Here is a 115,343-nt window from a genome sequence, read left to right on the forward strand (position 1 = left end):
GATCGGTACACTAGGCGGTGGATTGGATCAATACGACCGAACAAACAAACAATTTGTCCACCACAGGAAAAGCGGAGGGGAGAATTTCATTTCTGCGTTGATGGAAGATCAGAAAGGTAATTTGTGGGTTGGTACCAGCGGAGGCATTACTGTTTTTAATAAGAATAAAACCGTTCATTCCTTTTACCATCAGCTTAATCAGAAAAATAGTCTGAGTGATAATATTATCCTTTGTTTGCTGGAAGATAGTAAAGGCGGTGTTTGGATTGGAACGCGGGAAGGCCTCAACCTGTTTGATAGCAGTACTGGCACATTTCAGACATTTACCATCGCGGATGGACTTCCGGACAATGTAATATTGAATATCCTGGAAGATGCACAACAAAACTTCTGGATCTCTACACCTAATGGATTGTGTAAAGCTACACCCATGCTGCACAAGGGTCATATGAGTTTTTCGGTTGTTAATTATGATGCTACCAATAACCTGCAAAATAAGGAGTTCAATGAAAATGCAGCGCTGAAAACAAGGTCGGGTGAATTGATCTTTGGTGGGCCATTTGGTTTTAATATCATTATGCCCGCAGCTATAAAACAACCGGTTGGCCGCCATGATATTGCTTTTACAGGTTTTCAAATATTGGATAGAAATATAACGCCCGGTGAAAGTATCAATAATCGGGTGCTATTGGACCGGGCATTGTCGCAGGTAGAAAGTATTGATCTGAAATATAAAGAGAATGTTTTCTCTATCGATTTTGCCTCGCTGGACTTTTCGCATAACAGCAATGATAAATACGCGTATATGCTGGAAGGGTTTAATACCGACTGGCTATATACCGAAGGCAGCCAGCGAAGAGCTACCTACACTAATCTTAGTCCGGGCCATTATGTTTTCAAAGTGAAAGTACTCGACAGAACCGGAGTATGGAGTGAAACTAAAACAATCAAAATTAATATTGAACCGCCCTTCTGGCGAACGCCTTTTGCGTATATCATTTATCTGTTGACTGCCATTGGTTTGTTTTGGCTGATTCGTCGTATTACGCTGGAAAGAATACATATGCGTTTTGAGGTGAGGCAACAGCGCCGGGAAGTAGAAAGGGCCCATGCTTTGGAACAAATGAAGACAAAATTCTTTACCAATGTAAGCCATGAACTACGTACTCCGCTGAGTCTTATTATCGCACCGTTGAACAGGATTATTACCAATACAACAGACCATTCACAGAAAGAACAACTGCATCTGGTCCAGCGAAATGCAAAAAGATTATTAAACCTGGTCAATCAGCTGCTTGATTTCAGAAAAATGGAGGTGCAGGAAGTAAAGTTGCATCCCGCTGTGGGCGATATTGTTAGCTTTTGCAGAGATGCCAGCCTGTCCTTTACAGATATTGCATCCAATAAGAAAATTCAATTGTCGTTTTCCAGTAATATAGATTTTCTGGAAATATATTTTGACAAGGATAAAATAGAAAAAATTCTATTCAACCTGCTGTCCAATGCATTTAAATATACCAATGACAACGGGAAGGTGAGCGTAGAACTGAAATATACTGCCCCTTCAAAAAATGAGGAGGATGGAACACTAGCCATACATGTAAAAGATTCTGGTATCGGTATTCCTGCCACTCAGCACGAAAAAATATTCGAACGTTTTTTCCAGACAGAGGTGCCAGGGCACATGGTGAACCAGGGAACAGGCATAGGTTTGGCCATCACTAAAGAGTTTGTGAAACTCCATAATGGAAGTGTTGCCGTGCAGAGTGAACCTGGCCAGGGAACCTGCTTTGAAGTATCACTTCCCGCAAGGAAGATCTATGTTACTCCCCATATACCTGCGGTGGTTCCGCCTGTTGACGAAGAAACCCAGCTCTCTGCGGAAGAGAGTAGGAGAGGAGACAGGAAAAAAACGATTATGGTGGTGGAAGATAATGAGGACCTGCGCTTTTATTTGAAGGACAATCTGAAAGACCAATACCATGTGGAAGAAGCAACGAATGGCATGGAAGGTTGGGAAAAAATAAAGCGGCTGAACCCGGACCTTGTGGTAAGTGATATTATGATGCCTTTAATGGATGGAGTGGCACTTGCCGGAAAAATTAAATCAGAAACCCTTACAGCACATATCCCCGTAATCCTGCTGACGGCCATGGGCAGCGAAGAAAAGCAATTGGAGGGATTAAAAGCCGGCGCCAATGACTACGTAACAAAGCCGTTTACTTTTGAAATTCTGTCTTCCCGTATAAATAATCTATTGATGCAACAACAATTATTGAAAAAGAGATTTCAGAAACAGATTGAAGTACACCCGGAGGAGGTAACCATAACGCCAGTAGACGAGAAATTTCTCAAGCAGGCATTAGACATTATCGAAAAACATATCGATAACCCGGATTTTTCAGTAGATGAGTTTAGCAAAGAAATGTTTATGAGCCGGGTTACACTTTATCGTAAAATCAATGCGCTTACAGGTAAGTCGCCACTGGATTTTATTCGCAGCATTCGATTGAAAAGAGCCGCGCAATTATTAGAGAAAAGCGGATTGTCTGTTGCTGAAGTAGCCTATCAGGTAGGGTTTAATACACCGAAGGTATTCAGTAAACTATTCAAGGAAGAATTTAGTGTAACGCCTTCAGAGTATGCAGTGAATCCTAAAAGTAGAAGCGCTAAAGCCTGATATCAGGGCATTTGTAACATTTGGCCCCCTATGTCGAATCAATTGAGACCATGGCTACTGCCAGCATAGCAATAGCTTTACAGCTTTAATCCACGTATATGAATTTGAGATTGCTGCTGTTTAGCGTATTGACATTTGTCACAACTTTTGATTTGATGGCCAAGCCACCGGCTTATATTAAATTGCCGGATGGTGTATTGTTATATACTGATTCACTTTTTACTGATGTACCTTATGCTGTTAAACTGGAAGTAATAACGGATAATATTATCAGGGTGACAGCTGCTCCCGGGAAAGAGATAGTGCCGGCAAACAGCCTGGTTACTGTTTACCAGAAACAAGCTGGTCTTACCTGGGACATCCTACCTTCTGAAGAGAGCCTGGTACTTAAAACAAAAAAGTTAATAGCTACCATCAATCGCAGGACCGGCGCTGTTACTTTCACCGATCTGCATGGGAAAAAGATCCTGGCCGAGAAGCAGCCTTCCGGCCGCAGTTTCCAGAAAGCAATTTTTGACGGACAGCGTTATTACTCGCTGACACAATCATTTCAAACCGATGGTGGGGAGGCATGGTATGGCCTTGGCCAGCACCAGGACGGCGTCCTGAATTATCAGGGCCAGCAGGTCAGCTTTTTTCAGAATAATACAGAAGTAGCCATTCCTTTTTTAATCTCCAGTAAAAATTATGGTATCCTGTGGGATAATTATTCGCTGACTAAAGCCGGTGATATCAGGCCGCTTCACCAGCTGGGTGCTATGCAGCTCTATTCTAAAAAAGGAGAAAAAGGCTGGCTCACCGCTACCTATGCTAATGATTTACATAATCCGCAGATCGTAAGTGTTGAACGTGCAGAAAGCAGTATCAATATGGAATACCTGGGCGAGTCTAAAATCCGCCTCCCGGAAGAATTTACACCTGCCTCCGGCATGGTCACCTGGGAAGGGATGCTCGCCAGCGACCTCACAGGTATTCATCAGTTTCATTTCGTATATGGAGGGGCTGTGAAAGTATGGTTGAATGGCAAACTGGTACTGGACAGATGGAGAAAAGCATGGAACCCCGCACCAGCAATAATTCCATGGAATTTTAATAAAGGAGAAAAAGTGCCCGTGAAGATTGAATGGATACCGGAAGGAGAATCTTATCTGTCGTTAAAATGGCAGGAACCATTAACGGAAGATCAGAAAAACAGCTTCGGCTTTTCTTCTGAAGCAGGAAAACAAATTGATTATTATTTCGTGTATGGAGATAATATGGACGAAGTGATCTCCGGTTACAGAACGCTTACCGGCAAGGCGCCTATTGTTCCAAAATGGGCGTTGGGCTTTTGGCAAAGCAGGGAGCGATATAAAACACAGGAAGAGATCCTCGCTACGGCAGCTGAATTCCGCAAAAGACAAATACCTATCGATAATATTGTGCTCGACTGGAGTTATTGGAAAGAAGCAGAATGGGGAAGCCAGGAATTTGATGAAAAGCGTTTCCCTTCTCCTGATAGCATGATTAGTTTGTTGCATAAGAAATACAACACACAGATCATGATATCTGTATGGCCAAAATTTTATGATGGCATTTCTGCTTATAATAATTTTGATAGAAATGAATGGCTGTATAAAAGAAATATAGCAGATCAACAAAGAGATTGGATCGGTAAAGGTTATATTTCTACTTTTTATGACGCTTTCAATTCCTCCGCCAGGAAAGGGTTCTGGGACCTGATCAATCAAAAAATTTATACTAAAGGCATCGATGCCTGGTGGATGGATGCCAGTGAGCCGGATATTCTTTCCAATGTAAGTCCGGAGAAAAGAAAACTCCAGATGACGCCGACTGCCTTAGGCAGCGCTGCCGAATACCTCAATGCGTATCCGCTGCAAAATGCTAAAGGTATCTACGAAGGACAGCGGGCTACTGATCCTGGTAAAAGGGTTTTCCTGCTCACACGTTCCGGCTTTGCGGGCTCACAGCGCTATGCTGCGGCCATCTGGAGCGGTGATATTGGGTCTACCTGGGTGGACATGAAAGCCCAGATAGCAGCAGGCGTTAACTTCTCTATGTCCGGACTTCCATACTGGACAATGGATATTGGGGGCTTTGTAGTGCCGCAGAAATTTGAGAAACCTAATGCAGAGAACCTGGAAGAGTGGAGAGCGTTAATGACACGCTGGTCTCAGTTTGGCGCATTCGTTCCGTTGTTCCGTTCACATGGACAGTTTCCTTTCCGCGAAGTATTCAATACCGCACCAGAAGATCATCCTGCCTACAAAAGCTTTGTCTACTATGATAAGCTGCGTTACCGCATGCTCCCATATATTTACTCATTAGCCGGCTGGAGTTATCACAATGATTATACGATCATGCGTGGCCTTGCTATGGATTTTTCCAAAGATACTGCTGTACTGAATATTGCCGACCAGTATATGTTTGGTCCGTCTATTCTTGTAAACCCCGTGTATGAATACAAGCAAACGCAACGTGATATGTACTTGCCAGTATGTGCAGGTTGGTATGATCTTTATTCAGGGAAATGGTACAATGCCGGTCAAAAAATAGTGGCAGCAGCACCTTATGAACGTATGCCGCTATTCGTGAAAGCCGGGTCTATCCTTCCTTTTGGCCCCGAGCTACAATATACTTCTGAAAAACAACCAGCTATCATCACCTTAAATATTTATACTGGTGCAGATGCATCATTTAATCTCTATGAAGATGAAGGAACCAACTATAATTATGAGAATGGCGCCTATACTATTATTCCAATAAAGTATGATGAGAAAACTGCCACCATCACCATTGGTAACCGTCAAGGTTCGTTCAAAAATATGTTGAAGAAAAGGACATTCCGCATTAATATGATCACTCCTGATAAAGCCAGACAACTGGATCTTGATACAAAATGCGATAAAGAAGTGGTGTATGAAGGAAAACCACTAATAATAAAAAAGTAGCCAATTTTAAATTCTCACGTATGAAGTCAGCTAAAACTATTCGCTTGCGAATGTTGCTACTACTGGGTATAATTTTAATGTGTACCCTTAGTAAAAATACCTTTGCACAAACTGTCAGGGTAAGTGGAACGATCACCAGTCAGACCACTTCGTTACCTGTGTCGGCAGCCTCTGTGGCGGTGAAGGGTGGACATACTTCCACCATCGCCGATGGTGTCGGAAAATTTACTATCACTGCATCCAGTGGTGATGTACTGGTTATCTCTTCGGTAGGTTTTGTGCCGAAAGAAGTGAAAGTAACTTCCAGTGATCTGAAAATTCAATTGCAGGAAGCAGAAAGCCAACTGGAAAATGTTGTCGTGATAGGATACGGTGTGCAGAAGAAAAAGCTCGTCACCGGAGCCAATGTGCAGGTAAAAGGTGCCGACATTCAGAAACAGAATACCACCAATGCTTTACAGGCATTACAAGGCCAGGCAGCTGGTGTGCAAATTACTTCCTACTCCGGACAACCAGGATCAGGAATGAATGTTGTCATCCGTGGTAAAGGTACCGTCGGTAATTTTGCACCGCTATACATCGTAGACGGTGTTCAAACTACCGATATTTCTTACCTGAATCCAGCAGACATCGGCTCCATTGACATCCTGAAAGATGCCGCATCTGCCGCTATTTATGGCTCCCAGGCCGCGAATGGTGTGATTTTGGTGACCACCAGAACAGGGAAAATAAATCAAAAACCACAGGTTACCCTCGATGTCTTCTATGGTCAGCAGCAGGTTGCACGTAAAACAAAATTACTGAATGCAAAAGAATATGCTACCATTATCAACGAAGCGGCTGTAAACTCCGGAAAGGCGCCATACTTCAGTGACGACATTGTAAACAATATGCCAGTCAGTACCAACTGGCTGGACCAGATGTTCAAAAATAATGTACCTACCCAAAACTATGTGCTGGGCGTACAAGGCGGAGGATCAGGCTCCATCTATTCCTTATCGCTGGGATATACCAGCCAGGGGGGTATTGTAGGTGGCGATAATATTTCTTATTTCGATCGTTACAATTTCAGAATTAACTCTGAACATAATTTATATCAGAATATCGTGAAGATAGGAGAACATATCACTTTCAATTATCAGAACAATCATGGTATTGCGGTAGATGGTCAGTATAATAATACACTACGCAGTGCTTTCAGCACCAGCCCCCTTCTTCCTATGTACGATGCTGCTGGTAATTATTTCAGCAGCGACAAAACAGGCTGGTATCCTGGTAAGCCAGACCAGGCCTGGAACAATGGAGAGTCGAATCCATATGCAGTGATGGACTATACCACCAGGAACCGTAACAGCAGCCAGGGCTTATTTGGTGATGTGTATTTGCAGGTAGAACCTATTAAAGGATTGAAGTTTCGTTCCAGCCTCGGTTTAAATTATAATGCTAATCAAAGTCATGGCTATACGCCGGTATATCATCTTTCTATTTATTCCTTTAACGACACAGCCAAAGTAACGCAATCAATGGGGAATGGCCGTACCATTCAGTTTGATAACTTACTTAGCTATGATTTCAATGTTCATCAGGACCATCATTTCAGTGTGATGGCAGGTAGCTCTTCACTGAAAGCACAGACAGTAGGCATGAATGGTAGTAACTGGGATCTGCGTGTGGCTGATCTCCAGCATGCCTATCTTTCTGTTGCACAGAATGTAAATAAGGGTGCTCCTTATATGAGTTTGAGTGGTGGCCCAACAGCAAGTGCGTTGATGTCTTACTTCGGACGCCTTCAATACGATTTTCAGGAAAAGTATTTATTGAACCTGACTTTCAGGGCGGATGGCTCTTCAAAGTTTGCACCCGATCGCCGCTGGGGTTATTTCCCATCTGTGTCTGCAGGCTGGGTTGCTTCCAGGGAAAAATTTATGCAAAATGTTAATTGGCTTGACTTCCTGAAAATTCGTGGCAGCTGGGGCCAGGTAGGTAATCAGAATGTGGCTGCATACCAGTTTTTGTCTCCCATCAGCTTCAGTAATACCGCCTATATATTCGGACCTATTGAAGGCGTAAATACACAAGGAGCCTTTCCAAACCGCATCGCAAATCCTAATGTCAAATGGGAAACATCAGAGCAGACTAATATCGGCTTTGACGCTACCGTGTTGCAGCGTTTGAATGTGACATTTGATTATTATGTGAAGAAAACAAAAGACTGGCTGATCACCGTTCCTATCCTGGCAACGGCTGGTGCTGACGCTCCATTGATCAACGGTGGTGATGTGAAGAATGCTGGTGTTGAACTTTCCCTGAACTATAATAACACTATTGGTACCGATTTCCACTATGCTGTTGGCGTCAACGGTGCCTACAATAAAAACAGGATAGGCAATATTCCCACGAACGATCATGTACTGCATGGTAATTCCAATGTGCTGTATGCCAATGCCGGCGAGTTTTATCGCGCTGCCAATGGTGAACCAGTGGGATATTTCTGGGGATTCAAGACTGCCGGTATTTTCCAGACGGCAGACGAAGTACAGGCTTATAAAAGTAAGTCCGGCGCGCTTATTCAGCCGAATGCAAAACCAGGAGATGTTCGTTTTGTGGACCTGAACGGCGATGGCGTTATCGATGCCAACGATAAAACAAAAATCGGTGACCCTAATCCTGATTTTACTTTTGGTTTTAATATCAGCCTTAACTACAAAGGTTTTGACTTCATGGTGCAGGCTTCCGGTGTATCTGGTAATCAGATCGTACAGTCATGGAGGAGTCCGGGCGGCTTTGCCAATTACAGCTCAGAAATACTAGGCCGCTGGCATGGAGAAGGTACCTCCAACAGGATTCCGAGAGTTACGGAAGATGGGGCAAACTGGTCGCAGTTCTCAGACTTGTATGTACATGATGGCAAGTTCCTTCGTATCAGCAATATTACGCTGGGTTATGATTTCGCCAAATTGCTGAAGAAGAATTACCTGGGAAATTTGCGTGTATACGCTTCCGTTCAAAATGCTTTCATCCTTACCAAATATAAAGGTATGGACCCTGAAGTTGGTTATAATGAAGGGTTTTCATCGGGTGTTGACTTAGGATATTATCCACGTCCAAGAACATTTATGGTAGGCGCAAACATCCGTTTTTAATTTAAAATGAATAAGCGATGAAAAACATTAAATACTATATACTGTTTACTGCGTTATTGTCTATGATTGCCTGTAAAAAGGATTTCCTGGATACGGAAGATGTAACCAGTGCAACCGAACAGAATTTTTACAAAACACCCAATGATGCCTGGAAAGCACTGGTAGGTGTATATGATGGCTTGCAGCGTGTGTGGTCAGGTGGGATAGCCTTTCCCGTAGCTTCTACGATTATGTCTGATGAGGCTTTTGGTGGCACCGGAAATGCCGATGGTTTTGGTTACCAGATGCTGGACGAATTTGATAAACTGCGTTCTCCTTCTGATCAGGATTTGTTCGGGGATTCTTGGAGCCTTTATTATAAAGCGATATACCGTGCCAATATGCTATTGACGCATCTCGACGGCATAGATTGGAAAGGAAATACCACCTTACGCAATACCTATGAAGCAGAAACAAGATTCATACGTGCTTATTGCTATTTTGACATGGTCAGGTTGTGGGGCAATATTCCATTGATTACCAAACCCACCACTGATAATGTTCCACAGGCAAATGCAGACAGTGTTTATAAACTCATTGCCCAGGACCTGAAATTTGCTGCTGCCAATCTTCCTGCCACGAGCTATCCTGCTCAAGACCCTTCTACGCACGGGCGTGTTACCAAATGGGCCGCTGAATCTCTGATGGGTCGTGTGTTTCTGTACTACACCGGTTATTACAGCAAGCCTGATGTGGTAGGAGAGATCTCCAAAGCCCAGGCGCTGGCTTCTCTGGAAGATGTTATAAATAACGGTGGCTTTGGCCTGGTTGATAAATTTGCCAACCTTTGGCCAGCAGCTTCGCTGAATAATTATGCAGGAGAAGATAATAAAGAAACCGTGTTTGCCATAAAATACACTTTTACCAGTGACTGGAACGGAAATGTAGATGGCAATACCTGGATGGTATTATATGGTATCCGTATACAAAGCATTTATCCATATGGCATGGGCTGGGGAGGCGCTACAGTTAATCCAAAGCTCTGGAATGCCTTTGCACCTACCGATAGTCGTCGTACTGCTTCTATCATTTCCTTTAATGATGAAAAGCTCAACTTCACGAACATCAAAGACCAGCGGGAATATACTGGTTATACGATCAAGAAGTATACACCTATGGCAGATGAGGCTGGGAAAAGTCTTGCTGAAAAAATGGGAGGCGTCAGCTTTATGATCAGCCAGTATCAGGATTATGTATCCATCCGGTATTCAGATGTATTGTTGATGGCTGCTGAACTTGGCTCCGCTGGCGCTCAGAGCTACTTTGATGATGTCCGCAAAAGAGCTTATGGCGCTGATTTTGTGCAAACGCCCGTTAACGAGGATAATATCCTGAATGAAAGAAGACTGGAGTTTGCAGCAGAGGGTATACGTTATTGGGACTTATTACGCCAGGGCATCAACGTTGCTTCTTCGGCAATTGCTGAATCAGTGACTGTCCAAAATGGTGGCGTAAACACTACTAAAACAATATTGGCTTCTAAGATCCAGGAAACAAAAGGATTGGCACAAATACCTTATACACAGATCACATTATCTAATAATGTCTTGAAACAAAACGCAGGGTGGTAGGTCAGGTACTTCTACACTATGTTGATATTTTTTATCCATTCTAATAAATGATCAGGGAAGCCGGGGTTGGGAGAAACAGTGATGTTGGATGAATGCAAATATGAAGCCCGGCTTCCTGATTATACCTGGTGGGTGTTATTTCTATAATACCATTACCTGAAATTGCTGCTATTACTGCATCTTATCAGCCGTCTGAAACATTTGGCGCATATAGTTGAATCAATCGACTCCCCGCAGTGCGCTACCATAGCTATACCTTTAAAGCTCTTAATCCACGTATATGAAACTGCATTTGCTGTCATTCCACATGCCTGCCAGTTTTCCATTCAGGAATTTATTGGCAGGGAAGACTGTCCGTTGGGCAGTATCGATTCCCCTTTATACCGTTTTAATATCCCTACTAATTCTTTTGCCTCAAACATTTACATCTACGGTCGTCTGGCCTCATTAATCAGCTTGTCCGGTCCTGGTGCCTGCACTATTCCACGTTGATAGCAGGAGGACGGTCATACAGCTGCAGATGACGCAAATCACTAGCTCATTCTGTTGGGTTTACCATCTATTCAAGAAAAAAACTAAGACATGAAGTCAACCAAAATGATTCGTTCGCGAATATTGCCGCTATTGGGTATCCTTTTGGGATTCTTTAGCAGCACAAATCTTCACGCCCAAAATTTTAAAATTACAGGTAAAGTTATTAATGCAGGTAATGCCTCGCCTATACCTGGTGCTACTGTCTCTGTAAAAAACACCAGTCGCTTTGTTATTACAGATGAAACAGGAAAATTCGCCATTGATGCTGCAACAGGCAATACTGTGGTAGTTACAATGATAGGCTTTCAAAAAAGAGAGTTGGCTATTACAAAGAACACTTCCTTAGAAATCGGGCTGACGGAAAACGTTTCCCAATTGGGTGATGTTGTAGTTATTGGCTACGGTAAAGTGAAACGGCCCGATGTAACCGGCGCCATATCTTCTGTTTCAGGTGAGGAAATCCGTAAAACGCAGCCGGTAACTTTCGATCAGGCGCTTCAGGGAAAAGTTCCTGGCCTTGTGGTACAGCAGATTTCAGGCCAGCCGGGTGGTGCCGTATCCGTGCAGATCCGCGGTCTGTCTTCTTTTGGAGGAGGCTCGCCTATGTACGTAATCGACGGGATCATCATTGGTGGTACCGCTACCCTGGGCACAGGTGTGAATCCGTTGGCAGGTATCAATCCTTCCGAAATTGAATCCATTGATGTTTTGAAGGACGCCTCTGCCACTGCTATTTACGGCTCCCAGGCTACCAACGGTGTTATTGTAATCACTACCAAACGTGGACAGGTGGCTCCACCAACTATCGCGTATGATATGTATACCGGTTATCAGCAGATAGCGAAGCGACTACCGGTAATGAACCTACGGGAATATGCAGCGTTTATAAATGATCGCAATACCGGATTAGGCTGGGGGTTTGATACCCGTCCCGAATTTGCAAACCCTAAATACCTCGGAAATGGAACCGATTGGCAGAAAGAGCTTTTCAGAAATGCACCTATGACCAATCATACGCTCACCGTTAGCGGCGGTGATACCAGAACACAATATCTCCTCTCTGGTTCTTATTTTAATCAGGAAGGTATTGCCCTGGGCTCCAAGTTTCGCAGGATGTCGTTAAGACTAAACCTCGACAATAAAACTACCAACTGGCTGAAGATCGGTACCAGCCTGCAGTTGGTGAATATCAAAGAAAACGTTAACTCAACAAGTTCGAATGTAATTAATACAGCGTTGAGTCAGACGCCGGATATCGCCGTGAAGAATGAAGATGGCAGCTGGGGAGGCGCGTATAATCCCAATGGTTGGGTCAACAGTACCGTGAATCCTTATGCCATTGCGCTCATTAATAAAGATGAAGCAAAACGAAACCAGCTTTTTGGTAACCTGTATGCCGAAATTGCGTTTACCAAAGATCTCAGTCTGCGGAATGAACTGACAGGAAGCTTTTCTATGGCTACGGAAGATAAGTTCAATCCATCCTACACCTTCGGTTTGGTGAAAAATAATACCAACAGTGCTGCCTATAATTTTTCTCAAAACATTTATACTACCGTAAGGAATTTCCTGACCTACCAGCATTTATTTAATAAGAAATACAATACCAATATATTACTTGGTCACGAAGCGCAGGTGGGCACAAATGAAAGTTCTTTTGCCGGCAGAAGTAATTTCCCTTCCAATAACGTGCAGGTAATCAGTAGTGGTGATCCTACTACCGCCACCAATGCGGGTATCAAAGGACAGAACGCCCAGGAGTCTTACTTTGGTCGCATCAACTTTGGTATCAATGATAAATATCTTTTTACAGCCAATGTTCGCGCAGATGGTTCTTCGAAGTTTGCCCCCGATAATCGCTGGGTAACAACCTATTCAGGAGCATTCGCCTGGAAGTTGAACAATGAGGTATTTCTGAAAGATGTGCGGGCAATTAATGAATTGAAGCTGAGATTAGGTTATGGATTAACCAATAACCAAAACATCAGGGATTATGCTTATACCTCTACGCTCGCCACGGTGGCCACTGGGCTCACCGGCATCGCGCAGCTGACGCAAAATGTAGGTAACCCTTATGTAGAGTGGGAGAAAACAAAATATACCAATATTGGTCTCGACGGTAACTTGTTTAACTGGAGAATAAATTTCTCTGTAGATTTTTACAATCGTAAAACCGATGGTCTGGTTTTGCAAATCCCGTTACCACTCTACTCCGGAACCGCAATAGGATGGTCGCCGGGATCGCTGGATGCGCCTTACGTTAACGTGGGTACGGTCAATAACAAAGGCTTTGATTTCCGTATCAGCTCCACCAATATCAAAAGAAAAAATTTCACCTGGAAAACAGATGTTACTGTTTCCCGCAATATTAACGAAGTTCTCAAACTCAATACTGATGGTGCTTCCCTCAACGGAACCTATAGCAAAACCATCGTTGGCAGATCTATCGGAGAATTCTATGGATATGTTGTTGACGGCGGTGTTTTTGCAACAAGAGAAGACTTTAAAACACATGCGCTGCCAACGAAAAATGGCCAGCCGTTACCGGTAGGCGCTGCCGGCGGAAGTATCTGGTATGGCGACCTCAAGTTCAAGGATATTAACGGCGACGGTGTTATCGATGAGCGTGACCAGACATTTTTAGGTAGCCCTATACCTAAATACCAGATTGGATTTAACAATACTTTCTCCTATAAAAATTTCGACCTGAATATATTTTTTGCTGCCAACATCGGCAACAAGGTATTCAATCAGCTTCGTGTAAATGGAGAGTATCCAGGTACAAGTTTTGGTTACCTCCGCGCATTAATGGGGTATGCAAAACTGACGCTGATAGATCCTAACGGCAGCGCTACAGATATCGATAATATTAAGGTTACCAACCCTGATACAAGGATCGTAGGCCTCAGAAATGATAATACGAATGATAATAACCGTAACTCCGACAAGTTCGTTGAGAGCGGCACTTTTTTAAGATGCAAGAATATCTCTTTAGGCTATACACTGCCAGAGAAGCTGACTTCTATGGCCAGCATCAAATCGCTGAGAGTGTACTTTAATGTTTCCAATGCATTCCTTATTACCAACTACAAGGGAATGGACCCTGAGATCGGATCATGGGACCCACTGTCTGCGGGCGTTGACAATGGCTATTATCCGCAACCACGGGTGTTTACCATAGGTGCCAACATTAAACTGACTAAATAAAGTATTCATCTGCAAATACGAATAATTATGAGATCAATATGCCTTAATATAATCGCTTGCTTCCTGATCATTATAATGATGACAGGATGTTCCAAAAGTTTCCTGGACCGTCCACCGTTGTCACAAATAAGTGCCGACAATTTTTATCAAACTACCAGTGACCTCAGGCTGGCTACTGCGGCATTGTATGCCGGCAGTCCCTGGGGTGATTGGAACTATAACTGTTACTTACCTGTTGGCGATGTACTGAGTGGAAATATGGCGGTAGGTTACTGGGGTGATGCAGTACAGCTAAATACTTTCACCGTTACCGGCATGAATGGTATCATGATTTCCAACTGGAAGTCGATGTACAAAATCATTGCACACTGTAATGTGACCATTAATGCGATTCTGCAAAAATCGCCCAACACAATTCCTGATAAAGATAAAAATGCAGCCATTGCTGAAGCGCGCTTTATACGCGGGTTTGCATATTATAATCTGGCAGTGCTTTGGGGAGCAGTGCCTATCATCGAAGATAACAGTAAGCTGATCATCTCCCCACTGATAAATCGTATTAAAACAGCGGATGTTTACAAATTCGCTATTAACGATCTGACGTTTGCCGCTGCTAATCTACCTGCTACCGATGCTGCAGGAAGATTGACTACCTGGTCTGCACAGGGAATGCTGGCAAAGGTTTATCTGACTGCTGCCGGATTAAATCATAGCGGTAGCAGAGATCAGGCCTTGCTGGACAGCGCCGCAAAATATGCGGGCAATGTTTGCAAAAACAGTGGCCTGTCCTTGCAGGCAAATTATGCTGACCTGTTTAAAACACAGTTTAACGATAACCCGGAATCATTGTTCGCACTGCAATGGGCTCCTGGCGGCGCCTGGCTGGAAGGGAATATGCTGCAGATATATTCTCCCGGTGGTACCGAAATATCTGCCAATGGACAGGCAGGCTGGTTTAATATTCAGCCAACTGTGGAGATGTATGAGCTATACACTACCAAAGATTCGGTGAGACGTAAAGCGACTTTCATGATTAACGGTGATTACTATCCGGAGTTGAATGCTGCTGGCGGTGGTTATAAATTTACAGGAAGCTGTGGATTGAAAAAACATATCATCGGTACCAATAAGGATAATAATGCGCCTACAATGACGCAGACATCTTCAACGGAGCATAATGCACTCTTAAGATTGGCAGATGTTTACTTGCTGTATGCAGAAGCTAAACTCGGTAACAGCACTGTTACCACAGATGCTGATGCGATGTTATATTTCAATAAAGTCCGGGCAAGAGCAGGCATGGACCCGGCTACCAAAATCGATATTGATACGTTGTTTAATGAACGAAGAATAGAACTTGCAGGAGAAGGTCAGTACTGGACAGACCTTGTACGTTTGTCTTACTACAATCCTGCAAAGGCCATCAGCAAATTAAATGGTGAATCACGTGTAACCTTTACCTTGTCTGGCGGTGTATTAACACCAGCAAGCGCCTATGGTGTAATTACACCTGCCACTATTCAAAGTTTTACCTTCCCGATACCTTCTTCTGAGGTAACTGCTAATCCTAAACTGCAGGAACCACCGGTATCTTATTTCTAACAGCAAAATTATTATACCGTGAATAAATCAATCTTCCATCATCTATATAAAAGCTTCCAGTTTGTTGTTTTGGCGGTAATTGTTACATGCTTGCAATCTGCCTGTAAAAAGGACGAAGCAGGTGCTGGCCCGGTTATAACCAGTGTCAGAAATTATGCGGCTTCCCCAGCGGATACCCTGGTGAATACTATCACCACTGGACAATATGTAGTGCTGATCGGACATAACCTGAGGGATGCCGTACAGATATCATTCAATGGAGTACCTGCCACTATCAATAGTGTTATGTTCTCGGATACCAGTGCAGCGGTGCTGGTACCTGCCGTAATACCTTTCCCATCGGTGCCTGCAGAAAGTCTGAATACTATCCGTTATGTTACTACGCATGGCGCTACTACGTTTACTTTCAGTATTGCAGCACCGCCGCCATCGATAACAGCAATTTCCAACGAAAATGCCCACGAAGGGGATTCTGTGTATATCACTGGTCTGAATTTATTTTTTGTAGAGAAATTTACTTTCGCCGGTACGTCTGTTACTCAATTTAAAGAAGCCAGTGATGGAACTTCCCTCGGATTCGTATTGCCTGCACTTACACAAGGTGGCCCGGTAACTATCGCTACCAAATCAGGGACTGCTACTACACCATTTAATGTAAATGACCTGAAAACAGGTATGCTCTGCAATTTTGATGATATCAATACTTTTAGCTGGGGCGCCAATACGGAGAACAGCAGCACCGATTTTCCCGGAAATAACGGCTATTACGCCGTTCTGCAAAATGATCCATTACCTGCCGGCGATGGAAACTGGTGGAATGGCGGACGTAGTATAAATACCAACGAAGTACAATGGGTGCCTGTAGATAGTTTAAATGTGCCTGCAGACCAATATGCTGTTAAGTTTGAAATCAATGTTCCTGCTGCCTGGACTGGAACATCCATGTATGTAGTGAAAGATTATAATTTTGATTACCTGGCCCGATATGAACCCTGGCAAGCCGCGGATGGTACTGTGGTACCTTTCACCACCAAAGGCTGGCAGACAGTTACTATTCCTTTGTCTCTCCTAAGGTCCAACGATGGTAAAGGCTCCGCAGCCGGTAGCCTGACCACCCTGTTAGGCAATAATGGCAGTGGCGCTATAAGTATCCAGACAAAAAATTTCACTGCTGCACCGAGTACTTCAGGTTTAAGGGCGGCTGTTGATAATATTCGAGTGGTAAAGATTAAATAGTATCAACCTTCTAACCAATTAAGCATATATGAAAATCAACAAAAGGTATACTGCGCTTGGGCTTTGCATACTCGCTGTTACAATCACCTGCTGTAGTAAGAAGACTTCCATTACAGCAACATTATCAGTTTCTCCATCGGATGTTTCTTTCCAGTCCGATGGAGGAACTGCTGATATAGCCATTTCGAGTAATGTAGAATGGACCATCACTAATCCGGCTGATGCCTGGTTGCAGGTAAAGAAGGCTACGGGTAATAACGGTGAGGCTACTGTGCGACTAACTACGTTGGCTAATACTACTGGTGCCAGCCGTTCGGCAGTGTTGGAGGTGAGTGCAGGCGCCAGCCAGGTAAGGAGAGTTAATATTAAGCAAACTAGCAGCATATACCCAGGGTATAATAAATCGCCTTTGTCCGCAGATGCCAGCGGCATGAGTAGCAATGCGGTTCAGCTGGCGGCCAAATTCAAACTAGGATGGAATATTGGAAATACACTGGAGGCGATCGGAGGAGAAACCGCATGGGGAAATCCCTTGATCACTGAGGCATTTATCAAAACCATAAAGCAACAAGGATTCAATGCCATCAGGCTGCCGTGTTCCTGGGATCAGCACGCAGATAAGGCTACTGCCAAAATTCAGGAGGAATGGTTAAGTCGCGTAAAACAGGTAGTGCAATATTGTGTCAGCAACGATATGTATGTTTTACTCAATATTCACTGGGATGGCGGATGGCTGGATGCGAATATCAATAGCGCTAAACAAGATTCCGTCAATGCAAAACAAAAAGCATTCTGGGAGCAGATTGCCACCACCATGCGTGATTTTGATGAACACCTGATGTTTGCAAGTGCCAACGAACCACCGGCAGAAAATGCGGAACAAATGACCATTCTAAACAGCTATCATCAAACATTTGTTAATGCGGTTCGCTCCACTGGTGGCCGTAATAGCTACAGGGTACTGGTAGTACAAGGGCCTTCAACAGATATAGATAAAACCAATAGCCTGATGAATGCATTGCCTACCGACGTTGTGAAAGATCGCATGATGGCAGAAGTTCACTTTTACGGTCCTTCTCAATTCTGTTTGCTGATGGATGGCGACGCATCCTGGGGTAAAATGTTTTACTACTGGGGTGCCGGACATCATTCTGCCATCGAACCGGATCGTAATGCCACCTGGGGCGAAGAAAGCGATGTGATAAACGTCTTCAGTAAAATGAAAACAAAATTTACTGATAAAAATATTCCTGTCTTACTTGGTGAATATGGAGCCTACAGACGCGGAAATAGTAAGTATGTACCTAAAGACCTTGCCACACATAACGATGCCGTGGATTACTGGCTCACCTACATTACAAAACAAGCCATTGCCAATGGTATGAAACCATTTTATTGGGATACCGGAGTCGCATTGGACAGACGAAATAATACGGTGCTGGATCAAAGAACCATCAATGCACTCCTGGCTGGAGCTAACTAACGATTCAATATAGACATGGTAAAAATGAAATTAGCGATATTATCTGTTGTGCTGATTGCAATGTACAATATGTCATTTGCACAAAAAATAACAATACGATCGCCCAATCAACGCATAAGTGTTTCCTTATTCTCAACACAGGATGATGATGTCGGGGGATGGTATATAAAAGCGGTTTACAATAGTCAGGGTAAGACGACCGAAGCCATTCCTCGTATCGATCTGGGGCTGTCTCGCAGTGATCAGGATTTTTCAAAAGAAATGAAATTCCTGCATGCGGGCAGGCCCAGGTCCATCAAGGAGCAGTATACCGCGTTGCATGGAAAGAAATCCATTTGTACCAATGCGGCCAATGAAATAGTCATCTCTTTTGAGAATCCTTCCAAAGCCAGTCTGAATCTAGTTTTGAGAGCGTATGATGATGGTATCGCATTCCGATATGAGTTCCCTGAACCACAGGGGACTTTTGTCGTTAAAGATGAACTGACAACCTACTCCATTCCAAAGGAAACCACGCGATGGATGGAGAAATGGAATACTGCCAATGAAGGCTTGTATACTGCAATGAAAGATAGTGGTGTTCAAAAAGCACAATGGTGTTATCCTGCGCTATTCAGCACAAAAGATACCACCTGCTGGTTTCTGCTCCACGAAGCAGATGTTACAGGTAGTTATTGTGGTACCAAACTGAGTAATGAAAATAATGAATCAAACTACAAACTTACCTTTCCTGACCAATGGGATGGGAGAGGACTGGGAGCATCGCAACCTACCATCACGCTTCCCTGGCAATCGCCATGGCGTGTGATTATCGCAGGCTCCCTTTCTGATATTGTAGCCTCTACTTTAGTCGATGATATTTCAACACCTGCTGCGCTTACAGACATCAGCTGGATCAAGCCTGGCATTGCTTCCTGGAATTATTGGTCCAGCAACCACGGAACGAAAGACTATAAAATAGTATGTGCATTTGCTGATCTGGCTGCAGAAATGAACTGGCCTTATACGCTGCTCGACTGGGAATGGGATGAAATGAGCAATGGTGGTAAGCTGGAAGATGCACTGCAATATATTCATTCCAAAGGAGTGAAACCTTTGATGTGGTATAACTCGGGTGGCCCGCATACCTATGTTAGCTCCACCCCCCGCGACCGGTTACTGACCCATGAGAGCCGCGTGGAAGAATTTACAAAACTAAAGAAGCTAGGTGTTGCCGGTGTCAAAGTAGATTTTTTTGAGAGTGAGAAACAAAGTATGATCCAATATTACCTGGATATACTGAAAGATGCGGCAGCATGCAATATGATGGTCTATTTCCATGGATGTCTGGTGCCACGGGGCTGGACACGGACCTATCCAAACCTGATGACCTATGAAGCCGTACGTGGTGCGGAGTGGTACAATAATGGACCTGACTTTACGATGGCTGCTCCAAATCATAATACAGTGCTGCCTTTCACCCGCAACGTGGTAGGGCCAATGGATTATACGCCCGTTACATTTACGAATTCACAATATCCTCATATTACTTCCTACGGCCATGAGCTGGCGCTCAGTATTGTATTTGAATCCGGTCTCCAGCACATGGCTGATCGCCCCGAAGGTTATCAGGAACTACCTGATGCTGCTAAAGCATTACTGAAAGAAGTGCCTGCAGCATGGGATGATACTAAATTATTGAAAGGCTATCCTGGCAAAGAGGTGATACTGGCACGCCGTAAAGATCATGTCTGGTTTATTGGTGGTATTAACGCGGAAATGAAGGAGAAAAAAGAGCAGCTGAATTTCAGTTTCCTGCCTGATGGTGGTCGTTTTAAGCTGACACTGATCAGTGATGGGAACCACGATAAGGCGTTGATAACAAAGTACCTGGTAGTAGACAAGAACAGTGCGGTTGATGTGGCAATGCTTCGCCGTGGCGGTTTTGCAGCGATACTGCAACCAATGGAATAACAGCCAGGCAGCAGTTGGCAAGCAATTGATAAAAGTAAATATTGATATAGAAAATTGAAGAAAATGAAAAGAATCGTAAGGCAGATGGTGCTTGGTGTAACAGTACTGTTGATGTCCGGTGCAGCCAGCGCACAATTGGCGGCAAATGATATGAATCAGGAGAAAAAGATCCAGTCGCTGCTGCGCCAGATGACGCTCGCAGAAAAAGTGGGCCTATTGCATGCCAATTCAAAATTTTATGTAGCAGGTATCAAACGCCTGGGAATTCCTGAATGGGCATTGAGCGACGGACCTCATGGCGTGCGCGCAGAAATAAACCGCCACGACTGGGCATATGCCGGCTGGACAAATGATTCAGCTACTTGCTTTCCTCCCGGTACAGCATTGGCGGCCACGTGGAATCCACAACTGGCCTATCAACGAGGCCTCGCGCTCGGAGAAGAAGCTCGTTTCCGTAAGAAGGATGTCTTGCTGGGACCAGGTGTTAACATAATTCGTTCACCACTCTGTGGAAGGAATTTTGAATACCTCAGTGAAGATCCTGTACTGGTGGCACGCATGGCCGTGGCTTATATCAAAGGCCTGCAATCAAAAGATGTTGCTTCCAGTGTAAAACACTGGCTGGCCAATAACCAGGAAACACACAGAGACTCTGTAGATGTGCATATGAGTGAACGTGCCTTACGTGAAATCTATTTGCCAGGATTCAAAGCCGCTATAACAGAAGGAAATGCTTACACCGTAATGGCAGCATATAATAAATTCAGAGGCGACTGGTGTTCAGAAAATGAATACCTCAACAGGGATATCCTTCGTAATGAGTTTGGATTTAAAGGTGTGCTGATGACCGACTGGTCGGCTGCCCACACAACAGTGAAAGCTGCTTTAACAGGCCTGGATCTGGAAATGGGAACAGATAAAGCAGATTATAATGATTGGTATTTTGCTAATCCGTTAATAAGCGCTGTAAAGGAAGGAAAAGTACCCTTATCCGTGGTCGATGAAAAGGTAGCCAATGTCCTGCGCGTAATGTTTGCCACAAAAATGTTTGATGAAGCAAAACGTGCAAAAGGAACAATGAATACAGCAGCACATCAGCAGGCGGCCTATAACGATGCCGCAGAAGCGGCGGTGCTATTGCAGAATAACGATAACCTGCTTCCGCTGAATTTCAAAACAATAAAATCCGTCGCCGTTATCGGCGATAACGCTACCCGCAAACATTGTAATGGTGGCCTCAGTTCCGAGATAAAAGCACTATATGAAATTACACCGCTGGAGGCTATACGAAAAAAGTTCGGTGCTGATGTGAAAATTAATTTTGCACAAGGGTATGAAAAACAATCCACTTTCAAGGAAGGCAGCAATGCTGGCCAGTCTAGCACCGATAAAATCGATTGGAAATTAATTGACGAAGCGGTAAAGGTAGCAAAAGAGTCAGACGTAGTTATCATCTTCGGTGGATTGAACCATGATTTTGATACCGAATCTTCCGACAAACAGAATATGGATTTACCTTATGGCCAGGATGTGCTCATCCGTGAAGTAGCCAAAGCAAATCCTAAAACAGTAGTAGTAATTGTTGCCGGCTCTCCTGTGAAATTATCTGGCATCGTACAACGTGTACCAGCAATACTATGGTCTTGGTATGGAGGAATGGAAGCAGGTAATGCGGTGGCAGACCTGCTGAGTGGTAAAGTGAATCCTTCCGGAAAACTGCCATTTACTTTGCCGGTATCGCTGGACCAGTCGCCTGCACATGCGTTAGGTAACTTTCCTGGCAGAGACCTGCGTGTAAATTACGAAGAAGACATCCTGGTGGGATACCGCTGGTTTGATACAAAGAAAATCGTTCCGCAGTTTCCATTCGGTTATGGTCTTTCCTATACCAGCTTTTCAATAGATAATTTATCAACAGACAAAAAGCATTATAAGAACGGAGATTTGATTCATGTTACCTGCACTTTAAAAAATACAGGCGCCCGCGAAGGAGCGGAAGTAGTGCAGCTCTATGTAAGTGATCCGGTATGCTCCGTAATGCGCCCCGAAAAAGAACTAAAGGCTTTTGATAAAATTACCTTGCAACCAGGAGTAACAAAAACTGTTGAACTGACAATTAAAGTTGCTGATCTGGCATTTTATGATGAAGCTAAAAAAGCCTGGAACGTAGAGCCAGGTGAGTTTGTATTACAAGTTGGCAACTCTTCAAAAAGCATTTCATCTACAACAAAAATATCCGTAGACTAAACTTGATTATTGAAAAAGGTTTTGCAGATGAATAAACGTATCGTCATTGCTTTTTTAGCAATTTTAATAACAGGGTTTAAGGCAAAGTCACAGGAGATCAAAAAGTTTTTTCCTGAAAAAGACCTGATCACCACTGGCATCTACTATTATCCTGAACATTGGGACGAATCGCAATGGGAGCGGGATATAAAGAAAATTGCCGACATGGGATATGAGTTCGTGCACCTTGCAGAATTCGCATGGTTTCGACTGGAGCCGGAAGAGGGTAAATTCGACTTTAAGTGGTTGGATAAGGTTGTTGGTATTTGTGAGAAAAATAACCTGAAAGTACTGCTGTGCACACCTTCTGCTACCATGCCGGCCTGGATGGGGGAGAAGTACCCGGAAACCTATATCATGTATGGGAATTATATACGTGGAGAACATGGTACCCGTGGTCTTGGCTCAAATGCAAATGCGAAATACAAGTTCTTTGTTGAAAGAATTGTTACTGCATTGGCGAAGCATTACGGACAGAATAAAAACGTAGTGGGCTGGCAGTTAGACAATGAGCCGGATGCAAAAACGGATTATAGTCCGGCAGCGCAGCAAGCGTTCAGGCAGTGGTTGCAACGTAAATATAAAACTATTGAAACCTTGAATGCCGCCTGGGGAGCGGCATTCTGGAGCCAGCGATACAATAGTTTCAACCAGGTAATTATTCCTAACCTCACTCTGGTGAACTGGTGGGGAAATAACCCACATGCATTGCTCGACCTTAAAAGGTATTCCGCTGATGAGCAGGCGGCATTCCTGGATTTTCAGGCAACAGCATTAAGAAAAAACATCTCTCCAAACCAATACATTACCACTAATTATACAGCTATCAGTCCTGCTGCGAATCCAAGACTGACCAAGAAACTGGATTTCGCGGCTTATACGGCCTATCCCAATGGAGGTGCCGGCAATAATGGTAGTCTGGGCTTCAGATTAGGAGATAGTAAAACACTGTTGTTTGCTTCCGAATATTATAAATCAGTAGGTGGGGTGAGCGGTGTAATGGAAATGCAGCCAGGGCCTACTAATTGGGCAACACAAGCCTCTTTGCTTTTACCGGGTACTGTCAGAATGTGGCTGTATCATAGTTTTGCTGCGGGCGGTAAACTCGCCTGCTCTTATCGTTTCCGGCAGGTTCTTTATGGCGCAGAGCAATACCATGGGGCAGTGATTAAGACCGATGGTATAACGCCTTCGCAAGGCGGGGAAGAATACATTCAATTTAACAAGGAAATCAAACAATTAAGGCAGCTGTATAAGCCTGGCACATCATTGCCACAGCAATTGGCAGCAAGAAAAACTGCTATCGTTTGGAACCTGGAGAACTATTGGACTATCGACAGACAAAAGCAGAATGTGCGCTGGGATTCATGGAATTACCCAGTTAAATTCATGGAAATAGCTGCATCTTTTGGTGCGCCAGTAGATGTTGTCGATGAAAACGCAAATTTATCTGACTACAAGGTTGTCATCATTCCTGCTTATGAAATGGCAGATCCGGCGCTAATAAAGAAATGGACACAGTATGTGGAGCAGGGCGGCCATCTGATCATTACCTGCCGTACCGCTACCATGGACCGTAACGGCCATTTCTGGGAAGGAGAAACGGCAGCACCGCTATCAGCATTGATTGGTGCGCATATTACCAACAGTGATATGATTATACCCTATAGCAAGGGTGATGTGCTCTCCGGCCAGAATCATTATCCCTGGAATATCTGGGGAGATCTGCTAAAAGTGGATGATGGCACTACTATCCTGGCAAGTTACAACGACCAGTTTTACAAAGGTACCACTGCTGTTGTAAAAAGAAATATAGGTAAAGGCACCGTAACTTATATTGGCGTGGTAACGGATGACATGAAGCTGGAAAAGGAAATATTGGAAACGAATTATAAGGAAGTAGGTGCTGAGGTAGCGCATTATCCAGCTGGCGTATATGCTTATTGGCGAGATGGATTTTATGTGGCAATTAATTATTCTTCTGAAAATTATGAAATGAAATTGCCGGCAAATGCGAAAATCCTGATAGGGAATAAAACGCTGGAACCTGCTGGCGTATTGGTTTGGAATGAGTAAAAATTAAAAAAAATAATACAATGAAATTTTTATTTGCAGCCATATTGTTTATTGCGGTTGGTCATAGTTGCCCGGCACAAAATGTGAAAACTGTCAGTGCTGAGCCTATCACAACCCTCCCTGCGCCCCCCGCTGGTTTTAACATGCAGCGCGATAGTATCGCTCATGGAAAACTGAGCATCGTTCAATACGATTCCAAAACATTGGGCAAACGCCGGGAAATGAGCGTGTATACGCCACCGGGATATTCCCCTGCGAAGAAATATCCTGTTATTTATCTGTTGCATGGGATTGGAGCCGATTATCGCCAATGGACAGAATGGTGCCAGGCAGATAATATTGCAGATAATCTTATTGCAGATGGTAAAATGAAACCTGTAATTATTGTTTTTCCTAACTGTGATGCCCGGTTAACGGTGGATGATACCACTGCGGCTAATCGCTCTGGAAAAGCGGATAATTTTGAAGGTTATAGAAAAGCATTTGAAGATGATTTAATAAAAGATATCATCCCTTATATCGATTCCCATTATTCCACTATCAGTAATCGTAAATATCGCGCACTGGCAGGATTGTCGATGGGTGGCGGCCAATCCTTTAATATCGGCCTTTATCATCTGGAGACCTTTGCCTACGTAGGTGGTTTTTCATCGGCGCCCAATACCAATATGTTTGGTGGAATGTATAATGATGTCAAATTCATCCCGGATATGAAAAGTGCCAGGAAGAACCTGAAACTCTTATGGGTCGGTTGTGGAGATAAGGATGGCCTTTTCTGGGTGAGCGAAAAGGTACATCAGTACCTCAAAGAAAATGATATACCGCATGTTTGGACAGTAAGCAATTATGCACACGACAACAGAGAGTGGGACCGTAATCTGTTCTTGTTTGCCCAGCAGGTGTTCAGTGGAAGATGAACCATTAAATGATTTTTAAAAATGAAGAAAAATATAGGACTGTTAATGATCCTGCTGATGGCTATTGGAGGATCATCGCATGCACAAAAGAAAAAAGACCAGCAGGCAGGTATTCCGTCGCGTGTCATTAATATCGATTTTAACAAATCATCCGGTAAGCTCAATACCATGTTTAATGAGTGTGTGGGTGCCGGACGCGCTAATGAAGGCCTCAGAGCCGATTGGCAGCAACAGCTGGCTTATGTAAAGAAAGAATGTGGTTTCAGATATATTCGTATGCATGGCCTCCTCTCGGACGACATGGCAGTGTATACTCAGGATGATAAAGGGAATCCGGTATATAACTACATGTATATTGATGTACTATTTGATTTTTTACATAGTATTGGAGTGAAACCATTTGTGGAACTGGGTTTTATGCCATCGGCACTGGCAAGTGGCCCCAAAACTATCTTCTGGTGGCGTGGAAATGTTACCCCACCCCGAGATTATGAAAGGTGGGGAGCACTGGTAGAAAATCTAACCCGTCACTTTACGGAACGCTATGGTGCCGAAGAAGTAAAGACCTGGTACTTTGAAGTCTGGAATGAACCTAACTTAGATGGTTTCTGGGCAGGCACGCAAGATGACTATTTCAAATTATATACTTATAGTGCAAAAGCAATCAAAAGTGTGAATGCGTCCTATCGTGTTGGAGGCCCTGGTACAGCCGGTGCTGCCTGGGAACCTGAAATGATTGCCTACTGCCAGAAACATCAGGTGCCTATAGATTTTATCAGCACACATGCCTATGGTGTAAAGCAGGGATACCTGGATGAATTTGGCCGTTCTGGTACGGTGCTGGACAAAAATCCTATGAGTGTCAGTGGTGATGTATTGCAATCCCGCAAAGAAATTACCAATTCTACCATGCCTCAATTGGAGCTTCATTATACCGAATGGAGTGCATCCTATACGCCTGCAGACCCTATTCATGACAGCTATCACGAAGCGGCATACGTCCTGCAAAAGATAAAACAGGTAGGTAATGCTGCCAATTCTATGTCGTACTGGGTGTTTACAGATATATTCGAGGAGGCAGGTCCTCGCTTTACGCCGTTCCACGGCGGATTTGGTATGCTAAGTACGCAGGGTATCAATAAACCGGTGTTCTACGCTTATCAGTTTATGAACAGGCTGGGAAACACGGAATTAGTTAACAACGATTCTACTTCATGGGTATGCAAGGATTCAGTGGGTAATATACAGGTGCTGGCCTGGGACTTTACCAATACGCATCCTGGCGATTCCGTACATAACCAGGATTATTATGTTCGTGATCTTCCTGCGTTCTCTAAAGGGAAATTAAAAGTTAGTATCGCGAATGTTCCGGAAGGCAATTATGCACTTGAAATATACAAGGTTGGGTACCGTAACAACGATGCGTATACTTCTTATCTTTCTCTTGGCAAGCCTGCCCAGCTTAATAAGCAACAGGTAGAACAAATAAAGAAACAAAATGATGGTGCTCCTGTATCCAGGGAAATGGTAGCTGTTAAAGCTGGTCTTCCTTTTACAAAAGAGCTGGATATCCGTGAGAACGATGTATTCCTCCTCAATATCATCCGGCTCTAACTGGCTCGATTGGATAAGCTGAAAGTATTAAAAAGATGATGTCAAAATAAATAATTTCAAACTATGTTTTGCTTATCAAAAATCTGGCGAATAGTATTGTTGCTAATAGTTTTTACATTACCCCTGTTCGGTCATAACTATTGCTTTGGCCAATTGTCTCTGCCAAAAGTATTTGGAAGTAACATGGTTTTGCAAAGAGATATTTTAATTCCTGTTTGGGGCAATGCCACACCCGGCGCCTCTATTAAAGCACAGCTGGGCAAAGAAACTGTCGATACTAAAACGGGTAAGGATGGGAAATGGATGGTGCATTTCCCTAAACTTAAAGCTGGTGGCCCTTATACACTCAAGATAATATCGAGCGGAAATCCTGCAGCTACTATTATCCTTGAAGGTATTCTTATTGGAGATGTATGGCTGGCTTCCGGACAGTCGAATATGGAATGGCAGGTACAGCAGGCGGGTAATGCCAGGGAAGAAATAGAACATGCGGGTTTCCCTGAGATTAGATTTCTTGTGGTAGACCATGATATAGAAGTAAAAGAACAACCAGATATTTTATCTGGAAAATGGAAGGTTTGCGATACCGCAACTGTGAAAGACTTTTCGGCAGTGGCTTACTATTTCGCCCGGAAAATTCATCGAGATCAAAATGTTCCTGTGGGCATTATACAAAGTACCTGGGGCGGCACACCGGTAGAAGCCTGGACAAGCCGTGATAAACTGCTCACCTCATCACTCACCAGTAGCCGGGTTGCGGAGGGAAGCATGCCAGTACCAGCGGATTTTGTAACTGATAGTCTGAATACCATTCGCTTCTGGCAGTTGCTGTATCAGCCACCAGCTGCTGCAGAAAAAGAGATTTCCGCTCCTGATTACAACGATGCGGACTGGCAGGAAATGAACGTGCCAGGATTGCTGAAAGACCAGGGCATTAAGCCTGCAGAAACGATCGTCTGGATGCGGAAAAAAATCGTACTCCCGGCATCGTTTGCAGAAAAAGAGCTGACACTGAATGCTGGCCATCCGGAGATGAATTATTCGATTTATTTCAATGGCACGGAAATATGCAAAAATGTTTGGAATGCAGCGCCCCTTCACACATTTAAAGTGCCGGGAAGTTTGGTTAGAACAGAAGAAAATACGGTGACGATCAGAATAGCCATGTTATGGGGTGGGGGAGGATTGAATCCTCCTGCAGATGATATTTATATTACTGAAGGCAATTCCAGGATTTCATTGGCAGGAAAATGGAAATTTAAGTCAGGTCTTGAACCAGCGCTGCCAGTGATTCAAAATTATCAAACTTACCCTTCGCTACTTTATAACGGTATGATAAACCCGCTTATTCCATTTGGGATGAAAGGTGTCATTTGGTACCAGGGAGAAGCGAATGTATCTGCCGCATATAATTACCAGACCTTATTTCCTATGATGATTAAAGATTGGAGAGCGCGTTGGCAACAGGGAAATTTTCCATTTTTGTATGTTCAGCTGGCCAATTTCCATAAAGCAAAACCTGTACCTGGAGAAAGTGATTGGGCAGCGTTAAGAGAAGCACAAAAGCTGACCTTATCTCAGGAAAACACGGCTATGGCATGTGCTATCGATATCGGGGATGCAGAAAGTATTCATCCTTTGAATAAGCAGGAAGTTGGCCGCCGTTTAGCATTATTAGCCAACAAACTGGCGTACGGGCAATCTATTGTTGCCTCCGGGCCATTGTACAAAGCTTCGCAGAAGGAAGGCAATAGTATACGGATAAGCTTTACTGATACGGGGTCTGGACTTGCCACTAAAGATGGAGCATCTCTTACGGGTTTTACCATTGCTGGCAAAGACGGACGTTTTCAGCATGCCAAGGCCGTAATTGCAGGGAACCAGGTGGTTGTTTTCGCAGATGAAGGTATTGATCCGGTAGCAGTAAGATATGCATGGGCAGATAATCCAGCGTGTAACCTTATCAATAAGGAAGGTTTGCCCGCTGTTCCATTTAGGACTGATAATTGGAAAATTACCACTCAAGAATAGACATGAAGTAATAATAATACTTAGCTAAACCAGCTTTTTGAGAGTCCATTAATTATAAAAGCCTTCAGGTGTTTAATCTGAAGGCTTTTATAATTACTACATTTTTTGAAAATACACTGAAGGATTGCGGCGCGATCACTATTGTTATTACGTTTCAACGGAAATTGCCGGGCTGGTATGACAGCTGCAAATTTTAATACTAAATTAATCAGTATTAATCATTTCTGGCAAACAACTTGTCAAGATATAATCCTGAATTATTGTCATTGTAACAATTAAAAAAAAGCCCAGTGAAAACGAGCGTACTATTTGCTATTGGCGTAATATTATTTTCCTTGGTAACGTCCTGTAGACGGGAGTTTGTTAGTGTTGCGCAAAAGGAGGTATTGAATAACCACGATACCGTATTCGTGCATCCCGGTTTATTGCACAAAGCATCGGATTTCGACCGAATGAAAAGTAAGGTAGGAGCGGGCGCGGAACCCTGGATCTCCGGCTGGAACCAGCTCCTGGCTAATCCGCATAGCGCGCTTAGCTGGCAACCAAATCCGGTGGATACTGTTTATCGCGGCAGTGATGGCGTTCATAGAGAAAATTACGGGCAGCTGTATAACGACATTGCAGCAGCATACGCTACAGCGTTGAGATGGAAGATTTCCGGAGATAAAGATTATGCAGAGAAATCAATACAAATCATGAATGCATGGTCTGGGAGATTAAAGGCAATCGGCGGTAACAACGATGCAAACCTGGCGGCAGGAATATATGGCTACCAGTTTGCAAACGCTGCTGAAATAATGAGATCTTATCCGGGCTGGGCTACAGCGGATTTCGCCAGATTCCAGAAAATGATGCTGAATGTTTTTTATCCTATGAACCATGCCTTTCTTTCCAGAAAGGAAAAGTGCATGAGCCATTTCTATGCAAACTGGGACCTTTGCGTGATGAATTCCATTCTGGCAACAGGGATCTTATGTGATAACAGAGACCTATATAACGAAGCCATTCATTATTTCAAATATGGAACAGGGAACGGCGCCATAGAAAATGCAGTTTACTTTATTCATCCTGATGGATTGGGGCAATGGCAGGAGAGTGGACGGGATCAAGGCCATACAACGCTGGGAATTGGCCTGATGGGCACTTTCTGTGAAATGGCATGGAATCAGGGAGATGACATGTATGGTTACGATAATAACAGGTTTCTAAAAGGGGCAGAGTATGTAGCAGCATACAACCTCGGTGATTCAGTTTCTTTTAAACCCTACACAAATTGTGTTGGTGTAGTACAGGATATTATCAGCAGCGGCAGTCGTGGTAACATCAGACCGGTGTGGGAACTGGTCTACAATCATTATGTAAATCGTAAAGGATTGGCCGCACCATACTGTACGCGGATGGCGCAGAAAGTAAGACCGGAAGGTGGAGGAGGTAATTATGGGCCTAACAGCGGCGGTTATGATCAGCTTGGCTATGGAACCCTCACTTTTTCACTCAAATAGTCCATAGCACAAGCTGCAATCTAACTAATCCACGCCTACATTATTTAATAGTGTAATCCTTTGAGTCTACTGTTGATAACCTGAAATATCCATAAGCAAAATTGTCGGGGTGACTTTGATTGACAATATTACCTCTTACTGTGCCGGGTGTTGTTTGAAAAGGGCCGGCGCCAGCTCCGGATGCTGTTAATATTTTTCTGAAGTAATCATAGTATCTTCTGGAAATACCATACAGCCTGATGTTTAGCTTGTCGCCGGCCTTGAGGTCCTTGTCGGAAAAGTACCCCCTGATTAGATTGCCCTGACTGTTCTTATCATCTTCGGCCTTATAGTCCGGGAATTTTGATACAGGCGAGACAATACGTTGTAAATAATAATTGTCGACATTACCATTATCCTGGTAAGAGAAGGTAATTTCAATGGCATCTCCACTAAAACCACCATTGTTTTTTTGGACAATTTCATTTTCTATATTTGGTACATCTATGAAAGTTTCGTTAGCAGTATATATTTCTCCATTCAACACTACTTGTAAATTATAATGCTCACCTATTTCCGGAAGGAAATTAGTACAGACATATTCTCCGGTGCCAGGATTTTCTATGAAATTAAAAACTGTATTTTGGGAATTTGTTATATTAATTTTAGCCCCTGAAACTGTTGGGAATGTAGAACTATAGTATCCTGTGGTGGTGGTGAGTTTTATTTTTTGCTCATTTCCGGTGCTGCCCTTAATCCAATCTATTGATGCATCAATTACCAGTCTTGGCGGTGCTGTCTCTAAATCCACATCTACTACTTTTTTGCAGGACAACTGAAAAAGACAGCATAACAGCAGTACCCATTTAAATTTATTTTTCATGTTATTCGCATTAAAATTTGAAATTGTAGGTAACGCCGGGGATGATACCAAAAATAGATATTCTCGTTGCCTCACTAAGTCCTGATTCCTTGTTCTGCTCAAACATCAGCGCTGCGGCATTGCTTCTGTTGTAAACATTGTAGATGCTGAATACCCATTCACCTTTCCATCTTTTTTTACTATCAGGTTTGGGAACATAGGTGGCTGAAAGGTCTAAGTGGTGATAGGCTGGTAATGAATTGCCATTTCGTACACCATAATTTCCGATAGTAATACCCTGATATTCATATTTGCCGATAGGAAAAGTAGCAGCTTTCCCTGTTTGATAGGTAAATATGCCACCCAGGCCCCATTTCTTGGTTAGTTGATAGGCGCCGGTCAGGGAAAGGTTATGTGTTTTGTCGTAATTGGCCCGATACCATTTCCCATTGTTAATACCGGGTTCTGAGGCATTTCTACCTGGTGTGCGCTGTTCTGCCCGGGAAAGTGTGTAGGAAAGCCAGCCTGTCAGTTTTCCGGTATTTTTCTTCAGCATCACTTCGAGTCCGTACGATCTTGCCTCCCCGTTGAGTAATACTTGCTCTAACGCTTTTTGGGCAATCAACTCCGCACCATCAATGTAATCCGCTTTGTTCTTGATTTTCTTGTAAAAAGCTTCTGTTTCCAATGAATATCTTCCATCGCTTATATTCCTGAAATATCCAACTGCAAACTGGTCAAGAATTTCAGGCTTTAAATATTGGTCACTCGGCGCCCAGATGTCGAGCGGTGATACGGAAGCCGTGTTAGAAATTAAATGGATGTATTGACACATACGATTATAACTCGCCTTTACGGATTGGTCATTGTTAATGGCGTAAACTATTGCCAGGCGTGGTTCTATATTTCCAAAAGTATTAATCCGTTCGTTTTTGTTGTAATGCGTGGTGCTGATAGGTGTCCCAGCCTCATAAATTTGTAACTCGGGATTGAAAACCACGGCTTGGTTTTGTGCGTAATTATTTATGTTTTGTTCGCCCAACCGTTGGAAATTACTATATCGCAGGCCATAGTTTAAAGAGATTTTATCGGTGAACTTTTGTTCTACACTTAAGTATAATGCATTTTCCAAGGCATACTTTTTTTCAATCTGATCGGGATTAATGGGGGAGGTGGCATCTAATGGTTTAATGGTTCCTGGATTGAATTTATAATATATAGCGTTAAAGCCATAACTCAGTACAAGGTTGTCAGATAAGTGATGATTAAAATCATATTTCAGATTGAAGTTTCGAATGTCTGAAACCCAGTCTATTCCGACATATTTTATTTTCAGACCATAATCATACTTGCTGTAAATGATGGATGCATTGGAGAAGAATTTATCAGAAAAGAGATGATTCCAACGAAGGTTGAAGAAAGAATTTCCATAGTTATTGCTAAAGAAATTGTTGAAGTCCATGTTATCTTTTCCAAAATATCCAGATAAGAAAACCCTGTTATTATCATTAATCTTGTAATTCAATTTGGCATTCAGGTCATAGAAAGAAACCGCATTGGAATTGTTAGCCATTTTCATAAACAGCTGAGCATAGGAAGACCGGCCGGCAATTATAAAAGAACCTTTATCTTTTACAATAGGTCCTTCCGCCATTAGCCTGCTCGAAACCACGCCAATACCACCTGTCAGGTGAAAGTCTTTATTATTCCCTTCCTTTTGATAGATATCGAGCACAGATGAGGTGCGTCCGCCAAAATTTGCCGGTATTCCACCTTTATATAATTTCAAGTCTTTGATAACATCAGAATTGAAAACAGAGAAGAATCCGAAAAGGTGTGAGGTATTGTAAACTGTGGCCTCATCCAAGAGTATTAAGTTGCCATCCACAGAACCGCCTCTGACATTAAATCCTGTTGATCCTTCCTGCGCATTGGAAACACCTGGGAGCTGTAAAATAGCCCGTACAACGTCTACTTCCCCTAAAACTGCCGGCATTTTTTTTATAGTGGCAATAGAGAGTTTATTCACACTCATTTCCGGTTTTCGAATGTTGCTGACTGAATTATTGTGCCTGATGACTACTTCATTTAATGTTTTACTTTTGTCAAGCATCGAATAATTCTTCTTGATGTTTCCGTTGAGGATAATGTGTTCTTCAATATTTTCAAATCCTAAACAACTGATAACTATTGTATATTCTCCTTTAGGCAGGGTAATAGAGTAGAAACCATAAGCATTGGTAATAGTTGAAACTTTTGCTTCAGCGATGAAAATACTGGCGCCAATTATTGTTTCGGTATTTAATTTTGCACTGATTATTCCACTAAGCGTAACTTTCTCCTGTGAGTTGGCACAAATTGAAATAGTTGATAATAGGATGGTATAAAGTACCTTGTAGCTCATCATTTAATATCGATTTAACGACACAAAACTATTCCTTTGGCTCATCGACCTTTTTTAATTATACCAAACGTTGTATCTTTTATAGCAAAGTAGCATACCTTACTACTAAATATATTTTTTGTTATATACGTTCCTGCATTACCTGCTTTCGTATAAAAAGTCCGGGCATTTGTATAAAAACCGGCAGAAGAAATCCCTTAGTTGTTAAGTTTGCTATACACTATTTTGTAAATGAATGATTTTACCAATCAACGGCTTATTAACGAAAACGCGCTTTTCCGTTTCCTGACCTCCTCCAGGCTCAGGGTATACCGCCATTCTATTTTTATTATTTTTTTAGGTGTTGTGTTATACAATAGTACCACTGTAATAGACAATCCAATTGTAATTTTTGCATATTTTATCCTGCTTTTTTATATCAATATGTATGTGCTGGTGCCAAAGTTTTTGTTCAGAAATAAAAATATTTCTTACTGCCTGTCGGTAATAGGTATTCTATTAGTAGTAGCTGTTTGTGGTTATTTTTTTAATCCTTTTAATAAGAATAACGGGTTGAATATTCCGCTTTTCTCTTTCCTTACTATACTCCTGCTGGCTGCTTCGTCCTCAATAAAGCTTTTTCAGAAAGGAATGAAGGACAGGCAATTGATCTATGAATTGGAACAGTCAAAAACCAATGCGGAATTAGAACAATTGAAGAATCAAATCAATCCGCATTTCTTGTTTAATATGCTAAATAATGCCAATGTTTTAACAAAGAAAGACCCAGAGAAGGCTTCACAGGTTTTAATGAAATTGAGCGATTTACTTCGCTATCAACTGTATGACAGTGCAAGGGATAAAGTACTTTTAACTTCTGATATTCGTTTCTTGGAAGATTTTTTAAATTTGGAGAAGGTAAGGCGGGATAGTTTTGATATACTTATTTCAAAAGAAGGAAATTTAAGTGGTGTACAAATCCCACCTTTGCTATTTATTTCGTTTGTAGAGAATGCCGTGAAACATAATAACGATGCAACAAATTCCTCTTATGTGCATCTGTATTTCGATGTTAGGAACGATGTACTATTCTTTAAGTGCATCAATTCCAAACCCGTGGTTGGATCAGTAAATAGTACAGGGGGATTAGGATTAATGAATGTCAAACGTAGATTAGCACTCCTTTTCCCGGAAACGCATCAGCTTATCATCGAGGATGGCCCTGAGAATTATTGCGTAACCTTGACAATATCTTTATGACCTGCCTGTTAATTTGTAATGTTCCCTTGATAGCGAACGCAATTGAATTATTGATCGACAAATCCAAGGATCTGGTACTGGTGGGATCATGCAATAATACAGTTGAAGCTGCAAGATTATTTTGTACATATAAAGTAGATATTGTGTTTGTGGATATTCAGGCGGATGAGACCCAAGGATATACTTTTGTTAAAGAGATTCCGTACGAAACGTTTGTTATATTTATTGCAGCATATTATTCAAGTGAAATTGGCGTATCATTTTCGGATATTTCTTTTGATGCAAGAAATGGTCGGTTTCAAAAGGGAGTTGATATGGCAAGAGTATATTCCAACATCTTAAAGAAAGACAATTCGAATATTTCAGAAGGTTATTTTGTTTTGTAGTAATAAGTAATAGTGTATGAACTGTATTATAGTAGATGACGAGCCATTGGCCAGAGATGCCATACAGATGTTGATTGAACAGACCGCTGATTTAGATTTAATTGGATCGTTCAATAACGCTGACACTGCTGCAAATTTTTTAAAGCAACATGATGTGACGTTGGTTTTCCTTGACATACAAATGCCAGGGATTAATGGCATCGAGTTTGCCCGGACGATTCCCAAAGATACTTTTGTGATTTTTACAACCGCCTATTCGGAGTTTGCAACCGATAGTTATGAAGTAGATGCAATAGATTACCTGATAAAGCCAGTAAAAATAGAACGTTTTCAGAAAGCGGTTGAAAAGGCTCATACTTACTATAAGTTACTAAAAACAGAGGAGGCAAATAGCAATATTGAAAGGGTAGCAGATGATTTTCTCTTTATAAAAGCTGAACGGAGAATTTTCAAAATCTATTTCAATAACATACTTTTTATTCAGGGATTAAAGGATTATGTTGTGATGCACAGTGATACGCAGAAAGTAATTTCAGCGATAAATCTCAAGAATATCTATGATCAGTTACCCAAAAATATGTTTGTAAGAGTGAGTAAATCGTATATCATAAACGTTAAGCATATTGATTCGGTGGATAATAATACCATTTATATCGGCACAAACGAAATCCCAATCGGTAACGTTTACAGAGATGTTTTTTTCAATGAATTTGTAACAAAAAAAATAGTGAATAAGTAGATAGCCAAGAGAATGTAAACCATCCATACCAAGTTTTCCTGCAGTCAGTATGCAGTATAAATGATTACAACTCGTATGAGTAAAGCATTTATTCTCTTCCCGTAAATTTTTCCCCGCTATTTCAAAAAAAAACAATTTGGTAATATATTTATTCGGTTTTTTTTGTAATATTGCCGCGTCTTTGTTTCAGAGACAAAAGCGATAGCCAAATTTACAGCTTCCATAACAATCCTTCGGTGAGCAGACAATGTAACTCACTATAGCGTTAGCTATATCGTTAATGCAAAAGACTCAAAAATTACCATAAAGTAAATCATTTCATAACTCCAGAATGCACTGCTGTCACCTCAGTAGTTGATCCTATTTATTTTACAAATGCGATAATCATCTTCATCCCTTCATGCTGCGTTTAAGCAGGTGACGGGGCTTGCTGTCACCGGAAATTTTAGTTTACCTACCAACAGACTATTACAGGCATCACTTGTTGTCATCTCGTTTGATTTCCCCTAAGTATGTAGTAATCTCGTTTTGTTACCCGTTGAGCATTGCAAGCCCATCTCCATCCTCGCTTCAAACTCTTGAAAGTGGAAATTCACCCATAATTTTTGTAATAACTCTATGAACGCTTTAGACATCATCACGGAATTACGGAGATATCATGTTGTGCCGCGACTCGATAAGGGCCAGCTCCGTCTTGCAGGAGAGGTGGCCAACCTGCCACAGGATTTTATTGAAATGATAAGGTCTCGTAAACAAGAGCTGATAGCCTTCCTCGACAACTCCTCTGATACACAGGCCTATGCGCCCATTCCCCTTGTCGCAGCAGCAGAAAGTTACCCCGCATCCAATGCACAACACCGCCTATGGCTACTCAGCCAGTTTGAAGGCGGAAGCGAAGCATATAACATCGTTACTGCCCTGCATCTTCAAGGACAAGTAAGCATAACACAGTTAGAAAACGCATTCCATTGGTGTATACAAAGACATGAATCACTGCGCACCGTTTTCAGAGAAATAGATGGCGTTCCTAAACAAATAGTGATGCCAGATATGCCATTCAGCATCGCTTTTCAGGATATAAGTGAACACACTGATCAAGTGGAATTCCTGCGCACATCCGCCGCCAACGCGGCTGCCAAAGCATTCGACCTTTCACGAGGACCACTAATCGATGTACAACTCTTTGCACTGTCGGCAGATGAATATGCCATGATATTTTCTGTGCATCATATCATCAGTGATGGCTGGTCTGTCGGCGTTTTGATACAGGAAGTCATGCGCGCCTATGAAGTAGGCTGCCGGAATCAATCTGATACCACCGCTCCCTTACGCATACAATACAAAGATTATGTTCACTGGCTCCAGGAAAAAATCGCTGGCCCCAAAGGCCGCAAGGCAAAGGATTTCTGGATGCACGCACTCGCAGATCAACCAGAACCACTGCAGCTGCCAACAGATTTCTCCAGACCCGCCATACGCTCCTTCGATGGTGCTATCTCCAAAAATTATTTCCCCGCAACATTATATACGAAACTCACCCAGTGCTGCAAGCAACATCAGATAACGCCGTTTAATTTTCTGCGTGGTGTACTCAGCATACTGTTATACAAACTCTCCGGACAGGAAGTATTCCTGATAGGCACGCCTGTTTCAGGAAGAAACCACTATGAGCTGGAACATCAGATGGGGCTCTATGTGAATACACTGCCGCTCAAAGCTGTGATAGACCCGGCAGCATCGTTTATGCAGCTGCTGCAACAACATACCAATAACCTGTTTCAGGCTTTTGAATACCAGGACTATCCCCTGGACAACATCATCGAAGACCTCCAGGTGAAACGGGATACAGCCCGCAACCCCTTGTTTGATGTGATGATGGTATTGCAAAATACTGCTGTAGGTGACGGCGCCGTGAATTTCACCAAACAGTATGGCTTTGAAATGAGTATGCTGGATCGTAAGCTACCTGTAACTGTAGCTTCCCGCTCCGCCAAGTTTGACCTCACCTTCAATTTCGGCAATGAACCCGGTGGCGAATTCTATATTGAAATAGAATATGCCACCAAACTGTTTACTGCCGGCCGTATTGAAGCCTTCAGAAATATTTATCTGCATTTACTGGAACAAGCATTAGAAAATGTTGATCGCAGTATCCGCGATTTTACTACTGTTGATGACACGCTGCAACATCAGCTGCTGCATGTTTTCAATGAACCGGTAACTTCAGTAGCAATAGATAGTATCCCTGCTTTAATAGCGCCTTCGTTTGTTACTTATGCTGATAAAACCGCTATCATAGCGGGCGACAGATCACTCACCTATGCGGAACTAGATCGTCTTTCAGATAAGGGCGCTACTTATTTACGTACCTTGCTCAACAGCCCTGGTCAGTTTACCGGTTTGTTGATGGAGCGATCAGAATGGACGATCATCGCGATACTGTCTATCCTGAAAGCAGGAGCTGCCTATGTTCCAATTGATACAAAATATCCCGCCGGCAGAATAAAATATATTCTCGACGATGCACAGCCATCACTGCTGCTCGTAGATGATCATGGCGCTAAACTGGTGCCGGAAGATTTCCAAGGGCATGTGATCAATATTAATGATTGGAAGTCCATACAAAATGGACATCTGCCGGCATCTGCCGCCACAGCCAGTTTGAGCGAAAGTACAGCATATCTGATCTACACTTCGGGTTCTACCGGACAACCCAAAGGGGTGGAAATATGCCACCGTAATACCGTGGCATTTCTGGACTGGGCCAGAACAGAATTTGCTGACACACCCTATGATATTATCTATGCTACCACTTCTTATTGTTTTGACCTCTCCGTATTTGAATTCTTTTTCCCACTACTTAGCGGCAAAACAATCCGCATGATGTCTTCAGCACTGGAGATCTCCTCGTACCTGGACATTGACAGGAATATCATGATTAATACGGTGCCTGCTGTAGTGAAAGCGCTACTCGAAGAAAAGGTCAGCTGGGAACATGTTACCGCCCTCAATATGGCTGGAGAACAGGTGCCCAAACGTTTGAAAGATGACCTTGACTACACAAGAATAGAAGTACGGAATCTCTACGGTCCTTCCGAAGATACCACCTATAGCACGATGTATCGCTTCAGTGATGTTAAATATTCACAGATTCCAATCGGAAAACCGGTAGGCTATACGCAGTTATATATTCTTGATAAAGACGGACAACTACTACCTCCTGGTATAGAAGGTGAAATTTACCTCAGCGGCCAGTCTGTAGCTAAGGGATATTATAATCGTCTGGAGCTGACAGCCACACGTTTCCTTCCTAATCCTTTCGTGCCGGGCCTGACCATGTATAAGACCGGCGATGCCGGCCTGTGGCTGCCTGACGGCAACGTACTATTTACCGGTCGTAAAGATGACCAGGTGAAAGTAAGAGGCTTCCGTATCGAACCCGGCGAAATACAATACCTTTTAGAAATACATCCTGCCATAGAACGCGCAGTAGTAAACGTAACCACCATAGCCGGTGAAAATGCTATCGTTGCCTATTGGACCGGTACGGATGAAGTAACACCTGCCTCGCTGAAAAGCTATCTTGCACAACATCTACCTGCATACATGCTGCCTGATTACTTTATGCAATTGCAGGAAATACCACTCAATAGCAATGGCAAGGTAGACAAGAAGCAGTTGCCGCTGCCTGACGCTTCTGTAGTAAATATAGAAGTGGTTCCGCCTACAAGCCGCTGGCAGCAAGAGTTATGGAAGATATGGAATGAAGTGTTGCAGACAGAAAACTTTGGTATTACACATAATTTCTTTGAACTCGGTGGTCATAGTCTGAAAGCTGCTCGCCTTCGATACCTCGTGCTGCATCAGTTAAAACGGAATATAAGTCTGGATGAAATTTTCCTTTATCCAACGATAGAAAGTCAGGCTGCGATCATTGAAACCCGCGCGGTGAGCGAGTCTGTACATATACCATTAGCAGCCACGCAGCCATACTATCCAATTTCATTTTCACAGGAACGTCTGTGGGTGCTTACAAAATTCGAAGAAGCATCCAGTGCATATCATATGCCGGCAGCATTCAGAATCGATGGCGTATTAGACCGACCATTGCTGGAAGCCGCATTCCGGCAGGTTATTGGCCGATATGAAATATTGAGAACTGTATTTACAGAAAAGAATGGACAACCTGTGCAACTGATCCTCGCTCCAGAAGATATGCCTTTTGCCATCGAGGATATCACCCTTTCAAAATCACTTTCTGAGATAGAAGAGCAGGAGTTCCTGCAACAGCAGTGGCAAAGACCTTTCGACCTGAAGAATGGTCCGCTGCTACGATGCTTTGTGCTGGAAACACCTGCAGGTCGCATCCTTTCTTTCAACATGCATCACATCATCAGCGATGGTTATTCTATCGTGGTGCTTTATAAAAATATTGTTGAAACCTACCGCCGCCTGCAAGCAGGTCGCAGTAATCTGTTGCCAGCGCCTGCATTACAATTTAAGGACTTTGCGGCCTGGCAGCGAGAGCAACTGACTGGCGATAAATTACAGGAACAATTAGATTTCTGGCAGGAGATTTTTAGTGAAGAAGTACCTACGCTGGAACTGCCAACAGATTTTCATCGTCCTGATGTAAAGACCTACCAAGGCTCTTCTTCGCGTTTTTTTCTCCATAAATCTATTTCTTCTCAACTAATAACACTATCAAAAAAATCTGGCGTGAGCCTCTTTATGACGCTTACAGCCGCCATTAATATATTGTTGTCCAAGTATACCGGGCAGCGAGATATTGTAGTAGGTACGCCTGCTGCAGGCCGCGGTGAACCACAACTGCAGGACCAGATCGGCTTCTTTGTAAATACGCTGGCAATACGCTCTAACATTGATCCACAGGCCACTTTTGCAGATTTTCTATTACAAGAACGCGATCAGCTATTGCGTGCATTTGAATACCAATCATTTCCTTTTGAATTGTTGATAGACGCCTTACAATTAAAGCGTAACCTTTCTCGTTCACCACTCTTTGATGTGATGATCGTGTTACAGAATATTGATGGGTTGAATAGAGAAGATATGCGGGAGATTGCACCTGGACTGCGTTTTGATCCACTGATGTTGTCTGGTGGCACTGCTAAATATGATCTCACCTTCACCTTCGCTGAAGAGCAGGAAGGGCTGGTGCTGGAACTGGAGTACAATACCAACTTGTTTAAGCAAGAGACCATTGGACGTATGTACCAGCATTTAAATAAACTGTTTGAACAGGTGGTCGCTACGCCGGAAATGATCATCCGTGATATTACCCTCCTGGATAACAAAGAGCTGGAAATCTTACGCAGCAAGGCTGACCAGACGGCAATAGGATATGATCGTACTAAAACAATCGTTGATCTGTTCCACGAAGCAGCTGTGAAATACCCTGATAACACTGCATTGGTAGTAGGAGATAAAAAGCTTAGCTACCGTGAACTTGATATACGTAGCGGGCAACTGGCACGCTGTCTGGTAGCCGATTATGGCGTACAGCCAGAACAACTGGTCGTGTTGCATTTCTCCCGCAACGAATGGATGATCATCTCTATACTGGCAGTACTGAAAGCCGGAGCGGCCTATGTGCCGGTAGATCCAACCTATCCGGCTGCACGCATCGACTACATCATGGAAGATAGCGGCGCCACCTTGGTACTGAGCGATGATGGCCCTTGCCATATAGCGGACAACTGGTCAGCAGCCACAGTTGTAGATATCACACAACTGAATATGGAAGGTAATACATACAGTACGGCTATACGCCCCGAACAGCTGGCATATGTAATCTATACTTCTGGTACCACCGGTAACCCCAAAGGAGTAATGATCGAACATCGAAACGTAAACAGGTTGCTGTTCAACGAAGGCAATCTCTTTACATTCAATGAAAATGACCGCTGGTCTTTATTCCATTCCTATTGCTTTGATTTCTCTGTATGGGAGATGTATGGCGCACTGCTCTATGGCGCTGCATTGGTGATGGTGCCGAAGGAAGTAGCGCAGGACAGTCTCGCGTTTTATGACTTCATACTGGAGGAAGGTGTTACTGTACTCAATCAAACGCCTACCGCCTTCAGAAGTTTTGTGCAACACAATCAGCAACGATTTATCCAGTCGCCGCTGCCGGTGAGATACCTGATATTCGGTGGAGAGGCGTTGATGCCAGACATTCTGCGAAGCTGGAATGCGGCGATGCCGTATTGCCATATCATCAACATGTATGGCATCACTGAAACAACGGTGCATGTTACCTATAAAGAAATTACTGAAGAAGATATTGCCGCAGGTAAAAGTAATATCGGTGTACCGATACCTACGCTCAGCTGCTATGTGCTGGATGCTGCGCTCCAACAGGTGCCTATAGGCGTAGTAGGGGAGCTCTGTGTAGGTGGCGCCGGCGTAGCACGCGGATACCTCAACAAAGCAGCGCTTACTGCAGAAAGATTTGTGGCCGACCCATTGAACAGCGAAGGCCGCTTATACCGCTCTGGTGACTATGCACGGATATTACCTTCCGGTGATCTGGAATACATCGGCCGTAAAGACGATCAGGTGAAGATTCGCGGACATCGCATAGAGCTTGCCGAAGTAGCTACTGCTATCACCAGACAGGAAGGCGTGAAAGATGCCGTTGTAATCCCTCGTAAGCATACAAACGGCGAACATGAGCTGGTGGCCTATTTCATCCCGGTGAACGGATTGCTGCCGCATGAACTGCGCGCGTCACTCTCTGAAGAGTTGCCAATTTATATGGTGCCTTCATACATCATCGCACTCGATGATTTTCCGGTGAACAGCAACGGTAAACTCGACAAAGATGCATTACCCCAACCTGATACTGATACCGCCAGACATACCGTGTTTGTGCCCTATAGAAATGAACTGGATAAGCACATCTCTGCCATCTGGGAAGAAGTACTGGAACGCCCTAACATCGGCATCCGCGATAACTTCTTCGATCTCGGCGGCCACAGCTTGAAGGCTACCCGTGTCATATCCAGGATTAATGAGGCTTATGGCGTGAAAGTAGATCTTAAACATCTCTTTACTGACCCCACAGTAGAGCATCTCTCCAACTACATCGAAACTGTCCGCTGGATGGAAACCCAGGAACAGGTACCAGCAGAAAACCAGGACGAATTAATTTTTTAAGATGAAGAAAATATTAGACCTGATCGGAGGTTTCAGGACCAAAGGCATTTCTCTGTCCACAGACTACTCCGGAAAAAATATACGCCTCAAAGGAAATGTAGCGGCTTTATCTGCCGCAGAAAAAGAGGAATTGACTCTATATAAGGATGACATACTTTCTTTCCTGAGTGAGGCCTCCATGACTGCCGCCACGCATAAGATCATGCCGGCAGCTATACAGGACAAATACGTGTTGTCGTCGTCACAACAACGACTCTGGATATTAAGCCAGTTTGAAACCGCCAACACAGCATATAATATCCCTTTGACCTATATCTATGAAGGCAATCTGGATCTCGGGCAATTTACTACAGCGCTGACAAAGCTGGTTGCAAGACATGAAATATTGAGAACAGTATTTCGTGAAGATGAAACAGGTAATGTATGGCAGCATATACTTGCACCAGATACCGCTGTTGTGCAGATAGATTACAAAGATCTGCAATCGCAGCATCAACCTGATGAGCTGGTAGAATCGCTGTTGGAAGAAACGGTGAAGACGACATTCAATCTGGAACAGGGGCCGCTGTTCAAAGTGCTGCTCATACAACTCGCCGCCAGCAAATGGATCATTCATGGTGTATTGCATCATATCATCAGTGATGACTGGTCCATGGAGGTGCTGATCAACGAGTGGTTGCAACTATATCAGGCGCAATACACAGGAACAGCACTGCCGCCATTACGTATACAGTATAAAGACTATGCCGCCTGGCAACAGCAACAACTTACAGATAATGGGTTGCAGTCGGATCGTAGTTACTGGCTGCAACAGTTTGAAGGCGCTTTGCCTGTATTGCAGCTGGCTTCAGATAAATTAAGGCCTGCAGTGAAAACATTCAATGGCAACAGGATAGCTCGTAGCATTGAGCCTGGACTTGCCCGTGCATTGAAAGCATTTGTGCAGGAGCAGGGTGGTACTATGTTTATGGGTGTGATGGCCGCAGTAGATATGTTGTTGTACCGATACACAGGACAAGAAGATATTATCCTGGGTAGTCCTGTGGCTGGCCGGCAACATGCCGACCTGGAAAATCAGATCGGTTTTTATGTGAATACTTTACCATTAAGATCACGGTTTAGTGGCCATGACAGCTTTTTGCAGCTACTTGGTAAAGTAAAGAAACTGGTGCTGGAAGCACACGAACATCAGGCCTATCCCTTAGATAAGCTGATTGATGAGCTGACCTTGCCACATGATCTGAGTCGCAATGCATTGTTTGATGTGCTGGTGGTGATGCAACATGGAAAGAGTGCAGCAGTGCAACAGCCAGGCCTTCCAATCATCCGGGCCATCGAAGGAAAAGAAGCCGCTATCAGTAAACTGGACCTTACCTTTCATTTCTTTGAACTGGAAGATACCCTGCAATTGAAAGTAGAATACAATACTGATCTGTATTCAAAAGAAACGGCCGAGCAGATTAGCCGACACCTGGAACAGTTGCTGGCAGCAGCTTTGAAGCATCCTTCACTGCCGATACAACAATTGGATTATTTGAACGCTGCCGATAAGCATACTTTACTGCAAACGTTCAATGATACAACCAAAGATTTTCCAACAGATAAAACGTTGGTAGACCTGTTTACCTCTCAGGCGCAGCGCACGCCAAATCATCCTGCACTTTATTATGAAGGGCAACGTATTACCTATAGCACGCTGGAAGAGTGGTCAAGACAGCTGGCTGGTTACCTGGCCAAGCAACATCATGTACAACCGGGTCATAAAGTAGGCATCAGCCTCGAACGCAATGAATGGATGGTAGTAGCTATCCTCGCTGTGATGAGGGCTGGCGCGGCTTATATTCCGATAGACCCGGAATATCCGCAGCATCGCAAAGATCATATGCTGACGGATAGTAACTGCCAGGTGCTGCTAGATAACGCATTGTTACAACAGTTTCTTGAAGTACAGGAACAATATAGCAACATATCACTGCCACCAGTGAAACCTGCTGACCTGGCCTATATCATCTATACCTCCGGATCTACCGGTCAACCAAAAGGTGTGATGATTGCACATCACAGCATCGTCAATACGATCTTTGCACAATGGGAGCTTTTTGATACTACTACAGGAGAACGGAATCTGCAATTTGCTTCTTCTTCTTTTGACGCTTCTGTTTCAGAAATATTTGTGTCGCTGGCTTCTGGTGGCGAATTGTATATCATCTCTGAAGAAGAAAAGAAAAATCCTGTTCTACTCGAACAGTACATTTCGACACATCAAATAAGTATTGGTACCATTCCGCCTGCTTACCTGCGACTGCTCGATATAGGAAAGATCAGCAGTATGAAGAAGCTGGTAACTGCCGGCGAAGCTGCTATTCGCGATAGGGCGGCAACTTTTAATCAGTATGGCGACTACTATAACGCTTATGGGCCTACGGAGTCGAGTATATGTGCCGCAGCCTGGAAGGTGCAGAAAGGAAAGGGTATTCAGGCCGATATTGTTCCGATAGGTAAGCCTATTGCCAATACACGTATATACATTGTAGATACCCACAATAACCTGGTACCGCCAGGTGTAAGTGGTGAAATTTGTATCGGTGGAGCAGGCCTGGCATTAGGCTATCTCAATAAACCGGAGCTGACCGCAGAAAAGTTTGTGGCCAATCCATTTATAGTAGGAGAGCAAATGTATAGGACCGGTGATGCTGGCCGCTGGCTGCAGGATGGTAATATTGAATTCCTCGGCAGAACAGACCAGCAGGTGAAGATCAGTGGTTATCGAATAGAACCTGGTGAAATAGCCGCAGCATTACAACAGTTTCCGGGCATGAGTAGTGTGGTAGTAGATGCTGTAACAAACAGCGCAGGAGAAAAGGAACTGGCAGCATGGTTTACCGCCGAAACAACATTGGTGGTTGCCACGCTCCGCACACATCTGCGCAGTATCCTGCCAATATATATGGTTCCAGGGCATTTCATACAGCTGGATCATCTACCTGTGACCATTAATGGTAAAATTGACAGACAACAGTTGCCCGTACCAGGAAAGAGTATTGCATTACAGACAACCACCTATGTGGCGCCGCGCAATACTCTGGAAGAACAGCTGGTAAACATATGGCAACAAGTGCTCGACTACCAACAGGTAGGCATATACGATGATTTCTTTGAGCTAGGTGGCAACAGTCTGAAAGCTGTGCGCCTGGCAGGGAGCATCTACAGAACCTTTGGTGTGAAAATCGCCTTGAAGCAACTGTTTGATCATACGATACTGGAGCAGCAGGCATTATTGCTCTCCGGTAGCAGGGAAGAAGTGTTCACTAACATCCCTCGCCTGGAAGAACAGGCCAACGGTTATGTATTGTCTTCCGCACAGCGGAGATTATGGATACTCAGTCATTTTGAAGATGCCAACGCTGCGTATAATATTCCTGGTGCTTACCGCTTTGAGGGCGCGCTGAACGCCGCCGCATTGCAGCAGGCGCTTGATATGCTGATGCATCGTCATGAAAGTTTACGCACCGTTTTCCGGGAAGATGCCAGTGGGGAAGTAAGGCAATATGTGCAGGCCCCGGGTGAACATATTGGTCGTATTACGTATAGGGATATGCGTGAGGAAGCTAACCAGGAAGTCGCTGTGGAAGCCACTGTACGATCAGTCGTGGCGCCAGGATTTGACCTCGCGGCAGGACCCCTGTTACGCGCGGAACTCATCCAGATAACAGCAGACCAATGGATATTTGCCTGCGCCATGCATCACATTATCAGCGATGGCTGGTCGATGAACCTGCTCGTGAAAGAGCTGCTACAGCTTTACAATGCCATCTGCCAGCAACAAGATGCTGCACTTCCGGAATTGCGTATACAGTATAAAGATTACGCCGCCTGGCAGCAGTCGCAGCTTGCAGATGATGTGACCAATCAACATAAAGACTACTGGCTGAAACAACTGGAAGGACCGCTGCCTGTACTCGACCTGGCTGGCGATAAACTAAGGCCTGCCGTCAAAACATTCAATGGGGATGTAGTGGCGGTGAGTCTGGAACCCGCTCAGGTAAAGGCATTGCGCGCAGTAGCACAGGAAGAAGGTAGCACACTCTTCATGGGATTGCTCGCCCTTGTAAACCTCCTGTTGTATCGTTATACCGGTAATGAAGATATCATCACAGGTACCATCGTTGCTGGGAGAGAACATACCGACCTCGAAGATCAGATAGGGCTGTACCTTAATACACTCCCGCTTCGGGCCCGTTTCAAAGGCAGCGAGGATTTCCGGCAGTTGCTGGGTAGCATCAGACGAACTGCACTCGAGGCTTATGAACACCAGGATTATCCTTTTGATGAGCTGGTGGATAAACTGGGCCTCGCACACGATAGGAGCCGCAACCCATTGTTTGATGTATCCGTAGTGTTGCAGATTACAGATATTCATGCCACCACTGAGGATGCATTGCCCGGCGATCTCAAAGCCAGCGGCTATGCCGGACAAATACATCGTATCAGCAAATTTGATCTCTCCTTCGACTTCACCGAAATGGGTGAAGAAGTACTTGTCAATATTGTTTTTAACACAGATATCTACCACAAAAATACGGTGGAGCAATTGTCGCGTCACTTTGTGCAACTGCTGGAAGCAGCTACCACACAGGAAGATACACCGATTGCGCAGCTGGACTATCTCACCACAACAGAAAAATACGAGCTATCTGACTTGTTCAATAATACAGCAGTAGCATATCCAAAAGATAAATCCATTGCAGCCCTGTTTGAAGAGCAGGCTTCGCTTACTCCCGACAATATCGCCCTGGTATTTGAAGAAACTGCACTAACCTATGCAGAATTGAATGAGCAGACCACCAGGCTGGCAGCATATCTTAGGAATGAATACCAGATCAGCGCTAATGATACCGTAGGTATATTGTTAGACCGATCAGAGAAACTAATCATCGCGATACTGGGTATTCTCAAGGCTGGTGCGGCATACGTGCCGATAGATGTGGACTTCCCGTCAGCCCGCCGTGAGTTTATGATGGCTGATGTAGGTATCAAAGTGCTGATCACACAGTCAGATTATATTTTTGATCTGGGCACTTACAGTGGACAGGTGTTTGCGATCGATCTGCAGCTGGATACCCTGGAAACTCCTGCCGGTTGGACTTTGCCGGTGATACAACCACATGACCTGGCTTATATTATGTACACCTCAGGTTCCACCGGTAAGCCGAAAGGCGTGATGGTGGAGCATATCAATGTGGTGCGCCTGGTGAAAAATACCAACTTCGTGACGTTTACCGGAAAGGAGGTACTGCTATCTACTGGCGCTGTATCCTTTGATGCTACCACGTTTGAGTATTGGGGTATGCTACTGAATGGTGGCCAGCTTGTGATTTCGTCTAAAGAAGTATTACTGGATACACGCAGACTAGCCGCCACTATACAAGGACACGGTATAGATATGATGTGGTTTACCGCTGGTTGGCTGAATCAGTTGGTGGATACAGATATATCCATCTTTAAAGGACTGAAAACTGTTGTGGCGGGTGGTGATCGTTTGTCGCCAGCACATATAGCGGAATTGTTACAAACCTATCCTGGCATCCGTATTGTTAACGGTTACGGCCCTACGGAGAATACGACCTTTTCGCTGACCAGTCACGTGGAAGTTGTAGCTGGCCCTATTCCTATTGGAAAGCCTATTCATAATAGTCTGGCTTATGTACTGGATGAACATGGAGCGTTGTTGCCGATAGGTGCTTTGGGAGAGATCTGTGTAGGTGGTGATGGTTTGTCGCGCGGTTATCTCAATCAACCGGAGCTGACCACAGAACGTTTTGTAGCTAATCCTTTTAAGCCAGGTACGCTTATCTATAAAACCGGCGACCTTGGCCGCTGGCTACCAGATGGCGCTATTGCCTTTGTGGGTCGTAAAGATGATCAGGTGAAGATTCGCGGATATCGTATTGAACTGGCAGAGATAGAAAGCGTGATACAGGAATATCCAGGAATAGAAACCGCTGTGGTGGTGGCAAAAGACAATGCCATTGGCACAAAAGAACTGGTAGCATATTTCACTGTAGCAACCGCTGTAACGGTGAAGGATATACGTGATTTTATACTGCAACGCTTGCCTGCCTATATGTCGCCAATGCATTGGCTACAGTTGGAGAGTCTGCCGCTCAATAGTAATGGTAAGGTAGACAGACGATTGTTGCCGGACCCTGTTGCAGAAGAGCAACAGGTAAACATTGTAGCGCCACGCAACGAAGAAGAACGCATACTGGCAGAAATCTGGCAGGAGATATTGCGTCGTGAACCTGTAGGAATAACAGACGATTTCTTTGAGATAGGCGGTGACTCCATCAAGATTTTGCGCATGATCAGCGAGGCCAGAAAAAGAATGAATCTGGAGATTACTGTTGCAGATATTTACCAAAACAATACTATAGAAAAAATATTGCTGCAGGCCTTAGGTCAGCAGCACAGGCGTCAACAACAGGAAGAAAATACTGCACGGATAGCCGCTGCCATGGAGGAGCTGAAAGCCCGTATCCTGGCGGATCCGCAACTGGAAGATAAAGATAATATAGCAGATATCTATCCGATGAGTGATATCGAGAAGGGCATGGTATACGAATCACTGTTGCACGAAGGACTGGGTATCTATCATGATCAGCTGGTTCATCAGCGTACCTATCCAGGCTTTGACCAAGCCAGATTCCGTCGTGCCCTGGAATTATTAGCGACGGTACATCCTTTGCTACGCACCAGTTTTCACCTGACGGGCTTTGAAACAGAAGTACAAATCGTACATAAAGCAATAGCTATTAATGTAGGCTTCCATGACTTGTCAGCATTGTCACATGCAGCAAGGGAACAGGCGATACAAGACTTTATCGTATCAGAGCACCAGCGGCCTTTTGATGTAACGGCAGCGCCGCTGTGGCGCATAGATGCTTTCGCCGCCGGCGGCGATGAACAGATATTTGTATTACAGTTCCACCATGCTATCATGGATGGATGGAGCCATGCCTCTTTTATTACCGCGTTGAACAACCTTTACCTGGAATTGGGTAAAGATGCTGGTGCAATGCCAGCGCCGTTGAAATCTACTTATAAGGATTTTATCATTCAGCATCAGCTGGACAAAGAAGGCGGCGCTGTGCGTGACTTCTGGCAAATGGAGCTTTCAGATTACAAACGCCCGGATCTCTTTACCGTAGATACTTCGTTTAGTTATTACCTGTATACATTGGAAGAAGAACGTTTGTCGCGCCTGAAGAAAATGGCCGCATCGCTACATACCAATGTGAAAGCCGTTTCGCTGGCCATATACCTTTATATGTTGCGTTTGCTGCAATATGATGAAGAAGTACTGACAGGGCTGGTGACCAACACAAGAACCGGCGACGAGGATGCGGAGAAAGTACTGGGCTGTTTCCTCAACACTATTCCACTTCGTTTACATATCAACGATGAGATCACAGGTGCTGAGCTCATAAGACTTGTACACGAAAAACTGATACAGCTAAAAGACAACGAAAGACTTAGTCTGGCCGAGATATCACGCCTGCACAACGGGGCCGGAGATACCGGCAATCCTTTCTTCGATACTTTCTTCAACTATATCGACTTCCACGCATATGATTCGCTGGAGGAAGAAGAGCAGTCAACAATAGAAACAGGTGTTCACGGTAACACCCGTACGAATATGCCGTTGGATGTATCTGTAAACCTTACCGGCGACAAGTATACCGCGAGCTTCTCTTTGGGCAGAACACTCCGTTCTGGTATCAGTGCAGAACAGCTAGGATATTTGTATTTCGCTATACTGGACCATCTGACAGATACGCCACATCAGCAGTTATCCAGCATTAATTATTTAACGCAAGCGGATATACGAAAATTAACAATTGATTTTAACGATACTGCTGTAACCTACAACACAGCAGGTACTATTATCGAGATGCTGGAGATGCAGGCGATGAAAACACCGCTGGCTACAGCATTGGTATTTGGCGACACCAGGCTTTCCTATGAAGCGCTGCATGCCTCGGCTAATCAGCTTGCCAGGTACCTGCGTGAGCGTTATCAGCTGGGGCCGAATCAATTGGCAGCAATCAAGATGGACAGGAGTGAGAAGATGATCATCGCACTCCTGGGCATACTCAAATCAGGAGCGGCTTATGTGCCGGTAGATCCGGCTTATCCGCAGGAGCGTATCGATTATATCATCCAGGATAGTCAGTGCCGCCTTGTGATAGATGAAGCATGGTGGGAAGCGTTTTGTAAGGATGCTGTAAGCTACGATGGTAGCGATTCTTCACTGGTTGTTAATACCACGGACCAGGCCTATGTTATTTACACATCTGGCTCTACTGGTGCGCCAAAAGGCTGTGCCATCACGCATCACAACTTATGTAACTATATTAGCTGGGCCAATCAGCACTATGGAGGGCAAGCACCTTCCAGCTTTGGATTGTTTACCTCACTATCTTTCGACCTCACGGTAACGAGTATCTTCACCACGCTTACACAGGGTGGGCTGCTGCACGTCTATCCTCAGCAAGAGGAATTATCTGACATCTTCAGGCATTACTTCAGTGCAACATCCGGTGTCAACAGTATTAAACTGACACCTTCTCATATCCATGTGTTGTCTTCGTTAGGCTTGTCTGGCGAGCATATCAGCTGTGCCATCGTTGGAGGGGAGCAGATATTAGCACCGCATGTAAGCGCCTTGAAACGTGTTAATCCCAATATGCACATATATAACGAGTACGGGCCTACGGAAACAACGGTAGGCTGTGTGGTAGCAGAACTGGAAGAAGGAAGCCCTGTGCTTATCGGAAAGCCAATTGCCAATACCCAGGTTTATGTGCTGAATAGTTCCGGGAAGCTGGCGCCTATCGGTGTTGCAGGCGAATTATATATTGGTGGCGAGGGAGTGGCAAAAGGTTATCTCAATAAGCAGGAGCTGACTACAGCACGCTTTGTAGCAGATCCTTTCCGCGTAGATGGGCGCCTGTATATGACCGGTGACCTCGTAAAGTGGCATGCCGACGGGATTATGGAGTATATAGGTAGAAAAGATGAGCAGGTGAAGATCCGTGGATACCGCATCGAGCCAGGAGAGATTGAAGCAGCTATCACAGCACATCCTGAAATTACTGCCGCCGCAGTAACGGTAACCACCAATGCCGCTGGAGAGCGTGAACTGGTGGCCTACCTGGAAGCAGCGATGCCGCTGCATGCAGGGGAGATGCGTGCATTTCTCTCTTCGCGTCTGCCGGCGTATATGTTGCCATCTTACTACATACAGATCGATGCACTGCCATTGTCGCCAAACGGTAAGCTCGATCGCAAACGCCTGCCTGCGCCACAGACAGCAACAATAAATACCGGCGCTGCCTATGTAGCACCGCGTAATGAAACAGAACAAAAACTGCTGGACATCTGGCAGGAAGTACTAAATACAAACACCATCGGTGTGAAAGAGCATTTCTTTAATGCTGGTGGTCACAGTATAAAACTCACAAGACTAGCCAGCCAGGTACACAAGGTATTTGGTGTGAAGCTGTCAGTGAAAGATCTCTTCACCCATCCTGTATTGGAAGAACAAGCCTTGTTGATCGCGAATGCCTCCAATACAGCATTTGCAGCGATAGCGCCAGTAGCTGCGATGCCGGATTATCCGCTGTCTTCTTCCCAGCGCAGGCTATGGGTACTTAGTCAGCTCCAGGAAGGTAACGTAGCCTATAACATGCCAGGCACCTTTGTATTTGAAGGAAGCCTGGATCTTACTGCGTTGGAAGCCGCTTTCCGCCAGCTGTTGCAGCGCCATGAAATTTTGCGCACCGTATTCCGTGAAAACGGCAACGATATCAGACAGATAATACTGCCGCTTGCCCAGCTGTCATTCCATTTGGAACAGGAAGATTGCCGTACTGACGGAGCACAGGAAATTTACGTGAAAGAAGCCGTTCAGGCTTTTTCTATGCAGCCCTTCGACCTATCTGCCGGCCCATTGGTACGTGCGGCTGTATGGCAAATGGATGATGATAAATGGGTGTTTGCGTATGTGATGCATCACATCATCAGCGATGGATGGTCAATGGAGATACTGATGCGGGAGCTTTTATTGTTTTATAACGCCGCCGTAAAGAAAGTAACTCCTGCAATTGTGCCATTGCGTATCCACTATAAAGATTATGCTTCCTGGCAGCAGGAGCGCTCGCAGGATGCAGCTTTGCATCTCGCGAAACAATACTGGCTGCAACAGTTTGAAGGCGAGTTGCCAGTAATAGAATTGCCGGCAGATAAGCCGCGTCCGGTGATTAAAACATATAATGGTGATATTGTTCATCATAATATTCCGCGCCCTGTACAACAGGCCTTCAGCGCCTTGTTACAGGAAAATGGCAGTACTCTCTTTATGGGATTGCTGGCAGTGGTAAATGCTTTGTTGCACAGATATACGCATCAGGAAGATATCATCATCGGTAGCCCGATAGCCGGACGAGAACATGCTGATCTTCAAGATCAGATAGGCTTCTATGTAAATACACTCGCACTCCGTACCCGCTTCGAGGCAACAGACAGTTATCTTTCCTTATTAAACCGTGTGAAAGAAACTGCGCTGGGCGCATTTGAACACCAGGCATATCCGTTTGATGAACTGGTAGATGAACTACAGTTGCAGCGCGATATCAGCCGCAGTGCGCTCTTCGACGTGATGCTGGCATTGCAGGATGAAGGTAGCACACAAGGAACGAAGGATACACTGGAAGGCATTACCGTTCGTGCATATCAGCATCAGGAGTACCTGGTCAATAAATTCGATCTTACTTTCAATTTCGCTACATCGGGTGATGAACTGTTTGCAGGCATCGCCTTTAATACTGATATCTATAACAGAGCCACGATAGAACGCCTTGCAGGCCACCTGGAAGGCTTGATGACAAGTATTGTCGGTAATCCAAACCGCGAAATTTGCCGATTGGATTTTCTCGCTGCCGAAGAAAAAGAATCCTTGCTGGTTACTTTCAATGATACATCAGCAGCATATCCAGTGGAGAAAAATATTGCGGCGCTGTTTGAAAGGCAGGTGGCTGCGGCTCCGGAGAAAACGGCATTGGTATATCTGGATAAAGCTATTAGCTATGATGCATTGAATGCACAGGCCAACCGTTTTGCGCAATACCTCCGAGCTCAGTATAACATCCAGCCGGATGATCTGGTGGGCATGTTGCTGGAGCGCAGCGACCGTATGATCATGGCAATATTGGGTGTCCTGAAATCAGGTGGCGCCTATGTGCCGATTGATCCTGCATATCCTGAAGAGCGCATCAGCTATCTCATTGCAGATAGCCGTTGCCGCCTAACCATAGATGAAGCGTTACTCGAAGCATTTTATCAGGAAGAGCATCTTTATAGCGGCGAAAATCCACCAATGGCAAGCAAGCCTGATGATCTCGCCTATGTGATCTATACCTCTGGTACTACTGGTAATCCGAAAGGGGTAATGATCGAACAACGCAGTCTGAATGCGCGTATCGCCTATTTCAGAAAGATGTATGACCTCTCTCCGGCAGATAATCTGCTCTTTTACCGGTCTTACAGTTTTGATGGCTCGATTGAAGAATATCTGTTGCCAGTGTTATCAGGTGCTACCTGTTTCATTGCGCCGCCGGAATTCAAGCAAGACCTTATCCGCAATCTGGCAGCTTTCATCGAAAAGCATAGTATCACCAAGGTGAATATGCCACCGGCACTGCTGGGAGAGCTGGCGCAGATGGCTGATAGCAGTATCGTGCGGCAGATGTCATCATTGAAGCATGTGGTATCTGGTGGAGATAAACTAACGTTGAAAATCATCCAGGACTACCTGTCTCGTTTCCCCGCTAAGCTATATAACTCTTACGGCCCTACGGAGAACACCGTAGACTCTACTAACTGGATTGCACGTAGCGGTACGGTGCTGGTGCCTATTGGTCAGCCTGTACCTAACTCCACTGCCTATATTCTGGATGTCTATGGACAGTTGGTGCCTATCGGAGTAGCTGGAGAGTTGCATGTGGGCGGTGCGGGCCTCGCCCGTGGATACCTGCACCAGCCGCAGCTTACCGCCGAAAAGTTTATTCCGCATCCTTTCCAGCAGGAAGGACGTGTATATAAAACCGGAGACCTTGCCCGTTGGTTGCCTGGTGGAGAGATTGAATTTATTGGTCGTAGAGATGATCAGGTCAAGATACGTGGTTTCCGTATTGAGTTGGGCGAGATCGAAGCTGCGCTGCTGAAGAACCCTGGCATCACAGCCGCCGTGGTGGTAGCCCTGCCGAATGGTAGTGGCGACAAAAACCTGGTGGCTTATATCGTAGGCAAAGAGATACTGAATGCGGTAGATGTAAGGAACTTCCTCGTGAAAATATTGCCTGTGCATATGCTGCCGCATTATTATGTGCAGCTGGAAGCATTGCCAGTGAATGTAAATGGGAAAATAGACCGTAAGGCACTTCCTGATCCTGACCTGGCAGGAATGGGCTCCGGTGTGGAGTGGATTGCGCCGCGCAATGAAGCGGAAATACAGCTGGTGGCAGTTTTTGAAGAAGTGTTACGTAAAAATCCTGTCAGCATAAAAGATGATTTCTTCGCATCGGGTGGAGATTCTATCAAGTCTATACAGGTGGTGTCCAGACTAAAACAGCGCGGTTATCAGTTGTCCATCCGGGATGTGTTGATACATCCGGTATTGGAAGAGCTGGCGGCTTTTGTAACAAAACTTGATACCGTAATACCTGTAGCCGCTGTGGAGCAGGCATCATGGATGCCTGCAGGCAAAGAAGAAGAACTGGAAGATGTTTATCCGCTCAGTCCATTGCAGCTTGGGTTTTATCTCAACTGGCTGCGAAATCCCGCAGCTCCTGTTTATTTTGAACAAACAACTTATCGCGTAAAAGGCTTGCTGGATCCTGCTTTGCTGGAAGAGAGCTATCGTATGCTCGTTGCCCGACATGGTATCCTGCGTACGATCTTCTTACAGGATGAACAGGGTATGCCTTTGCAAGCAGTGCAAAAGCAAGTTGTCGCAGGATTCCGTTTCACCGTTTCCGGCGCTGATGAAGAGGCTATTGTTGCCTGTCGCACTGCTGACCGCGAAAAAGGTTTTGACCTGCATCGCGAAGCACCTGTACGCCTCACCGTATTGCAGGTAACACCCGATGAATTTGAATTCATCTGGAGCCATCATCACATCCTCATGGATGGATGGTGCGGAAGTATCCTGATTAAAGAATTTTTTGAAATATACCATCAGCTGCAGCAAAGGAGAAGTCCCGCACTTGATGTTGTACCAGCTTATGCAAGCTATATCCGCTGGTTGCAGCACCAGAATGCAGACCAATCGTTACAATACTGGAAGCATTACCTCTCCGGTTATGATACTACTGCCACGATCCCTCGTAATGCAGCGGCAGCGCAGGATGGCTTTGAAGCGGCACATTTAACTTTTGGGCTCGATAAAGATAGGAGGCAGTTGCTGCGCGCATTGTGTGCCAGTGCTGGCGTTACTGAAAATACTTTCATGCAACTGGTGTGGGGAATTGTATTGGGCCGTTACAATAACAGTGACGACGTGGTGTTTGGTACGGTGGTATCAGGTAGGCCTGCGTCTCTTGCTGGCGTGGAAAACATGATTGGGCTGTTCATTAATACAGTTCCGGTGCGCATACATATGGATGCCAGCCAACCAGCATTGGTGCTGTTAAAAACACTACAGCATGATGCCATCGAAGGAATAGATCATCACTATACGCAGCTGCCAGATATACAGGCAGCAGTGATGCCAGGCAATGCGCTCTTTGATCACCTGTTAGTATTTGAGAATTTCCCTGTACAAGAAATTGTGAAGCAGGGCGTAGAAAGTGATGCGCTTACCCTTTTATCTTCCGGTGTTTTCGAACAAGGTATCTATGATCTTTCAGTTTTGGTAATACCGCAAGATGATAATCTGACAATACGCTTCAACTACAATGCAGCCGCTTATGAAGCCACGCAGATGGACGCTTTGCAAAAGCATTTATTGCGCGTAATAAATGGCGTTCTCGATAATCCTGGCATAACCATCGATGCGATAGCCATGCTGGATGAGGTAGAACATCAACAGCAGCTACTGCAATTCAATGATAATGCTTTCGATTTCGGCGAGGCCGGAACGATGCATCATTTCTTCGAAAAACAGGTGCTGGCAACACCAGCGCATGTCGCTCTTGCATATGGTGCCGTAACGCTCACTTATGATGAGCTGAATAAAAAGGCAAACCAGCTGGCACATTTCCTGCGAGATAAATATGAAATAAAGGCCAATACATTCACCGCTTTGATGCTGGAACGTAATGAGTGGCTGGTGGTCGCCATCCTCGCTGTGATGAAGGCCGGAGGCGCTTATATTCCTATCGATAAGGGATATCCGCAGGAAAGGATAAATTATATGCTGGAAGACAGTGCCTGCGGATTGATAATAGACGAAGCATTGTTAGCACAGTTCCATTACGCGGAAGCCCAATATCCTGTTGATAACCCGCCGCCAATAAGTACTGCAAATGACCTGGCTTATGTGATCTATACATCCGGATCTACTGGTCAGCCCAAAGGGGTGTTGATCAGGCATGCGGCTATTATGAATACCATTCATTCACAAAAACAGGTATTTGCTGTTGGTGCCAATGAACGGCATTTACAATTTGCATCCGCTTCTTTCGATGCGTCTGTATCAGAGATATTTGTAGCCCTTTTGTCGGGAAGTACGCTGTACATTGTTGATGAACAAGTGAAGAAGAATCCGCTGGCATTTGAAAACTACCTGGTGGAGAATAAAATGGACCTGGCTACTATACCGCCTGCCTACCTGAAGTTGCTGGATTTGGAAAAAATTCGTCCACTGCGAAAGCTCGTAACAGCTGGCGAACCTGCTGTTGTCAGCACCGCTCTTTCTTTCGCCTCTACTGGGGTATACTATAACGCTTACGGACCTACGGAAACAAGTATCTGCGGTGCTATCTATAAAGTGGACCCAGCGATGATCGGCGGGGGCGCAGTACCAATAGGCATGGCCATTGCCAACTCACAGGTATATGTGCTGGATGGCCAGATGAACCTCTTACCACTGGGCGCCACCGGAGAAATATGTATCGGTGGTGCAGGCCTCGCCAATGGTTACCTGAACAAAGTATCACTCACGGCGGAGAAATTTGTGGACAATCCTTTCCGTCCGGGAGAGCGGCTTTACAAAACCGGTGATCTGGGTCGATGGCTGCCACAAGGCGCGTTGATGTTCATGGGACGTAAAGATGAGCAACTGAAAATAAGAGGTTACCGCATCGAGCCCGGAGAGATAGAAGCTGCATTGTGCCAGTATCCAGGAATACAGGCAGCAGTGGTGTTGGCAAAAACTGATGCTGCCGGAGATCGTGACCTTGTGGCATATGTTGCAGGCAACAGCGAGCTGGATGTTGAAGGCATCCGGCCTTACCTGAGTCAGTTGCTGCCGGCGTTTATGCTCCCAGCTTATTATGTACGGCTGGAGGAAATCCCACTGACGATTAATGGCAAGGTAGATAAACGGCAATTGCCAGATCCTGCGGATATAGCCACTACAGCGGATCACAGGCGTGAGTATGTCATGCCTGCCAATGAAGCGGAAGGCAAGTTGCTGAAGATCTGGGAAGAGTTGCTGGGCACAGAAAAAATCAGTGTAACAGATAATTTCTTTGAAGTAGGTGGTAATTCTATCAAAATCATACGCCTGGCACGAGCTGCCAGCCTTGCACTGGATCAGGAGATCAGTGTGCCGCTATTATTCCAGTATACTAACATCCGTGATCTGGTGAATCATCTCTCCAGTACCATTAGCGTGGTAACAGAGGAAAGCTTTGATAAAGAAGAACTGCTTGCAGATATGAACAAATTAAATTTCTATGACGATGAGCTCAACTAGGAAATATGATGGTCTGGAAATAGCGGTGATAGGCATTTCTGCCCGATTCCAGGAAAGTCGCAATTACAGGGAGTTTTGGCAACATCTGAAAGATGGTAAAGAGCTGATCAGGACATTTACCGATGACGAGTTACGTGCGGTTGGTGTGCCAGAAAAACTACTCAGAGATAAGCAATATGTGAAGTCGGTAGGTCAGGTAACTGACAAAGATTGTTTCGACGCTGGCTTTTTCGGTTACAGCGCACAGGAAGCTGCCTGTATGGATCCGCAGATCAGGATATTCCATGAGCATTGCTGGGAGGCGCTGGAAGACAGCGGCTATGCAGCACATACAGAAAAACTGAAGGTAGGCCTCTTTGCAGGGGCCTCTGTAAACGATAACTGGAAACTACATGCCTACAGTCAGGCGGCCACCGGTGGTGTGGACCCTTTCTACCTGAGCATGATCGCCACACATTCCTTTTTACCAACACTGATTGCATATAAACTCAATCTTCGTGGCCCCGCTGTATTTGTTGATACTGCCTGTTCTACTTCGCTCACTGCGGTGCAGCTGGCCTGTAGAAGTCTCATCACGCGCGATTGTTCACTGGCGTTGGCCGGTGGTGTTTCATTAAAAAGCGTGAAAGGCAAAGGCTATCTTTATCGCGAAGGCATGGTGGCTTCAGCAGATGGTCATTGCCGCACCTTCGATGCTGCTGCCACAGGCACCGCTTCCGGCGAAGGCGCTGGTGTGGTGCTCCTCAAACGACTGGCAGATGCTATCCGCGATCGTGATCATATCTATGCTGTCATCAGATCTGCGGCCATCAATAATGACGGTAATCTTAAAGTTGGTTATACCGCGCCAAGTGTAAAAGGCCAGGCAGATTGTATCCGGCTGGCCCATAAAATGGCTGGCATCGATCCTCGTACCGTGACCTATATAGAAGCACATGGTACTGCCACGAGGTTGGGAGATCCGGTAGAAGTACGTGCATTAAATGAAGCGTTTGGAGTAGGAGGTGCAGATAAATACTGTGCCATCGGTTCGGTGAAATCAAATGTAGGTCATCTCGACGCTGCTGCTGGAATTACTGGTCTGATCAAAACTGCGTTGAGCCTCAAGCATCGGCAATTACCTGCCAGTCTGCATTTTCAACAACCCAACCCTGAAATAGATTTTGATGGCGGTCCGTTTTATGTAAATACAAGCCTGGCGCCATGGATATCAAAAAACGGAGAACCACTACGCGCAGGCCTTAGCTCATTAGGTATTGGCGGAACCAACGCACATATCATTTTGGAAGAAGCACCTTTGCCAGCTAATACGGCTACCGGCCGAAGTTTGCAGCTGCTTACCATCTCAGCAAAAACGCCACAGGCGATATCAAGGTATGCAGATCAACTACAGCAATTTCTGCGTACATCAGATGCTATCAATCCAGCAGATATTGCCTATACCCTGCAAACAGGCAGAAAACATTTTACCTACAGAAAAACATTTGTTTATCAAGATCAGCAAGATCTCTTGCAAGCACTTGATACAACAACACTATCTGCCCGGAAAAGCAATGAACATAGTAAACTTGTTTTCTTATTTCCCGGTGTGGGCTCGCAATATGCATCGATGGGAGCGCAGCTCTATGAAACAGAGCCGGTGTTCAGAACTGTGATGGATAAAGGATTTGAGCTGATGCAACAAATGACGGGAGAGGATTATCGTAGCATATTCTATCCGGATTCAGCTACGGACAAACGCATCAATCAGATGCTGCACACACAGCCTGCCATCTTCCTCTTCGACTATGCACTGGCTACGCTGCTGCTGTCGATGGGTATCACGCCGGATTATATGTTTGGTCATAGCGTAGGCGAATATGTGGCTGCATGTATCAGCGGTGTGTTTTCATTTGAAGATGCGCTGAAGCTGGTGGTAGCACGAGGACAGCTGATGCATAGCCAACCAGAAGGCGCTATGTTAAGTGTACCACTGAGTGAAGCTGATGCGCAGGCTTATCTACATCCCGAACTGTCGCTGGCAGCTATCAATGGAGCAGAGCAGGTGGTATTTGCTGGCAGCGTTGACAGCATAACCACACTGGCGGCCACATTGCAGCAGGCAGGTATTCCATCTGTTAACCTGCATTCCGCTGTTGCTTGCCATTCTTATATGATGGACCCTATCCTCGGGGATTTCAGAACGGTACTGAAAACGGTTCAATTCAATGCGCCTCAACAGCCTTATATATCTTGCCTTAGCGGTCAATTTATCAAAGCAGAAGAATGTACCGATATTGAGTATTGGGTAAGACATTTGAGAGATGCAGTACGCTTCTTCGATGGTATGCATCATCTTTTGGCTAAACATAATTCCTGGATCTTCGCAGAAGTAGGCGGCGGAAATGCACTTACTTCATTGTTGAAACAATATAAAGCCAATGGTGATATCACTGCCATCAATATGGGCAGGCATCCCAAAGAAAATATACCAGATCATGCTTTCCTGATAAGTCGCATAGGCCAGCTCTGGGAGCTGGGCGTAAACCCTGACTGGCAGCGTTGGTACGCGGGAGAAGAAAGACATAGGGTTAGCTTGCCTACCTATGCCTTCGAACCTCAGAAATTTCCTGCTGAAGTAGATCCTTTTGAGAAAGGATTTGGTACTGCGGGATTAGATGTTCCTGGTCGGGAGCTGAAAGACTGGATTGCGTATCCATCCTGGAAACGTGCGGTAAATAAAGGTTTACAGCAGGTTGCATCTGGCAGGACTTACCTCGTCTTTTCACCTGATGCTGAAGTATTCTCTCTTCTGACTAATCGCTTGAAGGAGCAGGGAAATACAATTGTACAAGTTATCTCCGGAGATCAATATCTACCTACCTCACAACATGCATATACGCTGGATCCTACTCAACCTGTACATTTCCGCCGTTTGTTTGATGCACTTAGAGAAGATGGGGTATGGCCTACTGATATTATTTATGCATGGGGCTTAGCAGAGGAGGAAGCGTATAAACTGGAAGAAGGTAACCTGGCTATCAACCTCGCTTACCTTGCCCTTGCAAGGGTTGTGCAGGAAGCTACGCAGCAGGCGAATAAGCCAGGCAGGATATGGTTGCTCACACAGGAATTACACAACGTCTTAGGTACAGAGCAGGGCAGCTGCTTGCCATCGCTGCTGATTGGCCTTGCACGTGTGATACCACAGGAAACAGGCATCTCTTGTTGTCATATCGATATAACTAAAAATGATTATCTGCCTGCACTATTGCAGGAGATCAGCCGGGAGGCATTCCCAGAACATCATACGGTGGCCCTCCGCCAGGGACAGCGCTGGGTGCCTGCATTTCAGCAGCACGGAGCGCCTCTGGAGGTGGACGGCAGCACCATCAGAAAAGAAGGTATATACCTCGTTACCGGCGGCCTCGGAAAAGTAGGCTATGCGCTGGCTAAACACCTGGTAGACAGCTGTGAAGCAAAATTGGTACTCACTGGTAGATCAGCCCTGCATACCTATCCGGCGGAAGTACAGGAGCGCTGGCAATATCTGAAAGATCGTAGCAAAGACATTATTTACATACAGGCAGATGTTGCCGATCTCGCAGCAATGGAGCAGTTGGCCGTTACCGTGGAGGAATCGTTAGGTCGTATCCATGGCGTGATACATACTGCCGGTATTACAGACGATAGATATTTTGAACTGATAGAAAATATGACGCCTGCCAATACCTGGAAGATGCTTGCACCGAAGATGAAAGGAGTGGAGAACATATATTCCGTTTTCCGCAGCAAGCAACTTGACTTTGTATGGCTGGCCTCCAGTGTTTCCGTGGCTTTGGGAGGATTGGGATATGCTTCCTATACTGCTGCCAATGCTTTCATGAATCATTTTGTAACGTTGCATGCAGCAGAGCTGCCACATTGGAGATGTATTTCCCTGGGCAGCTTGTCTTTCAACGAAGATGCTTCCGCGCAAATGGGCGCTGCTGAATTGGTAGAGCTGTTTGAATGGAGTCTTGCTGGAAATACCAGCCAGCTGCTGTTTCAGCATACTGGTAGCCTGGAAGAGAGTTTACGGCCTGCAGCGGCCACTATAGCTGCCACAGAAGAAGACCACGGCCCATCGGAGAAGATGGAGAAACTCGAACGTCCTAGTTTGTCTACCACTTACATAGCACCGGGTACACCAACAGAAACCTTACTGAAACGTATATACGAAGATTTTCTAGGCATTGCCGACATTGGCATGGAAGATCATTTCTTTGAGTTGGGTGGCGACTCGCTGAAAGGAATGATGTTACTGAAGAAGATCAGGCAGGAAATACAGGTAGATCTTCCGTTGAGAGAATTCTTGCAAAACACCAATATCCGCCTGATCGCCGCCAGACTTGACGCACTGCGTGCAGATGGAGTTGCGACAGAAACATCTATTGTACATATTGCTGATAAGGATACCTATCTTTTGTCATCTTCCCAATTCCGGCTATGGATGCTGAGTCAGGTGCCAGAAAGCAGCATTGCGTATAATATGTCGGATGTATATATGTTCGGAGAAACGTTGGACCCTGCAGCACTGGACTATGCCTTTCATGCATTGATTGCAAGGCATGAAAGCTTGCGTACCGTATTTCATGAAAATGCGCAAGGTGAAGTGTTCCAGGTAGTGCTGCCCGCTGATGCCAGCGGCTTCCAAATTCTTCGCCGTGACTTGAGAGGGGAGCAGGACGGAGAGCTGTTGATTCAGCAGCTGGTGCATGAATCGGTGACACAGCCATTTGACCTGACGAAAGGTCCTTTGTTGCGCGCAGGTTTGTATAAGGTGGCAGATGATAAATGGGTATTCATTTATGTAATGCATCATATTGTTTCTGATGGCTGGTCTATGGGTATTGTAATGAAAGAGTTGATGCAGTTATACAATGCATATGCACAAGGTATGGCAAACCCTTTGCCTCCATTGCGTATTCAATACCGTGATTACGCGGCCTGGCAGCGAGCCCGCCTTGATAGTGCCGCCATGCAGCAACATAAGGCTTACTGGCTACAGCAGTTTAGCGGCCATCTGCCGAAATTGGAACTACCTTTTGCAAATGCAAGGCCGTTTACTAAAACCTTCCGTGGCGACGTAGTAGGGAAAGTAATACCAGCCACGCTGAGTAAAGCTTTCCGACAATTGCTGCAACAACACGACGCTACACTTTTTATGGGATTACTCGCTGCGGTGAATATCCTCCTCCATAAATATTCTGGGCAGGAAGACATTATCACCGGCACGCCTATCGCAGGAAGAGAGCATCCAGATCTGGACAACCAGGTAGGGCTGTATCTCAACACACTGGCGCTCCGTACACGCCTGCAGCCAGAGGCCAGCTTCGTCGCGGTGATGGAGCATGTGCGACAGATCACACTGGGAGCATATGAACATCAGGCCTTCCCTTTTGATCAGCTGATAGGTGAGTTGCAGCTGGTACGTGATACAAGCAGGAACCCGCTTTTTGATATGATGCTCATCTTGCAGAATACGCAGATGGGGCAGTCTGCACCCGCCAATGATAGCGAAGAACAACTATCCATCGCTAATTACAGCGGTAGAAGAATCATGGCGAGCAAATTTGATCTCACCTTCGACTTCTTTGTACCCGGAGATGAGATGCACCTTAGCCTCGTATTTAACAGTGATATATACCCCAAGCCTGCTATCATACAACTCACCACTCACCTGGAACAGTTGATGGAGGCCATCGTGAAACATCCTGATACGCCTATTCAGGAACTTGACCACCTGAATGTGGAAGAAAAGGCCGCCCTGTCAGCATTGGAATCGGTATTTAATGCCCCCGTGAGTGAAGACTTCTGATTTTATATCTGCCCCATAAAACTATTATCACCTCAGGAAAACGAAAAATATCAGTGTCCATGGACAAGAAAGTAATTCATTACCTATTCGAAGATATTGCCGGGAAATCCCCTTCCCGTATAGCGATAGAAACTGCTGACCGCCACATTACCTATGAGGCGCTGAATGCGCTCTCCAACAGGATCGCCGGCTTGCTGCAAAGCATCGGTTGTAAAAGCGGTCAAATTGTAAACGTAGTAGCGCCATCTTCTATTGAGCTGGTAGCCTCCATGATCGCGGTTTTCAAGAGCGGAGGTATCTACCTGCCAATGGATATTGCCTTCTCTGAAAAAAGACTGCGACAGATCTTTGATGGAACATTTGAGGGAGTGACTATCGTTTCCGCCCAGTGGCTTGAGTTCTTATTGGAGATCACAGCAACTCTTGAAGTAGACATACCCCATCTTGTAGTAATACAGCCGGACGATCAGTTGCTGATGTATCATTGCAATAAGGGTGCATTACAACCCTTGCCAGTGGCTGAAACGGCCAGCTGGCGGAATGATCCTGGGATTGTTGTCAATGGCCACGATACCAACTATATTTTTTATACTTCCGGTTCTACCGGCGACGCTAAAGCCATTGCAGGGGCGCATGTCAGCCTGAGTCACTTCATTCATTGGGAGATAGGAGAATTTGCAGTTACTGCCGATGCCCGTATCAGCCAGCTGACACAGGCCACTTTCGATGCCTCTCTGCGTGATATCTTCGTAGCATTGTCTACAGGCGCCACCTTGTGTATTCCTGCTGCATCCGTGAAGAACGACCCTGCTGGCCTGTTACGGTGGCTGGAATCTTCAAGGATTACCTTGATGCACTGTGTACCTTCACTATTCCGTGTACTCACAAAAGAATGGCTGCAAACACCGGATACAAGATATGATCTCGGAAATTTGCAATACATACTAATGGCAGGCGAACTGTTGTTTGCAAAAGACATCCTCCACTGGCGCAGTGTGGCAGGTGATCAAACTACTTTGATAAACCTTTATGGCCCTACGGAAACGACGATGGTGAAAACCTTTTATCGCATCGGAGATGTAGGAAACAATCCCGCGCAGCCATTGCCAGTGGGCGTACCAATCAGTAATACCATTGTTGCCATTGTCAAAGACGGGCGCTTATGTCAGCCCGGCGAAACAGGCGAAATCTATATAAAAACACCTTTTGCTACAAAAGGCTATTATCGTAACGAAGCGCTAACTGCGCAGTATTTCGTACAGAACCCACTACAGCAGCAGACAAAAGATATCGTATACAAAACCGGTGATCTTGGTCGCTGGCTACCAGACGGTATAATAGAAGTCCTGGGCCGCATTGACAGCCAGGTGAAAATTAATGGTATCCGTGTAGAATTGCTCGAAGTAGAGAAGGCGATACGCGCGGTAGAAAATATAACCGGCGTGGTGGTAACTGATTATCGCACAGAAGATAACCTCACTGCCCTCATTGCCTACTATACTGGAAAACAAACAGCTGTAGAGGATTTTAGAGATGCCCTGCAAAAGTTGTTGAATCCGCAGCTGATCCCTTCCTGGTTTATATGGCTCCCTGAATTTCCACTGAACTTGAATGGAAAGATCGATAAGAAAGCTTTGCCTTCACCAGCAGCAACGATGATGGGAGAAGCAAGTTATCAGGCGCCGGAAGGCGAAATAGAGGAGGCATTGGCTGCTTGCTGGCAGGAAGTGTTGGGATTGGAGAACATAGGAAGAAATGTTTCTTTCTTCAGCATCGGTGGCCATTCACTTCGTGTAGTGCAGCTGGTATCCCGCATCTACAAGGCTTTTGGCGTACACCTCAAAGTGGCGGATATATTTACAAAGCCTACACTTGCAGCGCAGGCAGCGTTGATCAGCACCGGCCTTGGCAAAACATATCAGCAGATACCGCCGGCACCTGAAGCGGAGCATTACCCTCTATCGTCTGCACAGCGCCGCCTCTGGATGCTTAGCCAGTTTGAAGTGAGTAGTGTTGCCTATAATATGTCTGGCGTATATGTTTTCGAAGGCGCATTAAATATACCCGCATTGGAGCTGGCCTTTCAAGACCTGGTGAACCGCCATGAAAGTCTGCGCACCGTCTTCAGAGAAACAGCACAAGGTGAAGTAAGGCAGTTCATCTTATCACCTGCATCCATACCGGCAGTAATACAACATCATGACCTGCGCGAAAATGCTGATGCCGACGAAAGGTTGAAAGCCGCACTGCAAGCTAATAGCGGCACCGCCTTTGATCTTACTCATGGGTTGCTGTTAAGAGCGTTGCTCTTCAGAATGTCTGAACAGAAATGGGTATTTGCCTATTATATTCATCATATTGTTTGTGATGACTGGTCCATGGATATCCTCATCAACGAATTGCTGAAACGCTATAAGGTGCATGCTGCCGGCGCTCCTGACAACCTGCTCGCATTACAATTACAGTATAAAGATTTTACAGTATGGCAGCAATCGCATCTCTTCGGTGATACACTGAATGCAAGCCGGCAATATTGGCTGACACAACTGGGAGGAGAGCTGCCCGTGCTTGACCTTCGGCTAGATCACCCACGACCAGCAGTACAAACGTTTAATGGTGGTAAGATCAGCACCACGCTTAAAACATCCGTATACAAAGGATTAGAGCAGCTTTGCGCCACTCATTCCAGCACGCTGTTTATGGGATTGCTGGCAGCTGTAAACGCATTGCTGCATAAATATACCGGCAGCGAAGATATTCTCATAGGCACGCCAGAAGCAGGAAGAGAACACCTCGATCTCGAAGATCAGGTAGGGTTTTATGTGAATACGCTGGTGCTGAGAACGCGCTTCAGCGGCAGAGAATCATTTACTACACTGCTGGACCATGTGAAAGAAGTAATACTCGGCGCCTTTGAACATCAGTCGTATCCATTTGATACATTGGTAGATGAGCTGCACATCAAACATGACGATAGCCGGAATGTGCTCTATGATGTAGGCGTTACCCTACAGAACACCGCTACGCGAAAAACCTTGCAGACAGCTAATATCGACGATGTACGCATCTCTCACTATGAAGGCCTTGAACGCAAAATCAGCCGCTCCGATCTCTTGTTCGTTTTTGTAAATATAGAAGGACAACTGGGAATGGCGGTGGAATATAACAGAGACTTGTTTGACCAATCCACTGCACAGCGTATACTACAACATCTGGAACAGCTGCTGGAAGCCATAGTGGCTAGTCCTGAGGCAGCTGTGGGCGGCCTGGAATATATTAATACAGCAGAAAAGCAACAGCTGCTGGTAGCTTTCAATGACTCCGCCACCGCTGTAGAGGAGCAGCTTACACTTTGTAAACTGTTTGAAGATCAGGCCACGAAATTTCCGGAAAACACAGCCGTGGTATATGGTGGCACAAAGCTTTCCTACCGTGAACTGGAGGAGCAAGCTAATCGTTTGGCCAACTACCTCCAGGAGAATATCCCTGCAGGGAAAGACCAGCTGGTAGGTATCATGCTGGACAGATCTGCCAACATGATCATCGCTATACTGGCGGTGCTGAAGGCTGGCCGCGCTTATGTGCCGATTGATCCGGAGCTGCCGCCAGATAGAAAATCTTATATCTTCCAGGATACTGGTATAAAAATGCTTATCACGCAGATGGATTATCTCATGGCGCTGGATTATTATACCGGAGATATGTTTGCGATAGATGTGCAGTTAGATATATTAGATAATTTGGCAACGCCTCCCGCAGCAGCGCCACAGCCGCAGGACCTGGCCTATGTGATCTATACTTCCGGTTCTACCGGCAAGCCAAAAGGCGTAATGGTGGAACATAAAGGTATCGTGAATACCATCATTGCCCAGCGTGATGAACTTGTGATCAAGGAACATATGAATGGCTTACAGTTTGCATCTTTTTCTTTTGATGCCTCTGTGTCAGAAACGTTTATCATCCTTGCCGCAGGAGCCACACTGCATATCATTCCGGAGGGCGACAAGAAAAATATTTCCCTACTGGAAAAATATATCCGTGATCATCACATTGATATCGCCACATTACCGCCAGCCTGTCTGCGTTTGATGGATGTAAACGCCATCAACTCACTGGGTTGTCTGATTACCGCAGGGGAAGCAGCTATCCGTAGCAAAGCAGATGAATTTGCGCAGACTGGAACCTATTATAACGCTTACGGGCCTACGGAAACAAGTATTTGCGCTACGATGTATCGTCATCGTCCTGGCATATTGGCGGAAGGTAATCCTGTGCCTATCGGACAACCGATCGCCAATACGGTGGTTTATATTTTTGATCAGTACCGGCTGCCAGTGCCGATAGGTGTGGCAGGTGAAATATTTGTTGGTGGGAGAGGCCTTGCCCGCGGATATTGGAATAATCCTGCGCTCACCGCCGAACGCTTTGTGCCAGATCCTTTCCATGCAGATGCACGCCTGTACAGAACCGGTGACCTTGGCCGCTGGCTGCCTTCAGGCCAGATGGAATTTATAGGTCGTGCCGATAACCAGGTGAAAGTAAATGGTTATCGTATAGAGCTGGGTGAGATTGAAGAGATATTATCAGGTATACATTTTATTAAAGAAGCTACGGTGGTTGTGTTGAAGGATAAAGACGACAATAACAACCTGGTTGCTTACTATGTAGCTTCTACTACTGCCATCGCCAATATCAGTGAAGAAATCAGGAGAGTGCTTGCCGCACATTTGCCTGCATATATGGTGCCGGGATATTTTGTTGCGCTGGATCATCTGCCGCTCAATACCAGCGGTAAAGTTGACCGCAAATTATTACCTGACCCTGTGGAGCTGAGTGCAGATACAAAAGTGGCTTATGTGGCGCCGCGCAATGATACAGAGCGTCAGCTGGCGGAGATATGGGAAGAAGTGCTCGGATGGCAGCAGGTAAGCGTTATAGATGATTTCTTTCAGCTGGGCGGTAGCTCGCTGAAGGCAATGGTGATGATCAAAAAGATGATGGATAAAACAGGTTTTATGTTATCCATGAAATCGATCTTCACAGAGAGAACAATAGCTGGCATTGCCGCTGCTATGCAGATCGCACAGCAACATGGTAATACAGAAACGGATGATGATGTGGAGGATACTGTTAACCCACAGCTCACACCCGCATCCTACAATCAGCTGCTGTGTTTCTCCGAATGGAATACCGGGAATGATACGGTAGTAGAATGCTACGAAATTCCGGATTTACAGTTGCCCGCCTTGAAATGGGCTGCAGATCAGCTGATCCGCCGTCATGAAATATTAAGGACCGCTTTCGTACATATTTCCGGAAAAATCTATCAACGGATAATTCCGGCTGAAGAAACTGATTTCACCATCACCATGCATGAAGGAGTTCTTTCAGAAGACGCCTGGACACAAGTGGCCGCAGCAGAAGGCCGCCGAGTGATAGATCTCGCTGCACCACCGTATCTCTTCATCAATGTATACCAACTTGAGAAAGGTGTTTATGGGGTGATGTTCACCATCCATCATATACTCACAGATGGTCACTCTTCTGGTATCCTGAATAGAGAACTGCATCAGCTGTATGCAGCCTATCCGGCACAAGTGCATACCTTACCTGCGCTGGACCATCAATACCGTCACTATTCCGCCTGGCAGCATACTTTCCTGCAATCGCCAGAAGGAAAAGAACATCACGACTACTGGCATCATAAGCTGAATGGTTTTCAATCCACCATTCCGGCCCTTGCACCGGAAACGCGCGAGCTGCGCAGGATTAAAGGAGCTATAGGGATAAGAACGGTTATCAGCGATGACTTCTTCCAGGATATGGATCGTTTCATCAAAGCACAGGGACTCACGTATCCTGCCTTGCTGATCACCGCACTCAATATCTTCCTGTATGAAATGAATGAAGCAAAAGATATTACGCTTACCGCTACCATTTCTGGTAGAAACAACGCACATTATGGGCAGCTTCGGGCGGACAACCTTGTAGGGTTCTTTGCCAACGCCCTGTTCATCAGGAATAGCATAGCTGAAAATACTTCTTTACAAACCTATCTGCGCGAAGTGCGGTTGCGTTTCCTGGATGATCTGAACCATGATGCCTATCCTACATTGAAACTGGTACAAGAGCTGCCAGGCATCACACCAGATCTCTGGCATGTTACCGGATTCCTCAATTATCATAACTATTCTTATTTAAGCAATGCGGCATATGAAGCTGATATGTTTGAAAAAGAAGGAAAGATAGAACAGATACCAATGATGGAGCGTGCTTTCGGACTTACCATTATGGAACATGCCAATTGTCTCAGGGTGCAACTGAAATACAATTGGGACGTTTTCCAGGACGCAGCCCCTGATGTCATCCTGTCGCGGTTCTTCGCGGTATTGAGGCAGATCATATATCATCCTGATACCATGATCAGCCAGATTAAAATGAAACAAACCAGTGCCACTGGCATTTTGGATAAATAATACCCATTCTCTGATAAAATAATAATTGACATGAATAAAGAACGTTGCTATCTCAAACCTAATGTGATTGTAGAACCCCTGGTAGACAGGTGGTATGCGTGGACGCATCTGATTTCTCCGGCTACTGGTGCTATGAATCTGCTTGGCAGGCATCTGAAAATTATGAACTCCTATATTCAGGCGCCGCAGATCCATGCTGCTGCTGTAAAGAATCCCAAAATGTTAGGCGGCCCCTTCATGGACTATGGCGGCAAACGTGTGGACGAAGTGAAGGCGCTGAAAGAGGCTACCATCACCCGCCAGGCAAGTGCGATGGCTTTCGGTGAAGCTATCGCTGAATTGGATAAACTCCTGAAAAGCCATCCTAAAGGATATTCACTGGAAAGCCTATACGAACAAGTGCCGGAGATACTGAAAGGCTATGTGGAATTGGTATATGACCTCAACAACAATCCGACCTTCCGCGTGTTTGAATCGTTGCTGTACCATAGTGAGTTTTATTCAAAAAAATCACAAAGCATTGCACTCTGGGAAACCAATAACGACGAGCGCCCTTTCTGTCTTAGTACGCCGCAGCTGGATGCGCCGCATATCCTTCATCTGGATATTCCGTTTAACCACAACGGCATCGATGCACTCTGCAAAATGAAAAGGACGCCAGGCTCCATCGACGAGGTAGCTGGTATACTGGGCATCAGTGAAGCAGACAGACCTTTGTTTGAGACTTTCTTTACAGAGAAGGAACATCCGCGGTACCGCAAGTATGAAGGCGAGAAAGCGCGTATGCGCTATTTCGGGCATGCCTGCATTCTGATTGAAACAAAAGATATCAGCATCCTGGTAGATCCGCTGATCAGCTACTACGGTTACGAATCTACGGTAGATCATTTCTCTGATGTAGATTTGCCGGATGTGATAGACTATGTGTTGATCACGCATAATCACCAGGACCATATTGTGCTGGAAACACTGCTGCCACTGCGTCATAAGATTAAGAATATTATTGTGCCTGCCACCAATAGTGGCTTCCTTCAGGATCCAAGTCTGAAGTTAGCCTTCAAAGCCATCGGTTTTGATCAGGTACAGGAGATAGATGAGATGGAATCCATTAAATTTGAGAATTGTGTGATCACAGGCCTGCCTTTTACCGGGGAGCATAGTGATCTGAATATTCGTGCCAAAGCATGTTTCCATATTGCCATCGATCAGTTCAGCTTCTTGTTTGTGGCAGATTCGCGGGTAATGGAACCGAAGATATATGAGCATGTACAGCGTATCATGGGAGATGTAGATGTATTGTTTCTGGGTATGGAGTGCGAAGGTGCGCCATTATCCTGGCTATATGGGCCGCTGCTTACGGAAGAACTCTCGCGTGAGAATGACCAGTCCAGGCGTCTCGCTGGTTCAGACTTTGAAAAAGGCATGCACCTGATCAATATCTTCCATCCTAAGGAAGCGTATGTATATGCGATGGGGCAGGAGCCGTGGTTGGAGTTTATCAGCAGTATCAAGTATACAGAGGCTTCCAAACCTATCGTGCAATCTAATATGTTGGTAGAAGAATGTGCCCGCCGGAATATTATCACCGAGCGTTTATTTGGAGAAAAAGAATTATTATACGATTACGAACAGAAAAAGGCTGGTGCATCTGTAGATGCTACCGCTGTACCGGCCTAACTGACATCCTTCGTTTATTAACCTAAACAGCGTACTATTTTGAGAGTAAAGCAACTATCCAGATATATTATCGTCAGTGCATATTTATTGTTTTGTTGCCTGACGGTTGCAATAGCCCAAACGCCCAGTGGTAGCATCAGCGGCCGTATTGCTGATGAAAAGAAAAATCCATTCCCTGCAGCAACGGTATTGTTGAAAAATGATACTGTCGTTTATCAACACACCATGAGCGATGAAAAAGGTAACTTCTTTTTTAAACAGGTGCCAGCAGGGAACTATTCCTTGTATGTCAGCGCTATCGGGTACGACAGCCTGATTGTGCCGGGTATTGTGATGAGCGATCCCGGAAAGGAGATTGTTACAGGCGAATTACAGCTTAGTGTGTCTTCCAGGACATTGAAAGGTGTCACCGTACAATCAAAAACGCCTTTCATGGAAACACAGATCGACAAAACCGTTGTGAACCTGGAGAACAGTGTAAGCGCTGCTACTTCATCCGTAATGGACATGCTCCGGAAATTGCCAGGAGTAAGGGTTACACAAGATGATCAGGTGCTGATGTATGGCCGCCAGGTAACAGTGTATGTTGATGGTAAGGCCACGCAGCTATCGGCAGAAGCACTTGCCAGCCTGCTCAAAGGCATGAGCGCATCCAATGTGCAGAAGCTGGAGCTGATACCACAAACCTCCGCCAAGTATGATGCCGCAGGAACAGGAGGGATCATCAATATTGTGAAAAAGAAAAACCGCAAAGAAGGTGTAAACGGCAACGTAAATGCTGGCCTTACCTTGGGTCAGTATGGCCGCAGCAATGCTGGCATCAACCTCAGTTATCGCACCAAAAAATTCAACTTCTTTGTAAATGATGATTACCGCTTCGATAAATTCTTTGTGAATTCTACGGTGATCTCCGAGTTCTTCGATAATAATCATACGCTAAACAGCAGACTTGTTTCGGATAACAAAACCGTGAGCACAGTGCTTAATAATACGGTGGCTGGCGGTGTTGACTGGTATGTATCTCCCAGAACAACTGTGTCGCTGTCAGGCAACGCTTTGTACAATAGTTTCAAGCGCGATGGAAATTCCGGTACTGATGAATGGAATGATTCCGGTATCAGAAAAAGTAGGGCTGATTTCCTTAATAGGTTCGAGCGTGCGTTAAACAACTATTCCGGAAGTTTGCACCTTCAGCACCAGATAGACACAACAGGGCAGGAGATTACAGCAGATTTGGACTATCTGACTTATCGCAGCGATTTCCATCAGCATTTTTCTGATACAAAGAAAGATACCAGCGGCGGCCTCCTCAGCGACTTGCGCACCCTGATGGACCAGGGTGGTCAACTGCATATCTACAGCGCCAAAGCAGATTATTCCAAACCGCTGAAAGGGAATGCCAGCCTGGCTGCTGGCTGGAAGTCGAGTTACATCACTTCTGATAATGACTTTGATGCCACCGATGATAACGGTGTTGTGTCTGCTCATCGCTATGATCGTTTTCTTTACAAAGAAAACATCAATGCATTGTATGTAAATTTAAATAAAGACTACAAAAAAGTGAGCTTACAGCTGGGCCTACGTGCGGAACATACCTGGGCAAATGGAGACCAGGAACTTTCTGGTATTCATATACGCCGTAATTATGTACAACTGTTCCCGTCAGCATTTTTGAATTATAAGATCAATGACCACCATCTGTTAAATTTTCAATTTAACAGAAAGACGGACAGGCCATCCTATGCTGACTTCAATCCAGTGTCGGTGAAGATAAATCCTACCACCTGGGTACAGGGAAACCCTGACCTACAGCCGGTATTGTCGTACAATGCGGCACTCACATATACGTTTAAGGAAGCATTGTCTTTAACGTTGAAATATAGTTATAGCAGTGGCGACTTCATGACGTTTGCTTCAGCGCCGGATAGTAATAATACTACCACCTTACGGAAGTATAATAATGATTATTCGCAATATTTTGATGCGATCATCAATTATTCCAAACAGCTGACACCCTGGTGGGAAACCAATACCACAGTAGATGTTTACCAGCAATCTTACCACGGTAGCTTTAATGGTGTAACCCTGAGCAGCCCTGGTTTACTGTCCTTTTACTTTGATACGAACAATACTTTCCCAATCACTGATCTTTTATCTACGGAGTTATCATGGCGTTATGAATACCGCTTTGAAGAGCTGAACAAGACGACAGATGGGCGTTATATCCTGAGTTTTGGTATAAAACGTTTGTTGTTCAACAAGCGTGGCGCAGTGTCGCTGGTGATAAGCGATCCATTGAACGACTATCACAACAGGTATGTACAGAACTCGCTGAATGTGCGGCAGATATCGGATTCGCGGTATGATACCCGTACAGCGGCCGTTACATTTTCTTATCGTTTCGGCAGTGGAAAACTCAAGCGAGTAACAACCGGCAACGGGGCGGCGTCAGAGAAGAGCCGTTCCAGGAACGCCAACTGATCATCTGAAAAGCAAGATTGATGAAAAAGATGCAATTATTTTTACTGCACTTTGCGGGAGGGAATTGCTATTCCTTCCAGTTTCTGCAGCCCTATCTTTCTGAAGTAACCTTTACGCCGCTGGAGCTTCCTGGCCGTGGCAAACGTTATGGCGAATCATTACTGTGGGACATAGACGAAGCTACCGCAGATATTATACAACAGATAAACGAAAAACTGGTCTCCGAAAATTATGTGATATATGGACATAGCCTGGGCGCCCTGCTAACACTGAAAGCCGCTGCTATGATGGAAAAGAACAAACGTCCGGCGCAGCACCTCGTGGTGAGTGGCAATGCCGGACCCGATATGCGTGTGAAAAGACAAAGGCACCTGATGACCAGAGGGCCGCTAAAAGAAGAGTTGAAGCGGCTCGGCGGTGTACCAGAAGAATTTCTTGTAAATGAAGAACTGTTTGATTTCTATGAACCTATATTAAGAGCTGATTTTGCGCTGGCAGAACAAGACAGTGTAGATAGTTATGAACAGGTGAATACCCCGCTGCATGCTATCATGGGCGAGGGAGAAGAAGACAGTAAGTATATCGGCAACTGGGCCGCATTTACAGAGTCCTTTACAGGAGCAACTTTGCTGCCAGGCGGACATTTCTTTATCCATGATTATCCACGTGAAGTAGCAGGTATTATCAAACAGTGCTGCCGGATACAGGCCTTCTGATCCGGACGATTATCAACACTCATCTCATTAATCAGCAAGCGTGCAAGAAGCTAAAAATATTTCGTCGTACTTACGGCGCCATGCCTTATCGCATCCGGACAAGTATGCTTTTCGTTATCTCGAAGATGGAGAAGAACAGGAGCTGTGCTGCAGTTACCGAGACCTACTGGCGCAGGTAGAACAGCTGGCTGCTTTGCTGCGGTCACAGGGTCTTTCCGGCCATCCTGCCATGCTATTGTATCCAGAAGGACTGCCATTTATTGTGGCATTCCTCGCCTGTCAGGAGGCCGGTGTAATTGCTGTGCCGATGTTCCCGCCACGAAGCAGCCGACATATGGAACGTGTATGCCACATTATTAAGGATGCCGGCGCCGCAGTAATCCTTTGCAGCAGCGCTATTGTGGCCAGAGTGCAGGCTGGTTTGCAGACAGGGATGCCTGATGTGCAACTGCAAATATTAGCCACTGACAATCCGAATATATACCACCAGCATTCTGCGCCGGCGGCCGCTCCAGCGCCAGCAACCGATGTAGCCTTTATTCAATATACCTCCGGTTCTACCGGCGCACCCAAAGGCGTGGTTGTAAGTCATGGCAACCTGTTACATAACCAGCAGCTGATAACCGAAACATTTGCCGGCAACAGCGAGAGTATCATTTTCTCCTGGTTGCCTTTCTATCATGATATGGGATTGATAGGAAATATCCTCCACACGATTTATCTCGGCGCTACCTGCATCCTGATGTCGCCGTTCCATTTCATGCAGCGGCCATGGCGGTGGATGAAGGCCCTGAGTAAATATCGGGTGACACATAGTGGAGGGCCAAACTTCGCCTTTGATCTTTGTGTAGACAGGATCAGCAGCGAAGATGCTGCTACACTGGACCTAACTGCATGGCGGGTGGCATTCAATGGCGCCGAGCCGGTGAAAGCCAATACCCTGGCACGTTTTGCAAGACATTTTGCAGTAGCAGGATTCCAAAAAACATCATTCTATCCCTGTTATGGCCTGGCAGAGGCAACGCTGCTTGTTGCCGGCATAAAGCAGGAACCGGCATTGCGTTGCGTGAGCGTAGATCGCGAAGCACTCAACAGTGGCAGCGTACAGCTATTGGCGGATGATGACGAAAACGCCTTACAGCTGGTAGCTTCAGGATGCATCCCCGCAGGTATGGAGGTGAAGATCATTCCCGCTACTGACACCGGTGATAAAGCAGTGGGAGAGATCCTGATTGCAGGCGACAGCGTTACACGCGGCTATTGGAAGATGCCGCCACAACAGGTTACAGCCGCCATTCCCGGATATTTACATACTGGTGATCTTGGATTTATAGCAGACGGACATCTCTTCGTAACAGGAAGAAAAAAAGAAATGCTGATCATCCGTGGTCGTAACTATTATCCTTATGATATGGAGAACTGTTGCGCAGCAGCACATCCTGCCATACAACAGAATGCAGTGGTGGCAGTAGCAGTGCCAGTGAAAGGAGAGGAGCAACTGGTATTGCTGATGGAAATAAGGAAATCTTTTATCAATAATTTATCTGCCGGAGAAGTACGAACAGCGGTAATGAACGCGGTGATTGAAGCCACTGGTTTGGCGCCAGCCGATATCGTACTGGTAAGCCCTTTATCGTTGCCACGCACTTCCAGCGGCAAATTACAGCGCAACAAGTGCGGTATACTTTACCAGGAAGGAGGCTTCCGCAGCATAGGTGCTGAAACACCTGCGACGCCAGCAGCCGGAGAGTCGCTCTCCGTGGAGTTCCTGGAGCAGGTGCGCGCAGATAAATCACCGGCGCTGATCATTACCTACCTGGAAAAAATGTTCCGCGACCGTTTGAATAATGTGCAACTCAGCCTACACGAAGAAGATGAACTGGCGGCCATTGGTATAGATTCGCTGCGAGCGATGGAAATAATGAATACTGTCAACAAAGATCTGCATATCAATCTCGATGCTACACATCTCTTCCGGGCAGGTACCGTAGGCGGCTTCGCCGATGCAGTGAGTACCATGCTTTGGGTAGCAGATGCAAAACCCCAGGATGAAGAAATACAGCTCTAACGCTAAACCCTATTGTTAGCCAAAATTGATTTTTGACATGAAACTACTTGGTGTTATCTCCGGGATGGGCACCCGTGCGGGCCTGTTTTTTATCAACAAACTAATCGATGGTCTGGATGTAAAAAAAGACCAGGACTTCCCCGAATTTTTCCTGCATAACAACAGCCGCGTTCCCGACCGCACCCGTGCGATCCTTTATGATGAAGCATCGCCGCTGGAAGAGCTGAAGCGCTCTATTGCCACCATGAACCGCTGCAATGTAGAAGTGATCGTATCTACCTGTGTGACGGCCTACCATTTTATAGAGCAGATAAAGCACGAGAGCAATGCACTTATTCTCAACCCCGTAGAACTGGTGCGTAACAAGATAGAGGCAGATCATGGCAGCAACCAAAAAATCGGCCTGCTCTGCACTTCTGGTACACTACATTCTAAAATGTTCCATAGAGCGTTTGCCGGTACCGGTCATGAACTGATTACCATGGACCCCGATCAGCAGGAAGATATCTTTATGCGTGCCGTGTATATGGATAATGGACTTAAATCGGTCAATATCTCTGAAGAGGCCTATCAGCTGCTCGATAAAGCCGTACAGGAGCTGATTGCAAGAGGAGCTGAGATCATCATTGGTGGATGCTCAGAAGTGCAGATTGGTCTCAGACAAGGGCAGGTGAATGCGCATTATATTGACACGATGGATGTATTGGCAGAAGCTACACTTCATGCTATTCAATCATAAAATAATAACAAACGTGATGAAGAGTATATTATCAGTAGCAGGTAAGCCGGCGAGATTGCTTCGGTATGTGCTGCTAAGTATTATTTCCGGGGCATTCAGCTTTGCCTTTATGGCATTTGTGAACACGCTTATCAACGCAATGATCAAAGGGAAGTCACATACCTACAATCCTTCGAATATTGCCACTTTTGCAGCTATCGTATTCTTGTTTGTGCTTTCCAGAAGAGTGCTGGCAGTAGCAGTAATTAATTTGTCACAACGGATGTTCTGGCAGATACGCAAAGATATTATTAATCTGATGCTGCAATCAGAATATGAGATGTTCGTTCGTAACAAGGCAGGATTGCATGCTTCGTTGGTGCGTGATGTGAATGTGCTCACGCTGGCGTCTATCAACATCATCCAGTTTTCTTCCGCTGTTGTTATTATCGTTTCCTGTTTCGTTTATATGGCGATCATCTCGCCGCTATTGTTTGCTATATCGTTAGCAGTGCTGGCGACAGGTGTATTTGTTTACTACCGCAGTATGCAAAAGAACGAACGTTATTTGCAACGTGCCCGCGATCTTGAGGATAATTTCATTCGCAGCTTTAATGCGTTACTCAATGGCTTTAAAGAAATACATCTCAGTCCAGGAAAGGGAAAGGATATCTTCGAATCTGAAATAGAACAGCTGGAAACAGCATCCATCGCCAATAACCGCAAAGCTTATGTGGGCTTCCTCAATAACCAGGTGATCGGCCAGGTATTGTTCAACTGCCTGATAGGCGTGTTGCTGTTAGGACTCACTTTCCTGCTGAAACTGGAAGTACAGGTGGTGGTCAACTTCTTATTCATATTATTATTCCTGTTGGGATCTACAGAAAATGCCATGGTAATATTACCGGGCCTGATACAAGCGAAGGTTTCTGTAGCCCGTATTGCAGAAATGCAGCAGGCACTAAGCAGTACAGAACTGCAGGAATACAGCAGTGATACTGCCTGGCATAAAGACAATTTCAATGACCTGGTGGTAGACCATATTATTTATAGCTATCAGAAAGAAGGACTACAGCAGGACGTTGCTCAATTCACCATTGGGCCGGTGCAGCTGCGGGTATCAAAAGGAGATGTGATCTTTATTTATGGGGGTAATGGTAGTGGTAAAACCACTTTTATCCATGCCTTGCTGGGCTTATTGAAGCCGCAGCAGGGAACGATTTATTTCAATGGTACCCGCCTTACAGAAGAGAATTACAAAAATTACCGGATGCTGTTTGGCGTGGTGTTCAGTGATTTTTATCTGTTTGATAAATTATTTGGATTACGTCAGGTGGATACGGCAAGGGTACAACGTTACTTGCGTTTATTTGAGTTAGATAACAAAGTGACGTTTGAAAACAATGCATTTTCCTCGAGAGACTTATCTACAGGCCAGCGTAAACGACTGGCGCTGATCAGCGTACTGCTGGAAGATAAGCCTTTGCTGGTGCTGGACGAGTGGGCCGCCGACCAGGACCCTCACTTCAGAAGGAAGTTCTACCTGGAGATCATACCAATTTTGCAGCAGGAAGGCTATACGATTATCGCGATCACGCACGACGATAAGTATTATCACTGCGCTGACAAGTTATATGAGATGGACTATGGGAAGTTGAAGCATATTCCGCTGGAAGTGCCGCAGGATAAGGTTTTTCCGATGTAGAAGTATGTTGTTTACAATGATATAACATATAGATAGAAAGGAATCCAAAATTACTTTTTTTAAATTCCTGGATGTTTGTATCTTTATCATGACCAATGCATAATTGTTAACTTTAGAAATGTAGTATTAATCTGTCGAAATACTACGTAATTATTTGGGGAGAGCGCTCGTATATGCATAAAGGTTACCATTGTGCCACAAAATCCTATTGCTTACTAATTTTTGTTGCCCTGGTTTAACAGTCATAAGTGTTTTTTTGCTATCATTTTTTATCTGAATGACATAATTATTGATTAGTCATTACAGTGATGGCTATGCCTTTTTTTGTCGTATTTCTGATATCCCGTTTCTGCGGAAATCAGAGATGGAATTGGTATTGCATGCCCATGCGAATTAGCACCTGGACCCATTGCGCGCATTATTGTTTGTTACTATGAAATCTGATTACTATGAGCACATTTAGTTCTGGGTGGTATTTGATTTACACCAGGCCAAGGTTAGAGAAAAAAGTTGTCGAGCAGTTAGCTACAAGAGGCGTTTCCTGTTACTTGCCCATGGTACGTGCCAGCAGGCAATGGAGCGACAGAAAGAAAATCCTGACAACGCCTTTATTTCCCTCGTATGTATTTGTTTATCTCCGGAATACCAGTGAGTATTTTGCCGGCCAACAGACAGATGGCGTGGTAAACTATGTTCGCTTTGGCAAATCGGTGGCTATGGTTAGAGAGAAAGTAATTAATAACATCCGCCTTGTCATTGATGAATGCGACGAGATCGATGTTTCATCAGAATATTTCCGACAGGGGCAGCAGCTCATTATCCAGGAAGGCCCATTAGCGGGTTTGTCGTGCGAAATGGTGCAGTATAAAGGTAAAGACAAAGCATTGGTACGTGTAGATCTGCTGCAAAGAAGTTTGTTGGTAGATATACAATCCGCGATGCTGAAAGTGGAAGTGGAAAGTGATGAATTGGCCGCTGGTATGGCGATAGGAAGATCATAGACCGCTAAAAGAGCGCGTCTGAAAATAATTGCATCAGCATTTTGTTGCATGGTATTATATACCTGCATTTTTTTCGGTGCGGTCACTGCGAAATAGTAGCAGTGGAATAATTGTATAGATGTTCGTATAGGTGTTTGCGTTATAACTTATTCTTAACTATTTAAGAGAGGGACTGCCCTGCAAATGTAAACAGTACAGCAATACATTTTTGATACGGTATCGGGGGAAGTGAAGGAATAAATGAAGGAAATTCCGGCTGAAATACTAAAGCATATTGCAAAGCATCCAAATGAGTTGAATCAAATGGATAACGACTGCCTCGATGTATCCGGAATTGCATGGGAGTTCTTAATACTCGGAATGGTTTTGTATTATTTTTAATCGGTCTATCTTTTCAATAATTTTAATCTCTCTATGCCATTTAGGATACCGCCCTTTATCATTTTTCCATATCCATCGTCAGACAAACGATCGCAATAGGAAAGGGCTAATTCGTAATTTTTACTTGCACTTTCGATGTCTCCCAAATCTTCATGACATTTGGCAATATTGAGATAGAGAGAAGGATAAGCCGCATTGGCGCTGTTGTCATTTATGCCCAAAGCTAATTGTAAGGCTGTTTCATCCCATCTTAATTTGTCTGTAATACTTTTTTGTTGTCGGGCTACATAATGAGCCGCAATAAGTCTTTCAAGATCATTAGTCGCTTCGTTCCAGGCTTGTAAAAATAGCCGGCTTGCTTCTTCAGACTCTCCTTTCCCTTCCAGCTCCATACCGCTGGCGCAGAGATGTACTATTTTATTATTTGGATCAAATTGCATGTAGATTTTTATAAAAGAAGAAGTTAAAAATTTTCATCCGCTAAAATCTCTTCATTTGAATATTTGTCGACTTTATTAATGGCTTCGTGCTTAGACAAGATTATATCCTATCCAGCACGAAGCCATTTACTCAAAATCAGGTATATTATAAGACGAATAAGCAGCGCATTGTTACTATAGTATAATAATGGACAACCCCGTCAGATAAGCATTTATAACCGCCAGATATCGCCATTCTTCGTAACTATGTTCTCCAGACTTCCTTGTATGGCCAGATCATTTAACAGTTGTACCGCTTCACTTTTGGATAACCCAGATAACGTTGTAAACTCTTTAGCTGTAAGTGAAGGATAATGGGAGAAAAGCGTTTCCCAATCTTTACTGTAAGCTGTTTTAATGGCGTCAGGGTGGAGCTTTAAAATAGCTGTTTCATAAGTTGCATAAGGACGCACGCCGTAAACAAACTCTCTTTCACCCTTATTATTTTCAAAGAATAAGGAAGGAAAACCTCTAACACCGTAGGTTCTAGCTATTTTTAAATCTTCTTCAAAAAGCATCTTTGCCTGGCCTTCATAATCTGCTTTTAGCTGCACTACATCCAGCTGTACCTTTTCAGCAGCTTTTGCCAGGTGTTCCCATTTGGTAATATTCTTTTTTTCCAGGAAAACCATTTCTCTGATGGCCCTCAAAAATGCAATAGCCTTCGTGTTATCCTGTAGCTGCGCCGCTTTGAAAGCAATCGATGGAGGATAAGAGGAGTCCAATGGATCTTCTAGCCATACATCACCATCAATTGGCATATCGTAATGAGCGCTTACCTCATCCCAATGATGCGCTACGTCAGCAGGTTTACTGATGCCGCCGCTGTTATAACTCCAATCCGGTAACAGGCCTCCCATGCGATATTCAAAGGCGAGGCTACTACCATACTCCAATTTCAGTTTTCTAAGCTCCGGCTCAATACCCCAACAACTGGAGCAAATAGGATCGGTGAAATAGACGACCTTGAGCGGCTTCGTATATGGTGGAACGTTAGTTACCACCACTTCTTCATTATTAAATGCAGGCATTTCACAAACTCCCGTTGCCGGATCGCATAAGAGTGGATTCGGTTTTATAGTATTGTTCGACATATTCTTATTTTATAGATTGACTGTTCCAGTGATATAGGCTATTGTAAACGGATTAAATCACCGCAAAGGTAGCACCCCGGCCGCATATTAGGGGTATTAGTTACCAATTGGAAACTACTTACCAATTGGTAACCATTAAGACTTTCCGTATTTTTATACGATAACTGCGCCAGAGAAATTAATAATGATGAGGAAAAGTCAGACCATAAATAATACCGGGATTTGCAAAAAAAGGATAACCGCCATCAAAGACACGATGGAGATTTTGTCGGGCAAATGGAAATTTCATATCCTGGGAACCCTGCTGGAAGGCGGGAGCATGCATTTTATGGAATTACTCCGTGAGGTAGATGGAATAGCCGCAAAGGTACTGTCGAAGGAGCTACAGGATATGGAAATGAACCTCCTGATAAGCCGCACTGTGCTTAATACCAAGCCTATTACTGTCGCCTATGAAGTAACGGAATATGGCCGCACTTTGAAACCTATTATCGATGAAATCGCGAAATGGGGCACGGCCTACAGAACAGCACTGTATGATAAAACCGCTGAATTGACCAAAGATTAAACCTATTACAGGCCATAGGTATGCTTAAATTTTTTTTACCGGAATGAAACAATAGTATATAAAATTATTTATATGTATCTTTAGCGGGAGTACAAATACCGAGAGACAACTACTATATCCTATGCCTACAAAAACATGCCTGAAAAGCTTGCTGCTGGTTCCTGCTGCAGCGTTCATCTTCACTTCTTGCAAAACTACCGAACTGGTTTACATTAAAGTATTGGAACCTGCCCCCGTAACGATACCGCCCTACGTTAAAAGTGCCGGTGTGGTAAACAGGACCACCATTACTGCGCAAAACAAAGCTGTAGACGTGGTGGACAAGATATTCAGTCTGGAAGGTGCACAGTTGGATAAGGAAGGCGCCAAAAGTAGTGTCAGCGGACTTGCCGAGGAATTACTAAAGAACAACCGTTTCAACGAAGTAAAGGAGCTGGGAGAGCTGGACCTGACCACTACTGCGCCAGGACTCTTCTCAGCGCCGCTTTCCTGGGAAACGGTAGACAAGATATGCCGGGATAACCATGTGGATGCACTCTTCTCTCTGGAACTGTTTGACACAGATTCAAAGGTTAGCTATGCCGCAACGCCGGTGACGTTGAAAACACCTCTTGGTAATGTGCCTGGCCTGGAACATCATGCCAGCATGCTTACCAACGTGAAAACAGGATGGAGGATATATGATCCTGCCAGCAGGAATATCCTGGACGAATTTCCAGTGGCCAGAAACATTACGTTTGCAGGTAGAGGTATCAACCCCGCCGCCGCCGCGGCAGCGCTGCTCAATCGTAAGGAAGCCGTAAAACAGGTAAGTGCACAGGTAGGACAACAATATGCCATGCGGATTATTCCTTACCGTACAAGGGTAATCAGGGATTACTATGTAAAAGGTACCGATAATTTCAGGACAGCCCGTCGTAAAGCCCAAACCGGCAACTGGGACGGCGCCGCCGAAATATGGAAAAAAGAAACCACCAATCCTAGCCATACTGTGGCTGGGAGAGCATGTTACAATATGGCAATTATCTGTGAAATAAATGGGGAACTGGACCTGGCGATCAAATGGTCGCAGAAATCATACGAGGAATATAATAACCGCCTTGCACTAAAATATATCAATATGCTGAAGAACAGACAAGCCGGCAACGAGCTGCTGAAACAACAACAGGCAGAATAGATATTAGCGACAAATGCCAAAGTATTCATCAGCTGATCAAAAGCCGACAGATAGCCGCCGCCACCGCCCGCAGGAAGGTATTTATCCACTAGACGAAGTATTACGTAATTCAATAAATCATTCCAAACAACAATAAAGCCTGCTATCATAGCAGGCTTTATTATCAATAATCAGAAGGACTTATTGCAAGGAAATAAATAATCAATGGTTACCCAGCACGGTCAACGCCTCACTAAACCTCACACTACGCATCTGTTCTACTGCTTCGTTCATCAATGCTTTGCCATATAGCAGCTGTCCTTCGTGGGTAGCAAGCGATATTTTGCCTGCGCCTATCATAGGGCCAATATCCTTCAGGAAAATTCCTTCCATCTGTTGGTCACAAACCTGGCCTGCTGTTGTGTTCTGGCCGGCAAGTTGCAGCATCATCAGCGCATATATAATCCGGCTTACCTGTCGCATAACATAGAATCTGGCAGCCTGATAATCAGTTACCTCTCCAAAGTATGTATGCAGAAACACTGTTTCCTGCTCAGGACTATGAATAAAGAAGTTCGCTACTGCTGCGAGGTCTACGTATCTGTCATTTAAAAAAGCGGTATCCCAGTCAATGATCCAGATAGCAGTTCCATCACAGAGAATATTGGTAGGATTCAGGTCGTTGTGGCTGAAAACCTTGTCTGTATCATGCCATGGATATACCTTTTTAAGTTGTTCATATTGCGCGATCAATTCATCCGGAATAGGGCCGGAGAGCACCTGACTTTGGCGGAAACCTGCCACAATCCCGTCTACGGTGTCTTTCATCTCATCGCCAGGTATCGTATATGCGACAGCGTGTGTTTTCTTTATGGCCGCTGCCAGTCGTTCTGCCAGTACGGTGCCGCTAAATATATTTCTGATTGGCTTACTTTCAACGAAATCGCTGATGATGATACCCGTATCTGGATTCTTGTAGCGGAGTGGTGGTGCTATCCCTGCTGTTGCGGCAAGGGCTATCCTTTCAAAAGAAGTGGCGGCCGCCTGGTTACCTGGCACATCCAGCTTCATTACATAGGGTTGACTATTTGCCACGATTTTATATACCGCCGCCGCCGATAAGCCACCAGTCAGCAAGGAGGCTTCATTTATAATAACATTGCCAAAGGCCTTTTCAAAAGCTTCATTTACTGCCGTTAACCGGTTGGCCGGAAATAAGGCTGAATAATTTAATGACATAGAAGATGTATTTACGGCAGCTTTTATCAAAGTTGCTGTTCAAAAACAAGATAATCGACCTATTCATTTCTCGTGTATCTTTATCAAAACACAAAAAAATTCCGTACAGGTCTATTAATAAAGTTATGAAGTTAAAAATTATTTTTACCATCCTGGCGTTTTGTTTAAGCTCGTCCATGTATGGCCAGCAACAGCAGCATTATATTTTCTTTTTGCACAATAAATGGTTGCAGGAACATGCGCTAAACGAGGCTCATCCTACATATGGTGTTGCTGAGTATAATCATATACTACAAAAGCTGGAAGATAAAAATACAGTCGTAATTACTGAAAAAAGAAAGCCAGGTACAGCTGAGACAACCTATGCAATGAAAGTCAAAAAGCAGGTAGATAGTCTGATTAAAAAAGGTATTTTACCCGAAAATATAACGGTTATTGGAACATCTCAGGGTGGTTATATCGCGCAATATGTCTCGTATTTTGCGAAAAATCCCCGGTTGAAATTTGTATTCATAGGCGCTAGCTTCCGGGATGATGATTTAGAAAAAGATAAAAATTTTAAGCTTTACGGGAAAATCTTATCTATTACTGAAAAATCTGATGAAGGCCAGGTGCCGTTATCACAAGAGCAACGGTTTATCAGATCGGATATTCACTCCTTTAAAGAAATAACATTAACTACCGGTTTGCATCATGGCTTTTTATTTAAAGCCCTTGATGAGTGGATTGCACCTGCAAAACAGTGGGCAATCAGTAAATAAGGAACGCTCACAAGTGGTAATTTGAAAGCGGGTGACCGGCAACTTATCAGGTTCAATGTTATTTTGCTTGTAAGCTAATCATTGCTTATACTTAAGTAAATACCTCAATATTTTATAGAAACATTACTTCCTATGCACTCAACACGCAACTGGCTGATAACAGCCGTTTTAATGCTGAGCATTATATCTCTTGCTCAGGGTCAATCTGTGATTATTCAGAAAGGAATTAACCTACCCAAAGATTCGCTGCTTAAAGAAAGGCTGATCAATTCTCTGAATGGTTTTCTGGCGCAGGTGGATCAACCGGCATCAAAAAATGATTTTGTATTGAAAGAGGAGCTGCTGGCTACGTCTGCGCTGTTAGATGAGATGAAAGGCATGCGCCAGAATGTTACCCTGAAGGATAATGATTTTTTTAAGTGTTATTTGAATAATGTTGTGATGTTAGATGAAAATAATTTTATCCTCCAGCTATCTTATACCGGTATAAACGAAAATGGGCCGCTATTACGCTCCGTTTTTAGAATAATGGCCAAACAGGAAAATGATAGATTTTATTTTTATTCACCATTGAAAAATAATACTGTCACCTGGAAAACCCGACAGATAAAGCATACTACCTATCATTTTAAGGATTCACTGTTTACAGCATGTGTGAACGAATATGAAAAATATCTTGCGTTATATAACAGTAAACTAAACATTCCTTCCACTACGTCAGAATTCTATTACTGTGATAACTTTCCGGAAGTACTACAGGTACTTGGCATAGACTATAAATACAATTACAACGGCAGCAAAAGTAATCAACTGAGTGCGCGGGAAAATAACAGGGACTTGTTGGTGAATGGCTGGACTTCCAACCCTTACCGCTTCGATCCGCATGATATGTGGCATGATCGCCTGCGAGTGGTACTCTCCGCTGATATCATTAACAGACCTGTAGATGAAGGTTGCGCTTATTTATATGGTGGAAGCTGGGGTCTTAGCTGGGAACAAATTTTGGCGACCTTTAAAGCATACGTCGCGAACAATCCAAATGCCGATTGGCAAACACAATATACCGATCTTAAAAACTTTTCCGAAGGAAACCAGCCACTGAAAGTTGCTTATGTAATCAATGCACTGATAATAAAGAAAATTGAGCAGGAGAAAGGTTTCCAGGCGGTATTGGCGTTATTGGGTTGTGGTAAAAAAGAAAACGGCGATGCTAATTACTTTGCGGCATTGGAGAAGATAGGAGGGGTGAAGAAGAAAGATTTTAACGGGTATGTGGAGAAGCTGATTAAGGCTGCGTTTTAATTAATGTTGTTTTGCGATGGAGCATATAAGATTGAACATAGAAGGAAGGTTGAAGCCAACTGTAGAAAGTTTATTTGCAGAGGTATTTGTTTTGAAGGAACTTAAACCTAATGAAATAGTATTGTTCTGTAGTTTTTCAGGTTATAATATTCCTGTAGGACACCGCTTCTCGGAAATATCTCATAAAGGTGTTACCTACAAATGTAATATGGTATTGAAAGCGGTAAGCCAACAGTTTTTTAAGCCATTTGATGAGATTCCATATGGCTGGAAGACAATCTGTAAGTTTGAATTTTCAGATGGAGAGATTCCAGATGATGTAAAGAAATTACCGGCCTTGGATGGCTGGGCTTATGTCAATGAAAATTTAGTGTTTCAATAAATGCGGAATAGATTTTTTAAACAGTTGCATAAATGGTTTTTTTCGTTTATGCTATGACGTGATAGTAACAAGGCATTCCTGGTTAGGAATGCTTAATTATTTAATCAACTATTCCCATCAGTTTATCCATTACCTCACCCATCTTAACTCCCTTATTGGTATTAATAAAAAATACGTACCCCACCTGTTTCTCTTTGGAGAACATAAATCCGGACTCAAAATCTTCGTTGGTGCCTCCATGACAGTATAGTATACCATAAGGACTCGGGCGCATCGCAATTCCCAGGCCCCAGCCGGTGTAGCCAAAAAACTTTCGGATGGTATTGCCTACGGGAACGGGTATACGACTTTCGAGCATTTCGTGGAAGTGAGCCGCGGTGAGGCCTTTTTCTTCCATAAGTGCAATCACGAAGTTGGCATAGCTACCTGCCTCGGTGAAAAGACTAGAGGCCGCATTAAACACTTTTGGTTCCCAGGGTTTCCTGGGTTGACGCTTCTCATCATAGCCTATGGCCATATGCTGCCGGAGGGAGTCACTCCATATTATATATGCCTGCCTCATATTCAGCGGCGTAAATACTTCCGATTGTATCAGATTAGCGATACTGACCAGGTTAGTACCTGTTAGGTGGGCAATAACTTTTGCGAGGTAATAGTATCCTTCGCCAGAATAGGAAAAGGCTGTACCAGGTGTAAATGCAATACTCATCTCCATCCCAGGGTTGTCTGACCTCCAGTTGGGAAGACCACTGCTATGGTCCAGTACCATCCTGGCGGTAATGAGTTTGTAACGCTCATCATAGTCGAAATCCTGTGGAGGCAGGTATTTATATAATGGCGTATCCAGTTGAAGGATGCCCTTTTCTACCATACGTAGCGTGAAATAGGCAAATATGGGCTTAGTGAGGGATGCGGCTTCAAATAACGTTTGCGCATCTACGTTTTTATGCGATGTGATATTGGCCACACCTAAAGCACGCTGATAAACAATATGACCATCATTAATAATCGCAACAGATAGTCCGGGAATATTGAAGGAATGCATTTTATCTTTCAGGACCTGATCTATACGTTGTTCGCTAATAACGCCACCATTCAGCGTTTTGATCTGAGAGAAGGCTGGATGGTGAACGAGGATATTGAGAATCGGAGCAATTATCAGGATACAGCGCACTGATGTAAATCTCATGAGAAAATGCATTTTATTTTTTTCTTTCTAAGATTTTTTGTAAGTTTTCCTTTATTGTGTCGAGATAAACGGACTATAAGAACAAATATAACAATGAAAAATGGGAAATATGCGAACTGAAATTGCTGTAGCTGATAGAATGTAATGTTTTTTTTGTTTTAAATTTCTATTACCCGTTTTTATTTACTGGATTTTTTTTATTTTTATCGTAATACTCATTATGTCAGTTTATCTATAATAAGAAATTGCTTAACCCATAGATAGATTGATACACAACGTTATGTCAACTTGACTATCCGGATTTCTTTGGAGGATTAAAGTTATTTGTAGACCCTTTAATTTCATAAATAACCATGAAGACAATCAGTGTGGCCATTCTCGACAAAATTCCACTATTCGCCAAGATGCTGAAAAAGTATTTATCCGAACAGCGCGATTTGGTAGTGAACATTCTTGTTTCCAGCTTTGATGAGCTTACAGATCGGCTTAGCCGCCAGCAGGTAGATGTACTGATTATGGACATTTCCATGCAGGATTATTATGAACAACTAAAACAGCTACGAAAAGAATTTCCACAGCTGAAAGTGCTGATACTCTCCATGTGCACGGATTTACAGATAGTAAGCGACTTGCAGGACCTTGGTATTTATGGTTACATTTCAAAGACGGAAGATGGCGATGAACTGATTCACGCAATTAAAATGACTGCTGATAATGATATCTTTCGCAACAAACTCTTTACTGAAGCACTTTATCTGAATCGTCATAAAAATATGAAGAAGGCCGATAGTGAAGCCTTACAGGATCTCAACGATCGGGAAAAAATGATCGTCCAATTGTTATGGGAAGAAAAAACAAATAAAGAAATCGCAGATGAACTTTTTCTCAGCATCCGCTCCATAGAAAAAATCAGACAGGATATCCGCGATCGTCTTGGCCTCAAATCCACCGTGGGCCTACTTAAATACGCACTGTACAAAAGAATCATTCACCTCAATAATGCGATATACCCTGTTGATCTATACACAGGTAATTAGTAAAAACCGAAAAGATATTTGGTAATACTACTATAGTATCTACTGCAGTTTTTAACTAGTTTGCCTTTGTATTTCGGAAGTAGTGATTGTTACAAGTTGTAGCGATAGCTATGCCAACACCACGCGAAAACCTTATGCGTATTGGCTTTACAGCTCATATAGTAAAGCCTGTTTGTGCCGTACTTCTTATTTATTGGATCTAAATGTTTTGGAATGAGCTCCTTCCTCACTACCTGGTATTTGTTGTACACCCGACCATGCTACGAGAAAAAGATCAGCGAAAGATTGGAAGGACTTGATATTAACTATCTGTTACCCGTAAGAAAAGTACTGAAGCAATGGCACGATAGAAAAAAATATATCGAGGAACCGCTTTTTCCCTCCTATATCTTCGTTCATCTCAATAATATCAAACAATACTACGATTGCCTGGGAGTAAATGGAGTACTGTGTTTTGTGAAGTTCGACAAACAGATTGTCAGAATTAATGAACATACCATTAATAACATCCGACTCTTATGTGAAACGGGAAATGATATTGAAGTTACTACACAACGATTTGGCCCAGGAGAACGGGTAACTATTGTGGATGGCTCACTGGCAGGACTATCCTGTGAAATCATCGCCTGCGAAAAAGAAGAGAAATTTATAGTAAGAGCCAACTTTATGCAACGGAATATTCTCATGACCGTTCCTAAAGCCTATCTCCAAAACGAATACGCACACGACTAACGATCTATCACAACTTATAATGCTGGAACATATGCGTGCTACACAGTGTAAAAACCTGAGTGACATACTATTGGAAAAAAGTTTGCTGATCAATAAAGGCATCACCTTTATTGAATCAGGTAGCCATGAGCATTTTGTTTCCTATCAGGACTTATATAAACATGCACTGTGTGCCTTGTTCTATCTGCAGCAAAACGGTATTAAACCTGGTGATGAGCTGGTACTACAGGTAGAAGACAATAATGCATTTCTAACTATTTTCTGGGCCTGTATTCTCGGTGGCATCATACCCATTCCGCTCACCATCGGACAAAATGATGAGCATAAACAAAAACTATTTAATGTCTGGAATGTACTATCCTGCCCATTTCTGGCGATCGAAAGTGATGACCTGGAAAAAGTAAAACAGTATGCAGCTAAACAACAACAGGAAGATAGCTTCGAAGTGATGGTACAACGTAGCTTGCTAACTAGTGATATACTGGCAGGACATACCCCCGGTGAAATTTTTTCCTCACAGGAAGATGATCTGGCATTTATACAATTTTCGTCAGGGTCTACAGGGAAACCCAAAGGCGTAATGCTGACGCACGGCAACTTGATCGCCAATATCAATGCCATCAGTGCAGCTGCAGCCTATACAGCAAATGACGCCACGCTCAGCTGGATGCCGCTGACCCACGATATGGGCCTGATTGGATTTCACCTGAATCCTTTATGCGTGGGGATGCAGCAATATCTAATGCCAACCAATACATTTGTAAGGCGTCCTGCCTTGTGGATGGATAAAGCCACCACACATCGTATTACTGTTCTTTGCTCGCCAAATTTCGGATATGAATACCTGCTTAAACACGCAAGTGTATCCGAACATTGGGACTTGACAGCCGTGAGAATATTATTCAATGGGGCAGAGCCCATCTCCAGTCACCTGTACGAAAACTTTATTCGGCAGCTTGCCCGTGTAGGCTTGAACGCCGGAGCTGTACGTCCGGTATATGGACTGGCGGAAGCCTCTCTGGCCGTGACTATCTCTGAAATAGATACAGTACCAGAAACACTGGCCATCGACAGCCGGTATATAGGTAAAGGAGAAAGAGTACGCATAAAACAGTCCCTCGAAGAATATACCAGCACACAAGTAAATGTAGGAAGAAGTATACCCGATTGTTTTATCAGGATCGCCAGCGAAGATAATATACAAGTGCCTGAGTTGGTAGTATACGAAATACAGATATCAGGAAGAAATGTAACTAAAGGATACTATAATAATGCAGCCGCCACCGAAAAGCTGATAACACCTGACGGGTGGCTGAAAACAGGGGATCTGGGCTTCATGTATAATGGTAATCTTTACGTCACAGGTAGAGCGAAAGATATCTTATTCATCAACGGTAAAAATTACTATTCTCAAGATATAGAACGCGCAGCACTGGAAGTAGAAGGCATCAGCCTTAATAAAATTGTAGTAGCCGGATATTTTAACTATCAGACGCAGCGAGAAGAGACGGTAGCCTTTGTTTTTCACCGTGGCAGTCTGACATCCTTCCTGCCATTGGCTGCGGCCTTGAAAAGGCATGTAAATAGCAGTCTTGGAATTGTATTTGACAGGATTATTCCCGTGCAGCATATCCCTCGAACTACCAGCGGAAAATTGCAACGATTCCGATTAATGGAGCAGCTCCTGCAGGGAGATTTTGATGCTACAGGAAAAGAGTTGGCAGCCCTCCTGGACGATGATGCGCAGCTTGCTGGCCCGCATACTGCCACAGAAGCCCGACTGCTGGACATCTGGAAAGAGGTGCTCCAACAGGAACGGATAGGCATACACGATAATTTCTTTGAGGTAGGTGGCAACTCCTTACGCGCTATTGAAGCAGCCATGAAGATTTCCAGGGCTTTTGAAAAGAGTCTTCCGCTTCAAATTTTGTTTGAACGAAAGACCATCGCTGCACTGGCGCCTATCGTGGAATCAGGCATAGAAAGCCCCGTAGCAAGTATTCCTACGGTGGTGGATACACGCAATTTTGCACCGGTAGCCCCTGTGCAAAAGACGTTGTACTATAACTGGGAACGTGATAAAACAGATATCGCCTACAATATTCCAGTGGCCTTCGATATTAAAGGAGATATAGATACAACGAGATTACAGGAATGCTTTCAGCAGCTATTGCAGCGCCATGATGTTTTCCGGATGTCGTTTCACCTGGAGGACCAACCTGTAATGCAGGTACACAAGGACGTAGGGTTTGTGTTATCCGAGATATCCTGCGAGCCTGCGGATTTGCCTTCACTAGTGCAACCCTTTGATCTGCACCAGGCTCCATTGTGCAGGGCGCACCTGATCACTACTGCTACCTCACAAAAAATTTTATTCCTGGATATACATCATATTATCTCTGATGGTATTTCCGTTAGCCTTTTAATAGAAGAACTGTTTGATTTATATGCCGGTAACACCTTAGTGCCTGTAAGTACAAGCTACCAGGACTATACAGCCTGGAGGCACGCTACTTCGTATATTGTTCAACGTGACTATTGGCAGCAAAAGTTAGCAGGCCCGTTACCGGTGCTTAATCTTCCGGCAGACTACCAGCGTCCTGTTGTATTTTCTCCGAAGGGAGAGAAGTTGGCCTTTGGTCTTAAACCTTCCACTGTGTATGGTTTGAGACAGTTGGCCCAGAAAGCTGATTGCACCTTGCAGGTACTGCTATTTTTTATCTACAAGATATTATTGCAGAAATATACGCAGCAACAAGACATCATTATCGGGATACCTGTTGCTGGGAGAAACCACCTGGATCTGCTTCCGCTGCAAGGTATGTTCGTAAATAACCTCTGTATCCGTAATCCTTTGGATACGGAAGATATATTTATGCATGGCCTGAAGAAAGAGCAGGAACAATTGCTGGAAGCCTTGGCATGCCAGGAATTACCTTTTGGAGAAGTCCTGCAGTTGCTGGATACAGCCAGAGACCCAGGCCGGCATCCAGTATTTGATACCATGTTCGTTTATCAGAACATGCCGCAGCCACGGATTAGCTATGGTGATGTCAGTATTCGCATGCATACTTTCGATCCGGGAATTTCGAAATTTGACCTGACACTGGAGATATTTGAAGATGCTGAAACTATCCGTTATCACCTCGAATATGCAACAAGTATTTTTAGTCGGGATACCATTCTCACTTTCAGCCGTCACCTGGAAGCACTACTGGAAAGCGTGATAACAGCGCCTTTCTGCAAGATCGCAGATCTGCGCCTGGCTCAGGGAGAGGAATGTCCTTCCGGTTCCCATGAAACGTATCCACATGACAAAACAGTAGATGAGATTTTTACTCGTCAGGCAGCAGCTACACCGCTGGCCATTGCCGTTGAATATAACGGTCATTGCTATACGTATAAGGACCTGGACTTGCGCTCCAATGCCGTTGCATATAGATTGCAGCAAGAAGGGATAGGTAAAGGAGAGATGATCGCATTGATTTTCCAACGTTCACCGGAACTGATCATTGCCATATTGGGCGTGTTGAAGGCCGGAGCCGCCTATGTGCCTATAGATCCTGAACTACCATCAGAAAGAATATCCTTTATCCTACGGGATAGTGCTGCCAGGCTGGTATTGACAACGGCGAACCTGCAACAACAAAACCATTACCCGACAGGTGTAAAGATCCTGGCAGATATATATGAAGCGAAAGTAACCACCCAGCCAGCATCAGCGCATACTGCCGAAGATCTGGCCTATGTAATCTATACTTCGGGAACTACCGGTCAGCCTAAAGGCGCCATGATTTCACATCGTTCCCTACACAATTATACGGCCTGGGCTATACGTAATTATCTCAAAGAGGTGCCGGCATCGATGCCTTTATATACCGCTATTTCTTTTGATCTAACGATAACGGCTATATTTCCTCCGTTGTTGAGCGGCAATAAAATTGTGGTCTATGAAGAGCAGCCAGGCGCATTTGTCCTGGAACGCATTCTGAAAGAGAATAAAGTGGCCGTAGTAAAGATTACGCCCTCACATTTGCGGCTATTACGGGATAGTCAGCTGAAAGGTCTGATTGGAGAAGATTGTATAATCAAGGCATTTGTAATAGGAGGTGAATCTCTGGAAACCTGGCTGGCACGTGATGTTTACGAGCTATTTTCCGGTAAGGTGGCACTGTATAACGAATACGGCCCTACGGAAACTACCGTTGGTTGCATGATTCATCAATTTGACCCGAAAGAGAACTGGCTCAGCGTGCCTATTGGTATACCCGCAGCTAATACTAATATCTATTTGCTGGATGCAGCGTTAAATAAAGTTCCTGCTGGCCTGACCGGAGAAATATATATTTCCGGGGATGGGGTAGGAAAAGGCTATCTCTATAATGAAGCACTAACCGCTCAAAGGTTCGTCTGCGATCCTTTTACCCCAGGGAAACGAATGTACAAGACAGGAGACCTGGCCAGAATGCTGCCAGATGGAAAATTACTTTTTCTGGGAAGGGCAGACCGGCAAGTAAAGCTGAATGGTTATCGTATAGAGCTTGCGGAAATTGAACAGCAATTACTGAATTATCCTGGTATCCTGGAAGTGGTGATGGATATTACCCAGATAGGCGCGCAGCAACAAACCCTGGTAGCCTATTTCAGGACGGCAAATAACGATGACGCCATCAGTAGTATACAATTAAAAAATTACCTGGCGGCAAGGTTGCCATACTATATGATCCCGGCCTATTTCCACCAGGTGGCGGTTATCCCACTCACTGTCAATGGTAAAGTAGATACGGCCAGGCTGGTATTACCGACAGCGGAACCTACCGAAAAGCAGGCACCCGCTACTGCTATGGCCGCTCGTATGCTGGACATATGGCGTACATTGCTAGGCAGCCCCGAGCTGGAAGTAACTGATAATTTTTTCGCTTTCGGCGGCGACTCCGTAAAAGCCATACAGATCGTGTCAAAGCTGGCAGCCCTGAATGTGCATATAACGGTCAAGGATATACTGACTTATCATACGGTAGAACAAATTTGTATGCATCTGCCGGCAGACCAAATAATGCCGGTATATGAACAGGGAAGTGTAGCTGGAGAGAAGGCGCTGACGCCAATAGAGCGTTGGTTTTTTGCCAATAAGTTCCAGCATCCTGAATATTATCATCAATCCGTACTGTTAGAACTTCAGCAGCCGCTGCAAGTGCAACAAGTACAACAAGCCTTTGAGAAGCTCATCGGGCACCATGATGGCTTACGACTCAATTATAATTCTGCCAATAAAAAGCTCTTTTATAATGCACGGCATTTGGAACAGCCTTTTATTATAAATGTTATTACGGCTGATGCAACGCAATTGCCTGAAATAGCTGAAGCGCTTAGAAGTGGTTTGGACCTGGAACATAGTTTGCTCTTTCGCGCAGCACTGCTGCATTTGACAGATGGCCGTAACCTGTTATTTATTACCGCCCATCACCTGATAGTTGACGGTGTTACCTGGCGTATCCTACTGGAGGATCTTTATTCTTTATTGAAAGATGATTCACAGACATTACCGCTGAAAACAGCATCTCTCCTTGATTGGGAAAAGCATCTACCAACTGGTTCAGAAAAAGTCTCTGATCTTCCTATAGATAACAAACTCGCGGACTGCTATATCGCCGATAGCAGCCATTATACAATTAAGATCGCTGCCAATGTAACAGCGGCCTTTTCTCAGTATGCATGGCAGGTATATAAAGCCGATACCGCAGCCCTGCTATGTGCCGCCACTATAAAGGCTTTGGCAGAAGGTACTGGACAGCAGTCGCTGATAATAGAACAGGAACATCATGGCAGAGACCTAACCGCTATAGACGTTTCCCGAACCACTGGCTGGTTTACCAGGATGTATCCAGTGGCTGTAAATGATACCGGCCTGGAGATGCCATCGTTGATTGGTATTATCAGGGCAGCTGCCAAAACAGGAGACAATACCCAGCCGCTGAATGCGCCTGCTGACCTGCGTTTTAATTACCTCGGCGATTTTACCCGCGACCTGCACAATGATCTTTTTTCCTATAGTACCCTGGCAACAGGAAAAGAAATACATGGTAGCAATCATATGACGGCCAGACTTGAATTGAATGCCATGATCATTCAAGGAGCGTTAACGATAGACCTTATCTACCATAAAAATATATTCCCGGAAGCAACTATTAAAGGCTGGATGACCTTACTGGAGCAACGTATACAGCTGCTGGCAGTATCTGTAGCTGATAAGGATAAGACATTGATGCCATCTGATTTCGACTGTGTGGACCTTACGCAGGAAGAGCTGGACATATTATTTTAGAACCCTTTTGTAAACAACATTGCCGATGTTTAGGAGTTATCTCAAGATTGCCTGGCGTAATCTTCGCAAGCATAAATTTCATTCATTCCTGAATATTTTTGGATTGTCATTAGGCATCACCTGCTTTTTGCTGATCATGCTATACGTGAATGATGAATTTAGCTATGATCGGTTTAATGATAAAGCTGACAGGATCTATCGCGTTAATACGGATGTGAAATTCGGCGGTATTGAGCAGCTGGTGGCCATTGCGCCAGACCCACTAGGCCCCACACTCAAAAGAGACTATCCACAGATAGAAGAATATGTAAGGTTCTACGCGAAAGATGAATCTCGCCTGATCCGTAAAGGAAATGAGCAAATTAACGAACATAGGATCGTGCATGCCGACTCCACTCTTTTCAAAGTCTTCACCTTACCAGTTGTTGCCGGAAACGGACTTACTGCCCTCAATGAACCAGGGAATGTGGTGCTGACAGCCACTATGGCAAAAAAATATTTTGGTAATGTGAACTGTGTGGGAGAAATACTAGAGGCTAACAAGAAGATTTATAAGGTGACGGCTGTCATCAAAGATATTCCCGATAATGCGCATTTTAACTTTGATTTCATCTTCCCAATGTCTGACCTGGACTATGAATGGGGGAATTTTCTCAGCGCTAATTTTCAGACCTATGTGGTACTGCAAAAGGGGGTAGACTATCAACAGTTTAACAAAAACCTGCGACAGGTGGTAGATAAATATATCTTTCCACAGGCTAAAGAAATTATGCAGATCAGTAGTGCGGAACAGCTGAATGGAGGAGAGAATAAGTTTGCATTTAATCTTTTTCCATTGACAGATATTCACCTGTATTCTGATCGGCAGGGAGAGTTAGGCGCGAATGGAAATATACAGTTTGTCTTTATTTTCGTGGCTATTGCAGTATTTATTTTGCTGATAGCCTGTATTAATTTCATGAACCTTTCTACGGCGCGATCTGCCGCCAGAGTGAAAGAAGTGGGTATACGTAAGGTGCTGGGAACAGATCGTAAATCGTTGATATATCAATTCCTGATGGAGTCGACGGTTACTTCGGTTATCTCACTGCTTTTTGCATTGGTGCTGGTAGCATGTTTGTTGCCATTGTTTAGCCAGCTTGCATCCAAAAACCTCTCTGTGTTTAATATGCTGGATGCTAAGCTGCTTCTACTTATGTTGGTATTGCCTTTCCTGATAGGGCTGGGTGCTGGTTGTTATCCTGCCTTTTATATGTCCCGCTTTCAGCCGCTTAAAATCCTGAAAGGAATGGCGGGCACGCTCCGAAAAAGCAACTTCCGTAATGCACTGGTCATCTTTCAATTTGCTACTTCTGCCATCCTGATTATATGTACCATCGTAGTGTTTCGGCAGTTGAATTTCATCCAGGCAAAGGATGTGGGATTCAATAAGGAACAAGTGCTTGTTATTGGCGGTTCCGTGGCGCTCAAAGGAAAGGAAGAACTTTTTAAGCAACAGGTACAAAGTATCAATAGCGTTAAATCAGGCACTGTTACGGGCTATCTACCAGTGGCTGGCGCCCTTCGTAAAGGCTGGACTTATTGGAAGAATGCTACCATGGACCTGGATAACAGTATCAGCGTAGAAAGCTGGGAGGTCGATAACGACTATATCAAAACCATGGACATGCAGATCCTGAAGGGGCGTGATTTCTCCAGGGACTTTACTTCTGATTCCGGTGCGGTGATTATCAATGAGGCCATGGCCAGATTGCTGGGATACCAGGACCCAATCGGACAAACGATTTATACCGGAGCTTCCCCAAAAATTACGACGCTGAAAATCATCGGCGTGGTAAAGAATTTTAATTATGAATCCCTCCGTAAAAATATAGGGCCACTCTGTCTGACCCTGGGAAGAAACAATGAACTGGTTTCTTTCCGGCTAAATACAGCCCAGGCGGGACAAGCAGTTCGCCAGATAGAAAGTAAATGGAGAGAGTATATAGGAGATGCCCAATTCAACTACCGTTTCCTGGATGAGGACTTTAACCGCATGTATTTTGCTGAGCGTAGGATGGGTAAGATCGCCATTATTTTTGCTGGCCTTGCAGTATTTATTGCGTGTATAGGGCTATTTGGCCTCGCCACTTATATGGCAGAACAGCGCACAAAGGAAATCAGTGTGAGAAAAGTGATGGGCGCCTCTGTCGGACGAATACTTTTCCTGCTGTCTATAGATTTCTTGAAACTGGTGATGGTGGCGGTGATATTAGCAGCACCTGTTTCCTATTATTTTATGAGCCAGTGGCTGGGGAATTTTGCCTACAGAAGTAGTTTTCCGTGGTGGGCGTTTCTGTTGGCCGCCGTTATGTGCCTGACAATAGCCTTTATTACGATTAGCTTCCAAACCATTAAGGTAGCTCGTTTGAACCCTGTGAAAAGCCTCAAAGCCCAGTAATTGACCTCCCAAAATTGACTATAGTGACACAAAAGCTCCTGAAAGCGAATGTTGAAGAGATATTTGAATTAAATATGCTTCAACAGGGAATGTTACATCATTACCTGACCGCGCCAGACAGCAACGTATATGCGGTGCTGTTATCCCTGCGTATCGAGGGTGAATTGAACGTGGCCGTATTGGAAAAGGCGCTGAAGCTGGTACAAGCTAATAACGAAGTATTGCGTACCGTGTTTCGCTGGGAAGGACTGGAAAAACCGCTACAAGTGGTGCTTAAAGCAATTCCATTACCTGTTTCTTATCATACCGCAGCACCAACTGCGATAACATCTATCCTTGAGGAAGCACGTACTAGTAATTTTGATCTCACTGAACTGGCAGTAAGGGTTTCATTGATAGAATACGCCAACAGTACTTATCTGCTGAATATCGCTCATCATCATATTCTCTACGACGGCTGGAGCACGGGCGTTTTTCTGAAAGAATTATTCGGTAGCTATTACCAACTGCTTGCAGGCCAGCAGCCTGTGTTTGCACCAAAACCTACGTTGAAAGCCATCTGGCAGGCGAGGGGAAAGAATTCTTCTGAATCAGCTGATTTTTGGATAAACTACCTGAACGGCTACACGAACACTCCGTATTTTTTCAGTAGTAAGCCACTACAGCATGCGCCGGCAGCATTTGGCAAAGAGGCAGCTGTCATGCCATTGAAGCCAATAGATACATTTGCCAGAGAACATCAGGTGAGCAAGGCTGCCTTGCTTTATGCGGCATATGGCCTGCTATTGCAACAGTACAGCGCATCTGCTGATGTGATATTTGGAACGCCCTTTTCAGGCAGAGAGTCGGCCATGAATGGTATAGATCAGGTGATGGGAAATTTTGTCAATACAATTCCCATGCGATTGACAACCCGGGAAGGGCAGTCGTTATTGCAGCTTGTGCAGTCTGTGAATGAGCAGTTGTCAGACATCTCCCTACACGCAGCTACGCCCTACGCAGAGATAAGGCAATTACTGCATTTGAAACCTGCCGATAAATTATTTGATTCCATCATGGCGGTGGAAAATTATCCGTTAGATGAGGCATTGATGCAAAATGTCAACGGCCTGCAAGTGAGTCTGAACGCCGTGTTTGAACAAACGGATATTCCACTGGTTGTCACCTTTTTAATAAGAAAAGAAATTACTGTTGAACTGGTATATAATCAGGCGGTAATAGGAGAAGATTATGCACAACTCTTTGCCCGCCACCTGGTACAAATAATTCATATTATTTGTGCTAATTCTGAAAGGAAGGTAGAGGAGCTTTCCTTACTGGATGAGGCTTCGCAGCAATTGATAATACATACCTTCAATGATACCCGTACTGAATATCCTTCTGATAAGTCAGTACATGCGTTGTTTAGTGCCCAGGCTCTACTTACGCCTGAAGCTATTGCTTTAACTGCCGGGGATCGTAACCTGAGCTATCATGAACTGGAAATACAATCTGGCTGCCTGACGGCCTGTCTGCAACAATACCAGATCGCTGCCGGAGAGCCGGTAGCCATATTGGCAGATCGTTCAATAGAGGCTATCATAGCGATGTTGGGCATCCTGAAAGCTGGCGCTGTTTTCCTGCCATTGGATCCTACTTTTCCAGCGGAACGCATACATGCAATGCTGGCTGCCGCAAAGGTCCGACTGGTGCTGACACAGGCCGCACATGGCCACTTACTCCAGCCAGATATCCAACAGATAAATATTGCCACCGCAGCGGCAACTACGAATGCTCCCAATCCGGTCGCTGTAGCAGCTACTGATCCTGCTTATATCATGTATACCAGCGGCTCCACAGGGCAGCCCAAAGGTGTAGTTGTTACTCACCGGAATATAATACGATTGGTAAAAGGCAATCATTTCATTCCACTGGATAATACAGCGCGAATTTTACAGACAGGTGCACCTGCTTTTGATGCGATTACTTTTGAGATATGGGGTGCATTGTTAAATGGTGGTCATCTGTTTATCATTCCCAGAGAAGCTATACTGGATAATAACTTGCTGGGGCAAGCTATGTCGACCTACAGCATTAATAGGATGTGGCTGACCTCTGCCTTGTTAAATCAACATATACAATCTGATGTATCGATATTCGCACCTCTGAAATTCCTCGTGGCTGGCGGCGATGCATTAAAAGCACAATATATAAACCAACTCCGTCAGGCGCATCCTGCATTACAGGTCGTTAACGGTTACGGCCCTACGGAGAATACTACTTTCTCTGCCACCTATTCCATTCCTACATCTTCTAATCTGGAAAATATACCTATCGGCAAGCCTATCAGTAATTCCACCGCCTATGTATGCGGCACGACCGGAAACCTGCAACCAATAGGCGTGCCAGGAGAATTGTATGTGGGTGGCGATGGGGTGGCCGCTGGATATCTGCATGACCCGGAGCTAACAGCCATTAAGTTCGTAAATAATCCTTTGTTGCCTGGAGACAGACTCTATAGGACCGGCGATCTATGCCGCTGGCTGCCAGACGGGAATTTAATGTTTCTCGGTAGGATAGACACGCAGGTGAAAATCCGAGGTAACCGTGTAGAATTGGGAGAGATAGAACATGTATTACAGCAATTTGCTGGTATTCAGGAAACAGTGGTGGCAGTAAACGGAGAGGGAGATGAAAAATATATTGTTGCCTATTATGTTGCTCCGGCAGCCATCAACGCCGATGAACTGCAAGCATTCCTTGCTGAAAAGTTGCCAGAATATATGCAGCCAGCAGCCTATGTATACATGTCCCGACTTCCGCTGAATACCAATGGGAAAGTAGACCGGAAAGCATTGCCAGCAGCGCAGTTGATAGCGAATGGGGAGTATGTAGCCCCTGCAGATACTATTCAGGAAAAAATCCAGGAAATATGGGCAGAGTTGTTAAAAAAAGCATCAACAACGATAAGTATTGCAGAGAGTTTCTTTGATCTCGGCGGTCATTCGCTGAATGCTACCACATTAACACATCGCTTGTTCAAAGTATTTGGTGTAAAGATCACGATAAAAGACATTTTCCTTTATCCAACGATTGCTGGTTTGTCTGGCTTAATCAAAAACGCACAACAGGCGAAATATACGGTGATTGAAAAAGCAGAAGAAAAAACGTATTACCCGCTTTCTACAGCACAAAGGCGATTGTATGTTTTATATGAATTTGATAGAAATTCCCTTGCCTATAATATGTTTCAGGCCTTCCGGGTGGAAGGTGCAATAGATACGCAACGCCTTGAAAACGCCTTTCATGGGCTGTTACAACGACATGCTAGTTTACGTACATCCTTTACCGTAATAGACGGTATACCTTTTCAGAAAATTATACCAGTTTCTGGTTTTGCTATTACAATACATAATCCGCAGCCGGATATACAGGAGCTGATACAGAATTTCAGCCAGCCTTTTGACCTGGAAGCGGCCCCACTGATCAGAGTAGGGTTGATCACTACGGATACGCATACACACTACCTCCTGGTAGACATGCATCATATCATCAACGATGGCGTATCCTTGTCTGTGTTGGTTAATGACCTGATGCGTTTATATAATAATGAAGTATTGGCTCCTTTAAAGTTGCAATACCATGATTATGCTGTGTGGCAGCAGTCGCCGGAGCAGCAACAGTTTAGCGCTATGCAGCGCGACTTCTGGCTGAAAGAATATGAAACCTTACCAGCTCCTTTAACACTCCCTACTGATTTCCCTCGTCCGAGGATAAGGAGCCATCAGGGAGCGGTGGAAGTTTTTGAATTGAACAAGGAAACGACCATACATATAAAACACCTCGCTGAGCAGGAAGGTACTACTATATTCATGGTGCTTTTTGCTGCTTACAGTATATGGCTTAGTAAATTGTCGGGTCAGGAAGATGTGGTGGTTGGTACGCCGGTATCAGGTCGGGTACATGCCGACCTGGAAGGCATGATAGGCATGTTCGTAAATACATTGCCGTTGAGATGTCAGCCCAAAGGAGATCTGACTTTTGTTAGTTTCCTGGCTGCCGTAAAGCAACAGCTCCTGTCCTGTTTTGAACATCAGCAATACCAATACGAAGATCTAATTGAGCATTTGCGCCTGGACCGCGATACCAGCCGCAATCCGTTGTTTGACGTGTTGTTCTCCTTTGAAAACTTTGACGATACTACGCTGACTTTGCCAGGATTGACATTTACGCCACTGGAGCGTAAACAGGTAGTGGCCAAATTTGATATAACCTTGTCTGGTAAAGGATTTGGAGGTCATTTGGTGTTTGCATTGGAGTATAACCAGGATTTATTTACAATAACATCTATCAGACGATATATAGATTATTTTAAAAATCTTCTCACAGCAATTATTATTGCGCCCAATAACCTGTTGTCGGCATTTGATATGCTGTCCCTGGCACAAAGGGAAGAGCTGACGGCAACGTTCAATAATACTACCGTAGCATATCCCCGCAATAGTACCATCAGCGAGCTCTTTGCAGCGCAGGCACTACTTACGCCAAAACAGATTGCTATCACCGCAGGAGATACAGATCTCACCTATGAGGCATTAGATCAACGAGCCTCGCAGGTCGCAAGGGTGTTGAACACGTTTGCATTATCGCCCGCAGAGAGAGTGGGAATAGTAGGATTCAAATCTGCGCATAGCATTGTGGCCATCCTTGGCATTCTAAAGGCAGGTGGCGCCTATCTGATGCTGGACCCGGATTTCCCTGCGGACCGCGTAAAGGATATGCTACTGGGTGGAGATGCCCGCCTGGTGCTGACAGAAGACCCTGCGCATTTCCCATTGAAAGAAGGAGTAACCGTGCTGAATATAAATCAACTTCCTGCTGTTGAAGACGATGCACCATTGTTATCAGTAAGTTCTTCAGCGGAGAGCATTGCCTGCGTTTTGTATACCTCTGGTTCTACCGGCAAACCCAAAGGGGTGGCCATCAGCAACCGCAATATTATACGTATGGTGAAGCATGCAGCGCATTTACCGTTTGGTAATAAGTTACGTATCCTGCATGCGGCTGCTCCTACCTTTGACTTAATTAATTTAGAGATATGGGGCGCATTGCTGAATGGTGGCAGATTGTATCCTGTACCTAAAGATATAGTGCTGGATACTTACCTGCTAGGACAAGTACTGCATCAACAGCAGATCCAGTTTATGTGGATGACTTCCTCGCTCTTTAACCAGCATATGCAGGTAGATCCAGGGATATTCTCATCGCTGGAATGCCTGACAGTAGGTGGAGATGTGGTTAATCCGGTATCGGTAAATGAAGTGAGGCGATTACATCCTGCATTGAAAGTTATTAACGGTTACGGGCCTACGGAGAATGGTATTTTTTCTACCACCTTCCCGATATTGCAGGATTACCGTTTTACCGTGCCGATTGGCAGGCCGGTAAATAACTCTACTGTTTATATACTTAGCCGCTATGGCGGGTTACAGGGAATTGGTATCCCTGGTGATATTTATGTAGGTGGTGATGGCGTTGCCATCGGCTATTTGAATGATGTACAGCTGACCCGTGAGAAATTTATCGACCATCCCTTTGTACCTGGACAACGGCTGTACAAAACCGGTGATATGGGTTACTGGCGCACGGATGGAAATATCCTGTTTTTGGGTCGTACAGATACACAGGTAAAGATTCGTGGTAACAGGGTTGAATTGGGAGAGATAGAAGAGGTATTGCAAAAATACCAGGGCATGAAGCATGCCATTGTACAATGCCGTGAAAAAGACGGTAGCAAATACCTGGCTGCTTATTACGTCAGCGACAGTGAATTGGATAGTGTTTTATTACAGGCTTATTTATCTGAAAGACTCCCAGACTATATGGTGCCGGCAGTTTTCCTGCGACTGCAACAGATTCCATTATTGCCAAGTGGTAAAGCGAATCTGAATGCTTTGCCAGAGCCGGTGCTGAAAAACAGTTCATACCAGGCGCCTGTTTCCGAAGAAGAGATTTTATTGGCAGCAATATGGGCAAAGGTCTTGGGCATCTCTCAGGTGGGCGCAACAGATAACTTTTTCTCCCTTGGTGGAGATTCTATTAAATCCATTCAGATTATCTCGAAAGTTCGAGCAGCGGGATATGAATTATCGATGAAAGATATTTTTGCCAACCAGATGATTGTTAGTCTGGCTAAATGTCTGAAAATAATTCGTGTACACACCCTGCAGGAAACGGTAATGGGAACGTCTGTATTAACGCCCGTACAACGTTATTTCCTGGAGGCCCCCGCTAAAGCTGAGCACCACTTCAATCAGGCCGTAATGCTTCATTTTTCGCTAGGTATTAGCACGGAAGAGGTGTCACAGATTTTTACTTTTCTGCAACAACATCACGATGCATTACGAATCGTGTTGAAGAATACTCCCGAAGGCTTCCGGCTGGATAATATGTCTGCGGATCTTCCCGTATCACTGACTGCCTATGAGGCATACGACGAAGCCACGTGTACCACGCTGCAAGGTAGCATAGATCTGCATAACGGCCCACTCATGAAACTCGGGTTGTTTCAGGGAGCAGATGGAAGCCACCTGCTTATAGCTGTTCATCACCTGGTGATTGATGGCATTTCCTGGCGCATCTTGTTGGAAGATCTAACTACATTATTTCATCAGTTAAAACAAAAACAAAACTTCTCTTTGCCCAGCAAAACGATGCCTTTCCTTTCCTGGGCAATGAATTTGAAAAAGTATATGGAAACGCCTGCCTATAGCAAAGGGCGTCAATATTGGCAGGAGCAGGGCAGGAAAGGACTTCAGGGAGATGTTACGCGCGATGTATTCACAGGCAGCAACCGTGGAGATGAGATGCAAACCGTACGATTTACGCTAAATGAGAATCGTACGAAGGAGTTGTTAAGGCAAGGGCCTGATACTTTTCGTACGTCCGTGGAAGAGATGCTGCTGGCGGCCTTTATAACAGCGGTTTCGCAATACTATGGTCAGCAACAGGTTAGTATAGATCTTGAAGGTCATGGAAGAGAGGAGTTGATGGAAGGGCTGGATGTAAGTCGCACCATTGGCTGGTTTACAAGTATTTATCCGGTAATGCTGGAACTCAAAGGCAGTACCTGGAGCGATAGATTACGTCATGTGAAAGAAACGTTGCGCAACATCCCTAATAAAGGCATCGACTATCTGCTCTGCAAATACTATGATACGAATGGTGTTGTTGGAGATAACTCCCGCATCAGCTTTAACTATCTCGGACAATTTGAAAGTAATTATAAACGCTCGGCTTTTTCTACCGGGATGACAGTCAATCCGCAGGCGACACGTGCATATGACTGGGATGTGGTGGGGATGATAGTCGACAATCAGCTCGAAATTAGTATGGCATATAGTGGCGCCCAATACCAGAAAGATACAATGCTGGCGCTGCTGCAACTATATGAATCCAGTCTTTTATCATTGATCAGCTATTGCCTTGATAAAGCACATACTGCTTTGAGTCCATCTGATCTTACGGGCAATAATATTTCCATGGATACACTGGATGCACTGCAAGCCCAGTACCGTTTGCAGGACATATATCCATTGTCGCCGATGCAGGAAGGAATGTTGTTTCACACCTTACACGATGGAAAAAATGATCCATATTTTGAACAGATCAGCTACCTACGGCAAGGCCACCAAGATGTCGGGGCGCTTGCACAAACCATAAAAGCATTAGTTGACCGCTATGATATGTTGCGCACAGTTTTCCTGCATGAAGGCTATGACCGTGCCTTGCAGCTGGTATTGAAAGATAGGGAGGCAGACTTTTCTTTTCTGGATTTACAGGAAATATGTGCGGAGGAAGGAGAGCAGACCGTTATTGCGCGTTGTCAGGAAGAGGATAGAGAACGAAAATTTGTGTTAGACAAGGATGCCTTGTTACGATTAACTGTGGTGCAGGTAGGAGCCGCTCGATACCGGTTTATCTGGAGTTTCCACCATATCCTGATGGATGGCTGGTGTATGGGTTTGTTGATCCATGATTTCAATGAACTGTATGAAGCGGCGGCACATGGTCGCAATCCACAGCTGGAGCCTGTGCGCCCATATTCAAACTATATCAGATGGTTGGAACAACGTGATCCGCAGGAAGGACTGACATACTGGGAACAGTATTTACAAGGTTATGATTTACCTGCTGGCTTGCCTAAGCGTAATACATTGACAGAACAAACGGCTTTTCAACCCGCGTCGAGTCTGTTGAAGCTTTCACCGGAACAAGGTGCTTTACTAAATGAGGTGTCTGTGAAATTTGGTGTGAGCGTGTATACGGTATTTCAATGTATCTGGGGATTATTACTGCAACGCTATAACGACCGGGAGGATGTAGTGTTTGGCTCGGTGGTATCCGGGCGGCCGGTGGAAGTGGAAGGCGTAGAATCTATGCTGGGATTGTTTATCAATACAGTGCCCGTGCGTATCCGTACTGTCGGAAATGAGCGTATAGGCGAGCTATTCCAGCGTATCCAGCAGGAGCTGCTGGATAGTGAAGCGTATCATTACAATTTGTTGCCGGATATCCAGAGCCGCAGTGAGGTAGGGCGCCAGCTATTGGACCATATCCTGATTTATGAGAACTATCCAATCTCTGAAGGAATGGGTGGCCATATAAGTGAGATGGAAGTGGTGGAACGAACCAATTATGATTTATCGATTGTAATTGTGCCAGGCCATCATTTTATTATACGATTCGATTATAACAGTGAACGATACAGTAGCCGGATAATCAGCCAGGTGATGAAACACCTGGAACAGCTGGTGACACTCGTCGCCGGCAACCCAGATCGATTGGTGGAAGAGGTTGCGATTTCGTGTAGCCAGGAGGGTTATAACGATACCACCGTAGCATTTGCACAAGATCTTTCGGTGATAAGCCTTTTCGAACAACAGGTGACAAAAACACCGGATGCAATCGCGCTGGAACATGCAGGAGAGAAAATAAGCTATGTGCAACTGGATCGCATGTCAACAGACCTGGCCGCCTATCTGGTGTCGCAAGGCATAGGAGCGGGCGATTTCGTCGGCGTACTGCTGGACCGTGAGCCTGGCTTTGTTTACAGCGTATTAGCGATCTTGAAAACAGGTGCTGCCTATATCCCCGTAGATACAATTTATCCTGCCGCACGGATAGCGGGCATCTTTGGTGATGCTGGCGTAAAGGCGGTTATAACACGAAGTGAATATAGTAGCCAGTGTAGCGGGTTTCAAGCGATTTGTTTAGATGAATTAGCAGATTTACCTAAAGCGGCGCCGTTGCCGGCTATCACAGGAACTAACGGTATAGCCTATATGATTTACACCTCAGGTAGTACCGGTACACCAAAAGGAGTAATGATTTCCCACCGGTCGCTAACACATTATATACAATGGGCATCTACCTTATATCTAAATAATACAAAACCTGTATTTGCCTTATATACTTCTGTAGCCTTTGACCTGACTATCACCAGCCTGTTTACCCCATTAATTACTGGTGGCAGATTGCTGTTGTACAGTGGCCATGACAGCCTTTTGCTGGAGGAGGTCATAAAAGATAACCGTAGTACGGTGCTGAAGATGACGCCCTCTCATCTGAAGTTATTATCAGAAATGCAGCTGCCAGTATCGCCGGTACTACAAACGCTGATAGTAGGAGGAGAGCAGCTGGAAAGTCGCGTGGCAGCCGCCGTGCAACGACTGTATCCAGCGGTGGCTATCTATAACGAATACGGCCCTACGGAGGCAACAGTAGGCTGTATGCATTACCGCTATAATCCTTCGGATCCTTTAGTGAATGTACCCATTGGTTACCCGGCGAGCAATACACAGATTTATCTGCTCGATGGCTACCATCGCCCTGTTCCGGAAGGCGCTACCGGCGAACTATACATTGCCGGCGAAGGTCTTGCTCAGGGCTATTATGGCCGTTCCGCGCTGACCAATGAAGTGTTTGTGCCCAATCCATTTGTACCTGGCACACTGATGTATCGCAGTAAGGACACCGCCATCTATGATGCTGCCTATGGACTCCTGTTTACCGGCCGCCGGGATAGTCAGCTAAAAGTGCGAGGCTATCGTATAGAGCCAGGAGAGATAGTACATCATGTTTGTATGCAGCCAGGCATTAAAGAGGCCGCAGTATTGCAAAAGAACGGACAGCTCGTATGCTACTATGTAACTGATGAAACGCAAGACAGTAGCGCCTTACAAAGTGCCTTGCAAACCCGCTTGCCTGCGTATATGGTGCCATCTTACTATATCCATATCAGCAGCCTTCCATTGACCAGCAACGGCAAACTGGACGAAAGCAAGCTGCCAGACCCAGCACTGGGCACAGCAGGATATGAAGCGCCAGTTAGTGATGCCGCCATACAATTGGCAGGCCTCTGGGCGGAAGTATTGCATATAACAGCCGCTGAGATCAGCGCTACCGCCAGTTTCTTCGGGCTTGGTGGACATTCTGTCAAGGCAATGCGCCTGAAAAACCTTGTGCGTAAGCACTTCGGTTGCAGTCTGGAACTGCGTGATATTTTTACTTATGCCACCTTAAATCAAATGGCAGGACTTATTGAAAAGAGGCAGCCTGCGGTACATCTTGAATTAGTAAAAGCCGGACAGCTTGCCGCTTACATCGCATCGCCTGCCCAGGAAAGAATGTATTACCAGCAAATGCTGAACAAGGATAACCTGGGTTTTAATATAGCCGCTGCATTTAGGTTAACAAGCACAGTAATACACGAAAAACTACACATAGCATTTGCTCAGCTGATACAACGCCATACCAGTCTGCGTACTTATTTCGAACTCACAGAACAAGGTCTGGTGCAGAAAGTAATGGAACAAGTACCTGCTGAAATATATTTCACAGCGCATGTAAATGCGCATTCATTTGAAGAAGTATGGCAACAGTTTATTCAACCATTTGATCTTGGAATGGCGCCACTGATGCGTTATGCAGTGTGGAAGGATTATTTGTTAATAGATATTCATCATATTATTTGCGATGGCATTTCTCTAAATATTCTCATCGGCGATCTTAGGGATATTTACCAGCAGAAGCAATTGCCCCCAGTAGCATATACTTACCTGGACTATGCCGTCCATCTGGCTACCAGAAAGGATATTGGCGATAGGGATCTGGCCTATTGGCGTCAGCAGTTATCAGGGGAGCTACCACGCCTGGACCTACCGGTAATGCAAGAACGAAATTTTCCGGCGATTCATCCGGCTGCTGTTCAAACATTGGAAATACAAGGGGTACTGTATCAGCAGCTGCAACAATTTGTAGCCTCGGCGGATACTTCCACCTATGTGCTGTTACTATCTGCATACTATATTTTATTACATAAAATAGGCGGTAATAAAAACCTTATCGTGGGTATTGATGCAGCCGGCAGAAGCCATGAGGCCCTGCAAGAAGTAGTTGGCACCTTTGTGAATATTCTGCCATTGAAGATGAGTATAGCGGAAGGCCTATCTGCTCAGCAATTTTTAACGGCTGTGAAAAGCTGTATGCTGGATGCTATTGATCATCAGGAATACCAATTTGATCAAATGCTGGCATTGGTAACAGAAGAGGATAGAGATGGGCGCAATGCCATTTTTGATGTGCATTTTGCTTTCGCCAATACACTGGACAGCGACCAGGAGCTACAAGCGCTGGGCTTTATACCTGTGCAAAGCCGTCAGCATGAAACTACCCAATACGAATTCAAAATAGAAGTCGCAGCGAAAACAACTGGTTTATCTGTTGGATTTATCTACAGTACACTACTGTATGAAGATAGTACTATGGAAGTTTTTGCAGCCTATTATCAAAATATTCTCACTGCAATCATACATAACAGCCAGGTGCTGATTGAGGATATACCGCTTGAAACACCAGTAAATGTATAACTACTTAAAGCTATTATTATATGTGTGGTATTTGTGGCTACGTAAGGTTTAAGGCGCATACAACCGGTTACGACGAACAGGTTGTAAAAGATATGAATGAACAGCTGTGGCATCGGGGGCCCGACAGCCAGTGCGTACACCAATTTGATAATGTGGCACTGGGGTTTAGTCGCCTGAGCATTATCGGCTTAAATAACGGTATGCAACCAATTTTTAATGAAGATGAAAGCATTGTATTGTTATGTAACGGAGAGATATTTAACTACATTGAACTGAGAGAAATGCTGCGTGGTAAAGGCCACCAATTCCGCACGGCATCAGATGTGGAAGTGATTATTCATTTGTATGAAGAGCAGGGCATGGACTTCCTGAATGAATTGAATGGTCAATTTGCCTTTGCCTTGTATGATAAGAAACAAAAAACATTATACTGTGCCCGTGATCAAATGGGTATCCTGCCTTTTTTCTATACCATACAGCAGGATACATTCATTTTTGGTTCAGAAATAAAAGCTATCCTGAAACATCCACTGGTAGTGGCTAGTATCGACCTGACCGGACTAGATCAGGTATTTACTTTCCCAGGGCTCATTAGCCCCAGAACGATGTTTAAAGATATTTATAGCCTCGAAAATGGCCATTATCTTAAAGTGGATCATGATGGCTTTATTACCAAAAAACAATACTGGGACCTTATATTTCCAGAAATTGAAACAGGTGTGCAGGAGAAACCTGCAGCTTATTACATCGATCAACTAGAATCTCTTTTTGAAAATGCGATCCGGTTAAGACTGCGGGCAGACGTGCCTTACGGTCTCTATCTCAGCGGAGGATTAGATTCTTCCATGATCGCCATGAAAGTGCATCAGCTGGACCCTACGGTATCCAAGCATGTATTCTCTATTGATTTTGTAGATTCAGGGCTCTCCGAAACCCTTTACCAGCAGCTGGTAGCAAAAGAAATGCGTGCGAGCATCAACAGAAAAACATTTTTCTTCGAAGATATCAGCGAGCGTTTGCCAAAAGCAGTATATCATGCTGAATGTCCGGTAAGAGAGTCTTACAATACAGCCTCTTTATCCCTTTCCTCGGCCGTCAGGAATAAAAATATCAAAGTGATTCTCTCCGGTGAAGGCGCCGATGAATTATTTGCAGGCTACATAGGATATCGCTTTGATAAGATCAGAGCCATGACAGGCCAGCATCAGGAGATAACCGCAACAGAAGCCGCCTGGCGGGAAAAAGTATGGGGAGATCCTCATTTCTTTTATGAGAATAATTTTGAAATGCTATGTGAGCAAAAACGAAAAATCTACTCACCTGATATTGCTGCGGTATATGATGATATCAACTGCCTCAATCATTTTGTAATCGATAAAAGCCGTATTGCCAATAGAGATACACTGAACAAAAGAGCCTATATCGATTATAAGCTGCGGCTGGTAGATCATCTTGTTTCAGATCATGGCGACCGCATGGCCATGGCCAATTCCGTGGAAGTGCGTTATCCTTTCCTGGATAAAGACTTTGTAACGTTTGCCGCCACTGTACCGCCAACATTGAAGCTGAACGAACTGGAAGAAAAGTATATACTCAAAAAAATGGGTAGCAGATTTACACCAAAAACGATCGTAGAAAGAGAAAAATTTGGATTTACCGCACCAGGCAGTCCCTACCTATTAAAGAGAAATATCGAATATATAAATGATACCCTGTCATCTTCCAGAATAAAGCAGCAGGGCATTTTTAACCCACAGCAAATTGAGGAGCTGAAAGCCTTGTATGCTACTGATGGATTTACCATCAATGCTCCTTTTGAAAATGATGTGCTGATGACAGTACTCACTTTCGGCATTCTGCTGGAGCAATATTTCAATTAATCATTTAGTCATCTCAGAAATATATAACCTATGGTCTTCCAGGAAGAACTGAACAGATGCTTAAAGAAATTTGGCAACGAAACAGCCATTCGTTGCGGAGATACAACTACCACCTACGCACAATTACAGGCCGATGCTAGTCGTATCACTGATTTTCTATTGAAAAAAAATCCTGGTAAAGGCGCTATGGTGG

47 protein-coding genes (2 of these 47 only partly in view) are annotated in these 115,343 nt (G+C 44.6%); 41 read left to right on the top strand and 6 right to left on the bottom strand.

The window, feature by feature from the left end:
• From ACE38W_RS16680 to ACE38W_RS16750, 15 genes are all read left to right on the top strand, one after another.
• Window positions 1-2,680 carry the 3' portion of a two-component regulator propeller domain-containing protein gene (locus tag ACE38W_RS16680; RefSeq protein WP_375832387.1) on the top strand. It extends 1,415 nt beyond the left edge of the window, so 2,680 of the gene's 4,095 nt are visible here — the last part of the coding sequence; its start codon lies beyond the left edge, outside the window; the stop codon is at window positions 2,678-2,680.
• A gap of 98 nt (window positions 2,681-2,778) precedes the next feature.
• Window positions 2,779-5,631 carry a TIM-barrel domain-containing protein gene (locus ACE38W_RS16685; RefSeq protein ID WP_375832388.1) on the top strand — a complete coding sequence of 951 codons (2,853 nt, stop codon included), beginning with the start codon at window positions 2,779-2,781 and terminating at the stop codon, window positions 5,629-5,631.
• A 20-nt stretch (window positions 5,632-5,651) separates the two neighbouring features.
• The gene (locus tag ACE38W_RS16690; protein ID WP_375832389.1) at window positions 5,652-8,774 is read left to right on the top strand and encodes a SusC/RagA family TonB-linked outer membrane protein; all 3,123 of its coding nucleotides are present in this window, start codon (window positions 5,652-5,654) and stop codon (window positions 8,772-8,774) included.
• Window positions 8,775-8,791: 17 nt separating this feature from the next.
• On the top strand, window positions 8,792-10,384 hold the full coding sequence (locus ACE38W_RS16695) for a RagB/SusD family nutrient uptake outer membrane protein (RefSeq protein WP_375832390.1): 1,593 nt from the start codon (window positions 8,792-8,794) through the stop codon (window positions 10,382-10,384).
• A gap of 582 nt (window positions 10,385-10,966) precedes the next feature.
• Complete coding sequence (locus ACE38W_RS16700; protein ID WP_375832391.1) at window positions 10,967-14,125, top strand: SusC/RagA family TonB-linked outer membrane protein; 3,159 nt, start codon at window positions 10,967-10,969, stop codon at window positions 14,123-14,125.
• 27 nt (window positions 14,126-14,152) lie between these two features.
• A complete protein-coding gene (locus tag ACE38W_RS16705) occupies window positions 14,153-15,727 on the top strand; it encodes a RagB/SusD family nutrient uptake outer membrane protein (protein WP_375832392.1) in 1,575 nt (524 codons plus the stop codon).
• Window positions 15,728-15,745: 18 nt separating this feature from the next.
• Entirely contained in the window at window positions 15,746-16,963 is a 1,218-nt protein-coding gene (locus ACE38W_RS16710; RefSeq protein ID WP_375832393.1) for a glycan-binding surface protein, read from the top strand.
• A gap of 28 nt (window positions 16,964-16,991) precedes the next feature.
• Window positions 16,992-18,446, top strand: coding sequence for a cellulase family glycosylhydrolase (locus ACE38W_RS16715; protein ID WP_375832394.1), 1,455 nt, complete (start codon window positions 16,992-16,994; stop codon window positions 18,444-18,446).
• A gap of 24 nt (window positions 18,447-18,470) precedes the next feature.
• On the top strand, window positions 18,471-20,399 hold the full coding sequence (locus ACE38W_RS16720; RefSeq protein WP_375832395.1) for a glycoside hydrolase family 97 catalytic domain-containing protein: 1,929 nt from the start codon (window positions 18,471-18,473) through the stop codon (window positions 20,397-20,399).
• 63 nt (window positions 20,400-20,462) lie between these two features.
• Window positions 20,463-22,646, top strand: a complete 2,184-nt coding sequence (locus tag ACE38W_RS16725) for a glycoside hydrolase family 3 C-terminal domain-containing protein (RefSeq protein WP_375832396.1) — start codon at window positions 20,463-20,465, stop codon at window positions 22,644-22,646.
• Between the two features lie 27 nt (window positions 22,647-22,673).
• Window positions 22,674-24,761 (top strand): beta-galactosidase, encoded by a 2,088-nt coding sequence (locus ACE38W_RS16730; RefSeq protein ID WP_375832397.1) that lies wholly within the window; start codon window positions 22,674-22,676, stop codon window positions 24,759-24,761.
• 20 nt (window positions 24,762-24,781) lie between these two features.
• Complete coding sequence (locus ACE38W_RS16735; protein WP_375832398.1) at window positions 24,782-25,678, top strand: alpha/beta hydrolase; 897 nt, start codon at window positions 24,782-24,784, stop codon at window positions 25,676-25,678.
• Window positions 25,679-25,699: 21 nt separating this feature from the next.
• Window positions 25,700-27,292, top strand: coding sequence for a glycoside hydrolase (locus ACE38W_RS16740; RefSeq protein ID WP_375832399.1), 1,593 nt, complete (start codon window positions 25,700-25,702; stop codon window positions 27,290-27,292).
• 183 nt (window positions 27,293-27,475) lie between these two features.
• Window positions 27,476-29,323, top strand: a complete 1,848-nt coding sequence (locus tag ACE38W_RS16745; protein ID WP_375832400.1) for a sialate O-acetylesterase — start codon at window positions 27,476-27,478, stop codon at window positions 29,321-29,323.
• Window positions 29,324-29,613: 290 nt separating this feature from the next.
• A complete protein-coding gene (locus ACE38W_RS16750; RefSeq protein ID WP_375832401.1) occupies window positions 29,614-30,825 on the top strand; it encodes an alginate lyase family protein in 1,212 nt (403 codons plus the stop codon).
• 40 nt (window positions 30,826-30,865) lie between these two features.
• On the opposite strand, the gene ACE38W_RS16755 is transcribed toward ACE38W_RS16750, so the two are convergent.
• Together ACE38W_RS16755 and ACE38W_RS16760 are read right to left on the bottom strand one after the other, a co-directional pair.
• Window positions 30,866-31,687 carry a DUF4249 family protein gene (locus tag ACE38W_RS16755; RefSeq protein ID WP_375832402.1) on the bottom strand — a complete coding sequence of 274 codons (822 nt, stop codon included), beginning with the start codon at window positions 31,685-31,687 and terminating at the stop codon, window positions 30,866-30,868.
• A gap of 10 nt (window positions 31,688-31,697) precedes the next feature.
• Window positions 31,698-34,073 carry a TonB-dependent receptor domain-containing protein gene (locus ACE38W_RS16760; RefSeq protein ID WP_375832403.1) on the bottom strand — a complete coding sequence of 792 codons (2,376 nt, stop codon included), beginning with the start codon at window positions 34,071-34,073 and terminating at the stop codon, window positions 31,698-31,700.
• A 228-nt stretch (window positions 34,074-34,301) separates the two neighbouring features.
• On the opposite strand from ACE38W_RS16760, the gene ACE38W_RS16765 reads away from it, so the two are divergent.
• The 14 genes from ACE38W_RS16765 (at window position 34,302) to ACE38W_RS16830 (ending at window position 82,276) form a co-directional block, all read left to right on the top strand.
• Entirely contained in the window at window positions 34,302-35,309 is a 1,008-nt protein-coding gene (locus ACE38W_RS16765) for a sensor histidine kinase (RefSeq protein ID WP_375832404.1), read from the top strand.
• Window positions 35,306-35,695 carry a hypothetical protein gene (locus ACE38W_RS16770; protein WP_375832405.1) on the top strand — a complete coding sequence of 130 codons (390 nt, stop codon included), beginning with the start codon at window positions 35,306-35,308 and terminating at the stop codon, window positions 35,693-35,695. Before ACE38W_RS16765 ends, ACE38W_RS16770 begins: the two co-directional genes overlap by 4 nt.
• A 16-nt stretch (window positions 35,696-35,711) precedes the next feature.
• The gene (locus ACE38W_RS16775; protein ID WP_375832406.1) at window positions 35,712-36,434 is read left to right on the top strand and encodes a LytR/AlgR family response regulator transcription factor; all 723 of its coding nucleotides are present in this window, start codon (window positions 35,712-35,714) and stop codon (window positions 36,432-36,434) included.
• 618 nt (window positions 36,435-37,052) lie between these two features.
• Window positions 37,053-43,616, top strand: a complete 6,564-nt coding sequence (locus tag ACE38W_RS16780; protein ID WP_375832407.1) for an amino acid adenylation domain-containing protein — start codon at window positions 37,053-37,055, stop codon at window positions 43,614-43,616.
• Window position 43,617: 1 nt separating this feature from the next.
• The gene (locus ACE38W_RS16785) at window positions 43,618-59,595 is read left to right on the top strand and encodes an amino acid adenylation domain-containing protein (protein WP_375832408.1); all 15,978 of its coding nucleotides are present in this window, start codon (window positions 43,618-43,620) and stop codon (window positions 59,593-59,595) included.
• Window positions 59,582-65,434, top strand: a complete 5,853-nt coding sequence (locus ACE38W_RS16790; protein ID WP_375832409.1) for an SDR family NAD(P)-dependent oxidoreductase — start codon at window positions 59,582-59,584, stop codon at window positions 65,432-65,434. The genes ACE38W_RS16785 and ACE38W_RS16790 overlap by 14 nt, the downstream gene beginning before the upstream one ends.
• 59 nt (window positions 65,435-65,493) lie before the next feature.
• Window positions 65,494-71,910, top strand: coding sequence for an amino acid adenylation domain-containing protein (locus ACE38W_RS16795; RefSeq protein ID WP_375832410.1), 6,417 nt, complete (start codon window positions 65,494-65,496; stop codon window positions 71,908-71,910).
• A 30-nt stretch (window positions 71,911-71,940) separates the two neighbouring features.
• On the top strand, window positions 71,941-73,587 hold the full coding sequence (locus ACE38W_RS16800; protein ID WP_375832411.1) for an MBL fold metallo-hydrolase: 1,647 nt from the start codon (window positions 71,941-71,943) through the stop codon (window positions 73,585-73,587).
• A 39-nt stretch (window positions 73,588-73,626) separates the two neighbouring features.
• Complete coding sequence (locus ACE38W_RS16805; protein ID WP_375832412.1) at window positions 73,627-76,068, top strand: outer membrane beta-barrel protein; 2,442 nt, start codon at window positions 73,627-73,629, stop codon at window positions 76,066-76,068.
• Between the two features lie 20 nt (window positions 76,069-76,088).
• Window positions 76,089-76,784 carry a thioesterase II family protein gene (locus ACE38W_RS16810; protein ID WP_375832413.1) on the top strand — a complete coding sequence of 232 codons (696 nt, stop codon included), beginning with the start codon at window positions 76,089-76,091 and terminating at the stop codon, window positions 76,782-76,784.
• Window positions 76,785-76,824: 40 nt separating this feature from the next.
• Window positions 76,825-78,852, top strand: a complete 2,028-nt coding sequence (locus ACE38W_RS16815; protein ID WP_375832414.1) for an AMP-binding protein — start codon at window positions 76,825-76,827, stop codon at window positions 78,850-78,852.
• Between the two features lie 37 nt (window positions 78,853-78,889).
• Complete coding sequence (locus tag ACE38W_RS16820; RefSeq protein WP_375832415.1) at window positions 78,890-79,591, top strand: aspartate/glutamate racemase family protein; 702 nt, start codon at window positions 78,890-78,892, stop codon at window positions 79,589-79,591.
• Between the two features lie 16 nt (window positions 79,592-79,607).
• Window positions 79,608-81,275, top strand: a complete 1,668-nt coding sequence (locus ACE38W_RS16825; protein ID WP_375832416.1) for a cyclic peptide export ABC transporter — start codon at window positions 79,608-79,610, stop codon at window positions 81,273-81,275.
• A gap of 449 nt (window positions 81,276-81,724) precedes the next feature.
• The gene (locus ACE38W_RS16830; RefSeq protein ID WP_375832417.1) at window positions 81,725-82,276 is read left to right on the top strand and encodes a UpxY family transcription antiterminator; all 552 of its coding nucleotides are present in this window, start codon (window positions 81,725-81,727) and stop codon (window positions 82,274-82,276) included.
• Between the two features lie 386 nt (window positions 82,277-82,662).
• Here ACE38W_RS16830 and ACE38W_RS16835 read toward each other — a convergent pair whose 3' ends face one another.
• Together ACE38W_RS16835 and ACE38W_RS16840 are read right to left on the bottom strand one after the other, a co-directional pair.
• Window positions 82,663-83,097, bottom strand: coding sequence for an rRNA adenine methyltransferase (locus ACE38W_RS16835; protein WP_375832418.1), 435 nt, complete (start codon window positions 83,095-83,097; stop codon window positions 82,663-82,665).
• Between the two features lie 212 nt (window positions 83,098-83,309).
• On the bottom strand, window positions 83,310-84,230 hold the full coding sequence (locus tag ACE38W_RS16840) for a ClpXP adapter SpxH family protein (protein ID WP_375832419.1): 921 nt from the start codon (window positions 84,228-84,230) through the stop codon (window positions 83,310-83,312).
• A gap of 187 nt (window positions 84,231-84,417) precedes the next feature.
• On the opposite strand from ACE38W_RS16840, the gene ACE38W_RS16845 reads away from it, so the two are divergent.
• Complete coding sequence (locus ACE38W_RS16845) at window positions 84,418-84,798, top strand: winged helix-turn-helix transcriptional regulator (RefSeq protein ID WP_375832420.1); 381 nt, start codon at window positions 84,418-84,420, stop codon at window positions 84,796-84,798.
• A 121-nt stretch (window positions 84,799-84,919) separates the two neighbouring features.
• Window positions 84,920-85,975: a DUF6340 family protein gene (locus ACE38W_RS16850; protein ID WP_375832421.1), complete on the top strand. Its 1,056-nt coding sequence runs from the start codon at window positions 84,920-84,922 to the stop codon at window positions 85,973-85,975.
• 201 nt (window positions 85,976-86,176) lie between these two features.
• Here the strand turns inward: ACE38W_RS16850 and ACE38W_RS16855 are convergent, their stop codons facing one another.
• Window positions 86,177-87,193: a phosphotransferase gene (locus tag ACE38W_RS16855; protein ID WP_375832422.1), complete on the bottom strand. Its 1,017-nt coding sequence runs from the start codon at window positions 87,191-87,193 to the stop codon at window positions 86,177-86,179.
• Window positions 87,194-87,318: 125 nt separating this feature from the next.
• Here ACE38W_RS16855 and ACE38W_RS16860 point away from each other — a divergent pair, with 125 nt between their 5' ends.
• The 3 genes from ACE38W_RS16860 (at window position 87,319) to ACE38W_RS16870 (ending at window position 89,638) form a co-directional block, all read left to right on the top strand.
• A complete protein-coding gene (locus ACE38W_RS16860; RefSeq protein ID WP_375832423.1) occupies window positions 87,319-87,954 on the top strand; it encodes a hypothetical protein in 636 nt (211 codons plus the stop codon).
• A gap of 132 nt (window positions 87,955-88,086) precedes the next feature.
• Window positions 88,087-89,256 (top strand): hypothetical protein, encoded by a 1,170-nt coding sequence (locus tag ACE38W_RS16865; RefSeq protein WP_375832424.1) that lies wholly within the window; start codon window positions 88,087-88,089, stop codon window positions 89,254-89,256.
• 16 nt (window positions 89,257-89,272) lie between these two features.
• On the top strand, window positions 89,273-89,638 hold the full coding sequence (locus tag ACE38W_RS16870; RefSeq protein WP_375832425.1) for a hypothetical protein: 366 nt from the start codon (window positions 89,273-89,275) through the stop codon (window positions 89,636-89,638).
• 100 nt (window positions 89,639-89,738) lie between these two features.
• Here ACE38W_RS16870 and ACE38W_RS16875 read toward each other — a convergent pair whose 3' ends face one another.
• A complete protein-coding gene (locus tag ACE38W_RS16875) occupies window positions 89,739-90,827 on the bottom strand; it encodes a serine hydrolase domain-containing protein (protein ID WP_375832426.1) in 1,089 nt (362 codons plus the stop codon).
• A gap of 353 nt (window positions 90,828-91,180) precedes the next feature.
• Here ACE38W_RS16875 and ACE38W_RS16880 point away from each other — a divergent pair, with 353 nt between their 5' ends.
• The 7 genes from ACE38W_RS16880 to ACE38W_RS16910 all read left to right on the top strand — a co-directional run.
• Window positions 91,181-91,864 carry a response regulator gene (locus ACE38W_RS16880; RefSeq protein WP_375832427.1) on the top strand — a complete coding sequence of 228 codons (684 nt, stop codon included), beginning with the start codon at window positions 91,181-91,183 and terminating at the stop codon, window positions 91,862-91,864.
• A gap of 213 nt (window positions 91,865-92,077) precedes the next feature.
• Window positions 92,078-92,596 carry a UpxY family transcription antiterminator gene (locus ACE38W_RS16885; RefSeq protein WP_375832428.1) on the top strand — a complete coding sequence of 173 codons (519 nt, stop codon included), beginning with the start codon at window positions 92,078-92,080 and terminating at the stop codon, window positions 92,594-92,596.
• Between the two features lie 31 nt (window positions 92,597-92,627).
• Complete coding sequence (locus ACE38W_RS16890) at window positions 92,628-98,921, top strand: amino acid adenylation domain-containing protein (RefSeq protein ID WP_375832429.1); 6,294 nt, start codon at window positions 92,628-92,630, stop codon at window positions 98,919-98,921.
• Window positions 98,922-98,946: 25 nt separating this feature from the next.
• The gene (locus ACE38W_RS16895; RefSeq protein ID WP_375832430.1) at window positions 98,947-101,361 is read left to right on the top strand and encodes an ABC transporter permease; all 2,415 of its coding nucleotides are present in this window, start codon (window positions 98,947-98,949) and stop codon (window positions 101,359-101,361) included.
• Window positions 101,362-101,384: 23 nt separating this feature from the next.
• Complete coding sequence (locus ACE38W_RS16900; RefSeq protein ID WP_375832431.1) at window positions 101,385-113,270, top strand: amino acid adenylation domain-containing protein; 11,886 nt, start codon at window positions 101,385-101,387, stop codon at window positions 113,268-113,270.
• 20 nt (window positions 113,271-113,290) lie between these two features.
• Window positions 113,291-115,150: an asparagine synthase (glutamine-hydrolyzing) gene (gene asnB / locus ACE38W_RS16905; RefSeq protein WP_375832432.1), complete on the top strand. Its 1,860-nt coding sequence runs from the start codon at window positions 113,291-113,293 to the stop codon at window positions 115,148-115,150.
• A gap of 30 nt (window positions 115,151-115,180) precedes the next feature.
• On the top strand, window positions 115,181-115,343 hold the 5' portion of the coding sequence (locus tag ACE38W_RS16910; protein ID WP_375832433.1) for an amino acid adenylation domain-containing protein. The gene runs 2,951 nt beyond the window's last position; the window shows 163 of its 3,114 coding nt (coding positions 1-163); it begins with the start codon at window positions 115,181-115,183; its stop codon lies off the right edge, out of view.

The organism is Chitinophaga sp. Hz27 (assembly GCF_042263525.1).
Lineage (GTDB): Bacteria > Bacteroidota > Bacteroidia > Chitinophagales > Chitinophagaceae > Chitinophaga.

What these genes read in the sequence shown, in the direction of transcription:
- ACE38W_RS16760 (WP_375832403.1), bottom strand. Translation starts at nt 34,073, where the DNA reads ATGATGAGCTACAAGGTACTTTATACCATCCTATTATCAACTATTTCA.
- ACE38W_RS16705 (WP_375832392.1), top strand. Translation starts at nt 14,153, where the DNA reads ATGAGATCAATATGCCTTAATATAATCGCTTGCTTCCTGATCATTATA.
- ACE38W_RS16820 (WP_375832415.1), top strand. Translation starts at nt 78,890, where the DNA reads ATGAAACTACTTGGTGTTATCTCCGGGATGGGCACCCGTGCGGGCCTG.
- ACE38W_RS16810 (WP_375832413.1), top strand. Translation starts at nt 76,089, where the DNA reads ATGAAAAAGATGCAATTATTTTTACTGCACTTTGCGGGAGGGAATTGC.
- ACE38W_RS16715 (WP_375832394.1), top strand. Translation starts at nt 16,992, where the DNA reads ATGAAAATCAACAAAAGGTATACTGCGCTTGGGCTTTGCATACTCGCT.
- ACE38W_RS16700 (WP_375832391.1), top strand. Translation starts at nt 10,967, where the DNA reads ATGAAGTCAACCAAAATGATTCGTTCGCGAATATTGCCGCTATTGGGT.
- ACE38W_RS16880 (WP_375832427.1), top strand. Translation starts at nt 91,181, where the DNA reads ATGAAGACAATCAGTGTGGCCATTCTCGACAAAATTCCACTATTCGCC.
- ACE38W_RS16855 (WP_375832422.1), bottom strand. Translation starts at nt 87,193, where the DNA reads ATGTCATTAAATTATTCAGCCTTATTTCCGGCCAACCGGTTAACGGCA.
- ACE38W_RS16725 (WP_375832396.1), top strand. Translation starts at nt 20,463, where the DNA reads ATGAAAAGAATCGTAAGGCAGATGGTGCTTGGTGTAACAGTACTGTTG.
- ACE38W_RS16890 (WP_375832429.1), top strand. Translation starts at nt 92,628, where the DNA reads ATGCGTGCTACACAGTGTAAAAACCTGAGTGACATACTATTGGAAAAA.
- ACE38W_RS16745 (WP_375832400.1), top strand. Translation starts at nt 27,476, where the DNA reads ATGGTTTTGCAAAGAGATATTTTAATTCCTGTTTGGGGCAATGCCACA.
- ACE38W_RS16685 (WP_375832388.1), top strand. Translation starts at nt 2,779, where the DNA reads ATGAATTTGAGATTGCTGCTGTTTAGCGTATTGACATTTGTCACAACT.
- ACE38W_RS16690 (WP_375832389.1), top strand. Translation starts at nt 5,652, where the DNA reads ATGAAGTCAGCTAAAACTATTCGCTTGCGAATGTTGCTACTACTGGGT.
- ACE38W_RS16865 (WP_375832424.1), top strand. Translation starts at nt 88,087, where the DNA reads ATGCACTCAACACGCAACTGGCTGATAACAGCCGTTTTAATGCTGAGC.
- ACE38W_RS16845 (WP_375832420.1), top strand. Translation starts at nt 84,418, where the DNA reads ATGAGGAAAAGTCAGACCATAAATAATACCGGGATTTGCAAAAAAAGG.
- ACE38W_RS16860 (WP_375832423.1), top strand. Translation starts at nt 87,319, where the DNA reads ATGAAGTTAAAAATTATTTTTACCATCCTGGCGTTTTGTTTAAGCTCG.
- ACE38W_RS16735 (WP_375832398.1), top strand. Translation starts at nt 24,782, where the DNA reads ATGAAATTTTTATTTGCAGCCATATTGTTTATTGCGGTTGGTCATAGT.
- ACE38W_RS16830 (WP_375832417.1), top strand. Translation starts at nt 81,725, where the DNA reads ATGAGCACATTTAGTTCTGGGTGGTATTTGATTTACACCAGGCCAAGG.
- ACE38W_RS16825 (WP_375832416.1), top strand. Translation starts at nt 79,608, where the DNA reads ATGAAGAGTATATTATCAGTAGCAGGTAAGCCGGCGAGATTGCTTCGG.
- ACE38W_RS16720 (WP_375832395.1), top strand. Translation starts at nt 18,471, where the DNA reads ATGAAATTAGCGATATTATCTGTTGTGCTGATTGCAATGTACAATATG.
- ACE38W_RS16850 (WP_375832421.1), top strand. Translation starts at nt 84,920, where the DNA reads ATGCCTACAAAAACATGCCTGAAAAGCTTGCTGCTGGTTCCTGCTGCA.
- ACE38W_RS16835 (WP_375832418.1), bottom strand. Translation starts at nt 83,097, where the DNA reads ATGCAATTTGATCCAAATAATAAAATAGTACATCTCTGCGCCAGCGGT.
- ACE38W_RS16895 (WP_375832430.1), top strand. Translation starts at nt 98,947, where the DNA reads ATGTTTAGGAGTTATCTCAAGATTGCCTGGCGTAATCTTCGCAAGCAT.
- ACE38W_RS16765 (WP_375832404.1), top strand. Translation starts at nt 34,302, where the DNA reads ATGAATGATTTTACCAATCAACGGCTTATTAACGAAAACGCGCTTTTC.
- ACE38W_RS16730 (WP_375832397.1), top strand. Translation starts at nt 22,674, where the DNA reads ATGAATAAACGTATCGTCATTGCTTTTTTAGCAATTTTAATAACAGGG.
- ACE38W_RS16695 (WP_375832390.1), top strand. Translation starts at nt 8,792, where the DNA reads ATGAAAAACATTAAATACTATATACTGTTTACTGCGTTATTGTCTATG.
- ACE38W_RS16755 (WP_375832402.1), bottom strand. Translation starts at nt 31,687, where the DNA reads ATGAAAAATAAATTTAAATGGGTACTGCTGTTATGCTGTCTTTTTCAG.
- ACE38W_RS16800 (WP_375832411.1), top strand. Translation starts at nt 71,941, where the DNA reads ATGAATAAAGAACGTTGCTATCTCAAACCTAATGTGATTGTAGAACCC.
- ACE38W_RS16840 (WP_375832419.1), bottom strand. Translation starts at nt 84,230, where the DNA reads ATGTCGAACAATACTATAAAACCGAATCCACTCTTATGCGATCCGGCA.
- ACE38W_RS16885 (WP_375832428.1), top strand. Translation starts at nt 92,078, where the DNA reads ATGAGCTCCTTCCTCACTACCTGGTATTTGTTGTACACCCGACCATGC.
- ACE38W_RS16785 (WP_375832408.1), top strand. Translation starts at nt 43,618, where the DNA reads ATGAAGAAAATATTAGACCTGATCGGAGGTTTCAGGACCAAAGGCATT.
- ACE38W_RS16740 (WP_375832399.1), top strand. Translation starts at nt 25,700, where the DNA reads ATGAAGAAAAATATAGGACTGTTAATGATCCTGCTGATGGCTATTGGA.
- ACE38W_RS16790 (WP_375832409.1), top strand. Translation starts at nt 59,582, where the DNA reads ATGAGCTCAACTAGGAAATATGATGGTCTGGAAATAGCGGTGATAGGC.
- ACE38W_RS16775 (WP_375832406.1), top strand. Translation starts at nt 35,712, where the DNA reads ATGAACTGTATTATAGTAGATGACGAGCCATTGGCCAGAGATGCCATA.
- ACE38W_RS16870 (WP_375832425.1), top strand. Translation starts at nt 89,273, where the DNA reads ATGGAGCATATAAGATTGAACATAGAAGGAAGGTTGAAGCCAACTGTA.
- ACE38W_RS16780 (WP_375832407.1), top strand. Translation starts at nt 37,053, where the DNA reads ATGAACGCTTTAGACATCATCACGGAATTACGGAGATATCATGTTGTG.
- ACE38W_RS16795 (WP_375832410.1), top strand. Translation starts at nt 65,494, where the DNA reads ATGGACAAGAAAGTAATTCATTACCTATTCGAAGATATTGCCGGGAAA.
- asnB (WP_375832432.1), top strand. Translation starts at nt 113,291, where the DNA reads ATGTGTGGTATTTGTGGCTACGTAAGGTTTAAGGCGCATACAACCGGT.
- ACE38W_RS16875 (WP_375832426.1), bottom strand. Translation starts at nt 90,827, where the DNA reads ATGAGATTTACATCAGTGCGCTGTATCCTGATAATTGCTCCGATTCTC.
- ACE38W_RS16770 (WP_375832405.1), top strand. Translation starts at nt 35,306, where the DNA reads ATGACCTGCCTGTTAATTTGTAATGTTCCCTTGATAGCGAACGCAATT.